The sequence below is a fragment of the Candidatus Eisenbacteria bacterium genome (assembly GCA_018831195.1).
GTDB lineage: Bacteria > Eisenbacteria > RBG-16-71-46 > CAIMUX01 > JAHJDP01 > JAHJDP01.
On the sequence record JAHJDP010000118.1, the window covers coordinates 1 to 111,165 of the forward strand.

A 111,165-nucleotide genomic window follows, 5' to 3' on the forward strand; every position below is an offset into this window, starting at 1 on the left:
CAGCCAGCCGATGGTGCGGTCGATCTGGGTATCGATGCGGGCGGCGGTCAGAAGGTGTGAATGGAATTGCTGAGCCTCCTCCGGCTTCAGGCTTGTGCGGGTATTATAATGAGGGACCGGGTCGAGCAGTGCCTTGGGAAACAGGGAATCCCCGCGGTCGAGCCGGCGCTTGCGCTTGGGCACCGGAGGCCTCCCCGCACCGGTGAGCCGGCGGGCGCTGAACGGGCTTTCTCCATCCCGCACATCAAGGGAGGGAGGAGTCTTTTCAATCATCGATAAGGACTCCAAGGTTTGCGATACCGAACATCTGTATGGTATATTGCAACAAAGTCGAATGGGTTTCAACCCCTAAAATCATTATTCTTTGAAATATTTTCATCTCCAGATCCTATTATATATCAATATGTTACAGGGTCGCCGCCGCTGGAAAGTCGCTTCCGAGGAGAATATTTCTTCGGCCTGTCGCACGCGAGTGATGGACGGTTGGCGATCGGCGGACGGGGAATGCCTGCGGGCCTGTATGGGGCATTGTTCCGGCCTGAAACCGGTAGAACCTCAACGCGGCTTAGGCCGCATTCCGCGCCATGGTCTGCAGAAGCTCAATTACAGCCCACAGGATATTAATGGAATCGACGGCTTTGTCATAGCCAACAGCAATCATATCCGGCAGGCCAATTGTATAAACAAATCCGGCATCATCTCTTTCCAGATAACCCTCAGCCACCAACTCACTCCGTAGCGTGACATGGTCAATTTCAAGACGGATGGCGACCGCTGCGATCCACAGGCGAAGGAGGCTGTTGACTTCCGCTTCGCTGTAGATCTTATAAGAGTCGAAGAGCAAGCTCGCACTCTTCAGCAGGATGTGTTTATCCCGCTGACGGCGGGGCAATCCCTTTTGACCGCTCTTGAGGCAATATTGAACCAGGCATTTTATAAACTCATTCTTGGTTATGAGGGTCATGGCCGGCCTCCAGCATATGTTCGCAAATTTGAATATCGCTTTCAGAATTGACGATGAGATGCGCCGAGAGTCATCAGAAGACTAATAATAGTTTTCCACAAACGTCCTTCATTTTTCACAATATTTTCATTTGCAATCAACCCATCATCTTCACGTGTACCTTCCGGTTCCTCGGCCCGTCAAATTCGCAGAAATAGATTCCTTGCCAGGTGCCGAGAACAAGGCGGCCGTTCTCGACAAAGACGTCTTGTGTCGATCCGATGAGACTTGACTTGAGGTGGGCGGCGCTGTTGCCCTCGCCATGCAGATAGTATTTCTGGTCCCAGGGAACGATCCGCTCCAGATCGGCCAGGAGATCGTGAACAACATCGGGGTCGGCATTCTCATTGATCGTCACCGCCGCCGTCGTATGCGGAACAAAGACCGTCACCACGCCCGTCTGAATACCCGATTCTTTCACCGCCTTCTGCACGAGATGTGTGATATCGACGAGCTGGGCATGCTGTCGTGTTTCAACCGGTATTGTCGTCATCATGGCGGATCCTCCTCAATCGATTTCCAAGGCAGCGCCTATCCCTCAGGTCTAATATTTGGATAACGCATATCCTACATGGCCATTATCTTATCCTACCGGCGTTTGTTGGACAAGAATATGTTCCAACATGAAAAGAGCGCCGCTCTCCGAACAATAAGACACGCTGGCAAAATGAATCGCCACACCACTGTTCATCCCGCGGCTTCAGGCCGCCACCAGAAAACGGAGTTTCTGTCATGCTCAAGATCGGCGGGCGGGTAGGATTCGACCGGCTGCAAGAAATGGAGCCACACTTCAAATCGATCGATTTCCCGATCGAGCTGGCGCGCGCGCTTGGTATGGAAAATATCACAATCCACCCGAATTTGATCAAAGGGGGCCCGCGAGTTCCTGCACAAGTCGGCGAGAAGAATGATCAAGCGACTCGGACGGCGCATCAGAAAACAGCGCTCGGTTACATGAAGCGGCTCGGCGGCGGGGAGATCTTCTCCATCGAAACATTCGGCGGATCCCGCCGCCTCTTTACACCCCAGGAACTAATGCAACAGAATCTCCCCATGACGTTGGATGTCGCACACATCCACAATGGCGCTCGGATGGTCGGGTCCGGTGATCCTGGAATACCTTCCCTGGCATCACTATCGCGTCAGAGACGACATCCACGCCCTCAACGAGCATCTTGCCACGGGACGAACGCCGAAACTTCTTCCCGCATCCGATCACTTCCGGAATCAGCCGGCGCGGTACGGTTATCATTGAACAGATCTCAGGTCGCCTGGGTCAGAAGAGGAGTGTCGTCACCATATATAATGTAGGGAGTCCGAGAGGGGCGATGATGGCGGCAGAGCGCCCTGAAGGATGGAATGGCAGGGGGAAAAATCACTGCATCCGGCCGAGCGATTGCAGAAACTTATCGGCTTCCAAATATACCGCCTCCTGCGCGGTTACCGGCGCAGAGACAACAAGCAGCAGGATCATCCCAAAGATCAATATCATTTCAGCAACATCATCTTCCGGGTCAGTGTCTCCCGCCCTAGATCGAGGGTATAGAAGTAGACACCCGGCGCCGCGTCGCGGCCGGCTGAATCCTTCCCGTCCCATTGCAGCGAGTATCCGCCCGCTGTTTTGTGTTCCTGTGTGATCATTCGGATGAAGCGCCCGGCGGCATCGTAGATCACGAACTTGGCCTGCCCCGCTTCAAAAATCGAATAGCGGATCTCCGTCATCCCACCGAAGGGATTCGGTGTGTTCTGCGCCCAGAGCCCGGTGTCGCCCGGCAAATCGCCCGGCGTATCGCCCGGCATATCACCGAAGCTATCGACATCCGCTAGAGGGTTTATTTTATAAAGTATAAGCTGCCCCGCCAGGGCATAGTGCGGCTCGGTGTGGCCGTTGTAGTTGTAGTTGCAATCGGTGCAGGTCCCGGGGGATACACAATCCGGATTGTTGGGGCGGCAGAGATTTTCGTAATCATAAATGTTATAGTCGAGGGTGATCGATTCACCGGGCACAATATCGTTGGTAATATCCAAATCCCACGGGATGACATCGGCGCCGGGGCACCATCCGGCCCTGGCATAGGGCCATGTCCCGCCCTGGGGACTGCAGGGATTGACATTGCAATCATACCGCCACAGCTGGTGCGTAAACTCCGTTTCGCCGGCCAAGATGGTGTGCCACATGGCGCAAAATTCAGCGCAATTGTATGTGTTCCCCTGCCCATGCCCCGTGGTGATCACGCGCACTTTTGCGGCCGCGATATCCTCATCGATCGGCACATCGACGGGCTGCAGATATTCCTCAATCGGCCGCGACGGGTCTCCATACACCGCATGGTAATTGCTCCACAAATTGATGATTTGATACGGCTCATAGGTGGCTCCGCCTTCAATAAAGGCGAAATCGAGGGTCACCAGCCATCCTTTGACTCCCCCAATCCAAGATTCGATATAGTTACTCAATGTCACTTCATTGTGCAGGATCGGTTCGTAATCGGAAACATCGATCTCCCATGTGCAGGATCCGGGATAGTTGCCGCCGGTGATATCGTAGGGCGTGACAATACGGGCGATTTCGTATGGGATGACTTCGCGTCGGCCGGTGAGTCCAGGATCGCCGGTGTCATGAAGCACCGTGAGATGACCCAGCCGGTCCCAGGGATCGCAATCGCCGGGCGCCGTTGGACATCCCAGCCTGTAAAAGAGAACGATCTTTCCATAGGCCGCCGTTGTGTCGGGGAATGTAAATGTCTGTTCATGCGGATCGGCCCAATTGTAAAAGTCATTCTCAAATGTCCGCACCCAGGTTGTGTCCCCCGAGGCGGCGTGCAACGAAGAAGTTAGACACATGACGGTCACTGCCGCCAAAACAGCGCCCATTGCCGATCGTATCATCCTGCTGATCATCGCCTTCCCCTTTGCTGTTGGGATACTTCGTCTGGGATACCGGCCACTGTCAGAGATGATCGTAGATGAAAATCGGGGCCGGTCTCAAGGGGAATCGAACCCGCCCGGCGCTCCCCGCTCTTCGAAAAACTCGTACGCATCGATGAGATCCAGGTAGGCGCCGTCGAATCCGGCGCTCAAGATCTTCTGGAGGTAGGACCCGGATTGTCCGCAAATGATCTCCTGCCATTCATCTTCCCAGTATTTAACTTTATAATTCCCCGGCCAATCGGGATTTTCTTCGGCAAGCCACGCGGGGGGATGCTGCGCCCAATCCGTCTGCCAGTAATATCGATAGTCTTCCGCTTCCCCAATGGACATATAGGCAATAACGAGGCGGGATCCCCCTGAATGCTTCATGCGCAAGGGTTCAATCTCGCCGGATGTCAATGCGCTGTCCTCATAAAATGCGTCGATGATGAGAATATCATAATCGGTTTGCGCGAGAGCAGCCAGATATGTCTGCCTGTCCGCGAAGGAGGATCCATCCAGCAGATAGAGAAAGTTTTTCGCCGCCTGGAGATTGCCCACATTCCCATTGTGCTTATTAAAAGGCGGATAGGGATAAGGAGGAATATTGTCGAGGTCCCGGTGATTGGCGGCAAATGAGATATACCCTCTCAGTTCACTCTGAAGATATGAATTGTCGACGAACGACCTAGTTGAACAATAATCCGTGACCAGCACCTCAATATTGTTTTCTTCCGCAAGATTCATAAACGCCAACATTTCGTCCTTCTCCGCCCCCGGCGTCGCCGTATTGTCGGCATTGTAGCCATAAAAAAGATCTTCTCTTCCTATCCCATTAATGGACGCCAAATAGACCGCGGAAATCGCTCCGTCGGCACCGCCGTTTTCCGTGAGCAGTTCATGGCCGTTTTGTGGGATAATCTCAAATGAGACATCGATTCGTTTGGATTCCGCGCTGATTTTCTCGACGAAATTTCTCATTTCGGTCCGATAGGTTGTCGTTTCCGGCGCCTCGCTTCCTGTTCCGTTGTCACCGCAACCCAGGATGAGAAAGCTCGAGACGAGGGATTCGATCAAAATGCCGCCTTTGCCGACCCGTCGCATACAGCCTCCGTCATGGTGGCCCGGCCGACCGCCAACGGCCTATAGGCAACCGTCAATCACCAGAGTTCTTCAGACGCCACTCTGCATCCACCGGATACATCTTGCGCAGAGACGCTGGATCGATCATTCACACAGGATCCGCCTCTCTGCAAGTTTTGCCGGCCTGGAAACGGAAGGACCCGAGCCGCTCTTGGCTTGTTTTTTCCGGGGAAAATCGTATGATTCTTTGATATATGTCCGGTTTGGCCCTGGAATCCCGGGAAAGGAGCGTTCCTTGAGACCCGTTCTTAAATTTCTAGATGATGCCTTAATTCAGGCGATTCTCTCCGAAGCCCGGGACATCCTTTGTCATTTAGGGATGGAAATCCATAACAAAAACGCCCTAGCTCTGCTTGGAGATCACGGCGCCGACATCGATATGGGCCATTGGCGGGCCAAGTTCCCCGGCAAGCTCATCGACGACGCCCTGGCGGCGGCCCCGAACTCCTTCAAGCTATATAATGCTTATGGCGATGTCGCGCACGATCTGGTGGATAACAATGTGCAATTTGTTCCCGGATCGGCTGCGATCACCGTGCTGGATTATGAAACCGGCCGGATGCGCAAGCCCACAACGGCGGACTACATCCAGCACGTCAAGCTCGTTGAGGGGCTTTCAAATATCGCGTCACAAAGCACGGCTTTTATTGCGGCGGATGTCACTGAACAGATTCAGGACAGCTACCGATTGTATCTGAGTCTTCTCTATGGCCGGAAGCCCGTCGTGACCGGCGCCTTTACCATTGAGTCCTTCAATCTTATGAAGGATTTACAAATCGCCGTCCGCGGCTCGGAAGAGGAGCTGAAAGCCAAACCCCTCACCGTGTTTTCGGTCTGCCCCACCGCGCCGCTCAAGTGGAGCGACGTCACCTCTCAAAACCTCCTCGACTGCGCCCGCAGCTCGATTCCGGTTGAGTATATCTCGATGCCTTTGCTGGGATTCATGTCGCCGGTGACGATCGTCGGAGGCCTTGTACAACACACGGCGGAAACACTAAGCGGCCTTGTTATGAGCCAGCTGGCCAATCCCGGCGCACCGGTTCTCTACGGCGGTTCGCCGGCGCTCTTTGATGTCCGCTTCGAGACCACTCCTATGGGCGCGGTGGAAACTCAAATGATCGACTGCGCCTACAATGAAATCGGCAAATATCTCGGTCTTCCGACGCAGGCGTACATTTCATTAAGCGATGCAAAGCAGCTTGACGCTCAAGCCGGCCTCGAAACCTCCATGGGCGCAACCCTCGCCGGTCTCAGCGGTATCAATAGCATCAGCGGACCCGGTATGCTTGATTTTGAAAGCTGCCAGAGCCTCGAGAAACTGGTGCTCGACAATGAGCTGGCCGGGATGATCTTTCATCTTCTCCGCGGCATCGAGCCAAAGGAGGATTTCCCCGCCCTGCCCCACTTCCAGGAGCTTGTCAAAGAGGGCCATCTGCTGATCGCCAAGCACACACGAAAACACCTTCGCACAGAACATCATTTCCCCGGCCCCGTGATCGATCGGGCGAACAGCTCCCGCTGGCTTGAAGAAGGGGCTTTAACACTCAATGAACGGGCTCATCGCGAGGTTGAACGCATTCTCACCGCCTACCAGCCGACGACCCTGCCGCAATCGGTGAAAGCGGAATTGACCGAGCTGATGGAGCGCGAGGCGCGGCGCCATGGCATGGACGCCCTTCCCACACAAAGTTAATGAGAGAGCAGATTCAAATAGCTGTTCAGGATATTCTGCCGGACCCGGCCCCGGTCTTTGCGCTGCAGGGCTATCCGCCGAATGTCCATCCGGATGCCCGTGCCCTTGGTATTTTCAAATCGGCCATGGGATTGCTCCTTGGCCTGGCCCGTCCGGTCGCCGTTTGGATGGATATCACGGCCGAAGAATTTCAATCGATCTATGAGGGCGAGGGCGACAACGCGCCGGCAACGCCGCTTGAAAGGATCTACCCACAGGCGGAACATTTCGTTCTCTTCGCCGCCACGCTCAACGAGCCTGTTTGCGATGAGATCAAGGCGCTCTTTGCAAATGACGATTTTGCCCTCGGTGCGATGCTCGATTCATTGGCTTCCGTCGCGGCCGATCTCATGGGCGGCCGCATAGAAGAACATTACCTTCGCACGGCATCGTCCTCTCCGGGTCCGAACAGCAATGGGCTGATGCGGTACAGCCCCGGTTATTGCGGATGGCATATCAGCGCACAAAAAGCTCTATTCAGGAGACTGCGCCCGGAGGGCATCGGCATCACGCTCCGGGAGAGCTATCTCATGCAGCCGCTCAAATCGATATCGGGCGTCATGCTTTGCGGGCGCCCTGAGATACATCGATTTAGACCCGATTATCCCTTTTGTTCTGAATGTTGTACAAAGAGTTGCGTTGATAGAATCAAAAAGATGAAGAAGGGGCGGCCTCCTGAGGTGAGATCAGATTGAGCGCCGGCTTTTGGGAAACAGGGGAGAATGAACGATATGAGCCTTCTAAGCCAGATATCCGAACAACTGCAGCTGGGCCTCGAGGAGGAGGTTGCCGCACTGACCCGTGAGGCGATTCAGCAGAACATGACGCCGAAGGATATACTCGACAACGGACTCATCGCAGGAATGAACATTGTCGGCGAGAAATTTCGCTCGCACGAGTTCTTTCTGCCGGATGTTCTACTGGCGGCGAAGGCGATGTACGCGGGCATGAACGAGATTAAGCCGCTGCTGATCAAAGACAAAGTCCCATCAATGGGCAAGGTCGTCATCGGGACGGTCCGGGGCGATCTCCATGATATCGGCAAAAACCTCGTCGGCGTGATGTTGCGAGGCGCCGGCTTTGATGTCATTGATTTAGGAAATGATGTTCCTCCCGCAAAATTTATTGAGACCGCCAGGAACGCCGGCGCGAAGGTTATCGGCATGTCCGCTCTCCTCACAACGACGATGCCCGCAATGAAAGAGGTTGTGGCGTTGTTGAAAAGCGAAGGGCTCACTGATCAAATTCATACTATCGTCGGCGGCGCTCCTGTTTCACAAGAGTACGCTCGGGAAATCGGCGCCAGCGCCTATAGCTATGATGCCTCCAATGCCGTTGACAGGATAAGGGCGCTGATGAATTGAGCCGGCGGATATTGGCAACCGCCAGGCAGCCGCGGGCCTATTGTGGAAGACATGCACCGCGGGTGGACGCCAGAGAGCAAAATGAACTCATTTTTATCCCGAATTAAAAACGGTGAAATTCTTCTCGGCGACGGCGGCATGGGAACACAACTCATGAAGGGTGGGCTGCCGGTCGGTGAGGCGCCCGAGACGGTTAACCTAACGCATCCCGAATCTCTGGAACAAATCGCCGCGGCCTATCTCGCGGCCGGGGCCGATCTCGTCACAACGAATACATTCGGCGGATCGCCGTTAAAACTTGCCCTCCATGGAATCGGCGAACATGCCGAAGCGATCAACCGGATCGCCGTTGAAGCCGCGCGCCGGGCGCTGATAGCTTCCGGCGGAAACGCCTACGTATCCGGCTCCTGCGGTCCCTCGGGGCGCACCCTGAAACCCTACGGCGACATGGATCCCGGGGATGTTTATCAAAGCTACGCAATGCAGATGAGTATCCTTGTTGAGGCGGGCGTCGATCTCGTCTGTATCGAGACAATGATGGATCTGGCGGAGGCGGTTCTCGCCGTCAAGGCGGCGAAAACGATCGCTCTGGATATCCCCGTGATGGCGACGATGACATTTGATGCCACCCCGCGTGGATTTTACACCATCATGGGAAATGATATCCCCACCGCCGCCAAAGGCCTCGCTGAAGCCGGCGCCGATTTGATCGGCTCAAACTGCGGTAACGGGATTGAGAAGATGGTTGAGATCGCGCGGGAATTTAAAAGGTGCAGCTCCCTGCCGCTTGTTATTCAATCTAATGCCGGTCTCCCCACGATCAAAGGCGGGGTGACAACTTACACTGAGACGCCGGAGTTTATGGCGGCGAGGGTCGGCGCACTCATCGAATGCGGCGTATCGGTCATCGGGGGGTGCTGTGGAACGACGCCGGAGCATATCAAAGCCTTCCGCCGTGTCATCAATTCGAGGCGTTGATTTCCTGAACCCATAGCGCCATGCCGCCGGTGGGACAAAAGGGAGAGGATCATTGATTCCGGCCCAGCCACCATAGACCTGCCGCTCAGGGCAGGTTCGCCTCTTTGACGAAACCAGATTCGGATCCTCTCCCTTTGAATATTCTCAGACTTACTCCATTGTCGAGCGCCGGGGTTTTTAGTGATCGCAGAAGTTTTCACCGTCCTGCAAGGATCCGTCAAGGAAAGATTGAACCAGCAGGGCCGGTTCAACAATTTCGGCGCCGATAAGAACCGCTATCTTTTGTTGTTTGAACAAATCTCTTGCCCGCCCTCCCATACCACCGGCAATCACGAGGCTTACATCTTGCTCAGCAAGCCATTGAGGCAGCAATCCGGGCTCGTGGGGCGGGGCGGGGATCCGGCTTTCCTCGCCTGCACTTTTTGATTCCAAATCGACATCAATCACGGCGAATTCTTCGCAGTGGCCGAAGTGCGGGGATAGTTTTCCTGCAGTCACCGGTATGGCTATTTTCATTAAAACTCCTTCCCTATTGGGCGGCCTTGATTATAGTTACCCACATTTTAACAACTTAGCCGCCGACAATAATCCACTCCTTCATGACATTACTGAGCCTTGCACTTCCTCGAGCAGATCTATGAAGAGATTTCTATATTCAGGCAACGCATCGACAATCGCGCGTCCCAACGAATAGGCTTCCGCGATTCTCCCATCTGAGGGAATTTCGGCAAGAATGGGGATTTCCTTGGTTTTGCAATACCGATGTACCCTGTCGTCGCCGGTCCCGACGCGATTGATGACAATCCCATATCTGAGTTTGAGCGCCTCGATCATCTCAACAGCCACAACAAGATCGCCGTATCCGCGGGGGGTCGGTTCGGCGACAAGAACGACAAAATCGGTGTCTTTGACCGCGGCGACCGTTGGACACGTCGCGCCGGGCGGTGAATCGATGATGGTTAGTTCATTTCCCTTTTCATGCGCTCGGACCGCCCGGATCAGCGGCGATGATATCACTTCCCCAATATTAAGTTTTCCCTGGACCAATGTGACCCGGCCGCTCCGGCCGCGCTCGATCACTCCGATTTCATGTAACGATTCAACGATTGCGTCTGTAGGACAGGAATGAATGCACTCGCCACATCCATGGCAAAGCTCAGGAAAGACGAGGGGCTTGGATCCCAGCATGATGATGGCGTTATACTCACAGATGTCCCTGCAGGCGCCGCACCCCGTGCATTTCTGCGCGATAACATTGGGCGTGAGAACGGACAACGATCTGGCATCCATCTCCTTGGGATTCAGAAAGTGATGGCACTTCGGTTCCTCGACATCGCAGTCAAGCAATAGAACATCTTCCCGCACCGCCGAGGCCAGACCGATGGCAACCGTCGTTTTTCCCGTTCCACCTTTACCGCCCGCAATTGATATTTTCATGGTTCCAGCCATCCTCGATTCATCACATCGGTCCTTCGCATCCTTCATCTCGGCCTTCCGTCATTCCGCTTTTGGAGGTCTTGAAAAGAATTCATCAACTCGATTCATGAGTGCTTGGAATTGATCTCTCAATCCCGATATCTCGCTCCGGAGACTTTGAATGTCGCCGGGATCCGACCCCTGTCCTGAATACTCAACATCTCCTTCAGAGAACCTCACAGGATAATCACCACGCCAGCCGTATCCTCTTCCCCGTCGAAAACCGCCGAATCCGCGAAAGCGCCGTCCGCGACCAAAACCTCTTCCCATTCCGCCGAAACCCGGATTCATGAAGCCTGGATTTTCATATCCGGAACACAGTCCAACGGCTCTGCCTGTTCTCGGGCCTTCACCTCTGGGGCCTCTTCGATCTCCTCCTGGCATTGGTACACCCTCCTTCCTTCTGTTCTTGGTTTTCACAATAATTATTGCGGTTGCCGCGCATCCTCCACCGGCCGCGGCAGCGCCCACCGGAACCCATCATCATTCCCGGCTCGAGTTCGCCGCGATGATAGCTCCGGAGAGAATCCTCCACTGTCCCCGAGATCCAGGAATAGAGCGCTATGCCGCATTGCTTGATTTGATGCGCGGAAGTCTCATCTATGGCGCCGCAAATTAAAGCCTCCACGCGCTGATCAACCAGCAGCCGGATCCGATCTTGCGATGAGAATCCATCGGTCATGAATTGCGCGGCATCCGCCGACTCGCCGGTCTTCGCCGTCGTAATATAGAAGGCTCCCGCGCAGTCAAAGCGTGGTGAGACTCGGTTCCCGAATGTGGCGACGGCGATCTTCATAGACGGATCCTCTTTGTGCCCAATACAACAGAAAGCAGAAATCGAGCCAATACCCGACGGAGGGAGTAAACCTCTTAACGCATTTATTTCTAACAAGATGCAGAACAAGAGTTCGTATCGCAATATTGCAACCCAATTGCAATATTGAGATTTCTCGCAGCGTGATGTTGCATTATCGCAACCTCAGGGGTCGGGGTCGACGCCCGGGTTCGTTTGAGACCGTGAGCTCTCATCGGAGTGATTGAGGTTAGGGATAGCGAATGCCGTATTTCTGCATCCAGCGCCAGAGGGTGGCTTTGTGTATACCCAGCTCTTCTGCGGTGCGTCTACGATTTCCATGGTGTTTATGTAAAACATCGACAATCACCCTGAGTTTGGCCGCTTGAATCGGATCACCGGCGGACACGCCGGCTTGCGCCGGCCCGTGCGCGGTATGGTCCTTCGTTTGCAAGGGGAAGCCCTCTGCCCCTCTTCCGCCCGCATCACGCGCCTCCCCGGCGAGGATTTCAAGCGGCAGGTGTCGGCGCTCTATCGTTGTTTCGTGACAAAGAACAAAGGCGTGTTCAATAACATTTTCAAGCTCCCGGATATTTCCAGGAAAGGAGTGCTGCATAAAAAGATGCATGACTTCATTGGAAACGCTTTCGATATTCTTTCCCATCTTGGCATTGAACTGATGTATGAAATGCTCCACAAGAAGAGGAATATCCTCCCGCCGCTTTTTAAGAGGCGGCAGAACCATTTTCATGATATTCAACCGATAGTAGAGATCGTCACGAAACGTCCCCATGGCTACGAGGTCCGCGAGCGTCCTATTTGTCGACGCAATGATCCTGACATTGGCTTTAATGGGTTTGATGGAACCAAGCGGTTCGTATTCCTTCTCCTGCAGGACCCTCAGCAGCTTCACCTGTAATGCGGTGGAAATCTCGCCGATCTCATCCAGCATTATCGTCCCACCCTCGGCAAGGGCGAAGCGACCGGGTTTATCTTTCTTAGCATCGGTGAAAGCGCCCCGTACATAACCAAACAACTCCGATTCGAGCAATGTGTCCGGCAATGCGCCGCAATTGACGACAATGTACTTTTTGTTTTTTCGCGGGCTGAGATTATGGATCGCTTTCGCAAAGAGCTCTTTACCGGATCCACTCGGCCCTTCAATCAGGACCGTGCTTTCGCTGGTTGCAATATCCTGCATAATTCCGAAGATACGTTTTATTTCATGGTTCTTGCTGATGATATCTTCAAAAGAGTATTGTTCACTGATTTCCTTTCTGAGAATTTCTATGGCGGATAGATCCCGAAATGTTTCGACGCCGCCGACAATGGCGCCCTTGTCATTTCTTAGAACGGCGGTGCTGATACTCAGCTGAATTTGCCTACCGTCGCTGTTTAATATATTGATCCGGTGATCGACAAGATTTTTCCGCGTTTCCATTGTCTGCCGCAGGGCGCAAGCTGTCTGGCAGATATCAGCGCGGAAGACATCAAAACATTTTTGCCCGATCGCCTGCCTCTTGGAAACACCCGTAATGCGCTCCGCCGCCCGGTTGAAGGAGGTGATATTCCAATCCTTGTCGACGGTAAAAACACCGTCGGCAATTGAATCGAGAATCACTTCTGTATGGGGTCTTGCCAATTTCCCTAATCCCTACCCATATGGTTATCCGGTTCGCTGCCGACAAGAGCCCGGTCGAAACCGGGCTCTTGTTGCAAAGCGCCTGCCAACGACTTTCGCATTTCCCATGCTGCCCGGATTACTTGTATTCCCTTTCGCCGACCGCCGGTTGATAAGCGGCCTTGACTTTAATCCATTCAAAACTCGGCTCGATATCGGTGACCTGGATTTTTGCAAAATGGTTGTCGCCGGTCCAAATGGCATAGACATGGCCCATCAAGGCTTCAATCGAATGCCCCGCGTCGGCATACCCTGTTTCGGGCGCTTCGTCGGCATCATCCCAATCCTGCATGTAGCCGATATCCTGGATCCAACCGGAATTGATGCCGTCGATCCAGGCCCTGACACCGGCTCCGGGATTGAACCGTTCGACCATGATGTCGCCCGAGCCGCCCGGCGTATCGTAATTGCTATCAAGACTGGTGCAATCAACACGCTCAAAGCTCGAAACCTCAAGCCCGGCCAACGTCGGCTCCGCCTGTTTCGCATAGAGCGTGATCGTTGTTCCCGATTCAGGGCGCGGTGTGTCGGCGATGATATTGCTCGTATAGCTGATATCGCTCCAATTGTCTTTCGCCGCGACCACGAGGAAATGATAGGTCTCGCCATTGGTCAATCCGTCAATGACAATCGACTTGAGCTCTGAACAGGGAGGTGTCACGGAAAGCGAATCGACAACCTCAAAACCATTGGGAACCTCCTCGCGAGGATCCGCGCCACCGCCGTAGGGACCTGAAATAAAATAGACCTTGTAGCCGACGAGATCGTCGTAATTACTGCACCACCAGAAGAGGGTCACCTCTTCATCACCTGTAATACTATAGAGTCCGAGGGGGGGCGCTAGATCCTCCGGCGCCACCACCGTTGTCGTCGTGTCATCGCATCCCATAAATCCGACCATCATCAGCAATACCACCATCATCAGCAACTTCTTCATGCCGCCCTCCTTGTCTATCTGCGGGTTCTGGCCCCGTAAAGGCCTCACGCCCATCGATACCGGCTCCTGATGCTATGGTTCCCTGGGCGATCGATCATCACGCGGAGAGTACCTATTGAACGCCATTTATTCAATGTCGCTGTAACTCTTTCTGTTATTAGATAGTTACGAAGTACCCCGTATTCTAGTTGATCCTCCCTTCACCCCGATCATATCCTGTGTGGGCCATATCCAAACGCGCGCCCCCAGGAGGATCGCATGTCAACGATTTCGACCGAAGTGGTGAACCGCACTCTGGTCATCAAGCTGAATCGCGGAACAACAAACGCCGTCAATCTGGACCTCCTGCGGGAGCTGGGGCGGACGCTTGATGACTCGGCGTCGGACGACTCGCTCTCCGCCGTCCTGCTCACCAGTCCGAACGAGAAATTCTTTTCGATCGGTTTTGATATTCCGTGGTTGATCGATCTTTCCAAAGATGATTTTTCAATCTTCTTTAGGACCTTCAACCGCCTTAGTCTGAAATTGTTTACTTTTCCAAAGCCGACACTCGCATCGATTCCCGGGCATGCCGTTGCGGGTGGCTGCATCCTGGCGCTCTGCTGCGATTATCGTTTCATCACCGAGGGACACAAGCTGATGGGTTTGAACGAAATCAAGCTTGGCGTGCCGATCCCTTATCCATCCGATTGCATTCTCCGGCATCTTGTCAGCACACGCTATGTGCGCGAAATGCTTGATACCGGTGATTTTTATCCTCCGGAGAGATTGATACAAATGGGTCTGGTCGATCGCGTTTTTCCGCAGGAAGCCCTGTACGCCCAATCACTCGACTGGGTGACGCGGCTCGGAAATCAGCCGGCTCATGCTTATGCGATGATTAAAGAAAACCGCGTGGCACCGGTCGAGCGTCAGATCCTGGAACGGTTGGAAGAGAGGGAAAGAATCTTCATCTCCCTCTGGTACGCCGACGATGTTCGCCGGCGGTTACGCGAAGCGATGGAGCGTTTTTAGCCCCTACTCGCCTTTATTGCAATTTGACAATTTTATTCATGAGAACTTGATCGTTCAACCGCAAGCGGGCGAAATAGGCTCCTCCCGCAACCGGGTGTCCCTCATTGTTCCGCCCATCCCAAATCCATGAATGGCGGCCGGGGGACAGGTCTTTGTCGGCTAATACTCGTATCCGGCGGCCCGTCAGCGAGAAGACGGCTATCTCGGCGCGCCCGGCTACAGCCGTTGTGAAAGCTATCACAGTTTGTGTCACAAAGGGGGTCGGGGTCGCGCTGAACGCGAGCGCCGGCAGAGGATCCATAGGCGAACCCGGTGCAATTCCTGTGACCCAATCTAATATGATTGTGCTATGCGTCTTGTTCCCGGCGGCATCAACGGAACAGACCTCGATCTCATACTCCCCGCCTGGAAGATGAATAAACTCGTCTAGAAACAATTCGGTGTGGAAATAGCACTCATCAACGCCGCCAAGCAGCAGCGGGTTCCAGCATGTGGGAGGAACACGGTAAAAGACATCCTCTATCGGGACATTTTCATATACGGTCACGATCAGCCTGGGGATTCCGCTGCTATCGGCAAAAGACAAGAAAACTTCCGGGGGCTGGCAATCTATTTCGAAGGAATTGCCGTGGAGTCCAGCGGCGGGAATTGGAGAATTGTCGGGGTCCCGGAGGATAAGAGCCCCAGGCGTAATGTTTGTGGCCAGTGGAACGGTTTGTTCCAGGCCTCTATTGATCATGTAGAAAAGATCGCCATTCCCCGTCGCCAGCGGCGCAGAGCCCCCAAGAATCGCCCCGCTGATATTTCGCTCATCTCCTGATCCAAGATAATAGTACTGCGTCGGATACCCGCCCCCCGCGAGGGCCAGAAAACCTCCCTCCTCAAACCGGAGATTATGGAGCTTCGCGCTTGCAAAGGTCAGCCCGGCATTAAAACCCCGAAGCCCCGGAGAGGCCAGGTCCTGGTTGAGAACAACATCCACCGAGCGCCAGGCGGCACATCGGATAAGCTGGCTTGGAACTAGATAAACCAGCCCGCTTGGCAATTCCGCCCTCGGCGACCATAAAATATTCGCGCCGACTCCATCGCCAAAAGCGCCATTGGGGCCCGCATTGTCTCCCCACCAGGAATCTTTTGAGGAAAATTCGTATGCCGCCGAACCCTGGATATAGTCCAGCCCGGCGCCTTCGTTATTGAAATAGAAATTACCCCCCAGGTTCCAATAGTAGGCGTCTGTTGTATAGACTCTATCCAGCTTCAATCCAGCAGATGGTGTCGGGGTAAAATCGGAGAACAGATGGTAGGAAAGGATATTTTCGGAGACTTTTACATTATCATAGTATTGCCCGGCGTCATCATCGCTGGAAAATAGAATTCCGGACATCCCTCTGTTTTGAGAACAGAGATTGGATTGCAGGCGAATATAGTCTCCCCCGCCCGTCAACCGAACGGCTCCGCGAGAGATCAGCGGATCTTGATAGGGGGTGGTATTTTTCGTTATCGTATTGCCGATAATACGAAGATAGCGAACAGGCGCGCCATCTCCTGGGGCGCCGGCGTCACCCGCGATGACAATAGGATGACTGTTATTGGAGCAGATGAGGTTATCCCGAATATTAATCCAAGTGAGAATATCCGCGGCCCCGGTCGTATGAAGCCCGATCGCTACGCCCCGTTCCAGCGCCTCAAACCGATTGTCCGAGATGAAGAGCCCACACAAGGTTCCCGCGCCGTAAATTCCCGTATCGAGGCCCTCGAAGCATAGGTCCTCAATGTCGATCGACAATAATCCCGGAGCCCCTCCGTCGAGTAGGATCCCACCTTCCCAATCGGCCGGATTATAATCTCCAATGATTCCAAACCCCATACCCTGGATTTCGATATGATGGACTCCCGCGCCAACAACGATGGCATAAGGAGTCGAGCCATCGTCGATCAGATCATTCGATAGAATATAGGTTTCGCCGGACGCGGTGAGAGTCTCTCCCCAGCTGGAAATCGGTATCGACGCAGAAACTTGGGTCGACGATATAAAGAAAATTCCTACTAAAACACAGATAATAAAACGCATGGTGATCATGCCACCTCCGCTCAACGCGACCAAATCCAACGCTCTCAACTTGGGGTGGTTTTCAGCTGCGGAAACCATGCTACTTCTTTGGGCTCTGCGTTTCAAGTAAGAAGTTCGGCTTGTGGGCCGGGTGCCCTCCTTTCTTCTCTTTTGAGGCTCCTGCCGATTTTCTTGACTGGATAGAGCTTATTATGTATCCTCCGCTTGCCAAGATCCTGAAGGAATGAGTGTTCAGCCATGGGAAGTGTTGGGGATCTTGTGTTCTACCGGAGCCGTCTTGTGCAACACCCTGAGTTAAAATGACTGTTGCCTTCTGAAGCGTCTCTTCAGAAAGGGTGGCTGTGACATGCTCCGAACTTTCACATGCCGGAAGCAACGCATCGATTTTGATCCAGCATCATGTGAACGACCTGACTGTGCTTGCTATTTCAGTTCAACAAAAGGGAGGAAGTAGACATGTCTTTTAGAACATCAACCGCTGTTCTCCTAGCAGTTGTGTTATGCTTGGCAACCGCCGTGTTTTCTGTGATGGCTATGGAAACCGGCCGTCCCGCCAGCGCCACCCCTTTGGGTGAAAATGCTATACAAACACCAGGTGACACCAAGGAGGCCGTCATCGACCTGGATTCCGGCGGATTGCGCTTGGATGTGGGCGATCCCGTCGATCCCGACGAGGTTTTAATTGCCGCCGCTGATTATTTGAAAGCGATGCAGGCCGATGTTACCGACGATAACGCCGGAAACGGCACTGACGGTTTCGATGAAACCCCAGACGACCCCGACGACGCCGGGTGGGACTGGAGGGTGACATCGCCGCCCGCGCCCTTCCATCACACCACAGCCGCAAGCTCATCCAACTTATATGGCGCAACCGGGCAGGGCCTTTACTATGCCTATCTTCTCACATCCGATGCGACCTATTTCACCGCGTTGACGGATGCGGCGGATGTGATGATCGCAGATCCAGGTATCCGTTCAGGCGCCGACTTGAAATTCCTTCTGAATTACAACACTTTGCCCGGCGTCAGCGGGACGGCCTATAAAGACGCCGCAAAAGCAAAATTCGACGCCAGGATTGCCACTTACGGCTCGGCCCAAGCCCTTGCAGAGTACATACGAGATTTCCGGGGGATTTCAAACGGATATCCCAACGGCATCATTGCATGGGATATTGGGATTTGGGCCGTCGTTGCGGCGATGCTGGAGAATGAGTATCCCAGTGACCCCTATGATTACGCGGCCGCCGGTGTCGCCATCGCGGAAGTGATTTACCAGGATTCCTTCAATGACACCCCCGGCTATTTTGATATCGATGACGATGATGGCTGGGATCCCACATACTCCGACGTGAATTTCTATTGGTACAATCTAGGCATCACGGGATTGATCGACGCCTTTGATGCCACCGGCGTTCACACGGTCGAGATTCCGGGTTTGATTTCCCGGCTTCTGGATGGCCAATACGCCAGTGGAGCCATCAGCTACTGTTACGGCGCCAATACCGATGATGAAGATTGGCAATCCACCGCCTATGCCGCCACAACCCTGGCAAGCTATGATCAGGCTGCCTATCAGAACGAAATCAACGCCATGTGTTATTGGCTCGGCATTACCCAAGATGCCAGCGGTGGTTTTGTCTATTCCTCCGGAAACCACTATCCGGAAGTCTGTGGCGAGATTGCCGCCGCGCTCTATTTTGGAGAGGCGCCGACCGTGACGCCGGAGCCGCCGACTCCCGGCTGTGTCTCCACTATCGATCCCTGTATCGTGGTCCCATTCAATATTTCACGAACCGATGATGAAGATATCCGCGGCTACAGCGTCACCTTCACCATCAGCAGTGAGTTGGCCTTGTGCAATGGATCGGTTTTTACAGATATTCAACAGGGAACCTATCTGAACTCTGTAGCCGGCACGCATTACGAGGTCACCAATAATGGAGCCGGATCTTATACAGTTGATTGCGCCATCCTCGGTGGAACCTGCGGCGCAACAGATCCGACCGGGACGCTCTTCAGCGTCAATCTCACGGCCTCCGGCGCCGATGGAATCGGAACGATTGCCATCAACAATATCCTGCTTAGAAATTGCACAAACGGCGCGATTACATCATCGTTCGGCGGACCCGCTGCTATCACGGTTGATACCGCAGGTCCCGTTGCCGTTACCGATGTTCTCTCCGTCCAGGAAAAGAGCGGCAATGGGAGCGACGGCCGAACGAATATCACCGTAAGTTTCACCGAACCGGGCGATGCAAATGAAGTCGAAGTGTGGCGCGCCCCCTACGGAGACTATCCGGAATATGACGACGGCACCGGGACTGTGCCGACAGCGCCCTCCTATTCGGATCCCCCGCCCACTCCATGGGTAAAGACAACACTCAACGCGACCGGGCAGTCGGATAAGCCTCCAACGCGTGACTTTTGGTATTATGTTGTCTTCACCAAGGACAATTGCGGCAACATATCGGCTATCTCCAATATGACCGGTGGAACACTAAATTATCATCTCGGCGACATCTCCCCATCTCCCACCGGCGACAACGAGGTTAAGACGGTGGACATCAGCGGTCTCTCGGCGACGTACGGCCTGTCGCACGGTGACGGCGGATACAGCAACTACGCCGATGTCGGTCCGACCACAAATTTCACCGTCGATGCCCGGCCGACCACAGACAACATCATCAACTTCGAAGATTTGATGATGTTCGCCATCAACTTCAACACTGTTTCGTTCACCGGCGGATCGCAGCTGGCGGAGGTCCCCAAAGGCGGCCTCAAGCCGGCGAGTTTGGCTCTTCAAATGGATCAACACTCACTCCTTCCCGGCAGTGACATTCAGGTCCGGTTGCTTCTATCCGACAACACGATCGAAGTTAAGGGTATCCACACGCAAATTGACTTTGATTCCGCCACGCTGGAGTTGCTGGGTATTGAAGAGGGCTCCTTGTTGAGCGAACAGGGGTCCATGATCTTCTTCAAGGATCTGCCCGCCGACAAGGGTGTCGTCATTGACGCCGCCGTCCTGGGCGAGGGTGAGGCCCTCAATGGATCCGGAGAGGTCGCCATCCTCTATTTCCGTGTCCGGACACCGGGAGCAAGGCCGAGTTTGTCTGTTGCAGAGCTTCGGGGGCGCTGGAATCAGCCTCTCGGAATTTCTGAAACGGCTCTGGAGGCGAAGGAAGACGGGGATGTCCGCCCGCTGGCTATCGGGTCGGAATGCCGTTTCCTCGGAGCGCGGCCCAATCCATTCGGCGGCGCCACCGTGGTGATGTTCGATCTTCCGGCGGCGGATCAGGTGGCGTTGAAAATATATGACGTGAAGGGCCGCTTGGTGCGGACACTGGCTGATGGCGTTCTCGCCGCGGGCCGTCATAATGTGACGTGGGATGGCCGCGGGAACGACGGCCGGAAGGTCGGCGGCGGGATGTACCTGTGTACATTCCAAACAACCAGCCAACAAGCAAGTGGAAAACTATTCCGTGTGAATTAGTTTTCATCATCCGATGCGGAGGATGGCATGAGAAGAGAGAAGAACCACCTTGGGTTGGTGACATTGCTTCTCGCCGGCGGGCTGGTTTGGCTGAATCCTGTTGTGGCGGGGGTTTCGGTTTCGATACAACCCGATACAACCTATTCTCAGCCGGACCAGGAGTTCACGGTTGATCTTTGGATCGATACCCTGGGAAGTGAATTCGACGGATATGAAACGGTGCTTCGCTTCGATCCTGAAATGTTGGAATTCATATCGATTCAAGAAGGGAACTTAATGACCAATCCTTGTGGAAACACGTGGTGGATCCACGAGGAGGGCGCCGACAGCAGCTATATCTCTCATGTCATCCTCTGCGGAGGATTGACGGTAACCGGTCCTGGTGTTTTGTCTTCTATTACATTTCGCGCTCTAATGAACGGGATAACCTCGATCACGTTTGATTATATCGAGTTTTACAGGGCCGGCGAGTATGTCCCCGACATTTCATCCCAAGGGGGGCTCGTTTTTATCGGGCCCATCAGTGGTTTGCGGGAAGGCGCCCCGGAGGACGGGCGGCCCGCGTTTGAGGATCCACAGTTTACTATCTTCCCAAGCCCTTCGGGGCGCCGGTTGGGAATGGCCTTGACGCTCGCGCAAGGAGGGCCGGTAGAGATTGTTCTATATGATTCATCCGGACAAAGGGTCGCCCGGGTTTGGCAAGCGCCGTTTCTGGGGGCCGGTCATCATGAGATATTTATAGACACCGGAGCTCAATCCAAGCTTATTGCTCCGGGTGTGTACTATCTCAAGCTCGTTGCCGGTCAAACCGAAAAGACAAGAAAAGTGATATTGATTCCGTAGGTCGGGCCCGGCAATGACTCCGCCGGCAACTCCACCAAGAAGCATACCTATTTAATAAATACATCCTTCAGCATCTGCACCGTCGTGTCGCGGCCGAGGCGCGCAATGGCGTCGGTGAGCTTGATATCCTTCGGGCAGGCCTTGACACAGTTCTGTGCGTTGCCGCAGTCGGTGATGCCCCCGACGCCCATGATCTCGTGAAGCCGTTCTTCTTTGTAATACTTCCCTGTCGGGTGATTATTGAAAAGCCATGTTTGGCCGAGCGGCGCCGGCCCGATGAATTTCGATGTCGGGAAGAATTGGGGGCAGGCCTCCATGCAACAGCCACACGTCATGCAGCGCGATAGATCATAGTTCTTTTCCCAGTCCTTCGGGCTGACCCGCGGCGCATGGACATGAATGTCATAGGCGCCATCGAGATCGATCCAGCCGCGGATCTTCCGCAAGGCGGCGAACATCCTGTCGCGGTCGACCATAAGATCGCGCACCAGCGGAAATTTCGACATGGGCTCCAGGACGATCGGCTGCTTTATATTATCTACGAGGGTGGAGCAGGCCTGCCTCACCTTCCCGTTGATAATCATCGTGCAGGCGCCGCAGACCTCTTCCATGCAGTTCGCCTCGTAAACGACCGGAGCCACCTTCTCACCCTTTGCGTTAATGGGATTCTGCTGAATCGCCATTAAAACCGAGATGATATTGTGTTGCGGCCTATAGGGGATTTCAAACTCTTCCCAATATGATTTGGAGTTCGGATTCTCCTGCCGCTTGATCTTGAGACGTATGACATCTGGCATCTTTTTACTCTCCGGGTCTTTAGCGATAGTCCCGCGGCTCATCGGGCGGCAGAACACTTATTTCAATCTTTTCATAGCTGATCTGCGGCCCGCTTTGCGTATGCTCAGCGACGGTGGTCTTCAGCCATTGCTCATTGTTGGCCTTCCACTTCGCGCGATACTCTTCAAATTCCGGATCTCCGGAGAATTTCCCCTCCGGGATCTTCAACTCGAACTCCGGCTTCCAATGGCTGCCACGGCACTCATCTCTCATACGGGCGCTCTTTGCGAGGACTTCGCCAAGGACGATCATGTCGTATACCTGGCGTGCGTAGATAAGCGGCTGATTGGACCAATTAGCCGTATCATCCAGGCTGATTTTGTTGAACCTGGCTTTCAGCTCCTGCAACCCGGCCAGCGCCTCATCGAGGGTTTTATTATCTCTGATGATTGAGACGCCATTGCGCATTAGCTCACCCAAATCGTGATGCAGAAGGAAGGGGTTCTCGTCACCCTGGCTGTTCATTAGTCCTTGATTGATCGAATCCTGGCGCTGTTTCTCATCCGAATAGATGTTTCCCGGCAATGAATCGGCGCCTTCTTTCAGTCCTTTGACATAGACGGCGACGCTTTCCCCGGCGACCCGGCCGCTGAACGATGCCGAGAGCAAAGAGTTCGCTCCAAGCCGGTTGGCGCCGTGATAGGCTCCGTCACATTCACCCGCAGCGAAGAGCCCGGGAATGCTTGTCTGATGATTGCGGGCGGACGGCTGCTTCATGCCGCCGCTCGCTTCATCTTTTTCCCAATCGACCCAGAGGCCGCCCATGCTGTAATGAACAGCGGGGAATATTTTCATCGGGACCTTTGTCGGATCCTCGCCGGCGAACTTCTCGTAGATCTCCATGATGCCGCCGAGGCGCGCGCGCAAGAAAGCCTCGTCCCGATGGCTCAGATCGAGGTAGACGAGATCCTTTCCGCCGATGCCATTGTTCAATTCGCGGCATACCTTCCAGATGGCGCGGCTGGCCACATCGCGGGGAACGGTGTTTCCATAGGCGGGATACCATTCCTCGAGAAAATACCATCGCTCCTCTTCGGGGATCTCCTTGCCGGGACGGGTATCTTCCACATTCTTGGGAACCCAGATACGTCCGCCCTCACCGCGCGCCGCCTCACTCATGAGCCGGTTCTTGTCATCACCCGGCATCGCGGTGGGGTGGAATTGAATAAACTCGCCGTTGATAAACTTCGCACCCTGCTGGTAAACGCGGGCGGCCGCCGCACCGGTGCTGTTGGTGGAGTTGGTCGATTTGCCGTAAACCAACCCGAGACCGCCGGTGGCAAGAACGACGGCGTCGGCGCGGAAAGCCTTGGTTTCCATGGTGCGCAGGTCGATCGCAACAATGCCTTTGCAGGCTCCGTTGCTATCTTTAACAATACTGAGGAACTCCCACCACTCGTATTTGTGAACCTTGCCGGCCTCTTCGTATTTTCGCACCTGCTCATCGCAGACGTAAAGGAGTTGCTGGCCGGTCGTCGCCCCCGAAAAACAAGTGCGCTTGTTCTTCACGCCGCCAAAGAGGCGGAGATCCATCACGCCTTCCGCCGTCCGGCTCCAGGTGACTCCCATCCGGTCAAAGGTCCGGATCAGCCCCGGCGCCTCTTCGCACATGGTCTTGATCGGCGGTTGGTTCGCGAGGTAGGCGCCGCCCTTTATCGTGTCGATGATATGTTGCCGGATCGAGTCCCGCTGCCCCTTTGTATCAAGGCATGCATTGATGCCGCCCTGCGCGCAGGCGGAGTGGCTTCGCTTGACCTGGAACAACGAGAAGATATCGACATCGTAACCGGCTTCCGCAATGCGAATCGTGGCCCATAGCCCGCCGAGTCCGCCGCCGACAACGATGATTTTCGGTTTCTTCACTGCCATATCTTCATTCCTTTCCAGAGACTAATGTGCGGAAGCGTTAAAACCGAGGAGCGCCTGTCCGCCCAGCGCCAACAATAACAGGCCGACAACCGCGAAAATGCAACTGGAAATCTTCTGGGAACGAGGTCCAATGGTGATGCCCCATGTGATGCCCATCAACCACAAACCATTGGTTAAATGATAAACAGCACACAAGATGCCGATGGCATACCAGATGGATCCGAGCGGTGTGCTGAAGATTTGCGCCATTTTGGCGTACAAGCCTTCTTTCGCCAGATTGCCCAGCAATACCTGCATCCGGGTTTCCCAAACATGGGTCAGGATAAAGACAAAGGTGATGATGCCGGTATACCTCTGCAGCGTATACATCCAGTTTCTAAAGTAACCATACCGCCCGACATTGGCCCGCCCTTGAAACCACATAATGACACCATAGATGCCATGAAAGAGAATCGGCAGGGCAATGATGCAGACTTCCATTATGGTGACAAAGCGCATATGTGAAATTTTATAGACCACATGCTCGGTGAAATACTCAGCGCCTTTGGGAGCCAAAGAGTTCTCAAAGAGGTGGAACATTAGAAAGGCGCCGATGGGGATCAATCCGAGCAGGCTGTGAAGTTTGCGAAGGGCGAAATGCCGGTCAATGACAGTGGAGGACATCTGCGTCTCCTTTAATCCTCTTGATTCCGACAAACGTTTCGGCGGGAAGGCGGCTATCCTTGCAATAGCCACAGACTCAGCACTTCAGATTACCGGATGATCCCATCCGGGACAAGAAGGAAGCGAAACAACATCCAAACATCCGTTTTTTCCACCCCCGGGGAATCCACGTCCGCGAAATGGCGTCGCGGCGGCCGCACCGGCACATGGACAATTCAAAACGGCAATGCTACGCTTTACTTTTGGTGATAATACTGGTTGGGCGGTGGCATAGATTGAGTGACGTCTCCGGATGGAGGGCGGCAAAAACCCGGACACTTATGAGAAGCCAAACCCTCGATATCCTCTGCTGCCCCCTCTGCCGGGGCGGCCTCGACATCACCCACCGGCGAGCCGTCAGCCCCGAGGGGCGCCTGCGCGACGGCGTGCTCGCCTGCCGTCTCTGTAAGACCCGTTATCCCGTCCTCTCATGGGTGCCCCGCCTGATAACGCCGGAGGCCTTCACGGCGAGCGAACACGCCATGCTGAATGCATGCGGCAAAGATCGGGCCGATTCCCCATCCGTCATCGAAGAAGAACGCCTCTCCCCCGCAGAGATCGAGAACCGAATCCGCCGGCAGGTCTTGGACAAGGTCGCCTATAAAGGCGGCTCTGAGAAACTCCGGGTGCGCGCTGAAATGGATGTCGAGTACCGAATTTCTCATACCGAGGAGAAGGGAAAGTTCGTACGCACGGCGGATCACTACCTCGCCGAGCCGCCGAAGACTATTCTTGATCTGGGCGGCGGGCAGGGGGGCACCCTCAGCGCTTTTCGCGAGCGGTACAAACCCGAGACGGCGATCTTGCTCGATATCGATCCGGAGTGGATGGAGGTCGCCTGGCTGCGCGATCCCGATACCGAGGTCATTCGCGGCGACGCCAATCAGATGCCCTTTAAAGACGGATCGATCGACTTGTTGGTGTCCACGGCGACTCTCGAGCACCTGCCTCGCTGGAGAACTTCGCTCGAGGAGATGGCGCGTGTTTCGCGGCAGGGACTGCTCTGTTACGGCCCCAACGGCTTATTCCCTTATGATTTCGGACACCTCGACACACCTTTTGTCACTTGGCTGCCCAACGGCCCGGCGTCTTGGGTCGCGCTCCTCTGGCACCGTCTCCGCCGGACCGGCCGGACCTTTGATTCAATGAAGAACGAGCTTGAAGAAACCTTCTACATTCCGCGGCCCACCGTGGCGCGCTTGCTCCGCCGGCAGGGATTGAATGTTAAAAACGCTTTTTCTGAGTTTTTGAAACACTCCGTGGAAGAAGGGTATCATCCGCGGGCGGGGCGACTGAAGCGTTTGCTCTATCGAAACCCCTGGATGCGCCGTTGCTTCTGCGGGACCCTCTCTTTTGCCTGTATGGAGCCGAATGTCTATTTGTTTTATCGCCGGCCGTAGCCGTCGCGGCCCCTACCTGTCGCAGAGGCCGGCTTTCGTCATGAGGCCGCCCGGATATCCACGCAGGCCTTGGCGACCGCAAGGCTCGACAGGTCGCCGATCTGTTTTCCCAGCGAACTGGGCAGGACACGGCAGGCCTCCCGCGGCCAATGCCAGGTATACTTTTTCAGCTTTTCGCGGAGGGGCTTTAACAACAGCTCCCCTTCGTTGACGGCAATCGTTCCGAGGAAGACCACTTCCGGATTCAGCACCATGATAAGGTTGCCGATCCCTTGGGCCATTCTTTCCACATAATCATCCCACTCCACCAAGGCAAATGGATCATTGGCCCGCGTCGCCGCCGACAAGGTATGGTGCCCGATCTTTTCAGGATCCCCGGCGGCCAGGTCGAGTATCCTTGTCTCGATCTTTTCAGAGAGGATCTTTTCCCGCAGGTAGTTTCCGACACTCCGGCCGCCGACATAGGCCTCCCAGCAGCCCTTGCGGCCGCAGGCGCAGTCTCGACCGTTTCTCTCCACCGTATGATGCCCGACCTCTCCGCCCATATCATTTATCCCCTGTATCAGGCGGCCGGCGGCGATGATCCCCGCACCCATCCCCGTACTGCAGGTTAGATAAATCATATTCTCCACGCCGCGATGGCTTCCAAAAAAATTCTCGGCAAGGACGCAGGCGTTGGCGTCATTATTCATTGCTACGGGGCGGTTAAACATCCGGCTGACTCTTTCGACAATAGGAATATCCACCCAGCCGGGGTTGTTCGGCGGCGCAAGGAGCATCCCGCGCTTAACGCTCAAAGGACCAGGGGCTGAAATTCCGATGGCGTCGACATGATTGATGGATAAAGCAGCGCCGCGGAGAAGGCCCGCGCACATTTGTTCAAGTTCCGCGAAATAAGTCTCAAGCTCCCCCGCCGGCCGGCTCGGCATGCGCAATGAGGCGAGAATCTTCCCCTCGCCATCCCCGAGGCAGGCCGCGGTTTTTGTTCCCCCGATATCGATACCGAGCAGCATCATCGCAGCCTCCCCAAGGGCGCCACGCTTCCAACGGCCTAGGCCGGGGGAACCATTTTCACCGGTGGTTCATAGCGCTCGTAATAGCCCAACAACATCCCCTTCTCGTCACGAACCGCCCGCATATAGATCCTGTATTTCTCATTATCGGTGATCATCCGCTCGTCGAGGCCCGATTTCATTTCAGCAAATATTTTTTTAATCACCGCATTGGATTCACCATTATGACAATCGAAGATCGACGTGCCGAGCAACGCCACACCCTCTTTGTAATGTCGCGCCGCGGCGTTGTTCATATAGCGAATGATGTGATCATTATCAACAAAGAGAAACGGATTTTTTAGGCTGTTCAAAAAGGCTTCCAGCATTTTGGCATCCGGCATTTCCCCTCCTTCATTTCCTGTAGACACGGCGGCAGGGATGCGATCCGGCCTTCTTATATATCATGCGGGGCAAGGAGTTACAAGACTCTGGCACCCCACCCGGGAATCGGTTAGGCTCTCCCAATGGCTGTCTTCATCATGCTGTATCCCGCTATGGGCCGGAAAGGAAATACGCCGAGGATTCCACAAGCGGGCCATCTGATCGAAACTCCGGAATGGAGGACCCGAAAATGAGATTATCCCGGATTCATATCTTTATACTAATCATTCTCCCTGTTGTTTGCCTTTCGTTGATTGTGGGGTGCGGCGGCGAGAAGACGACGGCGAAACTCGAACCGCTTGATGACGCGACGATTCAGTCGATGCGCAACGCCAGCCGCCTGGGTTATGCCGCGATAGAAAAAGGTGATCTTGACTCCGCCCTCGTTCAATTCGCCGAGGTGGCGCGCTTGGCGCCGAGCAGCCCCAACGCCCAGTATGATATCGCCTGCGCCCAAGCCATAGCCAATCATCCCGATGAAGCCATCGCTGCTCTTCAAAAGGCGGCGGACAAAGGATATTCCGATTGGCAATGGGTGAACGAAGACCCCGATCTCATCAAGCTGCGCGACCATGCCGATTGGGAAGCGCTGATCACAAAGATGAAGGCCAACTTTGCGGCGCAGCTAAAGGATCTCGAGGGTCCCTTACCCTCGGTGAGTTCCGCCGGAGATCCGGTCTTTACCGACATCGATACCCTTGATGCCTATTACAATAAAACCTTCTGGGATACATACCGGCGCTGCGCCGTTTTCCCGGGCTCGGTGAAAACCAAACTCTGCAGAGAGATTACCGCCCGCCGGCTGGCCGCACTTCAACTTTTCTCAAAAATGCATCCCGCGGTCGCAGATCAATATGCCGCGGACATGAGCGCTCTGCACGCCACGACACAGCTGGCCGGATTGCAGCAGCAGTGGATCGCCGGCAGACCCGAGGCCGTAGCGATTGCAACAAAGATCATGTCATCGTATCCCGACAGCGCCGGCGCCGCGGAAGCGGCCCTGTGGAACACAAAGGCGCGGGTCGCGGAATATGTCGTTGTTCATGATGAAATCCAGCCGGATGAGGCCGCCCGCGCGGTTTCCGACTTTATCGCAACCGCCGACAAGCTCCCTGATGGGCGCTGGAAGAGCGAAGCGCTGGCCGAAGCGATTGTCTTCAAATCCGGCGCAACGCCCGACATCGAAGAACTCCAGCCTTTAGTCGACCGCTTCCTCAAGGGAGGGCGGCAAAGGATTCGCGAGATTGAAAAGGGATATGAATTGAACGAGCTGATTCTACGCGCCTCCGGCCCTGTTGATTTCACGGCGACGGATATTGACGGCGAAGAGTGGACCCTCGACAAGCTTCGCGGCCGTGTCGCCCTGCTCGATTTCTGGGCGACCTGGTGCGGGCCGTGTGTGGCCGAGATTCCCACATTGGTCGAGCTCACCAAAACCTACCCAACTGATAAGTTTATCATTCTTGGGATTTCCCAGGACAGCGCGGACCGTACATCCATCGATGATTTTCGCGCATGGATGGCTTCCCGGAATATGACCTGGCCCCAGATCTACACCGGCGAGGGATGGGGAAATCAGCTGGCCAAGGCTTACACTGTTCCCGCAATCCCTTTCCCCGTCTTGCTTGACGCGGATGGCCATGTCGTCGCGGCGGGCGGCGGAGCCCGCGGTGAAGTCCTCAAGGAGCTGGTCAAGGAGTTGTTGGAGGAGCCCTCATGAAAAACCGCTGTCCCTGGCCCGGCGCCGACCCGCTTTATGTTGAATACCACGACAAGGAGTGGGGCGTCCCCGTTCATGATGATATTAAACATTTTGAGTTTCTCATTCTCGACGGCGCGCAAGCCGGACTCAGCTGGCTGACGATCCTCCGCAAGCGGGAAAACTACCGCAAGGCTTTCTCGGGATTCGATCCCAACAAGGTGGCGCGCTTTAACTCGGCGAAGATTGAAAGACTGCTGCAAAATCCGGGAATCGTCCGCAACCGGCTGAAGGTTGAAGCGGCCGTCGCCTGCGCCAAGGCTTTTCTAAAAGTGCAAAAGGAGTTCGGCTCTTTCGACACTTACATTTGGTCTTTTGTCGGGGGCAAGACAAAGCAGAATTCCTGGAAGACATTAAAAGAGATCCCCCCCAAGACACCCGCGTCGGAGGCCATGAGCAAAGATCTGAAGCGCCGGGGCTTTCGCTTTGTCGGACCCACCATCTGCTACGCCTATATGCAGGCCGCCGGGCTGGTGAACGATCATCTTGTCGGCTGCTTTCGGTATGAACCGGTGCGCCGTAAACCCTGAAAAGCGTTGGCCCCGTAACCAACTGTGGCGAAGCCGGTTGCGGCGTTACCTTCGGGGCCCCACCCCATTCTTACCCTCTAGTGATCTGCTATCAAAAGTGTTATAATGAAGGCCATCTACGGGTTTCGGTTGGCGCGAAAGCGCTACCCGGCGAGATTTCTTTCAGTTGCGGCCCCGGGGAGGGGCGGCTGTTGGACTCGTGGACAGGATGTCAATCAACCCATCACAGCGGAAATCCCACTCGGGGGGGAGGAGAGAACTAATGAGTGCTGCGCGCAATCTCGCGGTGATTCTGCTACTGATAACCGCGGGGGCTTCGATGGCGGGAACGATACACCCCGCGCTACAAGCCGAACTCGATAATTTGACACAAGATCAGTATTTCAGTGTCATTGTACATATGTCGGAGCAGGCTCCTATTGCTTCGATCAATGAAGATCTCAAGGTCCGCAAGGCTTCACGCAAAGCACGCCACGAAGAGGTTATCACGGCGCTGCAATCCGTGACCGATTCGCAGCGCTCCCTTAGAGACAGGCTCGATGCGGACATCATGAACGGAAGCGTTCTCGGCTACACGGGCTACTGGATTTCCAATCTCCTGGTCGTCCACGCGACGAAGGCTGAGATTGAACAAATCGCATCACGGCCGGATGTCGCTTTTGTGGAAGCGAACTTTACGGCGGAATTGATCGAGCCGGTCGGCGTGCGGATTCCAAGCGACAATGGCGAGATCCGTGAATCCGGTGAACGGGGTATCGGCGTCACACCCGGTCTGCGGGCCATCCGCGCCCCCGAGGTCTGGTACCAACTCGGTTACAACGGCACCGGCGTCCTCATTGGCGGGCTCGACACCGGCGTCGATGGAAACCATCCGGCATTGAACACGCGCTGGCGGGGCTATAACGGCCAGGAACCTTGGCAGGAATGCTGGCTGGATGTTTTGGGCTCCAGCACACAATTCCCATCCGACGGCAACGATCATGGCACGCACACGATGGGGACCATGACCGGCCTCGGTGCAGCCACCGATGATACAATCGGTGTCGCGTGGGGCGCTAAGTGGATTTCCTGCAACGCCATCAATCAGGGTGTCGGCAGCGCTTTTGATAATGACATTCTTACCGCATTCCAATGGTTCGCCGATCCCGACGGTAATGCCGGAACCGAAGACGACGTCCCAGATGTTGTACAAAATTCCTGGGGCGTCTATGAAGGCCTCGGCTATTCCGACTGCTTCGATATGTGGTGGAATGTCATAGACAATTGCGAAGCCGCCGGCGTCTGCGTGACCTGGTCGGCCGGCAACGAGGGAAGCGGCGCGTCTACATTGCGCTCGCCCCCCGATCGCGCCACTACGATTTACAACTCATTCTCGGTCGGCGCCGTCAATGCCACAAACTACAGCTGGCCCTATCCGATCGCCACTTGGTCGAGCCGCGGCCCGTCGACATGCCCGGGTATCCCATCTGAAGCGGTGATCAAGCCCGAGGTCGTGGCTCCCGGTGTCACTGTTTACTCTTCGGTTCCAGGCGGCGGCTATGAACAAACCAATTGGAGCGGAACCTCGATGGCCGGCCCCCACGTCGCCGGCGTCGTCGCTCTGATGCGGGAAGCCAACCCTGATATCGATGTCGACACGATTAAACAAATTATCATGGATACCGCCCGCGACGAAGGAACCACCGGTGAAGACAACACCTTCGGCTGGGGATTTATCGACGCCTACGCTGCGGTTATCGCCGCCACAACAGGCTTCGGGGAAATTCAGGGCCATGTCCGCAACGCGAGTTGGGGAGCGGTGCCGATTGCCGATGCCGAGGTTGAGCTGCTTGATACCGGTCATACCTTTACGACCGATCTCAGTGGTTACTATCATGGAACGGCTCCGGCCGGAACCCAGCAGGCGCGGGCCAGCGCCGTTGGTTTCGCGCCGCAAACGGCTGATGTTGAACTCGTTGCCAATGAAATGACCACACAGGACTTCTTCATCACCGATATCGCCGGTCCGACCCTGTCCAATCTGACACCCGGCGGCATAACAACCGACACATCCGGCCCCTACGTCTTCACCGTTAAAGCGATCGATTTCAGCACAGTGGCTGAAGTGCGGCTCTATTATCGCGCCAACAACGGCGCGTGGGAAAGTGTCGCGATGAACCTGGTGGTCGACACATATTCCGTCAGCCTTCCGGGCCGGCCCGCCGGCACAAAAATCGATTACTATGCTTGGGCGGAGGACGGTCCCGGCCTGACCAGCGTCTATCCGGTCAACGCACCCCTGGAATACCATTCCCTCTATGTCGCGGAAGAGTATTACAGCTACAATGCCGAAGATCCGGATGATCCGGGCTGGATTATCGGGGCTCCCGGCGATGCCGCATCTTCAGGTATTTGGGAGCGGGTTGATCCGATCGGTACGAATTACAACGGCACCGATGTTCAACCGGAAGACGATCACACGCCGTCGCCCGGCGTGAAATGTTTCGTTACGGAAAATGGCTCGGTCGGCGGAGCCGTCGGAGAAGCAGATGTCGACGACGGTTGCACAACCCTCTTCAGCCCCACCTTCGACCTCAGCGGCGCCGAGAAAGGCTTCGTCACCTACTGGCGCTGGTACGGAGAAACCGGGAACTCCACCGATGACGAGTTCGCCGTCGACGTCTCGAGCAACGGCGGAACCGATTGGGTCGAGTTGGAGCGGGTCCCTAACGCCGCCAACAGCTGGAACTATGTTTTCGTCGATCTGTCCACCAAGATCACACTCACCGACCAGGTTGTTTTCCGCTTTGTCGCGTGCGACCTCAACACCGGTGGTTTGGTTGAAGCCGGTATCGATGACTTCTCCATCGTGAAGTTCACACCCTTTATTTCCGGCACGCCGGAGATAGATGTGAGCGCACCGGTAGCGAAGCTGTCGCAGAACCAGCCGAATCCGTTCCATCCGTCAACATCGATCGCGACAACGATCAGCTTCCGCCTGAGCAATCCGGCCCACGCGCGGTTGGATATTTATGACGCCGGCGGACGACTGGTTCGCACCCTGGTGGATCGCATGCTCCAATCCGGAACCCATAATATTCCCTGGAACGGAGAAGATGATCTGGGGAACAGCGTCGGCTCCGGTGTATACTTCTATCGTCTGGATGCGGGCGCCTTCGTACAGAGTCGTCGGCTGACGCTTCTGAAGTAACGTTTCCACTCTGGATCCGGCGGGCATCGAAACGCTGCGTGCCTGCCGGTTCCACTCGCAAAAAACCACCCCCCCGTTAACGCGGGGGGGTTGGTTTTTTGGATCTCTTGCCTCTCCCTTCGTTGTGATCCCCATCAAGCCGGAGTAGACTTCCCTCATCGCCCATCTCACCTGCAATGCGAAAAGGGAGAAAAGAATGGATCAAAAGAAGCTTCGAAAACCATTCCAGGACGAAGACCGAAAGCTGTTCAAATCACCGCGCTATGGAGAGGCCGATTTCCGCCGCAGCGATACATGGAGGGTTCTGCGGATCCTCGGCGAGTTTGTAGAAGGATTCGACACACTCGCGCCCCTCGGGCCGACGATCTCTATCTTTGGTTCGGCGCGATTGGAGCGGGAGACGGAACTCTATCGTCAGGTTGAAGAGATGGCCGCCGGCCTTGCACGCGCGGGTTTTGCCGTCATCTCAGGCGGCGGGCCCGGCGTCATGGAAGCGGCGAACAAGGGGTGTCACGAGGCGGGCGGGCGATCGGTCGGATGCAATATTGAGCTGCCGTTCGAGCAGGACGCCAACGAATATCAGGATATTTCTCTCAAATTCCGCTACTTCTTCGTTCGAAAACTGATGTTTGTAAAATATTCAATGGGATTTATCATTTGCCCCGGCGGCATGGGGACGCTTGACGAATTGATGAATGCCGTTACCCTGGCCCAAACAGGCAAGATTGAACAATTTCCCATCGTTCTCTTCGGCCGGGATCACTGGGCCGGCCTTATCGCCTGGCTTCGAGACAGCGTCTTGCAGACGGGATTCATCTCACCGGTCGACATGGATTTGTTTCAAATGGCGGATGATCCGGAAGAAGCCGTCTCAATGATTGTTGATGCCTGCCGCCGATTTGGATATCTTCCCAATGATGAGAAGAAGTGACTCTTTGGACCCGGAGGGATTATGACTCGCTTAGAAAAATTTTCGCGCCGTTCCACCCGTACTTTTCATTTTGCCGTTATACTCTTGCTCATCCCGGCCTTATCGATCTGCGCGGCAGCCACCCGCGCCGCCGCCGAGGATGCGCTGATCGACGGCCTTGATCCCCTCACATCGTCGACGCTCCACCAGGCGCTCAACTACTTGGACATCCGCCCCTCCGAGCTCGGTTTCGATAAACTTTACGCGGAAGACGATACCTTCCGACTCGGGATTGTCGAGAATATCTTAAACAATCCCTTGAAGCTCCCTGCATGGCAGAAACAGACGGTTAATGATTTTCAAGAGATATTCTCGAACCCCGTTGAATTGATCGGACGTCTTGGAGAGATCTGTGATGCGCCCGACACCGCGCCGTTTGACTCTGGGCATTGGCCCGGCACCGGTGAAGCGTGGTCCGGCGTTGATATGGTTCCACTTCTGACCCGGTTTGTTCAACAGGTTCAAAACGCCGAACTGGCGTTGAACACCTCTTTCGCACACTTCACAAGCGCCGAGAAGGATCTGCTGCTCATGTCGGCCCCGGTTTTCTGGGGTGACTGGGATGAGCCGGCCGAGAAGCTCCGGAAGGGGAAGTTGCATTTTGAAATCGGCGCGGCTGTTGATACAACGAGTGAGCTCCGCGAGGACCCTATCCTTGATCTGGCCGTGAAAATGAACCGGCCCGCCGTTACTCATGCGGCCCGCGTTTTTATATCGGCGCTGGCGGCGCTAACGGAGGGCGTCGCCGGGCTGCCTCCAACAGAGGCCACCGTGGAGCTCGAAGGCGTGGCGGGCCTCCTCACCGCCGTACATGAAACCCCCTGGGGACTGCTCGTTATCGGCGGTCCGTCATCGAATCACTATTCCGCCGCGGCGCTCCAGAAAATCGCCTTTATCATTGAACCGGGCGGGGATGACACCTATCGCGGCCGCGCCGCCTCGGCGGTCGGAGAACTCCACCGCGCTTTCAGCGCCGTTGTCGATTTTAAGGGCGACGATCTCTATGAGGCGCGTGATTACGATTTTGCCCTGGGCGGCGCTGTGCTTGGTGTGGCGGCGCTGATTGACCTCGCCGGTGATGATATTTATCGGGGCGCTGACGGCTCGCTGGGCGCCGGATTTTTTGGCGCCGGATTTCTCTATGACGGGGCCGGCGCCGATCACTTTGACGGGCGTAACTTCTGCCAGGGTTCCGGTGCGTTCGGTCTCGGGGCCCTCATCTCGGATTGTACAACGCCGTCCCCCCCGGGACCCGAGCCGGAAGAGGATCGCGCCTTCACGGCAGGAATGCGCAAGGTGCCCGGAACCGGCGCGACACCGATCCGCTTCGACGACAACGACTCCTATGTTTGCGCCCGCCAATCACAAGGGTTCGCCTCGACATTCGGCGCGGGGCTGCTCTATGACCAAAAAGGAAGCGACACCTATCGTGCGGGCGGACGGTATCTCCACCGGCCCCTTCTGCCGCATGATTTTCAATCCCTCTCACAAGGCTACTCGATCGGATTCCGCCCCCGCGCCGCAGGCGGTGTCGGCATCCTCATCGATCAAGAGGGGAACGACTTTTACAATGGCGAGGTCTACTGCCAAGGCGTCGGCTACTGGTACTCGCTCGGTTTCCTTTATGACGGGGCGGGAAACGACATCTATCATGCGACACAATATGCCCAGGGAGCCGGTGTTCACCTCGCCATCGGTTCTCTTTGGGATGTCGGCGGCGACGACCATTATATCTCGAAAAATGGCGTCACCCAGGGAACGGCGCACGATCTCTCCGCCGGCATGTTGCTGGATCAAGGCGGCAATGACTATTATACCGTGAGCGGCGGCCAGGCGATGAGTATCACAAATTCCACGGCCATCTTTATCGACGAAGAAGGGGATGACTTCTACGCGACCTTTGAAGAGAGCCAAGGAAGCTCCCGTTGGGCGCGTGGTTTCTGCGGCACGGGGATCTTTCTTGATCTCGAGGGAAGCGACGTTTATCCCCGCAACGCCCTCGGTGAGAACGGCGCGGTCTGGGAGCAGCAAACCTACGGTCTCGGTATCGATCTGGACCGCAATCTTGAACTTCCCGGCGAAGTGGTTCCCGAAATCGTCCTCACGGCCGAGGACTCCCTCCGCGATGTGGCGGAGCTCTTCGAGACGGCGTCGATTTGGGAGGTCGGGAATGCGCGCGAGAAAGTCCGCCGCGCCCGGAAGGCTCTCATCGCAAAAGGGATGCCGGCCGTTGACTATGCAACTAAAGAGAAGCTGGGATCGCGCGACGGATTGGAGTTTCGGGCGATCAGTGAGCTGGCCGAGGCTTATCCCGACGAGTTCACAGCGCGGATCCTTCCGCGGCTCAATGATGAGAACGAGCAAGTCCAGCGAAACGTGATCGGCTTATTGGGAGACCTTCATCGAACCGACGCCCGCGCGCCGCTCGAGGAAATGCTCGCCGACAGGAAACAGAACAAGCATTGGACCCGTATTATCTATGCCCTGGGCAGCATCGGTGATTCACACGCTGCGCCCCGTTTACGGCCCTTTCTGACGGATGCAAATGAGCGGCGGCGGATCACCACGACGGTGGCCCTAGCGGCGTTAAAGGATTCAACAGCCGTCGCCGCTTTAACAAATCTTCTTTCTGATCCGCTATTCACCGTACGCTCCGCGGCCTCATCCGCCCTCCGTGGATTCGGCGTCGTAGCGCTTGATCCGCTGGCGGCAAGTCTCGCCCGAGGGGCGACACAGCGCGCGCTCCGCCTCAGGACGCTTGGGGATATTACCGCCGCTCTTCGCGACAGCACCGACGAAAAGTCGCTTCTCGCCAGATCCAAAGGACGCGATATATTAATGTCAGAGCTGAAGCGCCCAAAGAATGAGACAAATCCGATGTCCCGCGTGGCGGCGGTTGAGAGCCTCCTGGCCCTCGGTGATGAAGACACGGCTGGGTTTGTGCGACTCCGGATGCAGGATGAGTTCGACCCGCTGGTTCTGAGAATGTATCAAAAGGCGTCGGAGCGGATGGACTAGGCGGCCGCCACCCACGGGAAATCGAAGCGGAAATCCCCGCACCCGGCTTTATCCGGCCGGGTGCGGATAGAATAAGAAAACTATAGCGGCCTCACCGGAATACAAATGTTCACGATACATTTGCCTTCCGGATGAGTCTTGGGATCGTTGAGGTACTGCTCATAACAAAGGCGGTCATCGGGCTGATAGCCGCTCTCCGGAAGCCATCCGCCCATTACCGCATTCCACGCCGCCGCGTACTCGTTTGAGCTGAGCTCGAAGCGCGCGACGGCGAACTGGCCGCCGGGGATATCCATCTCACCGATTTCACCGTCGACCGGAGTTCCCTTTGGAACAGTGATACAAGCGCTCGTTCTCAGCTTGTCTTCCTCGGTGATCTTGGGATCGTCATGGTAGACACAGATCACCTGGGTTCCTGGGAACCGCAGCAACCCCCTGGGCCCCGCCCACGACATGAGCTTGTTAAAGAGACCCTCAAAGAGTTTGGCGTCGCCCGCATAGGGTCCGACATGGCGGACGTAAGCCACATGCAGCTCCGGCATTTCCTTAACTTCAACCTGGGCATCGGTCATGTTGTTCATTTCCATCCTCCATTTTTGGGTTAATCGATCCGACTCAATATGAAGGATGGATCCGTGATCGTCTTTCCGGATCTTGCCAATCGCTTCCCGCCCCTTGCTTTTCGTTTTGCGAATCTTGCTCGCCGGATCGGCGTTGCGCCACTCGCTGGCGCTCATGTTGAATTTTTCTTTGAAAACCCGGGCGAAAGCCGCGGACCCTGAAAATCCGCAGTCGAGGGCGATTTCCGTGATCGTCTTTTGAGGATTCGCATCAAGCATCATCGCCGCCCGTTCCACACGAATCCTTTGTATAAACTGATTCAGTGTCTCGCTCATCATCGCGCTGAAGATTCGATGAAAATGAAACCGGGAAAAGCAGGCGACACCGGCGAGCGTCTCGAGGGAGAGATCGCCGCTCAGGTTCCGTTCGATATAATCAATGACCCGATTGATCCGCGAAACATACTCGCCGCGCAAGCGCTTGCGCTCCCGGTCGGTCTGATGATCCGCGCCATCGAGGTGGTTGACGGCGTTGGTGTCCCCGTTCTTCGAGTCGCCGCCGTTGTCTAATCCGCCCACTAGTATTTCTTCCGCATATCCTCGAGCGTCTTCCGTGGCACCTTATCCGCCCAGCCGGCTTGCCCGAAAGCGATCATCCGCGCTTTCACCACTTCCTTCATTGCATTGCGGGCGGGGTTCATATAGTCGCGAGGGTCAAAGGCCTCCGGTTTCTCCATAAAAACCTTGCGGATCGCGCCGGTGATCGCCAGCCGGTTGTCGGTATCCACATTGACCTTGCGAACACCGTGCTGGATGCCGCGTTGAATCTCCTCAACAGGAACACCGTAGGTTTCCGGCATCTTCCCGCCGTATTTATTGATAATCTCGATCAGCTCCATCGGAACGGAACTGCTGCCATGCATCACCATGTGGCACTCGGGAAGGCGCTTGTGTATCTCGGCGATAATCTCCATCCGCAGGACATCGCCGGTCGGACGCTTGCTGAATTTATAAGCCCCATGGCTTGTTCCGATCGCCACGGCGAGGGCGTCGCAATTGGTGGCCGCCACAAACTCCTCCGCCTGGGCGGGATCCGTCAGGTGCGACATCGCTTCGGCCCCGCTCAATCCGGCGCCGTGGCCGTCTTCAACACCGCCGAGGGTCCCCAGCTCCGCTTCTACGGTTACGCCCTTCGCGTGCGCTGCGCCCACCACTTTTTTTGTAACTTCTACATTATACTCATAAGTTGAGGGCGTCTTGCCGTCAGCCATCAATGATCCATCCATCATAACCGACGTGAATCCCATTTCAATCGCGCTCAGGCATGTTTCCGGGCTGTTGCCGTGATCCTGATGCATGACGACCGGGATTTTAGGGTTCAGCTCAACGGCCGCCAGCATGAGATGCCGCAGGTAATTGTCATTGCTGTAGGCGCGGGCTCCGCGGCTGGCCTGTACAATCACGGGAGAGTTCGTCTCGTTGGCCGCGGCCATGATGGCCTGAATCTGCTCCATATTGTTAACGTTAAAGGCTCCGACGCCGTATCCGTTTTCGGCGGCGTGATCCAACAAAACACGCATGGGAACGAGGGGCATGACTACCTCCTATGGCTTGCGATTGTAACTGCTTCGAGCCGCCTCCGGATCAACCGATTCATCAAACCAGAGATCCCGCGGCATGTCCAGCCGGCCTTGGTTCTCCCGCCGCGGCGGGACGGGAACAGCGCCGCCAGGATCAAGGCCGGCTGTCTTCACGCCATAACCCCTTCCAACACTGCGCGTTGGCGCATCTTCAACGGTAGCAAAGCGCCCCCCCCGCGGGGCCGAGAAGCATCGGATGACGGATAGCGCCCCGCGGACGCTCGAAAGATGACAACCGCGGTTGGCCTGCGCCAGGGGCGAGGGGCGGTCTGTGGCCCCCGCTGCTCTGGATTTGGCGTCTTAGCCCTCTTGTCTGCCGGGGCATGTTCCCTTATGCTTCTTGTACATGAATCGTGATGTTTCTGTTGTGAACGGGAAAAGAGGAGGCGGCCATGCGAGATCATCTCGCCGGTATTCTGCTTTTTATAACTTTTGCCGTTTTATCGGGCGGTTGCGGTGACGATGACTGCGCGACAGCGCCGCACCCCGGGCAGGAGAAAATCGCCGGGCAGGTTCTCGGCGGGAACGGTCCGGTAATTAATGCATGGGTTCGAATTGTCAGCATGGATGCCCAGACAAATGGTTACCACCTGGAAACTTCCATTCAAACCGATAGCGAGGGCCGCTTCGATCTCGCGGTTCCTCCAGGTAATTATGGCGTTTCGATTTTGGGGATTAGTTCGGTGAGTACATTTTGGTATTCCGCCTCTGGGCCCCAGCTGAAAAGGGCTAACGCCGATACCATTCGCATTGTTGATGAGGGTGATTCCGCCGTTGTAAATTTTGTCTTTGGCGGATTCGAACTCCACTCATCTCTTGCGTCCGGTTTTGCTGGAAATAAAGTAAACATTAGTGTTACGGATTCTTCCTTCACCCAATCTTACGCCCGCCGGAGTGTCGGTTTTCTCGACAATGCGTTCTATGCTCAATTTCCTGTGCTTCCTCCCGGGAAGTGCCAGCTGCAACTTGAGATCGCCAGCCGTGATTACTCGTGGCAATCTTCTTTCTGGCTTCCGCCAACATTAGACCGCCGCTTGGCGGAACCCTTCGAAATCCTTCCTTCTGAAATGACCTCCTGGGAAAACCCCCTCCCGGAACCGTGTACTCTTCAGGGGATTCTTTCGGGGCCATGGGCGGATTCTGATTTCAGCCGGCCCTATGTGGATGTCATCGGCCCCGATTCCATCTGGGTGGGCCGGTCGTCTGTCAACGAACGGGGCGAATACGAAATCCCTCTTTTCGCCTCGGGGTGGGCTCGTATAAAAGTATCCGTGGGCGAAACGGATTATTGGATCGGTCAAGAGGATTACCCTGGTGGCTATGAATTTGAAATTGTTCCGGGTACAACGATATTCTTGGACCCCCTCTGGGTTGGTGGATTTGCCTGCAATCTTAACGCAGACCCGGCCTGGGAAAACCTAAGTGCCGCCATAGAAGTCTATGATCAAAATGGCGCTCATATCACAACGGTCAATCTCGCGAAGGACAATATAATAGGGATACCTCTTTTCTCGGCCGGCACATATAAATTCAATGTCGTTTGGAGCAAGTATAGTTACCATTCTTGCCCATGGAGACCGCAATGGTTCGATCGCGCCACATCCTTTGAAGAAGCCACGCCGATCGTCTTGTCTGCGGGAATCGAGCTCGAGGAAGTGGATATTTTTTTAGAGCGAGGCGGGTCCATCAGCGGACATGTCTATACGCCGGGCGGCAATCCGGTCAACGGAAGATACCTCGTTGCCAAATCTCCTGACGGGGAATGGGCCTGGTCCCATAGATGGAGATCAACGGAGAGCGGCGTCTATCGTATTGAGGGCTTGCCCGATGGTGAATTCATTATCGGCGCTCAGCACAGCAACGCTGGGGATAATCAGGGTGTCACTTGGTATCCCGGCACGAATGACGATGCTCATGCAAGCCCCATTACAATTGTCGATGCACAGGAGGTCTCGGGAATCGACATTTGGCTGATACCCTAAATGCTCTTGGGAGGTTTTGTGCGGTATCCATTTCTGGTTTCTGTTTTGATCGTCTTGATTTTTTCAATCCTTGGTGGCTGCGGCGACGACGACTGCCCGACGAATTCACTGCCTGGCCAGGAAAAAATTGTCGGGACCGTTATGACGACCTCCGGCCCGGTTGCGCAGGCACATATCCATGCCGCGCTTGCACAGGCGGGCGCCCCCGGCGATTATATCTCGGCTTCGGCCGGAACAGATGAAATGGGGCATTACAGCCTCCCCGTTCCACCAGGCAGCTACAAATTGTCTGTGTCATATGATGGGAGCCATAGATTTTGGTATTCAGATACCGGCCCCAAAGTCAGTTCCGATTTTGCTGATACAATTAAAATCGCAGCGGGCTCTTATTCCACAACGGCCGATTTCATTTTTGGCGCCATCAAATATACCCTCCAATTCCCTCAGGAATTGGAGGGAGAAAGCCTAAGATTCTATGCTGAAAGTGCACAAGAGGGTCTTTTATTGGTTAATCAATATTCGGCTCCTCAACTCGGCGAACGTGTTATTACATTCGATTTCGTACCCCCCGGCCGTTACATCATAAGGGTCTATGTGGGGGATTGTGGATCCGCTTGCCGGAATTTGTTTTGGCTTCCTGCTACAATCGACCGCGCAATGGCTGATGAGATTCAAGTCGATCCGCTTGAACTGTCATCAAGAGAGGGGGTCATCCCTCCCGCGTGTCATCTCAAGGGAGCGGTTGACCCTCGGTGGTCGGAATTGCTTGAGGGCCAATCCAGATTTCAACTCAAGGCTTACGGCCCTGACTCGGCTCTAATCGCACAACAATATGTTGATAACGACAGCCGATTTGACATTCCAATCTTTGCCGAGGGACGCGTTCGGCTGAAAACAATCCTGCTGGATTACCCTCACTGGGTTGGTGGAGACAATTTCTTCGAGGCCGATGAATACATTCTCATTTCAGGAGCGTCGGTTCCGGTGGACTCCATAACCATTGGCGGCATCCTCTTCCATGTTGTGGAAAATGAAACTCTTTGTATTAACACGTTTAAGTATGTCCTGGTCGACCATGCCGGAAACTCTATTGTTTCGGGGGGAAATTATCAGCACACCCCCACACTGCTTCAATCCCTGGCGCCCGGCGACTATAGACTCTTCATCTATTGGTCATTCCCCTCCCTCTGGCGAGCCCAGTGGTATGATCAAGCAAACTCTGGGGAAGAGGCGACTTCCATCGTCCTGGATTCAGAGGGCGATATTGAAAACATCAACGTCACCCTGGAAAAGGGGGGCGCCGTCAGCGGTCGAATCTTGGACTCTTCTGGAATGCCGGCTGACGGTTCAAGCATGATTGTTCGCGTGTTGGATACCGGCTGGGTGTTCCGCTATTACTGGGAAACGGCTGATGATGGATCTTATCACCTCGAGGGGTTGCCGGATGGCAGATTAATTATAGGTATTGAACATCGCCCGCCCGAGTATGCGCGGATCACCTGGTACCCTGGAACCGATGATGAGAATGCTGCTGAATTCATAACCCTTAACCATGCGGAGGAGATCACGGGGATAGACTTTCAACGCCTGCCGCCGGAGGTGCCTATGTCGCCGGTGCGCGCCACGGGAGGGGATTGATCAGTTGTCAAGCTACGCCAAAAATCTCTGCCGCTGGAGCTACTCATTGGGGAGTTTTGTGCGGCATATTTTTCCGCTTGCGGTTCTTCTTATACTGTTAGGCATCGTCCAAACGGGATGTGATGACGATTGCCCAGCGGCCCCGATACCAAGCCAAGAAAGAATCACCGGCCGCGTCATAAATACCCACGGACCCGTTCCCGGCGTCGTCGTCGAAGCCTCCTCGGCTACCGGCCAACCATATGGCGACTCCTTTCTTTCTCGTAAAATTACAGATAGTAATGGGCGGTTCGACATTCCCGTACCCATCGGCGGCTATTTTTTGCGGATGAAAGATCCGATAGAAGGCAACTTCATCTGGTATACATCGTCGGGTTTGACTCTGGGGCACCAAATCGCGGACACATTGAAAGTTTTATCAGGGTGTGATTCCATCCGGGCGGATTTCATTCTTGGGAGCGTGGAAATTCAACTTCAGCGGCCGCCGGAGCTATCGGGAGAAGAATTTCGATGTCGTTTAGAATCGGCCGTGGATCGGAGTGTCGCATTTGATATAGACTCCGGGGTCAATTCTGAGAATGGAGTTCTAGAGACAGACTTTCTCCCGCCGGGTCAATATTTCATCAAGGTCATCTACTACCATTCAAACCAGCAGCATTCTTGTTTTTGGCTCCCCTCAACACTCGACCCAGCCGCGGCCGATGCCATTACAATTTACCCGCAGGAAAGAACAACGTGGACGGAGAACCTCTTCTCGCCCTGTTACCTTCAGGGGCAAATCGATACTCGCTGGGTGGAATTTGAACATTATGGCAGAGAAATCTCCTTTTTCGGGCCGGATTCAACCGCCCTTGCGTCTCATCCCATCGATGATCAATGGCAATTCAGTATTCCATTCCTCGCAGAGGGACATGTCCGGCTCAAGATGAATATTTCGAGGTTCGAAAATTGGGTCGGTGGCGATAGCTATGTTGATGCGCGTGAATATGCCCTCCATCCCGGGACCACCGTAACTACAGATTCCATCCCTATTGGTGGAATTATTTGTCATCTATCTGGAAATCTTGACCTGGAATGGTATAGCGGAGAGATTTCCGTGTATACCCTGGAAGAGAAAATTATTTCTTCCAGTGACGGTGCCAATCTTATAGCAATCCCTTTTCTTGCTGCCGGTGAATACAAACTTCGTGTGCAATGGCGAAACGCAACTCCTTGGAGACCGCAATGGTATCATCTTGCCACGCATTTTGATGATGCAACTCCCATTGTTTTGGAAAAAGAGGGAAGCATGAAGAATATAGATATCACTCTGGAAAGGGGGGGTAGAATAGCGGGCACGGTACTGACCTCTTCTGGAGGAGCGGCCAACAGGATGAGTCTCCGAGTAAAATCCAACAGTGGAGATTGGTCTTGGACTTATGGCTTGTACACATTCTACGATGGCACCTATCTCATCGAGGGCTTGCCAGACGGCGAATTCATCATCGGGGTTCGGCACGCCTCACCGGAGTATGACCGTATCACTTGGTATCCCGGCGTTGCCGAAGAAGATTCGGCCCAGGGCATTACAATCATTGATGCGAGTGATGTCGTGGGAATCGATTTTCAGATGCTGGCGCCGCTGGATCCGAGCTCCCCATAAAAATTTCCTGAATCTGAAGGACGATCCCTATCCGCAACCTTGAACCCCTCCACATCCGGCCTTAGACTCTTGGCAACGCAGGAGGTGAATCATGCGCTACTGTCGCTTTTTCCCCATATTGATTTCCGCGCTGTTGCTGTTGCTGGCCGCATGCGGCGACGATGACTGCTCGACGAAGCCATCATGCCCGGGCCAAGAAAAGATCTTCGGCACAGTGACCGGCGGCCTAGGGCCGATCGCTGGTGCGAGGCTTCGAATACTTACACTCAAAGAAATGGTCCCGGGGCAACAGATTCAAATTATTGCCACAACAGATTCCGCCGGGCGATTCAATGTCGCCGTGCCCCCGGGATACTATGGTGTTGAGTTGACAGCGCCGGGCCTCTACCAGCCCCTTTGGTATTCCGAAAATGGACTCAGTGCCGGCATCTCGGAGGCGGACACTCTCTCCATTACTTCAGCCGGTGACTCGATTCGAGTCGATTTTATCTTAGGGGGATTGGAAATCCATCTTCAAACCCCCACGGTGCTCGACGGCATGGCGCTGATCTGCGGCCTTGAAGAGGCGCTGTCGGCCCATCCCCAAAATCAGGCCCGCTCCGATCCGCAATCGGGGGAGAGAACTTTTACATTCGAAGTCGTTCCATCGGGGGACTATTTCGTAAAAATCACGGTCTTTAATCCCGAGAAGGGCAACGGATCTTCCTTCTGGCTTCCTTCGGCGCTGGATCGCCCGACGGCCGAATCATTCCATGTTGACCCCATGAATTTAACATCCGCCACCCGCGAGATTCCGGAGCCTGCCGCTCTACAGGGAGCCATCGGCGGCCGCTGGGCGGAATTGGAAGCCGGCCGGCCGAACATCAGATTTTATAACGCCCAGGAAACTGTCATCGGCTCACACTCTGTCGATGAATCAGGGGTGTACAATATACCGATCTTTGCCGCGGGCAGCCTTCGTCTCAGGGTGTCGATGGGTTATTCAGACCAGTGGATCGGCGGCGAGGATTATTCTTCCGCACACGCCTTTGACATTGTCCCAGGAAATGATTTCCCGGTCGACGACATCTCCATTGGCGGTCTTCAGTGCCTGCTGGTTGGAGACCCGGAGTGGGAACCCTACAACGCGACCATTGAAATCTTTAATCAAGAGGGCACCCGCGTGACGATGGCGCGGCCCGATCAAGATAATACTTTACCGATTCCCCTGTTCTCAGCCGACATCTTCAAACTCAGAATGAAGTGGAACGGCGCGTCGTCGTGGCGGCCGCAGTGGTTCGATCGCGCCACTTCCATCGACGAGGCCACCGCCCTATATCTGCCCGCCGAGGGAGAAATTGTTTCCGTTTTAATCACCCTGGAAGAGGGCGGAACGATCGCCGGAGGAATCATCAAAGCCGATGGAGAACCGGCTTCGGAATTCCCGCTTGCCGTCATCGCGGTTGACCCGGAGTGGAGCTGGTCAAACTACTGGAGAACATCATCCGACGGCGCCTATCTCATTGAGGGGCTGCCCGACGGGGAATTCATTGTCGGCGTTCGTCACTCGTGCCCGGAATGCAATGTCGTCACTTGGTATCCCGGCACCACCGAGCAGGATTCGGCTCAGACGATCACAATTCTCGATGCACAGGATGTCACGGGAATTGATTTCCAGCTTCAGTCAACACTGTCACAACTCACGCCATAAGAAGGAGGCGTTATGCCCTGGCCGACACTCAACCATATGAAACGGCGCCTGAATCGGCGCCCGATGCCGCGCGTTGAACCGCGGCGGAGCCCCCACCGATCAATGGCCGCCCTGTTGGTGCTTGGGGTGCCGCTGCTGATCCTTTTGGCGGCGCTTGCACCGGCCACCGTGATCGCAGGCGCACAGCCGGTCATCAGCGACGACACCGAAGCCTGTCTCGATTGCCACTCGATGACGACATCCGGAATTTATTGGGATTGGAAACACAGCCGGCACGCGCAGTCCTCCCTATCCGCCGCATTGACCTATCCGGAGCTCAGCCGGCGCGTATCGATCAAGGCCGCTCCGGCGGGAATGGATAGCATCGCCATCGGCTGTGCGGAGTGCCACACCCTTAACGCCAATGAGCACGGCGACACATTTGAACATAACGGCTACAACATACATGTTGTTGTGACTCCCCGCGATTGTTCAACATGCCACCCCGAAGAAGTGGTGCAGTATGCCGGCAATATAATGTCCAACGCCCACAGCAACCTTGTGGACAATTCCCTGTATCAGATGCTCCAATCCTCCATCAACGGTGTTCAACATTTTATCGGGGATACGATCACAACCGATCCGCAGGATGAGTTGACCGACGCTGAATCCTGTCTCTATTGCCATGGAACCGTTGTCAGCGCCGTTGAAATGGAGGAAAGAGACACCGCCTTTGGAGAAATGTCCTTCCCTGTTCTTCAGGGATGGCCCAATCAGGGCGTCGGGCGCGTCAACCCAGACGGAAGCCTCGGCGCCTGCACCGCGTGTCATACAAGACACCAGTTCTCGATCGAGATGGCCCGGAAACCGGCGACCTGCGCCGAGTGTCACAAGGGCCCCGATGTTCCGGCGTCAAAAGTCTATGAGGTGAGCAAGCATGGGAATCTCTACTACTCCATGCAGGATAAATGGTCCTTTGATTCCGTTCCGTGGATTCCGGGAAGGGATTTTATCGCGCCAACCTGCGCCACTTGTCATGTCTCCTTGCTCGCAACGGAAGATGGTGATGTTGTGGCCGAGAGAACCCATCGGATGAATGACCGCCTGGCCTGGCGCCTGTTGGGCGTTCCCTACGCCCACCCGCATCCGATTTCCGCCAACACTTCAATTATACAAAACAAAGCGGGTTTACCGCTGCCGACCGAGCTGACCGGCGAGCCGGTGGATGCTTTTCTCATCAGGGCGGAGGACATGCGGGAGAGAGCGGCCCGGATGAAGGGAATTTGTGCCCCCTGCCACGCGGCCGGCTGGACAGATTCGCATTTCGCGCGCCTTGATAAGGCGATTGAGACAACAAACGCCATGACGCTGTCCGCGACTGAAATCCTTCTTGCCGCCTGGAGCGGCGGTTATGCCAAGGGGCCGGCGCAAAGCGGCAATCCCTTTGATGAAGCGATCGAAAAGATGTGGACCGAGCAATGGCTCTTCTATGCCAACTCCATCCGCTTTGCCTCCGCCATGGGAGGGGCCGATTACGGCACTTTTGCCAACGGCCGCTGGGCGCTCTCCAAGAACCTGCGGGAGATGCATGACTGGCTGATGTTGAGAAGCGGGGAGTGACGACTCAGGGTTCCGGCGTTTGAAGCGGCGGGATCTGATGCTTGGGATCGCTGCTGACCGCGGCCATTATTGATCCGCCGACAACCAGCAGGGCGCCGGCCAGGCTTATCGGACTCAGGTTCTCCGGCTCAATGACCTGAGGCCAAAGCGACGAAACGATCATCATCAAGAAAACGGTGAGAACAGGAACGGTCGCCAGGACGGCGCTGACGCGGGAGGCCTCCCAGTGTTCCAGCGCCTCGGCAAAACAGCCATAAGCGAAAAGTGTGTTTAACGCCGCAAAGATCAATAAGAAGACCTGCAGGGTGTTGAGGGTCGCAATCTGTCCAGGATGCGCCGCCGGAAAAAACGCGACCGCTCCGAAGATATAGATCACAAGAAGGATCATTTCCGAGGAATAGCATCTCAGGAGCTGTTTTTGAGTAAGACCATAAACAGCCCACGCGATCGCCGCGGTGATAATCAACAGAATGCCGATTGTATAATCCGTGAGGCCGCCAATGAGCAATGCCAGCCTTCCATTAAAGAACAGCCCCATGCCGGCGACAAAAACGAGCATCCCTGTCCACTGCAGGCGGACAAAGCGCTCACGATAGATAAAGACGCCGCCCAAAAGCATAAATCCGGGCGCCAATTGTATCACGACCTGTGCAATGCTCGGCGTCAGATGATCGAGACCGATAAGATAGATAATATAGTTGGCGCAAAGACAGAGACAGCAGACAATTATAAGCAGGAGAAGCAGACCCTTCGGACGCACGCTGCGGGCCCGGCGTCTTCGGGCGGCCAGATAGGCGGCGAGAAGTACGGCGGAAGCCAGAAAGCGGTACCAGGTGATCGTAATGGCATCCATCCCACCCAAAAGAGTCTTCAAGGCAATTGGAAGTGCGCCCCACAACAGAGCGGTGATAACGGACAGCAAAAAGCCGAGTTTCCACCGGCCGGAGGTTGTATGAAGAGTCATTTTCTTGGTTTACCGGACCGCCAGGAATAGACCGGCTCCCAGCCCAAAATCTTCCGTGCCCGTTCGGTGCATATCAAAGACCGGTAGGGATCTTCTTTGTATTCAATCCCCCCGCGCCAGGGAACGCCGGGGTGTATTTGTGAGACCAGCTCCCGGGTCGTCTTTTCCGCCGAAACGATGTCGGCCGCGCAAAGCAAGAAGGTCGCGTGGCCGGGGTCGGGGCATTCGAGGGCGCAAAGGGCGGCGCGGGCCACATCCCAGACATCAATAAAGGCGCCGTACTCCCAAAAGGGGGTCCATTCATTCCGGGGATCCACCTCCATCCACTTCCTGATCTCCAGATACCGCGCCTCGTTGAATATTCCCGGCGGTCGCAGACATATGGTCGGTATCCCGGTCCGCGCAGTGAAGTGCTTGCACATTTCCTCGGAAAGTTTCTTTGATACGCCATACGGCGTCCCCGGGCTGCAGGGGTAGTCGTCATCTATCGGAAGATAGTCGGGGGCTTTCTCGCCGATAAAACATCCCAATGTATTCACGCTGCTGAGATAAACAATGCGCCTGACACCTTCGCATTCTGCGGCCCAGAGGACATTCCATGTCCCCAGAAGATTGACCTCGATGATCTCCGACGGATGGGCCTCCGGTTGCCCCGCCAGGGCCGCCGCGTGGATGACGGCATCGCACCCCCTCATCGCAATGCTCAATGCCTTCGGGTCGCGGATATCCTTTCCGCCGACTCGGTCGAAGCCGGCCACATCATAATTCCGGCCGCTCAGGGCCCGCTCAATCGCCGCCCCGGCAAGGCCGCGGTTTCCGGTCACAAGAATTTTCATAAAGACTATCATGCGGCCCGCCCCGAAGGATGGCAATCCCGACGCCGGGCAAAGCTTTAAAAATCTTCCTTGTGGTTGACATCGCCGCCGCGCTGGTGCGGGAAGTTGGGGCGGTTTTCCATGACCCGGGCGGCCTCGGTTCGGCCGGCCAAGGTTGGCAGTATGATCCTGATCGTGGTTTCCTCATCCGGTATGCTGTGTTTTATAAAAACTTTGCCGCCATAAGGCGCCAACACATCTCTGGCCGCATGGAGCCGTTTATTTTCACCTATCTCAACGCCATCGATGGGAACGGATTGTTCAAAGATCCGCTCCCATGCTTCCTCCGGTAAGCCGGCGCCGGTGTCCTTTACATCAACACGGCAATAATGTTCTTCTTTCTCAACCACAAATCTGATTTCCCGGATCGGCCGCTCTTTGATGGCGTCCAGCGCGTGGCCCAACACAAGATCGAGGCTCTTTTCAAGCACCTCCGCGGGGACGGCAACAGAAATAAAGAGATCGTCGCCGATGGTGAGATGCCCGCGTACCGCAAGCGTGTCGAACTCTCGCTTCCGTCGAGAAAGAATCGCTTCAAGAGCCGGGATCAACGGCGTTCCCGGGCGCTTCGGCCTTGGGTTCCCTCTGAAGGAAACCCGCGCGCGCCAGCTACTCCCTGTGGCAAGAAAAAAGAGGAATGCGATAAGCGCACCGCCTATCGCACCCAGGAAAAAGTCGCTTATCACAAGTCTATCAAACGCCTCTCTGTGATGGGATGGCTGGGCCTCCCTACGACGGACGATTCGTACATGCTATTCATACATGCTCTTGATAAGGCCCCAGGTCGTATCTTTTTTATCGCCACCTACCCCGGAATTATTGAGGCATCCGCTCTGCACATATCCGCCGAATCCGGCTGAGGTCAACAGGTCCCCGTGAACATCAACCTCGGCCTCCCCATAGAGAACGGTCCGGGTGTCATTCCAAACACGCACCGTGTAGTGCCCCGGCTCAAAGCCGAATCCCCACATGTCGAGATCAAAGCAACACATACAATCACAGGGACCCATGGGGAGGGTTTCGGTCTCCAGGAAATCGACAGCAAACGGTTCGGGTGTTTCCATGGCAACGACAACGACGGCACAACAATTGTAAAAGGCGCCGGCGTGCTTCACCAAAATCGTATCGCCGACGGCCCACGCAAAAATCTGATCTTCACACTCCTCCTGGCTGCAAACCAAGGCCGGAGCAAGCGCGCCGACAAGAACAGAGCAGAGAACGACGGCGGCCGATCGAACAAGGAATTGTCTTTTCATCGTTCACCTCCTATCCAGCCCATAACAAGTCTAGCCTTCACATCGGAAACTCGTCAAGTGTTGGGAGATTGGATGGCGCCAACTACTTTCGATACGCCCACTTAACTTGGCTCCAGGTTCCCTCTTCACGCAAAATAGGCTCACCGCACGGGTTCTTCCCCGCCGCGGACCCAAAACCCATAACGCCGTATTCCTCGATTTCATCGGTTGCGTGGGCCGCGCCGCATTCGACAAACACGCCACCATGAACAGGGTGTTCGCCCAGGCCTATTGTGCCATCACCATAGGCATAGATCCCAAAGTAATAGAGCGGCTGAATGGCGCCGTCATCGGCGCAGGACGGCGCATAAGAGACGGCTGTCCCCGTATTGGGCAACGGCCAACCATCCGATGGGATTTCAAGAATGGCGCTGCCGGGAGGAACGAACGGCCCGAAGGCTGCAACGTAAGTCCCCGCGGGATCATAGGGGCCCAATCCGAAAACACAGGTGTTATACTCCGGCGAGCTGCCGTCAGGGAAAACAGCCAGCACAATAAACCACTGAATGTTCGACCCGCCGCTGGTCCCGGTTGGCGACAACTCATCACAATGGCTGGGGATCTGCAACGCGCGGAACGGATCTCCCCCGGTGTCGACGACTCGGGAATCGGTATGAACGGCAAGAACCGATCCCTCGTTGGGGCCTGCGCTTGAAGATGTCGCGAGAAAAGCTGAGAAAATTATTATAAACGCGGCGCACGAGACAATGGAGAGACGTCGCATGGCATCCTCCTGGATATACCCGATAACAAATGTCTCATACCAACGATGTCCTCCCAACGAATGACTCCCAACGCTTCGATACCAAAAACCCGACATTAAACACTTAACATTGAATCAATAGAAAGTTCAACCCGAACGCCGCCCCGGCGGAGCCCGCCAATCCCCATCCTGGGGCATTCATCCCTCCACTCCTATCCTGATATAGAGTATAGATTGTTTTGCCGGAACCGGCCGCGTCGGGTTGGGCCCCCGGAAACTGTCACAATACATTATCCCACAAAAAGTTAGATCCCGGGCGGGGCCCATTGACGCCCTCTCCCACAGAACACTAGACCTGTGTCTTGGGCCACCGCCTCATGGTGAGGAGCAGGGTGATGATGAGAACCGGCCAGATCGCTGAATATGTATAGATATGCTGCAAGCCCAAAAGAGCCCGCAGGGGGCCGACACCAAAGGTGCCGCCGATCAATCCCATGGCGACCGAGGCCGAGAAGAGCGCGCTCACCTGTGGCGTGTGGTGGGGCAATTCCTCGGAGGCCAGACTCAGCAGCAGCGGGAACAAGGCGGAGCAAAAAAATCCGGCCAGGCCGAAGCGAAGCAGGGAGTCGATCGCGCCATTGGATCCGGAAACAAGAACAAAGGATAGAGCCATGCCGGCGGCGAGGATCAGGGTGATCCAAAGCGGTTCAACACGGCGCACGATCACGGTGCTGAGCATCCGGCCGGCCATCATGGCAAACCAGAAACTCGAGAGGGCTCCGGCGGCAATCTCCAGGGGCAGGCCTTTGTTTTCCGACAGGAAGATAACCGCCCAAGCGGTGAAGGTTCCCTCACCGATGCCGTAGATCAGAACGGTCGTTGACCGGGCCCAGAGACGGCCGGGAATGTGCAATCGCTCTTTGAAACCGTTGGGAATACGGGGCCATCCGACGACCGGTTTTTTCCCAGCGAAAACGGTAATCCCCAATATAATGACCGCCAGCCCGAGCGGCGCGGCAAACCAGACATTCGCCCGCGCCGCGACAGCAATGATCATCGGCCAGAGGGCCGCGCCCACACCGATAACTCCGTGCAATGCCGTCAGGGCGCCGCTCCGCGCCCGGGGGAAATTCTCAATCGCGCCGGTATTGAGGACGAGACCGATAAGACCTCCGCCGGGGCCGAATGCCGTCATGGCGAGGATCAACGTCGCCACCCCAAGATCCCTTCCCAGAAAGGGTGAGACAGCCATCAGGATCATCGATACGGCCAGGGAGATCTGCGCCCACCGAAAGAGCGCCTGCAGACTCCACCGCCGCAACAGAATCGGCGAGGCGAGCGCACTGACCGCGGCAAGGATGAGAACCGGCAGAAAGAGGGCGCCGTAAAGTGTATCGCCGATCTCCAACCGCTCTCGAAGAATCGTGCTGGAGGCCGGGAAGGTTACGATAACCCCGCCCGTCACCAGCGCGGCAAGGTATATTGTAACCACGGAGTGTTTTGACATAGCTTGAATTGACGCTGTCTGTCTTGACACAGAGATCGGATTCTTTCTGGAAGTTGCGCCCATGAGCGCTAAGCTTACACGGTCAGACAGGGAATGTGGAGATTTTCATGAAGACCCAACAAAGGGCCTACGCCTATGCTCTCGTCGCCGTTGCCTTCTGGTCAACGGTCGCGACAGCCTTTAAAATTTCCCTCCGCCTCCTAACGCCGGCCCAATTGCTGCTTTACTCCTCGGCCATATCCACGCTCTGCCTCATCTCCGCCGTGCTGATTCAAAGAAAGGCGGCGCAGCTCTCCTTGTCGCGGGCGGGCGCCCTGCGGTCCCTTGCGACCGGTTTCATCAATCCCTTCTTTTACTATCTGATTCTGTTCAAGGCTTACTCATTGCTCCCCGGCCAGGAGGCTCAGCCGCTGAACTTCACCTGGGCGATCGCCATGGCCGTGCTCTCAATCCCACTGCTCAAGCAGAAAATCCGCCCCATGGGATTTCTCGCAATCCTCATCAGCTTCGCCGGGGTATACATTATCTCCACCCGTGGAGATATCTTCTCTTTCCGCCCGACCAGTTCTCTCGGCGTTTCACTGGCTCTCGTTAGTTCGATCCTTTGGGCGCTCTATTGGATATACAATCTACGCGATCCGCGTGATGAGGTTATCAAGCTCTTCTGGGGTTTCCTCTTTGGAACATTGTTTATCTTGATCTATGTCCTGGCCGCCGGGGAATGGGTCCATCCCTCCTCCTCGGCGCTGGCCGGCGCCGCCTACATCGGCCTCTTTGAAATGGGGATAACCTTTATCGTTTGGTTGAAGGCGCTCAAGCTGTCGCGGACAACGGCGCAGGTATCCAATCTCATTTTTCTGGCGCCTTTTGTATCGCTTGTTTTGCTGCACTTCATCGCCGGAGAGGATATTTTCCCGTCTTCCGTCGTCGGATTGGTGCTGATTGTCGCGGGGATATTGCTTCAACGCCGCTACGGATAGCCGCGCCGGCGTCTTTGTTAAGGCTCGTGGGCCGCCCGGCTTGGACGCCGGATGTTCCGTCCTATTTCTTCTGCCCCTGCTCAATCTTCGCCCAGCTGTCCCTCAAAGAGATCGTGCGGTTGAAAACGAGCTTTTCTGCGGTCGAATCTTTGTCCACGCAGAAATACCCATGGCGTATGAACTGGAACAGATCCCCCGGCTTGGTTCCCTGCAACGCCGGCTCAACCAGGCAGGATGATAACACGATCAGCGACGCGGGATTCAGATTCGCCGGAAATGTCTCGCCGTCTGGAACATCCTCTGGGTTTTCTTTGGTGAAGAGGTGGTCATACAGCCGCACCTCGGCGGGAACGGCGTGATCCGCCGAAACCCACTGTATGGTCCCCTTGACCTTTCGTCCGTCCTCCGACCAGCCGCCCCGTGTCGCCGGGTCATAGGTGCAATGAAGCTCCTTGGCTACTCCGGTGGTCTCGTCCTTCACAACGCTGTCGCACGTAATGTAATAGGCGTGCTTGAGGCGGACTTCGCGTCCCACCGCGAGGCGAAAATACTTCTTCGGCGGATCGTCCCAGAAATCGTCCCTCTCAATATATATCTCGCGGGTAAAGGGAACCTTCCTTGTTCCCGCCGATTCATCTTCGGGATTATTCACGGCCTCTATCTCTTCGACCTGCCCCTCGGGATAATTGTCGATAACAACCTTTATGGGATCCAATACGGCCATGACGCGATGGGCCTTCTTGTTCAGCTCTTCCCGCAGCATATGCTCGAGCAGAGCGATATCGACAACACTATCGCGCTTGGCCACGCCAACCCTTTCACAAAAAGCCGGAATGACATTAGGCGGATATCCCCTTCGCCGCATCCCGACAAGGGTCAACAGGCGGGGATCGTCCCACCCATTGACATGCTTTCCCTCTACGAGGATACGAAGCTTCCGTTTGCTGAGAACGGTATAGGTCAGGTTGAGGCGCGCGAATTCATATTGGCGGGAGTGGAAGACCCCCAATTCATCCAGGTACCAGTCATAGAGCGGTCTGTGATCCTCAAACTCCAACGAGCAGAGGGAATGGGTGATGCCCTCCATCGAATCGGACAGGCAGTGCGTAAAATCATACATCGGATAGATGCACCACTTGTCGCCCGTTCGGTGATGGTTGGCGCGGAGAATCCGGTAGATGACAGAATCGCGCATATTCAGGTTCCCGGATGACATATCGATCTTGGCCCGCAACACCCGCGATCCGTCTGGGAACTCACCGGCCCTCATCCGGGAGAACAGATCGAGGTTTTCTTCGACGGGGCGGTTGCGATAGGGGCTTTCCCTCCCCGGCTTGGTCAGCGTTCCGCGGTACATTCTGATTTCATCGGCGCCAAGGTCGCAGACATAAGCTTTACCATCCCTGATCAACTGAACAGCATGATCATAGAGCTTTTCAAAGTAGTCGGATGCATAGTACAGACGATCTTCCCAATCAAAGCCGAGCCAGCGTATATCCTCCATGATGGCATCGACAAACTCTGTCTCTTCCTTGCTGGGATTTGTGTCGTCGAAACGCAGATTGCATTTGCCGCCGAATTCTTTGGCCATCGTGAAATTGAGGCATATCGCCTTGGCGTGGCCGATATGGATATACCCATTCGGTTCCGGCGGAAAGCGGGTGTGGACGCGGCCGTCGTTTTTGTTATTTGCCAGATCTTCCTTGATGATCTCCCGAATGAAATGAGAACCTTGCGTTGACTCCGGTGTTAAATCCGGCGTTGAGTTCGGCGTGGTCATGGTGCCTGCTCCTTCTACAATAATTCTTCGTGATTCCCGCGTCTTTCAGGGTCTGGTTTCGGATGATCGCTAATCCCCGAACAGGTCCGCGAACTCCTTCTCGACCATTTTCAACCTCTTTGAGGAAATTCCCCCGATGGCGTCAATGGCCCGGCGGAGCCGTACCCGCACCATATCGGAGCCCAGAATCTCCATTGAATCAAACAACGGCGTCCAGGCCTTCCGGCCACTCAGCGCCAGATAGAACGGCCGCGTAAAATCCCGGAGTTTGACGCCGAAGATCCCGGCCATTTCATTAAAGAGCTCCTCCAGCGGTTTACATCTGAAATCCCGCTGCTGCTCCAGCTTCCACACCGCCATCTGCAGGAAGGCCGCCACCTCGTCGGTCGTCTTGCCCTTCATCTTGAAATCGGCGGGTTCAAGCGGCACCTCGTCGGCGAAAAAGGCGGCGGTCAGGAATCCCCAATCGGCTAGGGTTTCTAATCTAGGTTGCGCCAAGGGGACGATCCTTTCCACTAAATCGCGCCGCAACGCCCAATCCTCCAAGGCGTCGGTCAGCGCGGCCGGCGTGTAATCCTCCCGGATATAGCGGCCGTTCAGCCACTTGAGCTTGGTGATGTCGAAGACGGGCCCGCCGAGAGAGATGTCCTCGAGCTTCAAATTCCTGCACATCTCCTCGAGCGTGAACTTCTCTTCCTCGTTGGGCATGATCCAGCCCATCATGCCAAGGAAGTTGCGCAGCGCCTCGGGTAAATAGCCGGCCCGACGAAAATAGTTTATCGATGTCGGATTCTTTCGTTTCGATAACTTCGATTTGTTCGCATCGTTGTTTCTGAGAAGCGGGAGGTGGCAGAAGACGGGCGGCTCCCAGCCGAAATATTCATAAAGCTTCACGTGCTTTGGAACCGAGTTGATCCACTCTTCACCGCGGATGACATGGGTTATTCCCATCAGATGATCGTCGACGACATTAGCGAGATGATAGGTCGGAAAGCCATCCGACTTGAGGATGATCTGGTCATCCACCGAATTCCAATCTTTGCGGATCTCGCCGCGCAGAACATCATTAAAAACACACTCGCCGTCAAGCGGGATTTTCATCCGTACCACATGGGATTCACCCGCGATGGCCCGCTGCGCTGATTCCCCGGCCGGGAGATCGCGGCAATGCCGATCATACCCGGCGTCGGCGCCTTTGCGCATCCGGCGTTCAGCGAGCTGCTCTTTTGTACAGAAACAATGATAGGCATGCCCGTTTTGTAAAAGCGTTTCGACATGCCCGCGGTAGATTTCGCTTCGCTCGCTTTGACGATAGGGGCTGTGGGGCCCGCCGATGTCGGGACCCTCGTCCCACTGGAGGCCAAGCCACTTGAGCGACTCGAGGATCATCACCTCCGACGCCTTTGTGGAGCGGGCTTGGTCGGTATCCTCAATGCGGAGGATGAACTTTCCGCCGCGTCCCTTGGCGAAGGCGTAGTTAAAGAGAGCCTGATAGGCCGTTCCAACGTGGGGATCACCGGTGGGAGACGGCGCAATACGAACCCGGATCGTTTTGTCGGGCATGGGTTTCCTCGATCGAATCGGTTGAGGCGGCCGTCTTATGCGGAACCACCTATTTAGTAGAAACTCGTCTTTTAGGCGGAAAGAGTCAAGGGGGAGGAGAGATCCAAGAAGCCCGTTCTGGGGAAGTGCGGGGTGGCTCGGGGGTTTCGAGGAACGTTCTATTGGGGAGGTGCTGGTACAACAACCAATGGCGAATAGGCGCGTCAATCCTCAGCTCCCGCCAAACCTCTGGGGCCAAAAATATTTCGCCGGCGTGGAGAGAGATCCGTTCCGGCGGCCCTTTCCCTTATGCCGCCTTTATGTTCTTAATAATCCCCAGCCGAATCAGTTCCATCCGCAAGCTCTCCAATTCAGTTTCAATGCGCTCGATGGCCGGTTTTATGGCCTCCAGGTTCCCGCTGTTTGCAATCGCCTCTATTTCGCAGGCGGCCTCGCGCATACCCTTGGCGCTCATGCTGGCGGCGGCGCCCTTAATAGTGTGGGCCCGCCTCTGTATGAGCTCCAAGTCGCCGTCTGAAAGCGCTTTATAAAGTTCAGCTATCTGGATCGGACAATCAATGAAATATTCCTCGGCAATCATCTGAACAATATCTTCATCGCCCATCACTCGATCCAATAACTCATCACGATCAAAGATCGGTTCTTTCACTACCTGACCCTCCTCCATGGTTACTTTTTCAGATGGCATCACTTCCTCAACACGGGAAGCCCACTTTTCTATGATTCCGGCCAATTTTTGCGGGTCGATCGGTTTCGCAATGTAATCGTTCATTCCAGCCTTCAGGCACTTCTCGCGATCGCCCTGCATGGCATTCGCGGTCATGGCAACAATGGGCACCTTCTCTTTTCCCCCGGGTGCCAATTCCCGCCGCATGGCCCGGGTCGCATCATATCCATCCATCTCTGGCATCTGACAATCCATCAACACCAAATCATACCGATTCCTCCCCAACATTTTCACCGCTTGAGCCCCATTCTCCGCTAAATCGAAAGTACATCCCAGCTTTCGGAGGATCGCCCCGGCGACTTTTTGATTAACCGCGTTGTCCTCGGCCAACAAAACATGGACGCGCCGGAGTTCATCTACTACTTTGTGGCGTGTCAATATGCGATCCCCGGAGCCGGGCCCCCTGTTTCGCTTTCGGCCAAGTGCGACGGCAAGGCAATCATATAGCTGCCCTTGTTTTATCGGTTTTGTTATATATGCGGAATATCCGACTTTCTCGCATTTCGCTGCATCCCCGCGAATTCCCATTGAGGTCAGCATGACCAAGGCCGTATTATTTTGAATTCCGGCTTCTTGGGTCTTGCGGCCGAATACTTCCCCGCTCATACCGGTCGTCTGCGTATCGATGATAACAATCCTGAAGGGATCCCCTTGTTCCTGGGCATCGTTCAGTTTCTGAAGAGCGGTTGCCGCGTCCGACGCCTCATCGTTTCGACAATCCCAGGATTGTAACACCACGGAGAGATACCCTCGATTCGTAGCGTTTCCGTCAACAACCAAAATGCGTTCACCGCTGAGCTTGGCATAGGGTTCTTCGCGATGAACGGCATCATCAGCCTGCTTTTTTAAACACGCCGTGAACCAAAATGTTGACCCTTTGCCTTCCCTGGTCGCCACACCTATCTCCCCGTTCATCAATCCAACGAGCTGCTTTGAAATCGCGAGACCCAGCCCTGTGCCTCCATACTTCCTTGTCGTTGACGCATCGACCTGTGTGAAAGCTTCAAAAAGAACACCTATTCGCTCTTCAGGGATTCCAATGCCCGTATCTGATATCTCGAATTTGATAACGGCGCACGATTCATCCTCCTTGTCCAATGTCGCCTTTAGGGATATTTCTCCGTCTGATGTAAACTTGACGGCATTTCCACCCAGATTGAGCAGCACCTGGCGGATTCTTCCAGGATCACCGATGAGCAAAGACGGAACATTCACATCGATGAAATACGCAAACTCCAAGCCGCTTTGTTGAGCGCGGACGGCGAGAAGATCATTCACTCCCTCCACCATATTTCGGAGATCAAACTCAAGCATCTCAAGCTCAAGTTTGCCGGCTTCTATTTTTGAAAAATCAAGAATGTCGTTGATGATGGATAGGAGCGCATGGCCGCTGGACTGAACGATGTCCGCATAATCCCGCTGCTCGTTGGTTAGATCCGTTTCCTGCAAAAGGCTCGCCATGCCGATCACGCCATTTAGAGGGGTTCTGATCTCGTGGCTCATATTGGCCAGAAACTCGCTCTTCGCCATATTAGCGATTTCCGCCCGCGTCGCCATTTCATTAGCCCGGCCGATTGATTCTTCCAGAAGCTCGTTTGTCTCCTCCGCTTCACGTTTTGCTTCTTTGAGTTCTTCCTCTGCGATCTTTCTTTCCGTAATATCCCGCATGGAACAGATGAGGCCGTTGTCACCTCCCATGGATCCAAGAACCCACACCTTCGTAATAGAGAACCATCTTTCCCCTTTGGCTGTCTTGATCAAGACGTCTTCAGAACAAGCCTTTCCCTCATTGAGGACCTTGTCATCGTTCCTGGAAAATTTTTCAATATTCTCATCTGCATGAAGCTCTTGGTCGCTCCGGCCGATCACTTCGTCCTTCTTCTTTCCCAAAAGACGGCAAAATGCCGCGTTGGCGGAAATATAAACTCCCGCCCGATTTTTCATAGCGATATAGTCGGGGGATGCCTCAAATACGATATCGAGCAGGCTGTTTTGTTTTCTAAGCTCGGCGAAGGCTACCTCCAGGTCTGTTTGGATTGTCTTTCTTTCCTCGATCTCTTTCTCGATTTCTCTTTGCTTTGCAACTAGATTTCTTGAGATGGATTTTGTACGTCCATATGAGAGACAAATGACGATCCCGCCGCCAAGCAAGAAAATTCCGGTGATGAGGAAAAGAAGCTGGCGGAATCCGGCCGTGGCATCGATGTCGTAGAAGGCCATTGCGACGCCGATTCTCTGCCCGCTGACGTCTATTAGCGGGATCACCCTGGCGGTATAATGCTTTGAGCCATCCTTGATCCTTATGGGTTTATTCCCAGGGCGTTGCGGGTCGTCCAGTTGACCACACGCCTGTTGGACGAGGACATCCCTTGCTGTATTTTCCGTCACGACAAACGATGAAAAGTGATTCCACTCCCCGGAGAGATTAAGGAGAGCTTTTCCTTCTTCCCATTTTTCTTGATCCAGCCTGTCTTTATAAACAACCAAGCATATTTCCGCTTCCAGCGTCCTCGCGACCTGCGGGATGAGATGCTCCATCTCTTTCCCAAGCTCCAAGTATCCCACGAGTTCTCCGTTGACGATCCAAGGATGGACAACACGCAATGTGAGGGTTCCGAATTTCCCCAATTCGACCCCGTGAAATTCCCGGTGGGTTTGGCTCGCGGTGGCCAGTACACGTTGTTGAATCGAATCTCCAAAGCTATCGGGATTGTGCACACGAAGGAAACAGGTTTGATCCGGCTCAATAAAATACAAATGGGTCACGCCATACCGGTCTCGCATATAAAGCAATGTTGGGAGGGCTTCTGCAAACAAGGCTGGACGATCTCTACCAATATAGGCATCAACGAAACCTTGATTTTTTTCCAGTGGGTCAAGAAGGCCATGAATCAATTCCGCATCCGCTTCGATGGCCTGGCGGAATACCGCCTGGCATTTCGATGTTTCCCTTTGAGCCGTTCGGTCGAGGGTGGATTTATGGAACCAGAAAATGCTGATAAGGCAGATGGCCAAAACCAATAGGTAGCTTAGGGCGAGAGGAATAAGTATTTTCTTTGGCAAACTGGCTGTCCGCATCCTCTACCTCGGGCATCCGCCCCATATTCAAAAAATACATCGTATGGCGGCCGGCCTGCGGTAACCGCCGATGGGTCTAATATTTCTTATTATTCAAAGATTCGTCTCGGCAAGGTATTATCATTAAGAGATTCTTCGAGTTACGGCCTCATGAGGCCGGGCCGGGGAACAACGCCGCGGGGAGCCCTCGTCTTGGCGGCACACGGCTATCATCCATCCTCGCAACACATTGGCCTGCTGGGTGGCGCGGCTGGATTTTGCATTCTGGGTGGATGTTTGCCGGCTATCCGTCGGCGGGGCTTATGGGCTTGTCATCCGACAGCAGATAATCTCTAGGGGACTCGCTTCCCCTTCCTCCCCGAAGGCGATATTGCCCAGATCGGTGCGTGACATCCCGGAGAGAACATACCCTTTGATCAAAAGGACCCGCTCGTCAGGAAGAAATTCGAGGCCGTCATATGCGGGGTCGCCGTCGCAGATAATTGATACCTGCTCCAAATATTCGCCCTGCGGATCAAACAGGTCATAGCTCAGCATGGCCCCATCGACAGGATTCTCTGCTCCGCGGCTGTTCAAGACCCAAAGGTTGCCGCCGGAATCCACATGAAGGTCGGATATGGCGGGAGGACAGGGTTCGATCTCCCGGGTTGCTTCATAGGGCGTGTTTTGATCGGATGCGTCAAACAGCGCGTTGACTCTGCGCAACTCGTCTTCGGTGCGTTTTCTGTTCTCGAAATCCCGTTCGATAATTCTCTCGAGCGTGCCATCTGGCTGATAAACATCGACCGCATATTTATTCCAGGATTGAACGCTATAAACGCGCCCATCTGGTCCAACAGCGTTTCCGAGAAAGAACCCAGGTTCGAGTTCCCGCTCGACAAAGTGCAGCTTCTCAAAGTTGAGAACCATTGTTGCTTCACAAAAACGGACCACTTCCGCGCCGATATTATTCAATCGGGAAAGATACATGACGCGACTCTGACCCGTATCCGTCTGCACTAACCGCTGTCCGGCGATCATCAAGGTCCCACCGCGGTAAATGCAGCGGCTGGCGGAAGTGAATCCCGTTTGCGGATCGGCGTCGCCACCAACCGTTAGAATCCCCCTCGGTTCCCCGCTGGAAGAGAGCTTTATAAATTTCGCCGGAAAGAGCTCGAGAATTCCAAGCGTTCCGTCGTCAAGAAACACCAGGTCTCTCGGGCGGCGGACTTCTCCGGGTCCATCTCCCTCGCCACTGATCGTGCGGAGGTATTCCCCCGACGGGGAAATGACCACCACGTGGCATAGTTGCGTATCTAAAATATAGACATTTCCATCCGAATCGGTCGTCGCCTCTGTCACAGTACCGAAAAGAATGTCGCCCTGGTCGCCGCCAACGCGCCAAATCTCCTCCAGCTCAACGCTTCGGGGCGGGCCGGCCGGCAATGTGTTATGGATTCGGGGGACTTCGGCGCGGGAGGCGGATCCGATGAACAGAATCACAAGAATCCATTGTATGCTTCTAAATGTGGATATACACGTGGCCATAGCCCCTTCTCCTTGGTCGCCGGTTTCCCCAACCGGATGCGGTTTCAGTTTTCAAATCCCGCTTTCCCGGGCCTGCGGGTTTCCAACTCGCCTGATGCTTCACGGGACCCAATTATCATACGGACCCCGGCGCCGCGCGGTTGCGCCACATCCCGAGGTGGATGGCCCGATGAAGAGAGGATCGTACCGGCCGGCATTGAACAGGAACGCCTCCTCATCCGTCTAACATAATAGAACGCAGATTGGGCCCCTCGGGCCGATCAGGTTAATCTCTAAAAACGGGGGTACGCCGTGAAACTATTTAAACTACAACAAGTTAAATCCCTGGCCTTGGTTCTCTCTCCATTTGTAATCGCCTTTTTGTTCCTGGGGGCCTTTTCGCCGGCCATGGCGGGGTCAAAAAAAATCGATCGCCAGATTCGGGTTTTTGAGAAGGCCATGGACGTCATGTTGGTCGATAGCCCGAATTGGCTTGTCCAGAATTCCGAGCCTACATATGGGAATTATATAGAGAATCATGGTGTCGTCTTTTCATTCCGCGCATCACTGGTTTCCCGCTGGTATGGGAATAAGAGTTTCTGGCGCTGGTTTGGTGATGATGAAGATGATGATGAAGGGTCTCGCTATCACGGCAAGGAGTTGAAGCGCCAGGCCCGCCGTTACGAGCGGGGCAAAGAAGAGATCGTTGAAACAATGATGGATCTTGGAGATATTTTCTCGAATCTTGATGAGAATAACGTTCTTGAAATCAAAGTTAAGCTCCGCAATGCCGAGTATTTCGAAGATAACGACATGAGAACCCTGAAAATGACGCTTCGGTTGGGTGATCTGCGGGCCTACACCAACGATAAACTGAGTGAAGAACAGCTCATCGAGAAAATCAAGATCGAGGAAGATTGACCGGATATATCTCTCTCCGCACGAAGACGGCCGGCGCCTCGCCCGGCCGTCTTCCCGTTTTGTTCATCTTTAAGATATCGTCCCATCTACGGATTATTCGTGGTTTCCTGGTTCTCTCTATGGGGCACACCCCGCTGGATTGCGGTCCTGCCGGAGAAACGCCGGGGCAAACAATGAAAAGTCAATGGCATTGACCGACCCATTATTGTTATAATCGGCGCAATCATTCTGCGTTGAAAGGAAGGCGCCCGCAAAGAATGCGAAATCAGCGACATTAACGATTCCATCCGCCTCCGTGTTGTTCCAGTCTGGGCTCCGTACATGATGATAATAGGCGATCGTCACGCCGTTGGCCCGAACAGTGACATCGCAGTCTTCGCATCCGCCGACCAGGGGATCCATAACAATGACGCCGTCGGGACCCGTAAGACCGGTTAGCCCCGGATCGGAACCCTCAATACATAGCTCGGGGCAGTCGTTAAAATCGATTTCGACAAAGGCTTGATCTATGGGGTTTTCCGCCATATCAAGCACCGTGATCGTCACGACATCGATGCCCGATTGGGTGCCTGGAGAAACAAGGGCTTGCTGGAAGGTATTCCAGGGCTCAACTGTACAATTAATGGGATCGGGTACCACGTCTGCCGGCACGCTACCAGATACCAAAATCAAGAGACTTAAAAAGATTGAAAGTCTCCCCATTGCAGATCTCATGACCTTTCTCCTTTTCGCCGGATAAACCGGGTGGACGCAGCCAGTTTTATCCTCTTTCTTGCCTTGCTCAATCCGCGCACCCGCCCTGTCGCACACGTCGCTAACCTGTTCGTTGAAAGTTTACGGGTTCAGCGGGATTTCGTCAATGGCTGCTGAGCCGACACCTTATGACAAGCGGGTGAACCCAGCGCGTTCGAAGAGGCATCCGCCAAAGAGGTGAAAGGGACAGAAAAATGACCCTTAAGGACACTGACAAATGAATAAAGAAAGCCCAAATATCTAAAATTAGACAGGCTGATTATCACCGCCACCCAGCAATCAGTTATCTATAACCTAGTCATTCAAAGGCATTAGACGGCCTAATGACGCAATATGACATAACCCCTTGAATTTTAATTGGTTACAGGGTATGATTGTAAGCGGTTGAGATAGACGGACGTATGACCGTAAGGTTTTGGCCGGGCAGAACCATCCATACCATGGTGGCTTGTTCCCACCTGCGTCGCATGATGGCACCACCTTCCACTTCCAGCCGGCTCCCCGTCGTCTTAATTCGCGGCGTACGAGACTCGCTCTAGCCGCGCTTTAATCTCGGGCCTCGCAAAGGAGATTCAAGAAATGAGCAACCATCGAGGAGGATCTTCTCCCCAGCCTTCATTCAGCCGGACTTTCGTAATCCTGGCCGCATTGAGTTTGCTGGTGTTTTCAGGCACTGCAAATGCGGGAACAATAACGCGTTCCTACGATTTTGAAGCTCCCATTGTACAATCAATGGATGGCTTTCACAGGATCAGCATGGAGGGCGCTCAAAATTTCGGCGCTCCCGGCGAGCCAATCTTGCCGATGGCCGGTGTTCAACTTCTGCTGCCTCCCGGCGAGGTGATCACAAAAATTGAGGTTATTCCCGGGGCGTGGGTCGCTCTCAGCGGTTCTTATACAATCGAGCCGGGGCAGCGGCAGTATCCCCTTGCCTTCACCGGTCCCTACCAAAGAGACCTTCCCAATAATGATATTTATTCTTCCAGCTCGAGTTTTCCAGAACGGCTTCACGATGCCCCATATGTTGGGCTCTACCGGGGATATCGGATCGCGACCTTTGCAATTCATCCGGTCAAATATATTCCCGCAGACGGATCCCTGTCATATATCCCGAGCTGCGAGGTCGTCATCACAACCGCGCCCGACGCCGACGCCTGGGCTGATACCGAGAGAATGATTCGCCACGATCCCGCTACACTGGCCCGGCTTCAAAGCCTTGTAGACAATCCCCTTGATGCCTCCGCATACGAATCCATTACCCGGTTTTTCTCCGGTGGACGGAATTTGGATCCGTCCTTGGCTTATAAATATATCATCATCACCACGGAATCGTGGGATGAATATCTTGACCCGCTTGTCAATTTTGAAACTCAGCGCGGGCATAAAGCCGGCGTCTTCTTAAAATCATGGATCCTCGGCAATTATAACACTGGTGTCGACGATCAGGACGATATCCGCGACTTTATCATCGACGCCTATGCCACATGGGATGTCGATTATGTCCTGCTCGTTGGTGACGCCAGAGAAACAGCCGGCATTCCGCACCGCGGCCTCTATGCCGTTGGTTACGGCACACCGGATACCGATATCCCCGCGGATATGTACTATAGCTGTCTCGACGGAACCTGGAACAACGACGGTGACGGGTATTGGGGCGAAAGCGGCGAGGATGACCTGTATCCCGAGCTCGGCATCGGACGCGCTTGCGTGGATTCCCAGACCGAAATTGAAAACTTCATCACAAAGGTCATCCGGTACCAAGCCGAGCCGGTTGTCGCCGAATGCGATGAGGCGCTCATGGTCGGCGAACTGCTTTGGGATGATCCGACATGGGGCGGGGACTATAAAGACGAGATCAAGAACGGTGCCAGCACCCACGGCTATACAACAGTAGGATTCCCTCCCAGCATCAATGTCGGTACGTTATACGATAAAAACGGCACCTGGAGCAGCAGCCAGCTGATTACTCTAATGGAATCAGGGATGAATATTGTCAATCATCTTGGGCACTGCAATGTTCAGTACGCTCTCAAAATGACGAATACGGACATTCCTTCTTTTGATAATGATGGTGTCAATCATTCGTATAACTTTGTGTACAGCCAGGGCTGTTACTGCGGGGCTTTTGATAACCGGGATCCGGACGGTTATTATATCGGTGACTGCTATGCAGAGCAGTTCCAAACGGATGATGACGGCGCTGCGGCTATTATCATGAATTCCCGTTATGGCTGGGGGCAGCATTCCAGCACTGATGGCTCTTCCCAGTATTTCGACCGGCAGTTTTTTGATGCCATTTTCGGTGAGCAAATCTATCCTCTGGCGGATGCGAATGACGATTCAAAAATGGACAATGTCTGGTCTATCAATTACGGCGCGAATCGGTGGTGTTGCTATGAGCTGAATGTCTTCGGCGACCCCGCCATGCATCTCTGGACGGCCGAACCGGGGCAGCTCGACGCGTCATATACCCCCGTTGTATACATCGGCCAAGGGGATATGGATGTTACGGTGACGGCGCTCGGCGGCGGCGCAATATCAGGCGCCCGTGTTACCATCTACACCGCCGATTATTCTGTTTATGACACGGGGGTCACCAACACCTTTGGGACGGTTACGCTTCACCCCAATGCTGAAGCGCCGGCGGATCTTTATGTAAAAGCCACGGCTCATAACCGTCTCGACTTTAACGGAACGGCAAGCATTATTCCTCCGGCGGGACCTTATTTGGTCTTTGCCGGCAATTCGATAGAGGATGCAGGCGGAGACGATGACGGCGCAATGGATGCAGGTGAAACCGTTGGGCTGAACGTCCTTCTGGAAAACGTCGGTATTGACCCAACAACCGGCGTGACCGCTGAATTAACATCCGTCGACACAAATATCCAGATCCTCACACCCACTCAAGCTTACCCCGACATTCCTGTGGGTGGATCTGAAATGTGCAATAGTCCCTATCTCATTACGATCGCCGGCAATGCCGAGGATGGCCACATCGTCCCCTTTGCCCTTGCCGCAACGTCAAACGAAGGGCAGTGGGATGCCGCCTTCAATTTGAGCATTCAGGCGCCGGTTCTTTGCGCGTCGAACTATCTGCTGACGGATGCGGCTCCGAACGGCAATGAAGATGGCGGAATCGATCCTGGTGAGACCGTCGCTTTGATGTTCAGCGTCCTGAATACGGGACATTCCGCCGCCGCCGGGTTGACGGGCCTGCTTTCCTGCGGCAGCGCGGATGTCGTTATTCACGATGCCGCCGGCGAGTGCGATGAAGTCCCCATTAATGGCGCCGGTCTATTCGATACCTATGAGGTGGAATTTCTTGGATCGTGTCCTTCTCCGGGAGTGCTCGTATTCCTGCTCCAGATAACCAATGCCTACGGACTCGACACAACAATCGAGTTTGATTTGGATGTCGGCCCCTGGTTCGATGATGCCGAAACGGATCGAGGTTGGACCATGGGCGCGGCCGGTGACAATGCAACGTCCGGATATTGGACCCGCGTCGACCCCATCGGCACCGTATATGAAACCAGCATTGTCCAACCCGAGGACGATCACACACCCTCAGGGACAATGTGCTTTGTAACGGCCAATGGTTCTGTCGGCGGCGCTGCCGGTGAAGCCGATGTGGATGGCGGTATTACAACCCTGCTCACACCCGTCTTCGACCTTAGCGGTGCGACATCGGCGACACTTTCCTACTGGAGATGGTATACCAACGATCTCGGAAACAATCCGGGTGAGGATTACTGGACTGTGGATATTACCGCCGATGGGGATACCTGGGTCCATTTGGAGTACACGCAAGAGAGCGCCAACACCTGGACCCAGTTCACATTTAACCTCGGTGACTATGTCGATTTCACCAGCCAGACGCAGATCCGCTTTATCGCCGCCGATGCGTCGCCCGGTTCACTGGTCGAGGCGGCCGTGGACGACTTTTCGCTGGATATCGTTCGCGGGGATGTCTCCGGGGCGCCGGCTGTAGCCGATCATCTTGAATTTGGAATTGTCTCCTGCAGCCCAAACCCCTTCAATCCGCAGACATCGATCGCCTTCCGGCTTGAACAGAAGTCGCCCGTAAGGCTGAGCATTTTCGACGTCTCGGGTCGCAGGGTCCGGTCGCTGGTGCATGGCCCGGTTGCCGCGGGGAATCATATGGTTGTCTTCGATGGAACCGATTCGAGGGGTCATGCGGTCTCGTCAGGAATTTACTTCTTGAAACTTGAGACTCCCAACATCGTTCAAGTGAAGAGATTGACACTGATCAGGTAATGATTCTCAAATCCAACCCAAAGAAACGCGTCCGGGACTCTGATTCCGGACGCGTTTTTTAATAGTTAACGAATCGTTTTGTTGGTCATTTGGTCGCATCGATTGATCCTTGAATCTCCTTTCCTCTGATGTATCCTATTCATAAAGGAGGTCCATGTGATACAAAGCGCGCAGGGCACTTTGGCCGTTCTTGTCGGCATTGTTGCATTCTTCTTTTTTCTGGAAAAGCGATTTCGTTGGAGAATCTTTCAGTTCCTGCCCCCCTTGATTTGGATTTATACAATTCCTGTCGTATTGAGCAACACCAACATTATCTCAAAGTCCGGGCCCATTTATGGCGGCCTCAAGGCAAACGCCCTGCCCATATTTATAACCCTCATGTTGTTGGATGTTGATTTTGTCGCCGTGGTGCGTGTCATCGGACGAGGCATTCTTGTCATGCTGATGGGTACGATCGGCGTCGTCATCGGCGCTCCGATCGCTTACTCCCTATTCCGCAATCAACTCGGCCCGGAGGGTTGGAAGGGTTTCGGCGCACTTGCTGGCAGCTGGATCGGCGGGACGGGAAATATGGCCGCGGTCGCCGGGGCCATCGGGACACCACCCGCTGAAATGGGCCTGGCCGTTCTTGCTGACAATCTCGTTTATATTGTATGGCTTCCCCTGCTCCTGACCAGCCGCGCGTGGGCCGGCGCTTTTCAGCGCTTTTCTAAAGCGGATCCGGATCGCGTCGCGAAAATGGAGGCCGCTGTTTCGAAAATGGCGGCAAAGAGCAAGGAGGTCGAGATGCACCATATCGTTTATCTCGTTCTTCTGGGGCTCACCGTCGCTGCTGTTTCGTCCTTCATCTCACCCCGGCTACCTGAGTTGGGCAGCGTGTTGAATTCCGGATCGTGGAAAGTCGTCATCTTCACAACGCTCGGGATTCTACTTTCTCTCACGCCGGCCCGGCGAATTCCGGGAAGCCAGCCGCTGGCGATGGCCATTGTCTATGTCTTTGTCGCATCGATGGGCGCACAGGCGGATCTGGCCGGCCTCGCCCGCGCTCATTGGTTTGTTGCGGCCGCCTTTGTGTGGATCACAATCCACGGGCTATTTTGCCTCCTTGGCGCTCTTCTTTTCCGAGTCGACATCCATACCGCTGCGATTGCCTCAGCGGCAAATATCGGCGGCGCGGCATCGGCCCCTATCGTCGCCTCCTATCACCGGGAGACTCTTATTCCTGTCGCCGTGCTTATGGCGCTGGTCGGCTACGCCCTCGGCAACTACTTGGGGCTGGTAACGGCTCAGTTGTGTTCCTGGGTTGCAGGATAGAGGAATGTAAGCGTTAATGGCAAGGTTGCCCGGGCAGTATTTGATCTGCCCTCGAAACCTTCCGCCGGGATAAGAGTTTATTGAACTTGTGGCGACGGCCCTGCTGGCAGATATTGGGTTTTCTCCTCTCATATGCTAGCATTTGAGCTTCCTGGGTTGTCTCCAACCGACGCATAACTTTTAGGAGTCCCGGCTCATGCAGCCCATTATAGGCGGATTGGATTTCACTCAAGGTTCGCTGACAAAGAAGCTGCTCATGATGGGCTGGCCGGTAACGCTTTCGTTTCTTCTGCAAACCATGCACAATCTTGCCGACGCTTTCTGGCTTGGAAAACTCGGGAAGACCGCTCTGGTGGCTCCGACCATTACAATGAATATCTTCTTTATCGCCCTTTCCCTGGCGATGGGGCTTGGCATGGGGGGCAGTACACTCGTCGCGCAGTACAAGGGCGCCGGCAGGCTGGCCGAGATGCGGCGCGCCGGAGGGCAGTCCCTGGTTCTTCTTGTTATCGCGGGCATTCTACTTTCTGTCCTTATATTTTCGATCGCCGCGCCTATTCTAAGACTCCTTCAAACACCTTCTGATGCCTTCCAGCAAACATTGGATTATATGCGCTTGATACTCGTGGGCATTCCTTTTATGTTTATCTATTTTGTCTATCAAGGAATCTCAGCCGGTATCGGCGATACGATCAGCCCCCTTCGCGTCAATGCGACGACTGTTTTGCTCAATGTCGTTCTGGATCCATTTCTCATCTTTGGTATCGGGCCATTCCCACAGATGGGCGTTGTCGGAGCCGCCTTGGCTACTTGTCTCGCCCAAGCCGTTGCCGCCGGCCTCTGTCTTCACAGGCTTTTCCGCGGGCGACAGGGTTTTCACCTCCGTCGCAGCGATCTTCGTTGGAATCGAACCATGACCGGCCGTATTCTCAAGATCGGCGTCCCCGTCTCGCTGGGACAGGTCGGAAGCGCGCTCGGCTTCACCCTGCTGCTCGGCATTGTCAATACGTTTGGTTCCGCCGTGACCGCCGCCTTTGGAATCGGTCATAGAATCATCCATGTCGCTTTGGCGCCCGCCATCGGCCTATCTCAATCCTGTGCAACCTCTGTTGGACAGAACCTCGGCGCCAACCAGGTCCGGCGCGCCACCCGCTCTGTTTATACAAGCGCTCTTATGCTCGGTGTTGTTCTTCTGCCGGCCACCTCGCTGACATTTTTCTTCGGTGACTTTATCTCGCGGTTGTTTGTTTCGGACCCGGAAGTTGTTCAATACGGCCGCGACCTGTTCCGTATCACCTCGTTTTCTGTCTTTGTCTTTGGATTTATTACGATTCTGATGGGGGCTTTTCGCGGCGCCGGCCATACTGTCCCGTTTATGATTCTGAATATGGGCCGCCTTTGGCTCGTAAGAGTTCCCGGCGCCTATCTCCTTGCGAAAGTACTTCAGTTGGGGCCCCTCGGTCTCTGGTGGGCCATGTTTTTGTCTAACATGCTGACCGCCATCGCCGGAACAATTTGGTTTTCTTTGGGCACATGGAAAAAAGCGGTTATTGATAGCAGGCCCGCGGACGATCTCTCAGAAAACCCACTTGATGATGACACCAAAAGTGAGGTGGATGCGCGCGGATAAAAAAGAGGAAAAATGAAAAAACCCCACACCCCTCATGACACCATCGTCACCAAGGAATCATACCGCCGACATCCGCGAGAACACGAGCAACCGCTGTTCGGCCCCGGGACACACCCGGCCGGTGCTTGGACTGGAAAGAGACGGGCGCTTGTTTAGCCTAACTAACGGCTATTCATCATCGTCGAAGCCATGTCCGCGGCTTCTCATCCGATTTCGCGACCTCTCTTTTTCGCGGCGCTCCCTTTTCCAAGACGCCTTTTGACGAGCCCGGAACCTCTCCAGTGCTTCCTCTTCATCCTCGTCTTCATCTTCTAGGAGATCGTCCAGGTCGTCCTCGTCACGCCAATCCTCTGGCTGAGGATCGCGTTCTGTCTTCATCTCTTCACCCATTTGTATCTCTGTACTTGTCTCAGGTTAATCCCGCAATTTTCAATCTGGATGCACTAACGGCACCTCGCCATAATTATCGGATGTTTTGGGGATTCTTGACAAGACTTTGTCTATAAAATTTCTTTAAGAATCTGCCCCCTCTCTTCTATGCGGCGGCGGACACCCCCCGCCCATAGAGGAAAAGACGCATTTGCCATTCCCATATGTGTATTCTATTATAAGTATTTTTAATATTGGATCGGGAATCAGAGCCTGCTAACCGAAGGTTTTATAGGGGGTCTCCGGCTGAATATCAGCGGGTGTTCATCGCCTTCTATTACAGAGATAGGCAAGAAAAGGCGCCCCAAAAATCGCCGTCAGCGCGCCGATCGGAAGCTCGGTCGGCGCCCAGAGTGTCCTTGCGGCGAGATCCGCCGTGAGAAGCAATATCGCCCCAAAAATGAAAGAGAGCGGCAAGACGCGGCGATGATCTGATCCGACAACAAAGCGCGCGACATGCGGCATCATGAGACCGAGGAACCCGATGATTCCGGCGACAGCAACAGCCGATGTCGCAAGGAGCGTTGCACAAATCAGAACTATATTCCTGGAGCGCTTCACGGAAACCCCGAGAGAATGGGCAATTTCATCCCCCCACGCCAGCGCATTTAAATCCCGCGCCAGCAAGAAGGCCGGTATCGACCCGGCGAGGAAAAATGGCAGCACCCAGCTCACATGCAGCCACCGCGCCGATGACAGGGATCCGAGCAACCAGAAAAGAATCGATTGCAGAGATTCTTGGCTGGTTATCATCATAAGGCTTGCGGCCGCTGACAAGACCGACCCGACGGCTATCCCGGTCAATAGTAAACTCTCGACACGGGCGGCGCCCGTTCGATTGTTTAACAAGCCCACAAGCATGACCACAGCCAATCCGCCGACAAAGGCGCAAAGGGGAACCGCTGAGATTCCGGCAAATGAAATGTTCAACCCAAAAACAATCGCCGCGACGGCGCCGAATGCGGCGCCCGAAGAAACACCGACAACAAAGGGGCCGGCCAAGGCGTTGCGGAAATAGGCTTGCATCAATGCTCCGGCCAGCGACAATGCCCCGCCGACAAGGATCGCCAAAATTATTCTTGGGAGGCGGATATCCCAAATGATCGAAATCTCAGGACCGCTGGGTGTCCCATTCGAAAGGGGTCGCAGGAGCGGCACCTTCCACAATATGACACGGAGAGCGCCGTCAAGCCCCAGCGAGGTGCTGCCGACCCCGAGAGAGAGGGTCGCCAGAAGAAGAAGGAGAGCGCAGGCGGTTAGAAAACCGGCGTTAAACCGCCGCCGATTGAGTTTTTCATCCTGACTCTGCGCTTCGCTCATTTGTGATCTCTTCAGAACCATTGCCGTGTTCTACCCGGATTAATCTTTTGCCTCACCTGCTAATGCCCGCCGTTCGGATTCGTTTTGTCGCGCGAAAATTCAGCTGGATGAAAACATCGTGCGGCATTCTCGGCCGCGAGAACAATCCGCGGACCGGGTCTCATCAGAACATTCTCTTCAATCAAACAGACTTGCTGTATCATCCCCAGCTCCGTATCTTTCCAGCCCGGGCTCTCGGCGAGCAGGTGCATGATCCGCCGGCGCTCGGCATCTTTCTGTCCCGCGGGATAGACTCCGAGAAGGATCTGCGGGTTTTGGGCGATGACGCTTTCTAATGTATAAATACACCATGGTGTCGGCGCATCATCGGCAATATTCGCACCCCCGGCGATTCGAATAATATCGTCTATGGTTGATCCAGGACCCGCCGTCCAGAGAGGCGGCTCGATCGACCCATAATAGACCCGAGGTTTTTTTTCTTGAGGCAGGGCGCCGAATCGTTTTTCGAGAACCGCCAGCCGTGCCTTGAGATCCGCGGCAAGAGCGTCCGCCTCGCCGGCCCGTCCGGCGGCATAGCCCACTCTTTTCATGGCCTCAACAAGATCCTGAAGGGGTCCATTGGGATCCATCGCATAAAGCGGGATATTGAGCTGGCGCAGGGATTCAATAAAGGTTCTTGGATTGCCTCGCGTGACAAAAACCAAATCCGGCTCAGCGCTCAGAATCGCCTCGAGGCTGGGGTCGACGATGCCGCCCACATTATATATTGTCAGCGCCTCCGGGGGTTCGTCACAAAATCTCGTTACCCCGACAATCTTCTGATCTCCTGGGAGGGGGCCCAAGGACGAGCCGCTGCGGGAACTCGAGCCGGCCGTCTCGCCGCTCACGCCCAAGGCAAAGAGCAGCTCCGTGATATTTGGAGACAGGCTGACGATTCGTTGCGGCCGCGTTTCCCACCTTAGGGTGTCGCCGAGATCGTCGACGAATGTTTTTATTTTGCCCGTGGCTGCCTGCCCGGCCTCGTCCGGGTTCTCCCCGGCACGCGCGGTGTTAATCGTGTTTGGCCATAGAATGGCAAGCATCAGCAGGAACAAGCATTGAACGGCCGCTCTAGCGATCATCCGCCTCATCCGCCTTATACTTTTCAATCCTGGGCGCAATCCATGATCCGAACAGGTGTCCTTCCGGCGATTGTTCAACCCGCATCCTCAATCCAAAAACCGTCTCAATAAGATCCTCGCTCATGAGCGCCGCGGGAGTTCCTTGAGCCGCTGTCCGCCCTCCCTTTAACACCAGCAGTCCATGGCAGTAGGCCGATTGAAGGTTGATTTGATGATCGGCCAAGATGATTCCCAATCCCTCGTTCTCCGCCAGGCGGCGTAGGCGCTCATATGTCTCTTGTTGATAGCGGATATCCAGATTCGAAACCGGCTCATCCAAGAGCAATAATGGAGCGCCCTGGGCCAGCGCCCGGGCCAGTAAGACCCGCTGCCGCTCACCTCCCGACAAGGTCTCGATCTCTCTATGTTCGAGAGACTCCAGCGAACAGTACTCGATGGCCCAATTGATCTTTTCGTTATCTTCCCCGCGTACCCGCCCAAGAGTGCCGAGGTGGGGATATCGTCCCAGGGCGACAACGTCGCGGACGGTGGCCTGAAATGGAGTCTGCGCGGCCTGAGGAACATAGGCCATTGTCCGCCCCCTCTCGCGGGCGGAATAATCCTTCAGGCTTCTGCCATTGATCTGAATTGTCCCCGCCTCGGCCGGAAGGAGCCCCGCTATTACCTTTAGCAGGGTACTCTTACCCGATCCATTCGGCCCCAGGAGACCCAAAATTTGCCCGCTGAAGACGGACAAGGAGGGCACACGAAGCTGAAATCCGCCAGGATAGCCCGTCTCAAGCCCGCTCAGGTCCAATAATGGGTATCTGTCATCATTTAAATACACTATGGCGACCTATTTCTCCAAGACCCTCGCCGCACAATGGATATATTATGATGTGATTCAACGAGTTACAATGACTTCACTTGCACCGCGCCCCGTTTCTGTGGTACAATGTATACAGAAGATGACACCTATAAGAGTACATCACCGCGGGGGTAACAGGGTGACAAGAGATTCAAACTTCCCCGGGCCCAAATTGATTCCCGTGCCGTCCTCGAATCACCGACCCGGCATCCCGCGCCCTCGGAGGCTTTTCAGAGATCGGCGGCGCCATCCGACTCCTATTCTCTCCCGCTTCACCTTTCGCGGCCGCCGGCGTGGCGCCCGCCGGGATGGAGAGGTTGTCGGGCTCTATATTGATCGCCTGTCACCGGGGATCGTTTGGCCGCTCCTTCTCATCTTTGTCTTTCATTGCATCGATGCGGTTTTAACACTGGCTCACATACAGAGAGGTGGGGTCGAGTTGAATCCCTTTATGGCCTTGCTCATCGATGCAGCGCCCGCCGCCTTCATTTCCGTTAAGCTCGGCCTTTCAACTTTTGGGTTACTCTTTCTCGGCCTGCATCAGAATTTCCCCCACGTCCGAAAGGGGATCGCTGCGCTTTTTGCGATCTTCCTCTGCGTCGTTCTATATCATATCTTCTTGCTGATACAGATTGCTGTCTCGTAAGTTTCCTTTTCCGCCCGCCCTTATTGTCCCTCGCCGGTGAATTTCACCTTAGGCGCTTCTTTCGCATCCTCGGTCGTTTCAAACAGCGTCGCCCGCTCAAAGCCAAACATTCCAGCAATGATGTTCGCCGGAAAGGTTCTTATCTTGATGTTTAAATCTCTTGCCGTTTCATTATATCTTCTGCGCGCCGTTGCAATTCTATTCTCCGTTCCGGCAAGTTCGTCTTGAAGCCGGATGAAGTTCTCATTGGCCTTCAAGTCGGGATACCGCTCTACGACGACCATCAACCGGGCCAAGGCTCCGGATAATTCTTGGTTGGCGTTTATCTTTTCCTCGACCGTTCCGGCGCCGGCCACCTTGCTCCGCGCCTCGGTCACCTTAACAAATACATCCTGCTCATGCTGCGCGTACCCTTTGACTGTTTCCACGAGGTTGGGAATCAAATCATAGCGGCGCTGGAACTGGTTCTCCACCTCGCTCCAGGCTGTTTTTGACGTTTCGTCCAACCCCACCAGTCCGTTGTATGTTGTTTTCACCCAGCCGCCGACAGAAAGACCCAAGACAATGAGTATTCCCAATATGACAAGCCCGATGATGGCTCCCCGTCCCATAGTATTCCTCCTGCGTTAAACGCTGCTCGTTCGCGCCGCTCTACCGGTCTCTTGCGGCACCGGCTAAGACAAGGCCTTTTCGTTTCTCAATCCGCCTTGGTCAACCCATGTTGCCAATCTCTCGATTTCATTAATATATCGCGACATCGCTTTGTGCATTGTTTCCGTTTGCGGCCGCCCCTGCTCTTTCTTTATCCTCCACAACTCCCGGAATAGGCCGGTATCAAGATTAAAAGTCTCATTCCCGGACTTCAACAAATCCTCCCCCCAGACCTTCCAGTCCCGACCCCTTAGATATAACAATCCTTGGAATATCGCCGTCATCGCAGGAAGGCTTTGGGAAACGAGGCCTCGCATAACATGCCGGGATCCCGCGCTGTCAACATAGGCTTCGCGCAATAAAAGAAGCTTGGACTTCAATTCCCGTTCACATTGAAGCCGCACATATTCGGATTGGAATTCAAGATCCGCCAGCGGATCCTCACCATACAAAAGGCGGTATGCCGCCATGATCGAAAGAAATTCTAATGGATAGGAATCCAGACTCCTGCGAATCACCTCACGGCGCATAAAAAGCGGTGTTGCTATGCGGATCCGCCGCCAACGCCGCGTTAGAGGCTGTACTTTGCGGAGTGTTTCGGGTTTCACGTCGTCTGACACGATGAGAAAGTTCAAGTCGGACCGGCTGGGACTGAAATCCGAACGGGCGGCGCTTCCATACAGCACCACCGATTCCAAACGGTCTCCCCATATTCCCTTCACGTCGTCTAGAAAGACCATGCAATTCGTGTTTGGATCCTTGCTGCGCATAAACATGTCGCATCCTCCGAATGCCGGTTTCAGCCTATTGCGCTCCTCGTTCCCTGGCATGTGTCCGATAGGCCGCCCATCCGTCAGTAACGCCCTCCGGCGCCGCCGCCACCAGACATCCCCCCTCCAAATCCGCCGAAGCCGCCGCCAAACCCCCCGAAACCTCCAGAGCCCCCCCGGCCTCGTCCGCCACCCCCCGCCATCCCCATGAGCAGAATCATCCCTAACATTGGATTTTTCCTGAAGATAGCCATATAAATAATGATAAATATAACAAGGGGCAGCCAGCCGCCCCGCTTGGATTTGCCGGGGCGTTGGGTGGATATCGGCTCGCCAGTGAGGGTTTTAATGTCGATGCCCTGTTCTTTGGCCACGATTTGGGCCATCGATGCCATCATGCCGAGATAGGCCTGGAATCGCTCCTCTGGAGATATTTGCCGCCGATCCCTGAAAGGCCTCGTGAAATAGTCATCCCGAAGCTGGCCGACGAGGCCATCGGGCAGAATCCCCTCCAGCCCATACCCCACCTCGACCCGCATTGACCGGTCGTTGATCGCATCCAAAAGGAGCGCCCCCCGGTTGTCAGTCCGGCCGATCTTCCAGGTTTCAAAAAGACGGACCGCAACATCATCGCGATTCTCTCCTTCGAGGCTTGGGATGATGACCAGGGCGAATTGGGCGCCGGTTTTCTGATCGAGTTGGCTCAGAAAACTTTCGAGGGTCTGCTTATCTTGCGTCCGCAGGACCCCGGCAAAGTCATTGACATACCCCGTCGGGCTCGGGATGGAGAGCCCCCCCAGATGGAATGCCTGCGCGTGGGCCGCGCCAAAGCCAACGCCGGCGGACAGGAACATCCCCACGACAAAGACTGTCGCAAGGCGGGCACCGAAATTTCGCTTATTAGTCCCCATGGCGTTCCATTCTACCGAACCTCTCCAGGCCATCCAAGTGATACGGCCTCATTCATGGGTCATATCGATAACGGCATCTTACACCCGTGTCCGGCCCCGGGACCCGCGGTGCTCATCTTGCCCATGTGCTCATCTTGCCCATTAGATCGAGTTGCGTCATTCTCTTATTGTGTCAGCCATAACATTAACATCCCTGGTCCAAACTCTTCGGGCTCGATTGGCGGCGCCGTTACCAGGAGCCGCCGGCCAAGCGTTGATGGCTCCTCGGCCTCGGCCGGGGTGGGCGGTGGATTGGGGGGAATCGCCTCATACAAGGACGGCGGCGACACTTGCCCTGTTCTATGAAAAGGAAAAGCGACTTCGTCTTCTCCTTACCATGCGAACGGAAACACTCGACTCCCACAGGGGGCAAATATCCCTTCCTGGAGGAGGCGTTGAGCCGGGGGAAACATTTTAACAGGCCGCCCTTCGAGAGGGGCAGGAAGAGGTCGCCATTGATCCCGCCTGCGTGTCGATTTTGGGACGGTTAACCCCCCTGCATGTCCCCGTCAGCGGCTTCTTGGTTCATCCCATCGTCGCCTTTTGCGAAAGGCCGCCTGAGCTCAAACTCAATCCCACCGAGGTCGACTGTATCTGTGAGGCGCCGCTGGATCACCTGCTTGAATCGTCATCCGTCGTGTGGCGATTAGAGCGCCGCAAAGGGTTGGAGCTTTTCATTCCCTATCTCACTTTCGAGGGATGGATGATCTGGGGCGCCACCGCAATGATGCTCTCGGAGCTCTTTACGATTTTGGGATGGCCGGGACCACCGAATCCGCCGCCTATTGAAAAACTCCTGCTGTACAGCGACACTGATGCCTTGCCGGAGGATAGGGGAACCGATTGAACGCCATTGACGATCTACCCAAACTCATCTTGGTCCTCGTTGTCGGCTTCGTCGCGGGGTTCATGAACTCATTGGCGGGGGGTGGATCGCTTCTGACCCTGCCGCTGCTCATTTTTCTCGGCATTCCCGCTCCGGTCGCCAACGGCACCAACCGCGTCGCCCTCCTCTTCCAAAACATTGTCGCCGTTTGGAAATATGCCAAGGGGGGCGTCCGTCATTTTCGCGCGGGCCTCTTGCTGGCGATTCCTGCCTTGGTCGCAGCCTCTGTTGGGGCGTCGATTGCAGTTGGTATCAGCGACGAAGTATTAAGACGGATTATCGGTGTCGTGCTGATTGTCGTGGGCTCTTTTGTTCTCCTCAGTCCTGATCGTTGGATCAAGGGATCAAAAAAGGCGCCCGGAAGAAAACCCTGGCTCCTTGGAATCGCCTTCATCCTCGTTGGTTTTTACGGCGGATTTATACAAGCCGGCATCGGGTTCTTTATTTTGGCGACGCTCGTGGTCTGGGGTGGATACGATCTGGTGCACGCCAACGCGATCAAGGTTCTCGTCATTTTGGTCTATACCGTTCCCGCCCTGATCATCTTCGCAAGAAATGGACAGGTTGACTGGGTGACGGGGCTCATCTTATCAGTCGGCAATATGTCCGGCGCGTGGCTCGGCACTCATTTAGGTTTGAGCAAGGGCGCGGGATGGATCCGGTCGGTTCTGCTCGTTGCCATCCTCATCGCCGCCGCTCGCCTGATTTTTGCGCCGTAAGCGCCGGCTCGTCATCGGCCTGTACATCGTTGCCGGTAACACCTTGTTTTTAAATCTGATACAAGTCCAGTTCGAAACCGTGCGCGATGCCCAGAATGTGATCGCCATGCGTCACTCGACTCTATTTGTGGTAAGGATTTTCTCCGATTTCGTGATCCGTCGTGTCATGAATAGCGCCTGCGGCGGGGACTGACTCGCGTATCCCCTTTTCAATCCCATTCTTCAGTGTCAGGCGGGCCATGGCGCACCCCTGACACCCCCCGCCCAGTTTTATAAAAATTTCATTCCCTTTAACATCAATCAGTTCCACGCTGCCACCATGCGCGGCCAGGGTAGGGTTAATTTCGCCCTCAAACAACTCCATCACCTTATGGCGGATCTCTTCTTCGGGCGGCATTCCCTCCAGAACGGTGGAGGAAACGAGCGTCTCATCTGATTGAACGGCCTCGCGGATTTTACCGCCAACCTGCATGGCCACCGGATACCAGTCGGATGTTCCTTCGGTTGTAATCGTGATCTTGTCATGGGCCACGAGGACCGCTTTGATCCCCTCGACCTCAAAGATTTTCTCGACCAAGGGGGAGCCCTGGGCCTTTGTATGATCGCTGAAGTAGAAAGAATGGTTCTCGAAAACCGGTTCTGTCGTCGTGAAGACACACGTCTCTTGGTCCAGCGGCTGGGCCATGATCTTATTCTCCTGCTTCATGGGTTTCCTCCTGTTGGATCTATGCGCCCCCCATTCGTTCCCCCGGTCAAAATAGGGCCAGGCGACGCGCCCACATCACTCTCTGTGGCCCTCCGCAAAGCGCCGGAGGAATTGATCCATGACATGCGACCAAGCAATGTTGAAGTAGTTCCACACGGCATCCCATTTCTCGCCCGTGTCAAAACCATAATGTGCGAGATTGACTCGGATGCGTCCATCTTGAAGCTGGCGGAAATTGAGAATGACCCGCGTGCGCCGCTCGCGGATCTCCGGATACTCTGGTGGGGCGTTCCAGCTGAAGGACAACATTTCCTTTGGAAGGAAACTCAACACCTGGCACCCTTCAGAGCCCCGAAGTCCTCCACGTTCCTCAGAATCGAAATAGATTTCGTAGGCTCCGCCAATCTTCATTTCGATCCTGGCATCGAATGCAAAAAAACTCTTCACCCCCTCAACTGTGGTCCACGCCCTCCAAACCTCATCGAGCGTCGCCTGCACATGAACTTCGTATCTGATGAGACGATCTGTCGGATTTTCAACATGCTGCGGCGGCGAGTCCTTCTGATGAAGTGAGGTATAGAAGGGGTGCAACTCTCCCTCAAAAACACCGGCCAATATCGCCGGATCCTGTCTCAAAATCCCGGCGGCGTCTTCGGGCGTAGCGGCATTGAATATGATGATCCCGTCGGGTCGGTCGAGATAGGGGCCGGCCAGCACCAGGATTCCAGAGTTAAATCGCTCCTTCCAGTATTCGTAATGCTCTGCGACCGTTGCCTTTTCGTCATTCGAGGCATCTTTCAGAAAGGTCGGACGAGTGGCCCTGAGGAGGATAACATATTCCTTCGTTTCCATGATGAGGGCCTCCTAGATTGGCCTCGGAAGATAAAGCAGATGGCGCCCTGGTTGCTGTAGCAGATGCCGAGATCGCCATTGTATACAGCCGCATGGCCATCGCGCGACTTTTGGTTCGCGCGCTCCATTCCCAGCCCTTGCCGATATAAGCTATTGTATAGGAAGAATGATCTCGGTTTTCAAGCCTTCCGGATCTGGTATTCCGCTTGGGTCGGACCAGTATACCTCCCAAGGGGCCTCTGCGGGTGACTGCCCTTCGCTCTTCAACCATTGCTCCAGCGCGGTGTAGGCATCGCGCAACCGATTGACGGAGCCGACATGCCACGTGACGGCAACTTTTCCGCCGGGTAGTTCCCCGAGATTAATTCGCCCTTCTTCTTTCACCGGGGATTCCACCGGAAAGCCCGCCTCAAGACCAACGCGATCTCGATCAAATTCCCGATACCATGTGAAGGGCGGACCCGCGGGATTTACACCTTGCTTCTGAAGGTACCTCCACACCTCCGGCAGAATTTCTTGCAGGGTTGGACCGATTTCTTCGGGTCGCGTTATCGCTCTGATGCTGACGACTTTCTGCGGTGCATGATTCTGGATTTCTATTTCGTAGGACATACTGCCTCCGTCGCTGTAGTCTTCCTCGTGTGGTCGGCATACCCGTTCACTGTCGAGAGACCCGACAATAACAATACTTTATCAATCAGACAACTCGATTCTCGATTTTTATATTAAAATTGTTCGTCTCGCTTCGAGTGTCTAGAATGCAACATGGTGTCACCAGATCGTTGCAGACCACAGGGCGCTTGCATTGGTTTGCTGCAGAGTGATGTTGGGTGTTACCAAGTCATCACCGGATTGCCCCCGGGGTGGCGGTGGGTTATCGTCGGAACATTGACTGGTTGTTAGTAAGTTAACCTTGGTTATCATCATTGGTCACCATCAGATGATGGCGCCATCGGAGCAATCATGCGTCCGGAAACAGCACTCCCTGGCGAATTATCGAGAGAAATAAGGGGCCTTCAATCCGTCGGCGCGATTACCGGAGCGGGCGTCTCCAAGGAATCGGGAATTCCCACGTACAGGGGTAAAGGCGGCCTCTACGACGACCCGGAAAAAGGGGATCAAACAGTCGATGCGCTCACCGCGACAACTTTGGCTGTTGATCCTGATCGTACATGGCGCGTCATCGCCGAACTCGCCCGTCAATCTCTTACGGCCAAGCCAAACGCCGCACACCATGCTCTAGTCAAAATAGAAAAGAATGTGACCCGGTTCATCCTGTTGACACAGAATGTAGACGGCCTTCACCAACTTGCGGGAACACGTAACATCATCGATATCCATGGCAACACTTTTGACACCGTCTGTCTCGGATGCGATACACGTGGCCATCTTGACCGCTCAACATTGACTTCAATAACCCGTACGCCCGTGTGCAATTCCTGCGGTGGTCATCTCAGGCCGGATGTCGTTCTGTTCGGCGAGATCCTTCCCCGGGACAAGGTGGAACAGATGCGGCAGAACTTCTATATCAACCCTCCGGATCTCCTTGTTATCGCGGGGACTTCTGCGCTCTTTCCATATATCCTCGAGCCGATTTTCATCGCTCGCGCAGCCGGCAAAATCACAGTAGAGATTAACCCCGAGCCGACGAAGTTGTCGGACCAGGTGGATTACTCTCTGCGAGGACCAGCCGGAGTCTACTTGCCGGCCCTGGCCGAGGCGTTGTTGAAATAGCACGGGATATCAACGCCTTCGGGGGTATGGCCGCTCTTAAACCTCAATAACCAGCTCGGGCTGAAACTCATCGACCGCCTCGTGGGGAACATAGCCCCTCGGGTTACACACAACCCGTGTGGGTCCAATCCGATAATCCGAAACCCCATGAAGGTGTCCATGAATCCACAGAGAGGCCCCGCTCTCTCGAACCATGTCATCCAGGTTTGATGCGTAGGCGGGATTACAATCGTCGTCGCCGTATTTCTTGGGGATCGACCGGCGGCTTGGCGCGTGATGGGTGACAATGACCAGCCGCTTCTTCGCGGCTCCGCCCGCCGCAACGCCATCCGTCGCGCCCCCGCCACGCTCATTTCTCTTCTCGAACTCCCCCAGCTCCCTTTTCATCCACTTGATATTCCTGCGGTGCCACAGAATTGTGTCCGGCGGAGTCAATTTTCTGTACTTCGGTTCCTTGCGGATGAGTTGGTAGTCATTCATCCGTTCGCGGGCAGAGATCTCTGCTATCGCCGGATCATCATAAAGATGCATGTCGGACCACAATGTACATCCTAGGAATACGGTGTCATCGACGGTGGCTTTTCCCTGTTCAAGAAGATGGATGTGGGTCCCCTCAACGCGCGCGTGGAATTTATCGATAAATTTCGGCACTGTCTGCCGGTAGTATTCGTGATTTCCAAGAATATAGATGACGGGGTGGTCAGGAATTGTCCGGAGGATCCATTCAATCCCACGGAACCCGGTATCTGTATCCCCCGCCAGAACAGTGACGTCCGCCTGCACCGCGGGGAGATCAAATGGACCGAATTCAAGATGCAGGTCGCTTAATATGTGGATCCGCATCGTCGGATTTTGCCTACCGGGCTTTCCCCACCGGCATGATATACAGCGGGCGCTCGTCGTTGGCGAGGTCCAGGACATTATGAACATCATCGTCTTCAAACGCCCCAACCACTACCGAACCCAAACCGAGGGCCACGGCTTGAAGGCATATATTTTGACCGGCGTGCCCGACATCATTGTGGACATATCGCACACCGCGCCCTTCATACTTTGATGTGGTCCTCTCATAAACCGCCGCCAGGACCACCGACACCGGCGCCTCCTGGATCATGCCCTGCCCGTGCGCCGCGGTGGTCAGTTTCCCCCGCAAGTCACCCTTTTTTCTCATCGTCAGCGAATGCTTCACGGGATCGTATTTATAAACTCCGGGGGTGATATCCTCAACATTTCCAACAACAAGATAGGCCTCCAGCGGGTACCGTGCACCGGCCGACGCCGCCGTTCTCAATCCGTCTGAACTCGTTATGCCCTGAGCCGCCCAAAGTAAATTCGACACCTCGTTCTGGGATAAGGCATCCTCCTTGTACGCCCTCACAGATCTTCTCTTAAGAAAAGCCTCTTCCAGAGACATTTTGCTCTTATGGCGGGGCTTCGGCAGGACGATCGTCGTCATGCTTGTCTTCTTTTCCTTGGGCTTCGCCGTCATTTATTAACCCTCCCTGATTGGCACTCGTAATGGCGGATCATCATACCCTCGGCAGGTTTCATTCCCTGTGGTTCGTAGAATGCCTGCATCTCCCTATCACAGATAAGGTCAATCATATAGAGGCCGGCCAGCTTATCGATCATCCGCCGAACCAGCTCCCCACCGATTCCCCGGCGGCGATAGGCCGGCAGGACTTCAAGAAGGGGGATGTAGGCGGAGAGAACGCCATCCGTCACGGCTGTAATAAATCCAACCACCCGCCCCGTCTTTTCTTCGATGGCCAAAACGGCTTCATCGCTTTGATTCAAGAGCAGGAGGTGCGTCTCGGATGTGGGCGGATGCGGCCACCCCTGAAAGAACCCCACGAGATCCTCGCCCCTGATTCCCATTGTTGAGTCCGTATACCGGATCTTTTCATCTTTCCCTTGCATTTGCCGATCCCGGGTTGCCGTTTTGCAGCCGTAGACGGGGCCGCCATGCGAGCGGCTGGCCGGTTGCAAACAGCCGCGGCTCTTTCCGTAGAAAGAATACATTTGATAGCTATAAAAATGCCACGTGTAGTTTCAATTTCTTCGTCGATTGGTTGACGACATAAACAATATTTCAAATGCCGCGTTTAATCACCAAATCCGGATGTCTCTTCCAAGAGATCGACATAGGACCCATCCAAAAGATCGTCTTTATGGATTTCCAGAACCTTCATGAGTTGATAGGCGTCTTCCATGCCGCTGGTTTGCAATTCATCGTCAATCAGCACAACTTCGAGTTCGACAAATGTGCCGAGTGATTCAACCTCGTCGATATGAATCCTGGTGCGCCCCGAAATATAGACTTCGCGTCTTTTTTTGACGATGGCGCGGACGCCGAGGGCCCGGCTCAGAGCTTCCTTCAGCAGATTTGGTTTACCTATCGGTGTGATGACATATCGCGACTCGGATGGCGCGGTATCGTCATCGCGGTGATAATGTATTAATTCGCCGGTCCCGTCTTCGAATTCGCGCAGCTTCAGCCGGCCTTCGTTGCAATAGAAAAAGGTATCGACCTGGCTGAGAATTTCCGGACCCTTATCAGAAAAACGTTCGGCCAATTGACGGCAGCGCGCCGGATCGACGCATCGGGCCTTAATCTCGACATTTCGCGCCATGTTACCTCTATTCACCAGCCCCGGCATTCAAGCGATGTCCGGCTCCGCGCGGCTGTCAAGGCATCGAGGGCAAGCTCTTTTTTACGCCGACCCAAATTTCAGCGGTTTCGCCCAGCTTGACTTCCGAAGAGGCGTCCACACTTTTGTCCGTCTTCTCGGACAGGCTCGCTTCGTTCAGCCTCTCGGTCAACGTTTCATTGGTAATGTAATCGCTTTGCTCATCCATCATTTGTTTAACTTCATCCGCGCCGCTTATGGAGGACCAGTCCAGGGTAATGCGGTCGGCGACGTGATAACCCGCTGTTTTACGCATATCTTGAACGCGGCGGACCACCTCTCGCGCCCAACCCTCGCGAATCAGCTCAGGATCCAGCAAAAGATCAAAGACCACAAAGAAACGCGCATCTTGCGCAACGGCGTACCCTTCATTCCCTTCGTATGTGACACTGAATTCGCCCGGGTCGAGCCGGAAGTCAGGGGCGGATGGGTTCTCGCCGACCAGCAGCTGTTCACCGGATAGGGTCCACAAATCCTTTTTGACCATTCCGCTGAGACGCTTCATCTCGCCGCCGACCTTTGCTCCCAGCGTGCGGAAATCGAGCTTCACGGAGGGCGCGGCGAATTCTTTGATGTCATCCGGGCTGGTGGCCGCCGGCGCGGCGGCGCCGATCGCGCCCGCCCCCCAGACAACCTCTTTTACATTCAGCTCTTCGGCGATCTGTTGTTTCAGCTCAATACTCAACTCAGGCACATCGGATTCGCGCGGCAAGATTCGGATCCGGCGCATCGGCTGCCGAACCTTGACTTTTGCCTTTTCTCGTACAAAGCGGGCCAGGCTCACCACATCCAGAACAACCTTCATCTGCTCGTTTAATTTTTCATCGACGAGATCGGGGCGCTCTTCTGGAAATCCCGTGAGGTGAACGCTCTCGGGGATTGATTCACCGGACGGATCCAACATCTTGATGGCCGCGGCATGGCCGGCGGCGCCGTCCCCGTTTCGGAACGGCAATATCAGATTGCCGTAAATCTCGTCCGTTAGGAATGGGATGATCGGCGCCATCAGCCGGACATACCCCAGTAAAACATGATACAGTGTGCGGTGCGCTTGTCCTTTATCATCATCAGATTCGGATTTCCAGAATCGCCGGCGCGAACGCCGGATGTACCATGTCGAAAGGTTATCGATAAAAGTTGTCGAAGCGCGCATCAGGTTATCGAACTGATAGGCTTCAAGTCTCTGTCGCGTTTCGGCGACAAGGGCGTAATAGGCCGACAGGATCCATCGATCGAGCCCGTTGTCGCTGATCGCTTTCAGCTCAACGGCCCCCGCCGCCGCCGGATTGAATCCGTCGATCCCGGCGTAGGTGATGAAGAACGAATAGACATTCCACAGCGTGATGAGGTTGCGGCGGACTTCGTTTGCAGCTGTATAACCAAAGCGCAGAATTTGATTCGGGTTCGCGGCGCAATAGAGCCACCGCATGACATCGGCGCCCATCTCTTCCACGGCGACATCAAACCAGATCGCATTGCCGTGGCTCTTATGCATCGGTGCGCCCTTTTCATCGTGGATCTTCTCATAGGCGAAGACCTTTTTATACGGCGAGCAACCTTCCAGCGTCACCGAAGAGAACATCATTGCATAGAACCAGAGGCGGACCTGTTCCCGCATCTCGATCACGACTTCGGCTGGAAACCATTTTTCCCAATAGGGCCGGTCTTCAAAATATTTGAGCGTTGAGAACCCGACAATCCCGGCGTCGAGCCAACAATCGCCGACATCGTTGATCCGTGTCGCGATCTCGTCACAATGTTCTTGAGCCTGTAGCTTTTCGCTATAAGCCGGTTTCGGCGGAACACTCCCGCCTTGGCACCTGATCTTGATCGCGTCGATCCAAGGACGGTGCAATTCGGGCAGATTATCGACAAGCTTCTTATCAACGGCCAGTTCCCGTAACTCTTCGACGCTCCCGACAACCGTCACGTGTCCTTTGGGGCAGACATAAAACGGCAGTGGAAGACCCCAATACCGCTTCCGGGAGATACACCAATCCCCCATATTGTCATACCAGTCCTGTGTCCGCTTGCCGATGCTTTCGGGGATCCACTCGACCTTCAGCGCTTCTTCTTTCATCACCGGCCGGATCTCGTCGCAGCCGATAAACCACTCGCCCTCGACGCGGAAGACAAGCTTCTCTTTGCACCGCCAGCAGAACGGATAGCGGTGTGTATATTTTCCCGACGAAAAAAGCACGCCCTTCTCTTTCAAGTCATCGAGAATCTGTTTCTCGACCTCGAAAACATTCATTCCGGTCAACCAGCCGAATCCATCGATATAGTTTCCCGCCCCGTCGAGCGGCTCCAGCCGGGCCAAACCAAATTCGATACCCAGATCAAAATCTTCAGCTCCGCACCCCGGCGCGATGTGAACAATGCCGGTACCATCCTCATCGCTCACCGCGTCCCATGGGATCACCTTGTGCTCAACACCTTTAACAACCGGAAGGTCGTCAAAGGGGCCGTTGTAGTGCCGTCCAAGGAGCTCTTTCCCTTTGACTGATCCGGTTACTTTATATTCCTTGCCTTCAAAAACAGTTTCGAGCGCGCCGGTGCTGACATAATATAGGCCGCTTTCATACTGGACCTTGGCATAATCCAATTCAGGATGCACGGCGGCAGCGACATTGGAGGTTAATGTCCAAGGCGTCGTGGTCCATACGAGGAGGTATTCGGGATGGGCGGCGGATGCGCCGGCGCTGTCCCCGTCGGTCAGCGGAAAGCGCAAGGTTACGGTGGTGTCTTTGATATCCTGATACGTATCGGTCAGCTCATGCTGCGAAAGCGATGTTCCGCACCGGACACACCACGGCATCGAGTGGTGTCCTTGATAAAGCCATCCCTTTTCGTGACAGGTTTTTAAGAAATGCCAAATAGATGCATTGTTGGTATCACTCATTGTATAATAGGAATCATCCCAATGCATCCACTGCCCAAGACGGATGCTTTGCTCCGTCCAGACACCGGAAAACTTCTCAACCCGCGCGCGGCAGGCCCGGCTGAATTTATCGAGTCCAAAATTCTCAATATCGCTTTTATTTTTAAACCCGAGCTCCCGCTCGGTTTCCACCTCGAGCCAGAGCCCCTGGCAATCAAATCCGTTTTGATACCGTTGGTGATAACCGCGCATCGCCATATACCGCTGGATGGCGTCTTTATACGTTCGGCCCCAGGCATGGTGGACGCCCATGGGATTGTTCGCCGTTACCGGCCCGTCGATAAAGGACCAGCGGGGACCGCTTTCGTTCCGTTCCACCAGCCGCCTGAAAAAATCCTTATCTTTCCAGATCTCGAGAACCTTGTGTTCAAGTTTCACAAAATCGATTTTTGGATCGACGGCTCGGAACCGCCCCGTCATCTTGTCGCTGCTGCCTGTATCACGTCCCATACCGCTCTTGCCCTAACCCCTTCCAATGACACATCGGCTTATACGGCCCCTGGACCATCGTCCTCGATGACATCGAGGACGCCGTTGCCATTGCCTCCGTTGCTTCCTTTGTCTTCGTTATCAGCCTCGCTGGATTCGTCGGCATCATGCGCGCTCACATCTTCCCGAAGCTGCGTCATATCCACGACACGATCGCCTTCGACAAGATTCACCAGTTTCACACCTTGCGTATCGCGCCCCATCCGGCGCACCTCGCTCGATTTTTGACGGATAACCATCCCGCCGGCCGTCATTACCACGACCTCGGGCTCTCCATCCAGCGCCAAGACCATGACGACCGCGCCGGTCTTGTCCGTCAAACGAAGCGCTCTAACCCCTTGGCCGCCGCGGTTATGCGTTGGAAAATCGGTGATCCGCGTTCTCTTTCCATACCCTTCCTCTGTCACAAGGAGGAGGGATTCCACCTCGGGCCGAAGGACAACCATCGCTACCGTTTCATCGTCCTCCCGGGCAAACCGGACGCCACGGACACCGGCGGCGGTCCGGCCCATTGTCCGAACCTGCTGTTCTGAAAAGCGATTCGCCTTTCCATACTTCGTCGTGAGAATCACCTCGGTGTCGCCCTCGGTCAAAACGGCGCTGATGACTTCATCCCCCGGCTCGAGACCGGTCGCGGCGACGCCGCCCTTGCGCGGATATGAATAGGCCTGAAGGGCCGTCTTCTTCACTTTCCCGCGGCGCGTGGCGGTGAGGATAAAGCGGTCCCCCTCAAAATCTTTCACCGGGACAAAAGCGGCGAGAGTCTCATCCTGACCGATCCCGACCAGGCTCATGATCGACCGGCCTTTGGCATACCGGCTTCCCTCGGGAATTTCATACACCTTCAGCCAGTAACACCGCCCGCTATCAGTGAAGAAAAGAATGTAGCTATGTGTATTGGCCACAAAGACATGCTCGAGAAAGTCTTCATCGCCAAGCTTGGCCCCTGTCAAGCCGCGCCCACCCCGTCGCTGACTCCGGTAGCTGCCATAAGAAGCGCGCTTGATGTACCCCTTATGACTGATGGTGATGATCATATCCTCTTGCGGGATAAGATCCTCTATGTCGATCTCGGAGGCCGCCGCGGCGGTGATCTCCGTCCGCCGTTCATCCCCGAAGATCTCATCAGCCTCTGTTAGTTCTTGTTTGATGATCGCAAAGACTTTCGCCCTGTTGCCGAGAATCGATTTGTACTCCTCGATCCGCTTGATTGTCTCGAGGTACTCCTCTTCGAGCTTCTCCCTCTCCAGCCCGACGAGCCGCTGCAGGCGCATCTCAAGAATCGCCTGAGCCTGCCGGTCGCTGAGCGAAAACTCCGACATCAGATTGGCTTTGGCCTCGGCGACTTCCCGGCTGCTTCGAATGATCTCAATGACCCGGTCGATATCGTCCAAGGCCCGTTTCAATCCCTCGAGGATATGGGCGCGCTCTTCGGCCTGATCGAGATCGAATTGCGTTCGGCGTGTAATCACCTCTTCGCGATGATCGAGAAATACCTGCAACATCTCCTTTAGGTTGAGCGTCTTCGGCCGGCCTTTTACAAGCGCCAGAACATTAGCCCCGAAGGTCGTCTGCATTTGTGTATGCTTATACAACTGGTTCAGCACGACTTGCGGCTGCGCGTCGCGGTGCAGTTCAAAGACAATGCGGATCCCTTCGCGGTCGGATTCATCGCGGATATCGGTGATCCCGGTTATATGGCCGCTGTGGACAAGGCTCGCCGCTTTCTCAATGAGAGATGTTTTGTTTACCTGATAGGGAATCTCGGTCACGATCACCGCCATCCGTCCCGGGCGGATCTCTTCGATATTGGCCCGCGCGCGAACCATAATAAGGCCGCGGCCTGTCTCATAACAGGATCGAATTCCCTGGCGCCCCACGATGATACCCGCCGTCGGAAAATCGGGACCCTTAACATGCTCCATGAGTTCATCGATCGAGCATTCAGGGTTGTCAGCCAGGAGATACAGCGCCCTTACGATCTCACCAAAGTTATGGGGAGGAATATTGGTCGCCATTCCCACGGCGATGCCGGCCGCGCCATTAAGGATCAGATTCGGCAGCCGCGCCGGCAACACATCCGGCTCTTCGCGCGTCTCATCGTAGTTCGGACGGAAATCCACCGTCTTGCTGTCGATATCTAATAGCATATTATCTGCGAACAATGTCATGCGGGCTTCGGTATACCGTTCCGCCGCCGCTGAATCGCCGTCGATCGAACCGAAGTTACCCTGCCCGTTGACCAGAGGATAACGCAGGGAGAAATCCTGAACCATTCTCACCATTGTGTCATAAACGGCGAGGGTTCCGTGTGGATGATAATTGCCCGTCACATCACCGGTAATCTTCGCAGATTTGCGGTAGCCCCGATTGTAGTGAAGGCCCAAATCATTCATCGCCACAAGAATCCGGCGCTGCACCGGCTTTAATCCGTCTCTTGCATCAGGGATCGCGCGTGAAACGATAACGCTCATTGCATAATCGATGTAGGAGGATTTCATTTCCTCTTCGATGGCGACCGGTATAATGTTCTCCATATTCGACTCCGTTGCTCTCCATTGCGGCTTCGGCCGGTATCAACACCAGCCGCCCGATTGGTCCGTCTATTAGATATCGAGGTTTTTTACAAGAAGCGCGTTTTGTTCAATGAAATTGCGCCTTGGCTCCACCTGTTCTCCCATGAGGATGGTGAAGATCCGATCCGCCTCCGCGGCGTCGTCTGAAGAAATTTGACGAAGGGTCCGGGTTTCAGGATCCATTGTCGTGTTCCATAGCTGGTCGGGGTTCATTTCCCCCAGACCTTTGTATCGCTGAAGATTCACGCCTTGCTGGCCCATTTCCTCTATGGCCATGTCTTTCTGCCGATCGGTATAGACATAAACTTCTTTCTTGCCCTTTTTTATTTTGAACAACGGCGGCTGCGCAATATAGACATACCCCTCACTAATCAGCTCTTTCATATATCTGAAGAAAAAAGTCAACAATAGGGTTCTGATATGCGATCCGTCCACATCGGCGTCGGTCATGATAATGATTTTGTGATAGCGAGCCTTTCCGACATCAAATTCCTCTTGGCCGAATCCCGCCCCAATAGCCGTAATTAATGTGCGGATCTCTTCGCTTGCCAGGGCTCGGTCGAGACGAGCCTTTTCTACATTGAGAATCTTTCCTCTCAGCGGAAGGATGGCCTGATATCGCCGGTCGCGCCCCATCTTTGCGCTACCGCCGGCTGAATCGCCCTCAACAATATACAATTCTGTCTTTTCAGGATTTCTTTCGGAACAATCAGCCAATTTTCCGGGGAGCGACCCGCTGTCGAGGACTGTTTTCCGGCGCGCCAATTCGCGGGCCTTTCGCGCCGCATCGCGGGCCCGAGCTGCGGAGACAGCCTTCTCAATAACACGCTTCGCAATCGAACCGTAACTTTCGAGGTATTCCGTGAGCGCTTCACCGACAGCTGATTCGACGAGGCCTTTGACCTCTGAGTTGCCAAGCTTTGTTTTTGTCTGCCCCTCGAATTGAGGGTTAACAAGCTTAACACTTAGAATACCCGTCATCCCCTCGCGAACATCCTCACCGGAGAGGGTTTGGTTTTTAAGCAATCCCTCTTTAGAGCCGAAAGTGTTAAGAACGCGTGTCAGCGCGGACTTAAAACCAATGAGGTGGGTTCCACCCTCGAGGGTATTGATATTGTTAACATAAGAAAGAATCGTTTCGGTATACCCGTCGGTGTATTGGAACGCCAGTTCCAAAACAAATCCGTTTTTTTCTTTAAAAATATATATCGGGTCGTTGTGAAGCGGCGTCCGGTTTTCATTCAGGTAACGGACAAATTCGACAATCCCGCCCTCATATTTAAACATCTCTTCGGTCGGGGACTCGGGGTCGCGGAGATCTTTAAGAACAATCTCGATTCCGCGATTTAAGAAAGCCAATTCTCTCAGCCGATGGGCGACGGTATCGACGGAGTAGACGATTTCTTCGAAAATCTTTCTGTCGGCGAAAAAGGTGGTCCGATTGCCTGTTCTATTGGTGCGGCCGATTATTTCCAGGGGTGTTGTCGCTTCACCGCGCTCATAACGCTGGCGGTGGATCTTCCCATCGCGGCTAACCTGGACTTCCATTCGTTCGGAAAGGGCATTGACGACGGAAACGCCGACGCCGTGAAGCCCGCCGGAGACTTTATAGCTCGAATTATCGAACTTGCCGCCGGCATGCAGCATTGTCATGACGACTTCCAAGGCGGGCTTATTTTGTTCAGGATGGATATCAACTGGAATGCCGCGGCCGTTATCATCAACAGTGATCGAACCATCCGCTTCGAGAATCACTTCGATATGGTCACAGAAGCCGCCCAGGGCTTCATCGATACTGTTATCGACAACCTCATAGATCAGGTGATGGAGGCCTTTTGTCCCGGTGGAACCAATATACATACTCGGACGAAGACGAACGCCTTCAAGTCCTTTTAATACCTGGATTGAACCGGCGCCGTATCCATTCTCTGTTGGGACCGGCGCTGTCTTGCTTTCTTCATCCCCACCATTGTCGTTTTCCTTGTCATCCCCTGTATCATCAGCGGCGCCGATAATTTCGATTTCTTTGGTCTCACGGGGTATGTTCTCCGCGCTCAAACCGTTTTCCGGAACCTCTTGTCCGGAGGATCCTTTTTCAGCGGGTCCTTTCGATTCGGTTGCGGACCGGCTGTTTGATGGGCTCTCCGACATCTTGTTTCCCTCTGTTATTCCGGTGGAAAGTAGCCGACGGTCGTCTTAATTTCCTGAAACGGCAATCGGCCGAATCTCTTCTTATACTTATTTATGATCTCTCGCCGAACCATGGTTATCTGCGCGGCCCAGCTGCTACCTGCCGCTTCAACCCAAAGGGTCCCACCTGATATATTTTTTGGGCGGCTCTTCTTTGCGAACTGTGGCCCTACTATTTCGGGCCAAGCATCCAAAACGTGCTGCTTCTTAATACCCGCTTTAAGGCCGCTTTGTTCTAAAAATTTTTTGAGGGCCGCTCCGATGTGTTCCATCCCGGAACCTACTTGGTCATCCTAGAACCTCTATTCATCCGTCAACCGAAGCGGCATGACGAGACATAGAATTGGTTCTTCCGGCGACTCTTCATCCGGTGTAAAAACACCCGCGGTTGTAGATGACTCGAGTGCTATGTTTACCCTTTCGCTTTCCACTGTTTTTAAAAGATCGAGTAAATAGACGCCGTTGAACCCGATTTTCAGATCCACACCGTCATAGTTAACGTCGATCTCCTCATCGCTCTCGCCGACATTTTGGGTTTCAACAATAATCTTCAGTCTGCCCTTTTCGACCTGAAGCTTGACCGGGCGCGTGACCGGATCAGCCAGGACAAGAGCGCGGCGAAGCGCGGCTCTGAAAGCGTGGAGCGGCGCACTCACAACATAGGAGTTGTCCTTTGGAATGACCTGTTCATATCGCGGAAAGGGCCCTTCCAGCAGACGGGTGATGAGGGTTTTCCCGTTAATCTCAAACGCGGCGTAGGATTTTGATCCCGTTATGCGTACAGCCTTACTTGAATCATTCATGATTCGAAGGAGCTGCTGCAGAGCTTTCGTTGGAAGGAGATAACTTAACTTTTCTTTAAAGTCACCTTTGATCGACGCTTGGGCAAGGCGATGACCATTCGTTGCGACCATTCTAATCTCTTCAGGGAAGATCTGCGTATAAACACCGGTAAGTTCCGGACGGGTTTCATCCGAGGCAACGGCGTAACTTGTGCGTCTAATTAATTTTTCGAGTTTGCCGGATTCGATTTCCAGCGTCGTCGCATCCTCCAGCTTCGGTATCTCAGGAAAATCGGTTGGATCAGCGGTGACGATCTTGTAGGTTCCGCCTGATGTTATCTTTAAGACATTCTTTGCGAGCATCAGGGTCACATCTGAAGGTCCTAATTCCTTCACCAGCTCCGTGAACTTCCGAGCCGGTACACAGATCCTTCCCTCAGTCTCAACCTGAAGCCCCTCCACGAGCGCCGCCCGAATGGAAATATCCAAATCGGTGGCCGTTAGAGTCAACTTACCGTCTTTGACCTCCATTAAAACCGTGGAGAGAATCGGCAGCGTGGATTTTGACGGCACCACCGACACCACATCCTGAAGACTCTCCAGAAGGTTTTCCTGTCTGACGGTGAGTTTCATGGGTCCTCCTTGACAGCCGGCGCCTGCCGGTTTCTCAAATTGTTTATAGTGTAATAATGAGTCGATCCAGGGAAGGATGCTCCTTGAAAATCCTCTTTGCACCCTCGATAAGGGCTCATCAAGCCATGACGATCCGTGTGGATCCGACTCAGGTTAGTCTAGGTTAAATCCTATCTCTCGTAAAGCTCTAAAAGCGACATTTGAGAAGGCGGAGATGATTCTTAACTCTTTATATTCTAATAAGTTAGAATACCCTTAGGAAGGGTCCTCCATGGTGTGAAGGGGACTCTCCACAACCACTCTTCTATAACTATTTAAATATTCAAAAATAGTAGTCGTCGTAGAGAAAGTGGTTATGTTGACAACCGATTCATCACCATCAAACAAAAGACCTTGGAGCCGGATGGCATTGTGGAGTTTTTGTTTCGGGATGGGTAAAAACCCCCACCTGCCAACAGTCATAAACTAAGAACAGCTTGTTAACAGCACTTGTCCACATTTAGGAAGATCGGAAATGGGCAAAACTCGGGTCTAGGGCCTGTTGTCGACGGGACGATGCGTCAGGCGTTCTTCGATATCTTGCAACGCGCGTTCCAGCTGGTCATCCTGTACCCTTTTTCGGGCGATTTTCCCGCAAGCATGGAGAACGGTACTGTGGTCCCGATGGCCGAATGAACTCCCTATGTCATTGAGTGTCAAGCTGGTATGTCGTCGGACGAGATACATCGCAACCTGGCGGGCGAGAGCAACCTGTTGGGTTCTCCGTTTGCCTCGGATGGACTCTGCTGTCACGTTAAACACTTGCGCCACATGCTGTTGGATATCTTCAGGACTGAGTTTTCCCGTTGATCCGGGCTCTAAGACATCTTTGAGGACATCCTGGGCCAGATCGACCGAAATCTCGACGTTGAGAAGACGGCTGAGAGCGGCCAGCTTCACCAAGGAGCCTTCGAGGGTCCGGATATTGGAGATGACCCGGGAAGATATAAGCAGGGAGACATCCTCAGGAAGGTAGATTCCCTCGGCGATCGCCTTCCGGCGGAGGATCGCCATACGGGTCTCGATGGTCGGCGGCGAAATATCGGTGACCAATCCCCAATGAAACCGGGAGATCAACCGCTGTTCGATATTCTGTATCTCCTTGGGGGGTCTATCGCTGGTCATGACGATTTGCTTCTGGGCGTCATGAAGGGCATTGAAGGTGTGGAAAAACTCCTCCTGCGTCGCCTCCCTGCCAGCCAGGAAATGAATATCATCGATAAGGAGAACATCGAGATTTCGGTATCGCTCGCGGAAACCGGCGGTGTTTCCCTGGGCGATCGCCTCAATCAGCTCATTCATGAATTTTTCGCAGTAGACGTAAACGATTCGGCAGGATGGGGTTTGCTGCTGAATCTGGTGCCCGAGCGCCTGCATGAGATGGGTCTTGCCGAGCCCGGTCGACCCGTGGATAAAGAGCGGGTTATAGGCTCTTCCCGGATCCTTGGCGGCGGCATGGCACGCGGCATGGGGAAATTCATTGCTCTTCCCGACCACGAAGTTATCGAAGGTGTAACGCGGATTCAAACGGGCGCGGAGGGGCGAGTCTGCTTGTGGGTGGTAGGAAAGGCTGTTTTTGATTTCAATCGGGAGAGTGGTCGAGGGCCGACGGTCGACAGGGGCCGCCGCAACAGCGCCGGAATTGGTTTCAGGGCTGTCCTTATAATAGTTGCTGTTCACTGACCACTGAATCGCCAGTTCTTCACCAAAGGCGCGAGTAATCGCCTCCTTTAGGAGTGGTAAGTTGTGATGCTCGAACCAATCAATGAAGAAGGGGTTGGGAACCTCAATAACGATTCGTCCCTTCCCTGCTTCGAGAGGATGAATAGGAGAAAACCATGTTTCAAATCTTTGACTTGGGACCTTTTGGCTAATCCATGCCAGTGCGGTGCCCCAGGCCGAGGTGCTGATGGACTGAGCCTCCACTGAAGCTTCCCCTTCCCTGCCTCTAGTTATCAACACACTTTTCCACAAACTGTAAGCCGGAACGTACCACCCCACCCTGCCCTTGGATTCCAGAGACGAGGATCCCCTAATAAGATATGAACACTCTTCACATCATATGTTGAAAACTCTGGAACTTCTTTTATTGTAGTCTGTTACCTAAGAAGGGCCGGCTTGGCGGAAGTGGTTTTCCACAGGCGTCCGGCCCGGGTGTCGAACCAAAGGGCCATCATGCCTTGCCGAATGGGCCACTGTCTGTATCTTCGCTTTACTACTTGTAAACAATGACTTATTTGGCAAGGCTGAAGCAGAATATCACCCGCGATATGGCGTCGCAATTCGAATCTAGTGATTACAGAAAAAAGAATTAAAAAGCGCTCTTCAGCACTGTGCGAGCGGTGACTTGTAAGGTCTGCAGGAGGGGACTCGGAGAGATAAGGGGTTGACCGGCCGGCCCGATCTCCTCTAGCATCATTCAAATAGTCATAAACACATTCAGAGAGGACTCTATTTTTTAGGGAAGGCCATTCACTATTGAGGAGAGTTGACGTTGAAACGAACATTTCAGCCCCATAATCGGCGTAAAAGAAAAGTACACGGCTTTCGAAGCAAGATGCGCACAAAGGCGGGTCGTGGTGTTTTGAATCGTCGTCGGAGAAAAGGACGCGCACGCGTCTCCGTATCTTAATGGTTGCCATGCGGCCAGAACTCCATGGCCGGAATAACTAGCACTCTTCGCAAACGCCGGGATTTCCAAAAGCTCTACGAGGAAGGCCGAGCCTACCACGGAGTGAATCTCGTCGTTATGATCCGTCGCACCGGTGAATCACCCGGGATGTTGGCGTTTGTGGCAAGCCGAAGAGTCGGTTCCGCCGTACGGAGAAACCGCGCAAGGCGTATTTTGCGTGAAGCTTTTCGAACCCTTGGCGTAGATCTTAGAGAAGAAGACGTACACATCGCCTTCATAGCCCGCGCCACCTGTGCAACAGTGAAGATGCAAGTCGTGCGGGATGAAATGAAAAGAATTCTAAAAGTGGCGGGAATCCTGCGTACGGATACAGAGATTGATAACCGCCCGGCCTAGCGCGAACGGTAATGAATATCAAAAAGAGCCAGCTGGATAGAAGGCATCAAGTTAAGACACGCGGATCAATCGGGTCAGAGATTTTGATCCTTCTCATTATAGTTTATCGGAAAATCGTATCCCCCTGGATTCCCGCTTCATGCCGGTATATGCCGACCTGCTCACAATATGGGCTGGATGCCATAAGGATGCATGGCGCGATCCGAGGCGGCTGGCTGACAACGAAAAGGATCCTCAGGTGTCATCCTCTGGGCGGTGACGGATATGACCCTGTTCCATTCAAGGATGAAATAAAAAACGCAAAGGGCGCGCATAATGGATAAAAGGCTTTGGCTGGCCATGGTATTGGCCATCCTCGTGTTATTTGTATCCGACCGGCTTTTTGGACCAAAGCAGGGTCCTGTTAGAACCGCGATAACGGAAATGTCGGATTCCACCTCCGTGCCGGCGTCCGGCACCCGGTCGGGGTCGCCCGATCTTTCGGCGGTGACCACAGAACCGGCGAGCGGCACCTTCGACTCGATGGCCGCCGCCGCTCCGTCAGAGGAGATGGTAAACCAGCTTCTCACAGCCAACGAGCCCGAAGAGATCACCATCGCAGGCGCCAAATATCAAGCCACATTGAGCCGCCGGGGAGGCGTCGTATCGAGTTTTATCCTGGCCGAGTATACCGATGCCGAAAATCAGCCGGCCAACCTGATCCGCGATGAAGAGAAGGGTGTGCTGGGTCTTACGATCGAAACACCGGATGGTATCCTGGATCTGGCGGAAACCGAATTTCACGTAGAAACACGGAAATCGGGCGGCATGACCCGCGTGGAATTTTCCGCCGAGGATGCCAATGGGGTTCGCGTAACAAAGACCTATCTCTTTCACCCCGACAGCCTCGCCTTCCGTTTGCAGTTGAAGGCCTCCGGAATCCCCAATGGCGACGGAGCGGCCCGGTATGGAATCAACTGGGGCGAGGGGATGCCGTTACTGGAAGTGAAACCTGCGTATGACCAGGCCGGTATGGCCTCCGTGGCCTTGATCGGGAAGGATTTTGTCAAAGATGGCGGCGCCTCGATGCGGGGAATGGGTTGCAGCGGGGGCGGCGGAAAAAAAGATCAGTGGGAGTTTGAGAACCACGACGGGATGATCCATTGGGCGGGGGTGAGGGATAAATATTTTCTCGGCGCCATCATTCCAGAGAACGCGCTCGACGCCCGGGTGCGGACCGAAAGAAACTCAGGCAGGAACATTGCACGGACCCAATTGATTGTTCCGGTGGACCTCGACGGCACCGTCGCGCGCAACTTCATGGTCTATCTCGGGCCGTTGAAACACAATGAATTGCAGGCCCTCGGTGTCGGGCTGGAGCGGGCCGTCGACCTTGGGATGAAGCCGATCATCCCCATCAGCAGGCTGGTCCTGTGGTGCATGACGACATTATATAAGGTCATTCCGAATTACGGCATCGTTATTCTTATCGTTTCTGTTCTGGCCAAAATATTAATGTATCCGCTGACAAAGAAGAGCCTCAACTCGATGAAGAAAATGCAACTCGTCAAGCCGGAGATGGACGAGATCAACAAAAAGTACAAGGACGATCCACAAAAGAAGCAAAAAGCGATGATGGCGCTTTATAAAGAGCACAGCATCAACCCGGTTGGCGGCTGTCTTCCAATGGTCCTTCAGATGCCGATCTTTTTCGCGCTCTATAGTGTTTTGTACAATGTAATCGAGATGAGAAAGGCGCCGTTTGTTTTTTGGATCAAGGATCTCTCGCTTCCCGATAATGTTGGAAATATCATGGGTGTACCGATAAATCCATTACCGGTCATCATGACGGCAACTATGATTTGGCAGCAAAAGTTGACACCGACGGACCCGCGACAAGCGACGATGGCAATGATAATGCCGATTATGTTTCTTTTCTTCTTCTACAATCTTCCGTCCGGACTCGTATTCTACTGGACGGTAAACAATGTTGTTTCTGTAATTCAGCAGCTTTGGATTAAACGAGGCGACAAGCCGGTTTCTTCAGGGAAAGGTGCTGAAAGGAGGGATTATGCAGTTGCATCCAAGGGATGATGAAGAACATGGAGGCCTCAGCGAAAAGAAAGAGGTCATATCACAGGGGAAGACTTTAGATGAAGCCGTCCAGCGCGGAATTGAAGAGCTGGGAATTCGCAAGGAAGATGCCGAAGTCGAAGTTCTGGATGTTGGCGGTTCCGGACTCATGGGCCGGATTCGAGGGAAGAGCGCAAGGGTTCGTGTAAGGGCCCGCGATACACGCGAACAAAAGCTCAAGGAAGTCACGGCGGAGATCCTTCAATTGATGGAAATCGACGCCGACGTTTCTATGAATGGAAATGATGGGAATTACCGTATTGAAATTACAAGCGAGGGCGCGGATGGCCTCCTCATCGGCCGCAGAGGAGAGACACTCGAGGCGCTGCAGCACATCGTTCATCGCGTGGTCGCGGGCGGCGAGGGCCCGCTCTTTATCACTGTCGATGTATCCGGTTACAGAGAACGCCGCCGGCTCTATCTGGAAGCCAAAGCGCGCGAATTAGCGAGTGTGGCCCTCAGCCAGCGGCGGGAGGTTCTTTCAGAGCCGCTTACCGTCGGCGAGAGAAGAATTTTTCATTCGGCGTTGGCCGAGATTCCTTATGTTCAAGCCCGTGCGCTTGGCGAGGGAATGCATAGAAAAATCGCTGTTGGACCGGCATCTGAAGGCCGGGAACGGGATGGGCGGGGTCGCAGTGGCGGCTACCGGGAATCTTACGATCGCAGCGATGGCGAACGAGGACGATATGACCGTGGCGATGGTGACCGCGAACGGGGCCGGTATGACCGCGGGGAGCACCACGACCGGCACACCCCAGACCGGCAACCCCCCGAGCGCCACACCCCAGACCGGCAACCCCCCGAGCGGGATCGATATGACAACCGGAACAGTTATGAAGAGGGATACTCCTCATTCAGCCGAAACCTCCGAACTAACAATTCCAATACCTCTCGCCCCGACACCCCCCACCCTGATACCTCCCGATGGGAAACCGAACAACCGGAAGATTCCCGCGGTATCCCGCCGGCGCCCGAAAGCGCTGTTGGGCGCGAGTGGATGAGGCAGCCTCAGCAAAACCGGCATCGTAGATCATCAGGCGGCAGCACAGAGTTTCTTTCTCCAAGCCGCGGCTTTGCCGGATCCGGATACAGCGGCGGGCGGCGACAGGAATCAAATGATATGCGCCAGCGCCGGGAGACTCGGGGAACACCGAATCGGAAGCCGAGCATCCGGCCTCGTGAGGACGAGAATGGCGGAGCTCAAAAAGCCGACGAGGAATAAATCCCCATTACACGGTGTGCCAACCGATACGATAACCGCAATCGCTACGGCCCCGGGGCACGGGGCCGTGGCTATTGTCCGGGTTTCCGGGCCACGGGCCATCTATCTTTGTGACGATCTCTTCCGGGGAAGAAAAAAGCTCGCTGATCTCCCCGGCGGCCGAGCTGTGACCGGATGGATAACAGACGGCGACGAAGAGCTCGACGAAGTCGTCGTCACCCTTTACCGATCCCCCAGAAGTTATACAGGTGAAGACCTGGTTGAGATTTCCTGCCATGGGGGGCCATCCGCCGGGTATATCCTCAACGCGCTCATAGGCTATGGCGCCCGGCCGTCACGACCCGGGGAGTTTACCAAACGCGCTTTTCTGAACGGACGGATGGATCTCAGCCAGGCCGAGGCTGTCGCCGCATTGATAAATTCCTGCGGACGAGCCGCGCATCGCGCTGCCTTGAGATTATTAAAAGGGCGTTTGCGGGAACGGCTGGAACCGATTTATGAAGAGGGGCTCATGATTCAATCCCGCCTCGAGGCGGCGATTGAGTTTCCAGAAAACGTCGGCGACGACGAGCCGAGGATTCGCGAGGGTTACTTCGCCGAAGTGTCCGGGGGCCGCGGCGAAGAGCATCCGCCGACAAGCATTGAATTGACCCGGCTGAGGGAGCAGGTAGAAGCGCTCCATCGGCAGGCCGGCCGATCTGACCTGTTGTTGAGTGGATACCGGTGCGTTCTCGCGGGGACGGTCAATGTCGGGAAGTCGTCATTGTTCAACGCTTTGCTGAATCGGGATCGCGCGATTGTCACCGAAGAGCCGGGAACGACGCGGGATACCCTGGAGGGCATCCTCGAGGTGGAAGGAATTCCGGTGACCCTTGTCGATACAGCAGGGATTCGCTCGCCGTCGAGCCGCTCCGAGGCGGAGGGTACACGACGGTCCCGCGAAGAGCGCCAATCGGCCGACCTTGTCCTAGAGGTGCTGGATATCAGTCAGTCGCCGGAAGCCAAACTCACAGGAGCGCATAAGAATGAGACGGAAAAGGCCGACACATTGATACTTTTAAATAAGTCCGATCTCCCCTGGCATCCTGAATGGGAAAAACATCAACCCGAAGACGCCTTGGCCGTTTCCGCGCGTACGGGAGCTGGAATGGACCAGGTCCGCGAAGCGATTGCAAAGCGGCTACGGGGTGCTCCGCATGAGGAGATTTTACTGAGTTTGCGCCAGCGGGAAGATCTGGCGCGGGCCGCCCGCCACCTAAGCGTTGCGGGAAACTTATTGGAAAACAAAGAATTACCTGAGCTGATCAGCTATGAAATCGGCGAGGCAGTCCAGTCTTTCGGCGGAATCTTGGGTCGCGATCCGTCCGCGGAGCTGATGGAAACGATATTCTCCCGCTTCTGTATTGGAAAATAAATATTAATGAACTTTGATGTGTTGATTGTCGGTGGCGGTCATGCCGGGATCGAGGCGGCCTATGTTGCGGCCCGCCTGGGCGCGAAAACCGCCCTTGTGACCCTCTCCCGGGGGACCATCGGCCAGATGTCCTGCAATCCGTCTATCGGCGGGATCGCCAAGGGGCATCTGGTGCGCGAGATCGACGCCCTGGGTGGCTGCATGGGGCAGTTGGCCGACCGGGCGGGGATCCAGTTCCGGATGCTCAACACACGCAAGGGTCCGGCCGTCCGCGCGCCCCGCGCTCAAGCCGACAAGGTGCTGTATCACCTTGAAGCTCTTAAGGTTCTGGATAACGCTTCCGGCCTCACCCTACTCGAGGGGTGTGTTGAAAGGATTGTTTTCAAGGGTGGAAGGATTGAAGGGGTCGCGATCCGTCGGGTCATCGACAGCGCCGGGGAGCGTTGGGATAACCCCATCCTCTCTCCCACCGAAGAAGTTGTTGGGTGCCGGGCGGTGATTCTCTGTACTGGAACCTTTCTCAATGGAAAAATCTATCGAGGGATGGAAACCCATGTGGGGGGACGTGACGGCGAGCCGGGTCCGGGTGGACTGGCGATCTCGATGAATGAATTGGGATTGAAATTAAACCGACTGAAGACGGGAACACCGGCGCGGCTCGACAAGGCCACAATCGATTTCAGCAAAACAGAGAGTCAGCCGGGAGACGATCCGCCCCCACGGTTTTCCTATTTGGACGAGCGCCCCCCATTGTTGCCGCAGGTATCCTGCCATATCACAAAGACAAATGAGGCGACACATGAGGTTATACGGCGCAATCTTCACCGCTCGCCCCTCTATGGCGGATCGATTGAGGGGCGCGGGCCTCGATACTGCCCATCGATCGAAGACAAAGTGGTGAAGTTCCCCGATAAGCTGAGCCACCTGATCTTTCTTGAGCCGGAGGGCTTGGATGTCCCGGAGATTTACCCGAATGGAATCTCCACGAGCCTGCCCGCGGATGTTCAAGAGGAATTCATCCGGACGATGCGGGGGTTGGAGCGGTGCGAGCTTCTCCGGGCCGGATATGCCGTTGAATATGATGTTGTCATCCCGACTCAAATCGATGAGTACCTCGGGGTGAACACCTGTCCCGGATTGTATCTCGCCGGTCAGATCAACGGCACATCCGGATATGAAGAGGCGGCTGCGCAGGGACTCATCGCGGGAATCAATGCGGCGCGATGGGTGCAGGGACGGGAACCGTTTAGTCTCAGGCGAAGCGAAGCCTATATAGGTGTTCTTATCGACGACCTGATCACAAAGATTCCAACGGATCCGTACAGAATGTTCACCTCCAATGCCGAATTCCGGTTGCTGCTCCGGCAGGATAATGCCGACCGGCGCCTTTCCGAAAAAGGCTATCAGTTGGGTATCATGGACGATGGGGCCTGGCGCCGGATTCAAGAACGCTGGAATCGCACGGATCGTGAAATGGATCGATTGAAACAGACATCATTTAACAAGTTTTTTGACGGAGAGGCAAAGAACAGCACGATTAGGACTGCATCAACACAAACCCGGGTCAAAGATTTTGAGATGCCGAGGGATGGAGGAATGCCCCTATCGACGTGGTTGCGCCGGCCGGAGATCACCTACAAGGATTTGTTAAAGGCAGGATGGGAATCGGGTCTGGATTCCGCAGCGATGGCCTGGATAGAGGCGGAGATCAAATACGAGGGATACATTGTTCGCATGACGGCCCGGCAGAGGGAGGTCGATCTGCTGGATGATGTGGAAATCCCCGATACCTTTTACAATCTTCTACAGAAGGGCCTCCCCGGGTTTCCGGTTGAGGCGACCGAGAACCTCCTCGAAATTCGGCCGAGGACATTGGGACAGGCCGGCCGGCTTGCGGGCGTGCGCGCCGCGCACATCGATTTGCTGAGTATTCATGTTCGATCGCTGGAAGGGGCGGCGCAGGATAGGATACAGAAAGAAACAACAAACGAGATATAGAGAGAGTTGAGGTTTCGATGGAAAGCAGAGATCGAAAAAGCGGACCTGGCAGCCGGCGCCCGAAAACAAAGAGGGTGCAACGTAAAAGAGGCACACAGAGAGTACAAAGAAAGGTGCGGCCGCCGGGAAAAGGTATGCCCGCGAGAGGAGTGCGGCATATAACAATTCCCATAGATAAATTCAAGGAAGAGTATAATTCCCAGCTCGACACACTGGCGGCAAGGCTTGCCGAGCACGGCCTGGAGTTAAACGCCGGCCGCAAAGAGACGCTGTATCGCTTTGCGCTCCTCATCGCGGAGCGCGCCCAGGAGTTCAACCTGGTTTCGAGGGGAGATCTTGAAAGGGTCATAGATAAACATGTCGGAGCCTCTCTTGGGCCGCTTCTATATGTAAAAACCGATCCGAGGTCCCTCTGGGTCGATATCGGGTCCGGGGCCGGCCTGCCCGGGATGGTACTGAAGGCCTGGGAACCGGAGCAACCCATGCTCTTCGTTGAATCAAGCGGCAAGCGGTGTCTTTTCCTGGAAGAGGCCGGTCATCGCTTGGGATTGGGTGTGGCCGTGAAACAGGCCCGGTGCGAAGAGCTATCCATACAAAATCTCGTGCAAGCCTGGGGAGGGGCCTACCCGATTCGACATTTCGTCTATTTTATGAGAGCCGTAGATCCTTTGCTGAAAGCAAGTTCCTGGGTTCCCTCGCTGATGACACCCGGCGATCTCTGGCTATTCTATACGGGGATTGGGTGGGAAAAGTTGTATGAGAGTTGCCGAGAGGAACTGGAGGCATCTTCCATGAAACTTATTAAATGCCTTGAAGTTCCATGGTCGCCTGGCCGGATTTTGATCTTTGAGAAGGATGTTAGGGAATAAGCGGTAACTGTTTTATTGGATTACCGGTACACGAAAGCATCATTTAAAAGCACCTTCTTTCGCCTTTGATGCCGGGACTCACAGAGGCCCTCTGCTGGCAGGATTCCGCACTGAAGAACCTCATCATTTGAAGGTCCCACATTCTCACTCCCCAAAATCACAGATTCTGGATGCGGAATGGATCCCAAAGGCCTCTTAAGTCTTCGCTCTTGGTTTCATTTTATTCTGGAGTGTAATTCCATAAAAAATAAAGAGTTGTTGTGCCATATTTATCAAGGGCGGACCACCTGTTTATCATTCCGATACACGAGGTAGGATATTTCGCACAGAATGCCCCTGTTGAAAACAGGAACAACTGATTCTCACCCGCAAAAAACGAACGCGACAAGGGGCGAGCTCGGCACGTCCGGACCGCCGGCCTCAATTCCACCCTACCCGGCTTGCTGGGATTGCCGCCCAGGCACGCCCCCGGGGTTCGGGAAGCCCTGGATTACCACTAACCCGCCCCAAAATCCGGACAGGATCGTCAACCCCCCAATTCGGATATCGCACCCGGACTGTTTCACGTGAAACGAGACTGGGTCCAACGGGCGATATTTCCACCCGTTGTTAATGTTACGAGGCAAAAATCGCGAGATTAGAGCGGAAATCGACCCGAATGTCGATGCCTGGACGCCCCCAAAAGGGGCAACCCGGCGATTATGTTCATTATTCTTCTGAAACTAATTAAAATATCATAGGTTGCCCAATCTTTTCTTGACCGGACACCGTTTCTTTCATAATGTTTGCATCTAGTTAAGGGGGCGGCTGGGATGTCGTTTATATGACGTCAATTGGACGATAGATCATCAATCAACGATCTGCATCGATTGACAGATGGAGAACAGATAACTCCCCGAATAGGCATTCAATTAGAAAAGATTCACGGCCGACGAAGACGAGAACAACACAAGGACGGCACAGGCTCTCCCAGACAGAGGGAGGTTCAAATGTATTGGGAAGGCAACTTTCATAGCGATCCAGGTGGGAATGGATCCCGAGGGATCGCGCAGGGGCCTAACAATGGAGACAAGGATCCGCCGATACACCATGGCGCAGGATCTTCGTCGATCATGATGGATTCAGCGAGGGAGACATCATCAGATGATTCGACGGGACAAGACCAGTGGGAAAGCGGGAACTCGGTTCTGCCGGAAATACAGCCCGCCCCACCCAGGACCGCCTGCAGGGTTTTATCTATTGCAAACCAAAAGGGTGGCGTCGGCAAGACGACGACAGCCATAAACCTAAGCGCTTCATTGGCTATGGCTGGCAGGCGCATTCTTGTTCTCGATATGGATCCCCAGTCGAACGCGACCTCCGCCTTGGGGCAAAAGGTGGATCATACAACCCGCACAATCTATGATGTGCTGCTGGGTGAGGCGACGCTCCGAGAAGCGATCCTGACAACCGATGCGCTGGGAATACGAATCGTACCCTCTTCCCCGCAATTCGCCGGGGCCGAAGTGGAACTCGTGTCGGTGGAGAATCGCGAGTTCCTGCTCAAGGAGCAGCTTGATGGTCTGAAATCTGAGTACGATTACGTAATTATCGACTGTCCTCCCTCTCTCGGGTTGCTCACCGTCAATGCCCTCTCTGCCTCAGATGGCGTGATCGTTCCTATCCAGTGCGAATATCTGGCGCTAGAGGGGCTTTCTCATTTACTTGAAACACTTCAAGCGGTTAGGAAGTCATTGAACCCCAAGCTACGGGTAGAGGGGCTCCTTTTGACGATGTATGACGGCCGATTGTCGCTCTCTCAGCAGGTGGCGAATGATGCGCGGACCTACTTTGGATCACGTGTCTATCGAACCATGATTCCGAGGAATGTGAGGCTTGGTGAGGCGCCCAGCTTTGGGAAACCCGTTATTCTATATGATCGGGCATGCGCCGGATCAATGAGCTATGTAAATTTGGCAAAGGAGATTATGGAGAATGAGTCGCAAGGCGTTGGGGCGTGGTCTGAAAGCGCTCATACCGGACTCCCCGGCTGAGAGGCCAACCCTCGTTGAGGATTCGGCAACGAGGCTCTCGATTAGCGAGCTAAAACCTAATCCATTTCAGCCCCGGCGCGAATGGTCCGATGCGGAGCTCCAAAACCTCGCCGAATCGCTGAAGATTCATGGGCTCCTCGAACCCATTCTTGCCCGACCCGCCTCTGGTCAATATGAGATTATCGCGGGCGAGCGCCGAGTGCGGGCCGCCCAGCTTCTGGGATGGACTCATATTGAAGCCCGCATTCGGAGCGTTTCAGATGAAGAGGCTCTTCAATTGGCGCTGGTCGAGAACCTTCAACGCAAAGATCTCAATCCGATGGAAGAAGCACGTGGCTACCGAGCGTTGGCGGAACAATTCTCCTGGACACACGACAGGGTTGCAAATGAGGTCGGAAAGAGCCGAACAGCCATCTCAAATTCATTGAGACTTCTTAAATTACCAGAGTCCGTCAAGGAATATGTTTCACGTGAAACACTCTCGGAGGGCCATGCTCGAACGTTACTTGGGCTTCCGAATCCGGCTATGCAAGAGCGCCTGGCGGGGGACTGCGTCTCAAAGGGTCTATCTGTGAGACAACTTGAGAAAATGGTCCGCCAATTGGCTAAAAGGCTCGAAAGCCGCGGCCGAAAGGGGCGAAGCACGCCAGGGAGAGAAGAAATCCAGGCCCTGCAACATGCTATGACGCAAGCGATGAGCATGGATATTTCTATCAGTGGAAATCGAAACCGAGGTGCTGTAAGGATTCGATATGGGTCAAGGGAGGAGCTGGAGGGATTGATTGCCAGGCTTGGTATTGTCATTCATTGATGGATCGGCCGGCAAGGCATACAGAGACCAGAGATCCCCAATAGGCGGCTGAATGGAAGAAATAAAGGAAATTCCCGCCCCGGCGTTCGGGAACGATGAGTATTCCATCCTCATCACACCCCCAGGGACGGGACGAATCTACAAGTTGCAGATTAAGCCCTGGCAACTCCGCCTCGGAGTGGTGGTTGGAATCTTATTCCTATCGGTTGTACTGATCGGCGCGGCTTTCTATGGAAAAATCCTCATACAGGCCCGCACAACCGCTGGTTTGCAGGCCGAGGTGGAGTTGCTTCATACTCAACTGGCCCAACTCGAGATACTCCAAATAGAGGTCCAGAAGCTGGAAAGATTTCGGAAAGACGTCTTGGAATTGACGGGTATTTCAGAGCCCCGAATCCAGGCAGATGAGGAGGGTTGGGAAAAGGACAGCGAGGGTATAGAAGAAAGCTCAGACAGCAGGAGCAACCGAGTCAACCGGATGGAGATGGCTGATGCCCTGCGGGGAGAAGATGTTGCGGGCCAGGCGCAACGGATTTATCCAGAACAGCTTAAGCTGGTTAGGAGTCTTATATTCCAGCGACCCTGCCCCGGGCCCATTTCGAGGGGCTTTTCGATCGGAGCTTCTGGCGGAGAGATTCACTCTGCCGTTGATCTTGCAGGAAGCGTAGGGACTGGGATTGCCGCCGCCGGGCCGGGCGTTGTGATCCGAACCGAAAAGGATGATGTCTTTGGTCTCGTTGTCGTTTTGGGACATGGAGGGGATATTCAAACCCTCTATGGACACAATTCAAAGATTTTAGTGTCCCAGGGTGAGCGAGTTGAGGCAGGGCAACTCATAGCAGAGATGGGGAATACCGGGCTTAGCTCGGCGCCCCATCTCCATTTTGAAATCCGATTGAAAGATCAACCCATAGATCCAGCGGAGATTATTACATCTCTTCGACCGGAAAGACTAAAATAGAAACAGGGGAAAAAGAGAGGCTTGGTGAAGCATGTCTTGGTGGCGTAAGAGTTCAGAGGGAAAGCAGCCGGTGTCTCCGACGGCGGGGAAGGCGCCTCCCCCCCAGGCAACACCACTTACTCACGCAGAAAAGGATCGTAGGCCGAAGTTTGGTTCCACGACAAGGGAGACGCCCATGATTCCCCAAGGAATTACGATAAATGGAAATATGGAAGGTGCGGGCCACCTGATTATTAACGGAACTGTCCGTGGAAACGTTAACATCAAGGGGCGACTTGAAATAGGAGTCCAGGGCAGTGTTGACGGCGATTTAAGGGCCGAAGAACTTCTTGTCGTGGGCGCCGTTAAAGGAAATATCTACTGCTCCAGCAAGCTGTTACTCCGAAGCGGCTGTCGTGTGACCGGAAATCTACTTTGTGCGGGCCTCATTATGGAGGAGGGGGCCTGGTTGAAGGGGCGCTGTCAAATGGGTCGTCAAAACCAAACCCCCATCTCGGCGCCGGGAGCAACGTCTGGGAAGAGCTCCAATCAGGTACTTGGCCAAGCATCAGGTAAGGTTTCACCCCAATCACATCAAAACGCCGGCCCGGCAGGACCACAGGAACAGGTTCCAATGAAGAGCGGCGTCCTCGGATCAACGTCGTCAGAGAGCACGCCGTCGTCCTCACAATCGTCGAGACCCTGAGGGGCCGAAATCTCATTACAAGAAGTTATAAATCAACGATTATGTATATGATTTATGCCGTCGAGATGACTTGGCGAGAATTCCCAATAAAAACCAACGAACACATCGATATATTTTAATAACAATCAATCCTGAAATTGATGTGGGCATGAATACAGACAACGTTTGTCGATGTGTTTGTCTTTAATATTCATGAATATTTATTTCATAAGAGTGTCGGCTAAAGTGGCACTAACCCTTTCTTTTGGGTGCTCATTGCGTCAAATGTCGCAACCCAATGATTGAAAG

Annotated in this window: 94 protein-coding genes; 42 read left to right on the forward strand and 52 right to left on the reverse strand. The window is 54.6% G+C overall.

Annotation, left to right across the window (positions count from 1 at the left end; genetic code table 11):
• The 4 genes from KJ970_20175 to KJ970_20190 form a co-directional block, all read right to left on the reverse strand.
• Nucleotides 1-273, reverse strand: a 273-nt coding sequence (locus KJ970_20175) for a hypothetical protein (GenBank protein MBU2693241.1), incomplete at its 3' end; no start/stop codon positions are given.
• A gap of 292 nt (nt 274-565) precedes the next feature.
• On the reverse strand, nt 566-964 hold the full coding sequence (locus tag KJ970_20180; GenBank protein ID MBU2693242.1) for a DUF2087 domain-containing protein: 399 nt from the start codon (nt 962-964) through the stop codon (nt 566-568).
• A 136-nt stretch (nt 965-1,100) separates the two neighbouring features.
• Nucleotides 1,101-1,499 (reverse strand): secondary thiamine-phosphate synthase enzyme YjbQ, encoded by a 399-nt coding sequence (locus tag KJ970_20185; GenBank protein MBU2693243.1) that lies wholly within the window; start codon nt 1,497-1,499, stop codon nt 1,101-1,103.
• Nucleotides 1,500-1,690: 191 nt separating this feature from the next.
• A complete protein-coding gene (locus KJ970_20190; protein MBU2693244.1) occupies nt 1,691-1,858 on the reverse strand; it encodes a hypothetical protein in 168 nt (55 codons plus the stop codon).
• Nucleotides 1,859-2,066: 208 nt separating this feature from the next.
• Between KJ970_20190 and KJ970_20195 the strand changes: the two genes are divergently transcribed.
• The gene (locus KJ970_20195) at nt 2,067-2,258 is read left to right on the forward strand and encodes a hypothetical protein (GenBank protein ID MBU2693245.1); all 192 of its coding nucleotides are present in this window, start codon (nt 2,067-2,069) and stop codon (nt 2,256-2,258) included.
• Nucleotides 2,259-2,491: 233 nt separating this feature from the next.
• On the opposite strand, the gene KJ970_20200 is transcribed toward KJ970_20195, so the two are convergent.
• Both KJ970_20200 and KJ970_20205 read right to left on the reverse strand, forming a co-directional pair.
• Entirely contained in the window at nt 2,492-3,892 is a 1,401-nt protein-coding gene (locus KJ970_20200) for a T9SS type A sorting domain-containing protein (GenBank protein MBU2693246.1), read from the reverse strand.
• A gap of 96 nt (nt 3,893-3,988) precedes the next feature.
• Complete coding sequence (locus KJ970_20205) at nt 3,989-5,017, reverse strand: endo alpha-1,4 polygalactosaminidase (protein MBU2693247.1); 1,029 nt, start codon at nt 5,015-5,017, stop codon at nt 3,989-3,991.
• A 274-nt stretch (nt 5,018-5,291) separates the two neighbouring features.
• On the opposite strand from KJ970_20205, the gene KJ970_20210 reads away from it, so the two are divergent.
• From KJ970_20210 to KJ970_20225, 4 genes are all read left to right on the forward strand, one after another.
• Nucleotides 5,292-6,749: a trimethylamine methyltransferase family protein gene (locus KJ970_20210; GenBank protein MBU2693248.1), complete on the forward strand. Its 1,458-nt coding sequence runs from the start codon at nt 5,292-5,294 to the stop codon at nt 6,747-6,749.
• Nucleotides 6,749-7,483: a hypothetical protein gene (locus tag KJ970_20215; protein MBU2693249.1), complete on the forward strand. Its 735-nt coding sequence runs from the start codon at nt 6,749-6,751 to the stop codon at nt 7,481-7,483. The genes KJ970_20210 and KJ970_20215 overlap by 1 nt, the downstream gene beginning before the upstream one ends.
• Before the next feature lie 36 nt (nt 7,484-7,519).
• On the forward strand, nt 7,520-8,152 hold the full coding sequence (locus KJ970_20220; protein MBU2693250.1) for a corrinoid protein: 633 nt from the start codon (nt 7,520-7,522) through the stop codon (nt 8,150-8,152).
• A gap of 81 nt (nt 8,153-8,233) precedes the next feature.
• Nucleotides 8,234-9,130 (forward strand): homocysteine S-methyltransferase family protein, encoded by an 897-nt coding sequence (locus KJ970_20225; protein MBU2693251.1) that lies wholly within the window; start codon nt 8,234-8,236, stop codon nt 9,128-9,130.
• A gap of 177 nt (nt 9,131-9,307) precedes the next feature.
• Here KJ970_20225 and KJ970_20230 read toward each other — a convergent pair whose 3' ends face one another.
• From KJ970_20230 to KJ970_20255, 6 genes are all read right to left on the reverse strand, one after another.
• The gene (locus tag KJ970_20230; GenBank protein ID MBU2693252.1) at nt 9,308-9,646 is read right to left on the reverse strand and encodes a NifB/NifX family molybdenum-iron cluster-binding protein; all 339 of its coding nucleotides are present in this window, start codon (nt 9,644-9,646) and stop codon (nt 9,308-9,310) included.
• 81 nt (nt 9,647-9,727) lie between these two features.
• Nucleotides 9,728-10,567, reverse strand: a complete 840-nt coding sequence (locus KJ970_20235; protein ID MBU2693253.1) for a 4Fe-4S binding protein — start codon at nt 10,565-10,567, stop codon at nt 9,728-9,730.
• Between the two features lie 60 nt (nt 10,568-10,627).
• Nucleotides 10,628-10,990, reverse strand: a complete 363-nt coding sequence (locus KJ970_20240; protein ID MBU2693254.1) for a DUF5320 domain-containing protein — start codon at nt 10,988-10,990, stop codon at nt 10,628-10,630.
• The gene (locus KJ970_20245; GenBank protein ID MBU2693255.1) at nt 10,956-11,402 is read right to left on the reverse strand and encodes a hypothetical protein; all 447 of its coding nucleotides are present in this window, start codon (nt 11,400-11,402) and stop codon (nt 10,956-10,958) included. Before KJ970_20245 ends, KJ970_20240 begins: the two co-directional genes overlap by 35 nt.
• A gap of 247 nt (nt 11,403-11,649) precedes the next feature.
• A complete protein-coding gene (locus KJ970_20250) occupies nt 11,650-13,041 on the reverse strand; it encodes a sigma 54-interacting transcriptional regulator (protein ID MBU2693256.1) in 1,392 nt (463 codons plus the stop codon).
• A 118-nt stretch (nt 13,042-13,159) separates the two neighbouring features.
• Nucleotides 13,160-14,017: a hypothetical protein gene (locus KJ970_20255; GenBank protein MBU2693257.1), complete on the reverse strand. Its 858-nt coding sequence runs from the start codon at nt 14,015-14,017 to the stop codon at nt 13,160-13,162.
• A gap of 258 nt (nt 14,018-14,275) precedes the next feature.
• Here KJ970_20255 and KJ970_20260 point away from each other — a divergent pair, with 258 nt between their 5' ends.
• Nucleotides 14,276-15,031, forward strand: coding sequence for an enoyl-CoA hydratase/isomerase family protein (locus KJ970_20260; protein MBU2693258.1), 756 nt, complete (start codon nt 14,276-14,278; stop codon nt 15,029-15,031).
• Between the two features lie 13 nt (nt 15,032-15,044).
• Here KJ970_20260 and KJ970_20265 read toward each other — a convergent pair whose 3' ends face one another.
• Nucleotides 15,045-17,111 (reverse strand): hypothetical protein, encoded by a 2,067-nt coding sequence (locus tag KJ970_20265; GenBank protein ID MBU2693259.1) that lies wholly within the window; start codon nt 17,109-17,111, stop codon nt 15,045-15,047.
• Nucleotides 17,112-17,558: 447 nt separating this feature from the next.
• On the opposite strand from KJ970_20265, the gene KJ970_20270 reads away from it, so the two are divergent.
• The gene (locus KJ970_20270) at nt 17,559-20,594 is read left to right on the forward strand and encodes a hypothetical protein (GenBank protein MBU2693260.1); all 3,036 of its coding nucleotides are present in this window, start codon (nt 17,559-17,561) and stop codon (nt 20,592-20,594) included.
• 27 nt (nt 20,595-20,621) lie between these two features.
• Nucleotides 20,622-21,437: a T9SS type A sorting domain-containing protein gene (locus KJ970_20275; GenBank protein ID MBU2693261.1), complete on the forward strand. Its 816-nt coding sequence runs from the start codon at nt 20,622-20,624 to the stop codon at nt 21,435-21,437.
• Nucleotides 21,438-21,484: 47 nt separating this feature from the next.
• Here KJ970_20275 and sdhB read toward each other — a convergent pair whose 3' ends face one another.
• From sdhB to KJ970_20290, 3 genes are read right to left on the reverse strand one after another with little or no spacing between them, the layout of a single operon-like run.
• The gene (gene sdhB / locus KJ970_20280; protein MBU2693262.1) at nt 21,485-22,234 is read right to left on the reverse strand and encodes a succinate dehydrogenase iron-sulfur subunit; all 750 of its coding nucleotides are present in this window, start codon (nt 22,232-22,234) and stop codon (nt 21,485-21,487) included.
• Between the two features lie 19 nt (nt 22,235-22,253).
• Nucleotides 22,254-24,143, reverse strand: coding sequence for a succinate dehydrogenase flavoprotein subunit (gene sdhA, locus KJ970_20285; protein ID MBU2693263.1), 1,890 nt, complete (start codon nt 24,141-24,143; stop codon nt 22,254-22,256).
• Nucleotides 24,144-24,164: 21 nt separating this feature from the next.
• A complete protein-coding gene (locus tag KJ970_20290; protein MBU2693264.1) occupies nt 24,165-24,806 on the reverse strand; it encodes a succinate dehydrogenase in 642 nt (213 codons plus the stop codon).
• Nucleotides 24,807-25,126: 320 nt separating this feature from the next.
• On the opposite strand from KJ970_20290, the gene KJ970_20295 reads away from it, so the two are divergent.
• Nucleotides 25,127-26,245, forward strand: coding sequence for a methyltransferase domain-containing protein (locus tag KJ970_20295; protein MBU2693265.1), 1,119 nt, complete (start codon nt 25,127-25,129; stop codon nt 26,243-26,245).
• Between the two features lie 38 nt (nt 26,246-26,283).
• Here the strand turns inward: KJ970_20295 and KJ970_20300 are convergent, their stop codons facing one another.
• Together KJ970_20300 and KJ970_20305 are read right to left on the reverse strand one after the other, a co-directional pair.
• On the reverse strand, nt 26,284-27,261 hold the full coding sequence (locus KJ970_20300; GenBank protein ID MBU2693266.1) for an ROK family protein: 978 nt from the start codon (nt 27,259-27,261) through the stop codon (nt 26,284-26,286).
• 35 nt (nt 27,262-27,296) lie between these two features.
• The gene (locus KJ970_20305; protein ID MBU2693267.1) at nt 27,297-27,641 is read right to left on the reverse strand and encodes a PAS domain-containing protein; all 345 of its coding nucleotides are present in this window, start codon (nt 27,639-27,641) and stop codon (nt 27,297-27,299) included.
• 230 nt (nt 27,642-27,871) lie between these two features.
• On the opposite strand from KJ970_20305, the gene KJ970_20310 reads away from it, so the two are divergent.
• From KJ970_20310 to KJ970_20330, 5 genes are all read left to right on the forward strand, one after another.
• Nucleotides 27,872-29,401, forward strand: coding sequence for a redoxin domain-containing protein (locus KJ970_20310; protein MBU2693268.1), 1,530 nt, complete (start codon nt 27,872-27,874; stop codon nt 29,399-29,401).
• Nucleotides 29,398-29,970: a DNA-3-methyladenine glycosylase I gene (locus KJ970_20315; protein ID MBU2693269.1), complete on the forward strand. Its 573-nt coding sequence runs from the start codon at nt 29,398-29,400 to the stop codon at nt 29,968-29,970. Before KJ970_20310 ends, KJ970_20315 begins: the two co-directional genes overlap by 4 nt.
• 262 nt (nt 29,971-30,232) lie before the next feature.
• Nucleotides 30,233-33,160, forward strand: coding sequence for a S8 family serine peptidase (locus KJ970_20320; protein MBU2693270.1), 2,928 nt, complete (start codon nt 30,233-30,235; stop codon nt 33,158-33,160).
• 196 nt (nt 33,161-33,356) lie between these two features.
• Nucleotides 33,357-34,091: a TIGR00730 family Rossman fold protein gene (locus KJ970_20325; protein MBU2693271.1), complete on the forward strand. Its 735-nt coding sequence runs from the start codon at nt 33,357-33,359 to the stop codon at nt 34,089-34,091.
• A 21-nt stretch (nt 34,092-34,112) separates the two neighbouring features.
• Nucleotides 34,113-37,148, forward strand: coding sequence for a HEAT repeat domain-containing protein (locus tag KJ970_20330; protein MBU2693272.1), 3,036 nt, complete (start codon nt 34,113-34,115; stop codon nt 37,146-37,148).
• A gap of 80 nt (nt 37,149-37,228) precedes the next feature.
• Here KJ970_20330 and KJ970_20335 read toward each other — a convergent pair whose 3' ends face one another.
• Genes KJ970_20335 through KJ970_20345 form a run of 3 tightly spaced genes read right to left on the reverse strand, consistent with a single transcriptional unit; the run spans nt 37,229 to nt 39,462 of the window.
• On the reverse strand, nt 37,229-38,287 hold the full coding sequence (locus KJ970_20335; GenBank protein MBU2693273.1) for an AraC family transcriptional regulator: 1,059 nt from the start codon (nt 38,285-38,287) through the stop codon (nt 37,229-37,231).
• Entirely contained in the window at nt 38,287-39,303 is a 1,017-nt protein-coding gene (gene fba, locus KJ970_20340) for a fructose-bisphosphate aldolase class II (protein MBU2693274.1), read from the reverse strand. Before fba ends, KJ970_20335 begins: the two co-directional genes overlap by 1 nt.
• A 9-nt stretch (nt 39,304-39,312) precedes the next feature.
• Nucleotides 39,313-39,462, reverse strand: a complete 150-nt coding sequence (locus tag KJ970_20345) for a hypothetical protein (protein ID MBU2693275.1) — start codon at nt 39,460-39,462, stop codon at nt 39,313-39,315.
• A 278-nt stretch (nt 39,463-39,740) separates the two neighbouring features.
• Here KJ970_20345 and KJ970_20350 point away from each other — a divergent pair, with 278 nt between their 5' ends.
• The 5 genes from KJ970_20350 to KJ970_20370 all read left to right on the forward strand — a co-directional run bounded on the left by KJ970_20350 (nt 39,741) and on the right by KJ970_20370 (nt 47,899).
• The gene (locus tag KJ970_20350) at nt 39,741-41,330 is read left to right on the forward strand and encodes a hypothetical protein (GenBank protein ID MBU2693276.1); all 1,590 of its coding nucleotides are present in this window, start codon (nt 39,741-39,743) and stop codon (nt 41,328-41,330) included.
• Nucleotides 41,331-41,348: 18 nt separating this feature from the next.
• On the forward strand, nt 41,349-42,968 hold the full coding sequence (locus KJ970_20355) for a carboxypeptidase-like regulatory domain-containing protein (GenBank protein MBU2693277.1): 1,620 nt from the start codon (nt 41,349-41,351) through the stop codon (nt 42,966-42,968).
• Nucleotides 42,969-42,972: 4 nt separating this feature from the next.
• On the forward strand, nt 42,973-44,610 hold the full coding sequence (locus KJ970_20360) for a carboxypeptidase-like regulatory domain-containing protein (protein ID MBU2693278.1): 1,638 nt from the start codon (nt 42,973-42,975) through the stop codon (nt 44,608-44,610).
• A 91-nt stretch (nt 44,611-44,701) separates the two neighbouring features.
• The gene (locus KJ970_20365) at nt 44,702-46,300 is read left to right on the forward strand and encodes a carboxypeptidase-like regulatory domain-containing protein (GenBank protein ID MBU2693279.1); all 1,599 of its coding nucleotides are present in this window, start codon (nt 44,702-44,704) and stop codon (nt 46,298-46,300) included.
• A 102-nt stretch (nt 46,301-46,402) separates the two neighbouring features.
• Entirely contained in the window at nt 46,403-47,899 is a 1,497-nt protein-coding gene (locus KJ970_20370) for a hydroxylamine oxidase (GenBank protein ID MBU2693280.1), read from the forward strand.
• Between the two features lie 4 nt (nt 47,900-47,903).
• Here KJ970_20370 and KJ970_20375 read toward each other — a convergent pair whose 3' ends face one another.
• From KJ970_20375 to KJ970_20400, 6 genes are all read right to left on the reverse strand, one after another.
• Nucleotides 47,904-48,863 (reverse strand): DMT family transporter, encoded by a 960-nt coding sequence (locus KJ970_20375; protein ID MBU2693281.1) that lies wholly within the window; start codon nt 48,861-48,863, stop codon nt 47,904-47,906.
• Nucleotides 48,860-49,699, reverse strand: coding sequence for an NAD(P)-dependent oxidoreductase (locus tag KJ970_20380; GenBank protein ID MBU2693282.1), 840 nt, complete (start codon nt 49,697-49,699; stop codon nt 48,860-48,862). Before KJ970_20380 ends, KJ970_20375 begins: the two co-directional genes overlap by 4 nt.
• Nucleotides 49,700-49,755: 56 nt before the next feature.
• Nucleotides 49,756-50,424, reverse strand: a complete 669-nt coding sequence (locus tag KJ970_20385; protein MBU2693283.1) for a hypothetical protein — start codon at nt 50,422-50,424, stop codon at nt 49,756-49,758.
• A gap of 66 nt (nt 50,425-50,490) precedes the next feature.
• The gene (locus KJ970_20390) at nt 50,491-50,994 is read right to left on the reverse strand and encodes a hypothetical protein (GenBank protein ID MBU2693284.1); all 504 of its coding nucleotides are present in this window, start codon (nt 50,992-50,994) and stop codon (nt 50,491-50,493) included.
• Nucleotides 50,995-51,076: 82 nt separating this feature from the next.
• Nucleotides 51,077-51,757: a hypothetical protein gene (locus KJ970_20395; GenBank protein ID MBU2693285.1), complete on the reverse strand. Its 681-nt coding sequence runs from the start codon at nt 51,755-51,757 to the stop codon at nt 51,077-51,079.
• A gap of 328 nt (nt 51,758-52,085) precedes the next feature.
• The gene (locus tag KJ970_20400; protein MBU2693286.1) at nt 52,086-53,243 is read right to left on the reverse strand and encodes an MFS transporter; all 1,158 of its coding nucleotides are present in this window, start codon (nt 53,241-53,243) and stop codon (nt 52,086-52,088) included.
• Nucleotides 53,244-53,350: 107 nt separating this feature from the next.
• Here KJ970_20400 and KJ970_20405 point away from each other — a divergent pair, with 107 nt between their 5' ends.
• Nucleotides 53,351-54,223, forward strand: coding sequence for a DMT family transporter (locus KJ970_20405; GenBank protein ID MBU2693287.1), 873 nt, complete (start codon nt 53,351-53,353; stop codon nt 54,221-54,223).
• Between the two features lie 61 nt (nt 54,224-54,284).
• Here the strand turns inward: KJ970_20405 and KJ970_20410 are convergent, their stop codons facing one another.
• The 3 genes from KJ970_20410 to KJ970_20420 all read right to left on the reverse strand — a co-directional run bounded on the left by KJ970_20410 (nt 54,285) and on the right by KJ970_20420 (nt 61,059).
• A complete protein-coding gene (locus tag KJ970_20410; GenBank protein ID MBU2693288.1) occupies nt 54,285-56,003 on the reverse strand; it encodes a glutamine--tRNA ligase/YqeY domain fusion protein in 1,719 nt (572 codons plus the stop codon).
• 69 nt (nt 56,004-56,072) lie between these two features.
• A complete protein-coding gene (locus tag KJ970_20415; GenBank protein MBU2693289.1) occupies nt 56,073-57,566 on the reverse strand; it encodes a glutamate--tRNA ligase in 1,494 nt (497 codons plus the stop codon).
• 286 nt (nt 57,567-57,852) lie between these two features.
• A complete protein-coding gene (locus tag KJ970_20420) occupies nt 57,853-61,059 on the reverse strand; it encodes a response regulator (GenBank protein ID MBU2693290.1) in 3,207 nt (1,068 codons plus the stop codon).
• Here KJ970_20420 and KJ970_20425 point away from each other — a divergent pair.
• Nucleotides 61,051-61,317 (forward strand): hypothetical protein, encoded by a 267-nt coding sequence (locus KJ970_20425; GenBank protein ID MBU2693291.1) that lies wholly within the window; start codon nt 61,051-61,053, stop codon nt 61,315-61,317. The genes KJ970_20420 and KJ970_20425 overlap by 9 nt on opposite strands.
• A gap of 354 nt (nt 61,318-61,671) precedes the next feature.
• Here the strand turns inward: KJ970_20425 and KJ970_20430 are convergent, their stop codons facing one another.
• Entirely contained in the window at nt 61,672-62,898 is a 1,227-nt protein-coding gene (locus tag KJ970_20430) for a hypothetical protein (GenBank protein MBU2693292.1), read from the reverse strand.
• 291 nt (nt 62,899-63,189) lie between these two features.
• Here KJ970_20430 and KJ970_20435 point away from each other — a divergent pair, with 291 nt between their 5' ends.
• The gene (locus KJ970_20435; GenBank protein ID MBU2693293.1) at nt 63,190-63,798 is read left to right on the forward strand and encodes a hypothetical protein; all 609 of its coding nucleotides are present in this window, start codon (nt 63,190-63,192) and stop codon (nt 63,796-63,798) included.
• A 117-nt stretch (nt 63,799-63,915) separates the two neighbouring features.
• Here KJ970_20435 and KJ970_20440 read toward each other — a convergent pair whose 3' ends face one another.
• Nucleotides 63,916-64,449 carry a hypothetical protein gene (locus KJ970_20440; protein MBU2693294.1) on the reverse strand — a complete coding sequence of 178 codons (534 nt, stop codon included), beginning with the start codon at nt 64,447-64,449 and terminating at the stop codon, nt 63,916-63,918.
• A gap of 681 nt (nt 64,450-65,130) precedes the next feature.
• On the opposite strand from KJ970_20440, the gene KJ970_20445 reads away from it, so the two are divergent.
• From KJ970_20445 to KJ970_20455, 3 genes are all read left to right on the forward strand, one after another.
• Nucleotides 65,131-68,829: a T9SS type A sorting domain-containing protein gene (locus tag KJ970_20445; protein MBU2693295.1), complete on the forward strand. Its 3,699-nt coding sequence runs from the start codon at nt 65,131-65,133 to the stop codon at nt 68,827-68,829.
• Nucleotides 68,830-68,985: 156 nt separating this feature from the next.
• Nucleotides 68,986-70,143, forward strand: a complete 1,158-nt coding sequence (locus KJ970_20450) for a DUF819 family protein (GenBank protein ID MBU2693296.1) — start codon at nt 68,986-68,988, stop codon at nt 70,141-70,143.
• Between the two features lie 196 nt (nt 70,144-70,339).
• Complete coding sequence (locus KJ970_20455; protein MBU2693297.1) at nt 70,340-71,773, forward strand: MATE family efflux transporter; 1,434 nt, start codon at nt 70,340-70,342, stop codon at nt 71,771-71,773.
• Nucleotides 71,774-71,941: 168 nt separating this feature from the next.
• Here KJ970_20455 and KJ970_20460 read toward each other — a convergent pair whose 3' ends face one another.
• The 4 genes from KJ970_20460 to KJ970_20475 form a co-directional block, all read right to left on the reverse strand.
• Nucleotides 71,942-72,151, reverse strand: coding sequence for a hypothetical protein (locus KJ970_20460; protein ID MBU2693298.1), 210 nt, complete (start codon nt 72,149-72,151; stop codon nt 71,942-71,944).
• A gap of 315 nt (nt 72,152-72,466) precedes the next feature.
• Nucleotides 72,467-73,522, reverse strand: a complete 1,056-nt coding sequence (locus tag KJ970_20465; protein MBU2693299.1) for an iron ABC transporter permease — start codon at nt 73,520-73,522, stop codon at nt 72,467-72,469.
• Nucleotides 73,523-73,581: 59 nt separating this feature from the next.
• Nucleotides 73,582-74,643, reverse strand: coding sequence for an ABC transporter substrate-binding protein (locus KJ970_20470; GenBank protein ID MBU2693300.1), 1,062 nt, complete (start codon nt 74,641-74,643; stop codon nt 73,582-73,584).
• Nucleotides 74,633-75,388 carry an ABC transporter ATP-binding protein gene (locus KJ970_20475; GenBank protein ID MBU2693301.1) on the reverse strand — a complete coding sequence of 252 codons (756 nt, stop codon included), beginning with the start codon at nt 75,386-75,388 and terminating at the stop codon, nt 74,633-74,635. Before KJ970_20475 ends, KJ970_20470 begins: the two co-directional genes overlap by 11 nt.
• 283 nt (nt 75,389-75,671) lie before the next feature.
• Here KJ970_20475 and KJ970_20480 point away from each other — a divergent pair, with 283 nt between their 5' ends.
• Nucleotides 75,672-76,136, forward strand: coding sequence for a hypothetical protein (locus KJ970_20480; protein MBU2693302.1), 465 nt, complete (start codon nt 75,672-75,674; stop codon nt 76,134-76,136).
• 20 nt (nt 76,137-76,156) lie between these two features.
• Here KJ970_20480 and KJ970_20485 read toward each other — a convergent pair whose 3' ends face one another.
• The 3 genes from KJ970_20485 to KJ970_20495 all read right to left on the reverse strand — a co-directional run bounded on the left by KJ970_20485 (nt 76,157) and on the right by KJ970_20495 (nt 78,501).
• On the reverse strand, nt 76,157-76,747 hold the full coding sequence (locus tag KJ970_20485) for a LemA family protein (GenBank protein ID MBU2693303.1): 591 nt from the start codon (nt 76,745-76,747) through the stop codon (nt 76,157-76,159).
• A 63-nt stretch (nt 76,748-76,810) separates the two neighbouring features.
• Complete coding sequence (locus KJ970_20490) at nt 76,811-77,563, reverse strand: nucleotidyltransferase domain-containing protein (protein MBU2693304.1); 753 nt, start codon at nt 77,561-77,563, stop codon at nt 76,811-76,813.
• A gap of 77 nt (nt 77,564-77,640) precedes the next feature.
• On the reverse strand, nt 77,641-78,501 hold the full coding sequence (locus KJ970_20495; protein ID MBU2693305.1) for a TPM domain-containing protein: 861 nt from the start codon (nt 78,499-78,501) through the stop codon (nt 77,641-77,643).
• A 118-nt stretch (nt 78,502-78,619) separates the two neighbouring features.
• Between KJ970_20495 and KJ970_20500 the strand changes: the two genes are divergently transcribed.
• The 3 genes from KJ970_20500 to KJ970_20510 are packed head-to-tail and all read left to right on the forward strand — an operon-like array spanning nt 78,620 to nt 80,112.
• Complete coding sequence (locus KJ970_20500; protein ID MBU2693306.1) at nt 78,620-78,925, forward strand: NUDIX domain-containing protein; 306 nt, start codon at nt 78,620-78,622, stop codon at nt 78,923-78,925.
• Between the two features lie 60 nt (nt 78,926-78,985).
• Complete coding sequence (locus KJ970_20505; protein ID MBU2693307.1) at nt 78,986-79,354, forward strand: hypothetical protein; 369 nt, start codon at nt 78,986-78,988, stop codon at nt 79,352-79,354.
• Nucleotides 79,351-80,112 carry a sulfite exporter TauE/SafE family protein gene (locus KJ970_20510; protein ID MBU2693308.1) on the forward strand — a complete coding sequence of 254 codons (762 nt, stop codon included), beginning with the start codon at nt 79,351-79,353 and terminating at the stop codon, nt 80,110-80,112. The genes KJ970_20505 and KJ970_20510 overlap by 4 nt, the downstream gene beginning before the upstream one ends.
• 121 nt (nt 80,113-80,233) lie before the next feature.
• On the opposite strand, the gene KJ970_20515 is transcribed toward KJ970_20510, so the two are convergent.
• From KJ970_20515 to KJ970_20525, 3 genes are all read right to left on the reverse strand, one after another.
• Complete coding sequence (locus KJ970_20515; protein MBU2693309.1) at nt 80,234-80,818, reverse strand: NifU family protein; 585 nt, start codon at nt 80,816-80,818, stop codon at nt 80,234-80,236.
• A gap of 75 nt (nt 80,819-80,893) precedes the next feature.
• Nucleotides 80,894-81,670 carry an SRPBCC domain-containing protein gene (locus KJ970_20520; protein ID MBU2693310.1) on the reverse strand — a complete coding sequence of 259 codons (777 nt, stop codon included), beginning with the start codon at nt 81,668-81,670 and terminating at the stop codon, nt 80,894-80,896.
• A gap of 150 nt (nt 81,671-81,820) precedes the next feature.
• A complete protein-coding gene (locus KJ970_20525) occupies nt 81,821-82,282 on the reverse strand; it encodes a GyrI-like domain-containing protein (protein MBU2693311.1) in 462 nt (153 codons plus the stop codon).
• A gap of 351 nt (nt 82,283-82,633) precedes the next feature.
• On the opposite strand from KJ970_20525, the gene KJ970_20530 reads away from it, so the two are divergent.
• Nucleotides 82,634-83,404: an NAD-dependent protein deacylase gene (locus KJ970_20530; protein ID MBU2693312.1), complete on the forward strand. Its 771-nt coding sequence runs from the start codon at nt 82,634-82,636 to the stop codon at nt 83,402-83,404.
• A gap of 36 nt (nt 83,405-83,440) precedes the next feature.
• Here KJ970_20530 and KJ970_20535 read toward each other — a convergent pair whose 3' ends face one another.
• The 10 genes from KJ970_20535 to dnaA all read right to left on the reverse strand — a co-directional run bounded on the left by KJ970_20535 (nt 83,441) and on the right by dnaA (nt 97,706).
• Nucleotides 83,441-84,247 carry a metallophosphoesterase gene (locus tag KJ970_20535; protein MBU2693313.1) on the reverse strand — a complete coding sequence of 269 codons (807 nt, stop codon included), beginning with the start codon at nt 84,245-84,247 and terminating at the stop codon, nt 83,441-83,443.
• Nucleotides 84,248-84,260: 13 nt separating this feature from the next.
• Nucleotides 84,261-84,893, reverse strand: coding sequence for a SagB/ThcOx family dehydrogenase (locus tag KJ970_20540; GenBank protein ID MBU2693314.1), 633 nt, complete (start codon nt 84,891-84,893; stop codon nt 84,261-84,263).
• On the reverse strand, nt 84,890-85,324 hold the full coding sequence (locus KJ970_20545; protein ID MBU2693315.1) for a GNAT family N-acetyltransferase: 435 nt from the start codon (nt 85,322-85,324) through the stop codon (nt 84,890-84,892). The genes KJ970_20540 and KJ970_20545 overlap by 4 nt, the downstream gene beginning before the upstream one ends.
• 185 nt (nt 85,325-85,509) lie before the next feature.
• The gene (locus KJ970_20550; GenBank protein ID MBU2693316.1) at nt 85,510-86,037 is read right to left on the reverse strand and encodes a class IV adenylate cyclase; all 528 of its coding nucleotides are present in this window, start codon (nt 86,035-86,037) and stop codon (nt 85,510-85,512) included.
• Nucleotides 86,038-86,092: 55 nt separating this feature from the next.
• Complete coding sequence (gene ileS, locus KJ970_20555) at nt 86,093-89,455, reverse strand: isoleucine--tRNA ligase (protein MBU2693317.1); 3,363 nt, start codon at nt 89,453-89,455, stop codon at nt 86,093-86,095.
• 68 nt (nt 89,456-89,523) lie between these two features.
• The gene (gyrA, locus tag KJ970_20560) at nt 89,524-92,061 is read right to left on the reverse strand and encodes a DNA gyrase subunit A (protein ID MBU2693318.1); all 2,538 of its coding nucleotides are present in this window, start codon (nt 92,059-92,061) and stop codon (nt 89,524-89,526) included.
• A 69-nt stretch (nt 92,062-92,130) separates the two neighbouring features.
• Nucleotides 92,131-94,251 (reverse strand): DNA topoisomerase (ATP-hydrolyzing) subunit B, encoded by a 2,121-nt coding sequence (gene gyrB / locus KJ970_20565; protein ID MBU2693319.1) that lies wholly within the window; start codon nt 94,249-94,251, stop codon nt 92,131-92,133.
• A 14-nt stretch (nt 94,252-94,265) separates the two neighbouring features.
• Nucleotides 94,266-94,562 carry a DUF721 domain-containing protein gene (locus KJ970_20570; GenBank protein ID MBU2693320.1) on the reverse strand — a complete coding sequence of 99 codons (297 nt, stop codon included), beginning with the start codon at nt 94,560-94,562 and terminating at the stop codon, nt 94,266-94,268.
• 30 nt (nt 94,563-94,592) lie between these two features.
• Nucleotides 94,593-95,705 carry a DNA polymerase III subunit beta gene (gene dnaN / locus KJ970_20575; protein ID MBU2693321.1) on the reverse strand — a complete coding sequence of 371 codons (1,113 nt, stop codon included), beginning with the start codon at nt 95,703-95,705 and terminating at the stop codon, nt 94,593-94,595.
• A 531-nt stretch (nt 95,706-96,236) separates the two neighbouring features.
• Nucleotides 96,237-97,706 (reverse strand): chromosomal replication initiator protein DnaA, encoded by a 1,470-nt coding sequence (gene dnaA, locus KJ970_20580; GenBank protein ID MBU2693322.1) that lies wholly within the window; start codon nt 97,704-97,706, stop codon nt 96,237-96,239.
• A gap of 526 nt (nt 97,707-98,232) precedes the next feature.
• Between dnaA and rpmH the strand changes: the two genes are divergently transcribed.
• The 12 genes from rpmH to KJ970_20640 all read left to right on the forward strand — a co-directional run bounded on the left by rpmH (nt 98,233) and on the right by KJ970_20640 (nt 110,877).
• Nucleotides 98,233-98,376 carry a 50S ribosomal protein L34 gene (rpmH, locus tag KJ970_20585; protein MBU2693323.1) on the forward strand — a complete coding sequence of 48 codons (144 nt, stop codon included), beginning with the start codon at nt 98,233-98,235 and terminating at the stop codon, nt 98,374-98,376.
• Between the two features lie 24 nt (nt 98,377-98,400).
• Nucleotides 98,401-98,772 carry a ribonuclease P protein component gene (gene rnpA / locus KJ970_20590; protein ID MBU2693324.1) on the forward strand — a complete coding sequence of 124 codons (372 nt, stop codon included), beginning with the start codon at nt 98,401-98,403 and terminating at the stop codon, nt 98,770-98,772.
• A gap of 11 nt (nt 98,773-98,783) precedes the next feature.
• Entirely contained in the window at nt 98,784-99,095 is a 312-nt protein-coding gene (yidD, locus tag KJ970_20595) for a membrane protein insertion efficiency factor YidD (GenBank protein ID MBU2693325.1), read from the forward strand.
• A complete protein-coding gene (locus KJ970_20600) occupies nt 99,088-100,845 on the forward strand; it encodes a membrane protein insertase YidC (protein ID MBU2693326.1) in 1,758 nt (585 codons plus the stop codon). Before yidD ends, KJ970_20600 begins: the two co-directional genes overlap by 8 nt.
• Nucleotides 100,823-102,106 carry a Jag N-terminal domain-containing protein gene (locus KJ970_20605; GenBank protein ID MBU2693327.1) on the forward strand — a complete coding sequence of 428 codons (1,284 nt, stop codon included), beginning with the start codon at nt 100,823-100,825 and terminating at the stop codon, nt 102,104-102,106. The genes KJ970_20600 and KJ970_20605 overlap by 23 nt, the downstream gene beginning before the upstream one ends.
• Nucleotides 102,075-103,520 carry a tRNA uridine-5-carboxymethylaminomethyl(34) synthesis GTPase MnmE gene (gene mnmE / locus KJ970_20610; protein ID MBU2693328.1) on the forward strand — a complete coding sequence of 482 codons (1,446 nt, stop codon included), beginning with the start codon at nt 102,075-102,077 and terminating at the stop codon, nt 103,518-103,520. The genes KJ970_20605 and mnmE overlap by 32 nt, the downstream gene beginning before the upstream one ends.
• Nucleotides 103,521-103,526: 6 nt before the next feature.
• The gene (gene mnmG, locus KJ970_20615) at nt 103,527-105,518 is read left to right on the forward strand and encodes a tRNA uridine-5-carboxymethylaminomethyl(34) synthesis enzyme MnmG (protein ID MBU2693329.1); all 1,992 of its coding nucleotides are present in this window, start codon (nt 103,527-103,529) and stop codon (nt 105,516-105,518) included.
• A gap of 134 nt (nt 105,519-105,652) precedes the next feature.
• Complete coding sequence (locus KJ970_20620; GenBank protein MBU2693330.1) at nt 105,653-106,387, forward strand: class I SAM-dependent methyltransferase; 735 nt, start codon at nt 105,653-105,655, stop codon at nt 106,385-106,387.
• Between the two features lie 1,115 nt (nt 106,388-107,502).
• Nucleotides 107,503-108,420 carry an AAA family ATPase gene (locus KJ970_20625; GenBank protein MBU2693331.1) on the forward strand — a complete coding sequence of 306 codons (918 nt, stop codon included), beginning with the start codon at nt 107,503-107,505 and terminating at the stop codon, nt 108,418-108,420.
• The gene (locus tag KJ970_20630; GenBank protein ID MBU2693332.1) at nt 108,362-109,231 is read left to right on the forward strand and encodes a ParB/RepB/Spo0J family partition protein; all 870 of its coding nucleotides are present in this window, start codon (nt 108,362-108,364) and stop codon (nt 109,229-109,231) included. Before KJ970_20625 ends, KJ970_20630 begins: the two co-directional genes overlap by 59 nt.
• A 52-nt stretch (nt 109,232-109,283) precedes the next feature.
• Nucleotides 109,284-110,192, forward strand: coding sequence for a M23 family metallopeptidase (locus KJ970_20635; GenBank protein MBU2693333.1), 909 nt, complete (start codon nt 109,284-109,286; stop codon nt 110,190-110,192).
• Nucleotides 110,193-110,367: 175 nt separating this feature from the next.
• Nucleotides 110,368-110,877, forward strand: coding sequence for a polymer-forming cytoskeletal protein (locus tag KJ970_20640; protein ID MBU2693334.1), 510 nt, complete (start codon nt 110,368-110,370; stop codon nt 110,875-110,877).
• Nucleotides 110,878-111,165 lie beyond the last annotated feature (288 nt).

Bases quoted from the DNA above. Each gene is read 5' to 3' on its own strand.
- KJ970_20180 (MBU2693242.1), bottom strand. From the start codon at position 964: ATGACCCTCATAACCAAGAATGAGTTTATAAAATGCCTGGTTCAATAT.
- KJ970_20185 (MBU2693243.1), bottom strand. From the start codon at position 1,499: ATGATGACGACAATACCGGTTGAAACACGACAGCATGCCCAGCTCGTC.
- KJ970_20195 (MBU2693245.1), top strand. From the start codon at position 2,067: ATGTCGCACACATCCACAATGGCGCTCGGATGGTCGGGTCCGGTGATC.
- KJ970_20200 (MBU2693246.1), bottom strand. From the start codon at position 3,892: ATGATACGATCGGCAATGGGCGCTGTTTTGGCGGCAGTGACCGTCATG.
- KJ970_20205 (MBU2693247.1), bottom strand. From the start codon at position 5,017: ATGCGACGGGTCGGCAAAGGCGGCATTTTGATCGAATCCCTCGTCTCG.
- KJ970_20215 (MBU2693249.1), top strand. From the start codon at position 6,749: ATGAGAGAGCAGATTCAAATAGCTGTTCAGGATATTCTGCCGGACCCG.
- KJ970_20220 (MBU2693250.1), top strand. From the start codon at position 7,520: ATGAGCCTTCTAAGCCAGATATCCGAACAACTGCAGCTGGGCCTCGAG.
- KJ970_20225 (MBU2693251.1), top strand. From the start codon at position 8,234: ATGAACTCATTTTTATCCCGAATTAAAAACGGTGAAATTCTTCTCGGC.
- KJ970_20230 (MBU2693252.1), bottom strand. From the start codon at position 9,646: ATGAAAATAGCCATACCGGTGACTGCAGGAAAACTATCCCCGCACTTC.
- KJ970_20235 (MBU2693253.1), bottom strand. From the start codon at position 10,567: ATGAAAATATCAATTGCGGGCGGTAAAGGTGGAACGGGAAAAACGACG.
- KJ970_20240 (MBU2693254.1), bottom strand. From the start codon at position 10,990: ATGCCAGGAGGAGATCGAAGAGGCCCCAGAGGTGAAGGCCCGAGAACA.
- KJ970_20245 (MBU2693255.1), bottom strand. From the start codon at position 11,402: ATGAAGATCGCCGTCGCCACATTCGGGAACCGAGTCTCACCACGCTTT.
- KJ970_20255 (MBU2693257.1), bottom strand. From the start codon at position 14,017: ATGAAGAAGTTGCTGATGATGGTGGTATTGCTGATGATGGTCGGATTT.
- KJ970_20260 (MBU2693258.1), top strand. From the start codon at position 14,276: ATGTCAACGATTTCGACCGAAGTGGTGAACCGCACTCTGGTCATCAAG.
- KJ970_20265 (MBU2693259.1), bottom strand. From the start codon at position 17,111: ATGATCACCATGCGTTTTATTATCTGTGTTTTAGTAGGAATTTTCTTT.
- KJ970_20270 (MBU2693260.1), top strand. From the start codon at position 17,559: ATGTCTTTTAGAACATCAACCGCTGTTCTCCTAGCAGTTGTGTTATGC.
- KJ970_20275 (MBU2693261.1), top strand. From the start codon at position 20,622: ATGAGAAGAGAGAAGAACCACCTTGGGTTGGTGACATTGCTTCTCGCC.
- sdhB (MBU2693262.1), bottom strand. From the start codon at position 22,234: ATGCCAGATGTCATACGTCTCAAGATCAAGCGGCAGGAGAATCCGAAC.
- sdhA (MBU2693263.1), bottom strand. From the start codon at position 24,143: ATGGCAGTGAAGAAACCGAAAATCATCGTTGTCGGCGGCGGACTCGGC.
- KJ970_20290 (MBU2693264.1), bottom strand. From the start codon at position 24,806: ATGTCCTCCACTGTCATTGACCGGCATTTCGCCCTTCGCAAACTTCAC.
- KJ970_20295 (MBU2693265.1), top strand. From the start codon at position 25,127: ATGAGAAGCCAAACCCTCGATATCCTCTGCTGCCCCCTCTGCCGGGGC.
- KJ970_20300 (MBU2693266.1), bottom strand. From the start codon at position 27,261: ATGATGCTGCTCGGTATCGATATCGGGGGAACAAAAACCGCGGCCTGC.
- KJ970_20305 (MBU2693267.1), bottom strand. From the start codon at position 27,641: ATGCCGGATGCCAAAATGCTGGAAGCCTTTTTGAACAGCCTAAAAAAT.
- KJ970_20310 (MBU2693268.1), top strand. From the start codon at position 27,872: ATGAGATTATCCCGGATTCATATCTTTATACTAATCATTCTCCCTGTT.
- KJ970_20315 (MBU2693269.1), top strand. From the start codon at position 29,398: ATGAAAAACCGCTGTCCCTGGCCCGGCGCCGACCCGCTTTATGTTGAA.
- KJ970_20320 (MBU2693270.1), top strand. From the start codon at position 30,233: ATGAGTGCTGCGCGCAATCTCGCGGTGATTCTGCTACTGATAACCGCG.
- KJ970_20325 (MBU2693271.1), top strand. From the start codon at position 33,357: ATGGATCAAAAGAAGCTTCGAAAACCATTCCAGGACGAAGACCGAAAG.
- KJ970_20330 (MBU2693272.1), top strand. From the start codon at position 34,113: ATGACTCGCTTAGAAAAATTTTCGCGCCGTTCCACCCGTACTTTTCAT.
- fba (MBU2693274.1), bottom strand. From the start codon at position 39,303: ATGCCCCTCGTTCCCATGCGTGTTTTGTTGGATCACGCCGCCGAAAAC.
- KJ970_20350 (MBU2693276.1), top strand. From the start codon at position 39,741: ATGCGAGATCATCTCGCCGGTATTCTGCTTTTTATAACTTTTGCCGTT.
- KJ970_20365 (MBU2693279.1), top strand. From the start codon at position 44,702: ATGCGCTACTGTCGCTTTTTCCCCATATTGATTTCCGCGCTGTTGCTG.
- KJ970_20370 (MBU2693280.1), top strand. From the start codon at position 46,403: ATGGCCGCCCTGTTGGTGCTTGGGGTGCCGCTGCTGATCCTTTTGGCG.
- KJ970_20375 (MBU2693281.1), bottom strand. From the start codon at position 48,863: ATGACTCTTCATACAACCTCCGGCCGGTGGAAACTCGGCTTTTTGCTG.
- KJ970_20380 (MBU2693282.1), bottom strand. From the start codon at position 49,699: ATGAAAATTCTTGTGACCGGAAACCGCGGCCTTGCCGGGGCGGCGATT.
- KJ970_20390 (MBU2693284.1), bottom strand. From the start codon at position 50,994: ATGAAAAGACAATTCCTTGTTCGATCGGCCGCCGTCGTTCTCTGCTCT.
- KJ970_20395 (MBU2693285.1), bottom strand. From the start codon at position 51,757: ATGCGACGTCTCTCCATTGTCTCGTGCGCCGCGTTTATAATAATTTTC.
- KJ970_20400 (MBU2693286.1), bottom strand. From the start codon at position 53,243: ATGTCAAAACACTCCGTGGTTACAATATACCTTGCCGCGCTGGTGACG.
- KJ970_20405 (MBU2693287.1), top strand. From the start codon at position 53,351: ATGAAGACCCAACAAAGGGCCTACGCCTATGCTCTCGTCGCCGTTGCC.
- KJ970_20410 (MBU2693288.1), bottom strand. From the start codon at position 56,003: ATGACCACGCCGAACTCAACGCCGGATTTAACACCGGAGTCAACGCAA.
- KJ970_20415 (MBU2693289.1), bottom strand. From the start codon at position 57,566: ATGCCCGACAAAACGATCCGGGTTCGTATTGCGCCGTCTCCCACCGGT.
- KJ970_20425 (MBU2693291.1), top strand. From the start codon at position 61,051: ATGGGTCACGCCATACCGGTCTCGCATATAAAGCAATGTTGGGAGGGC.
- KJ970_20430 (MBU2693292.1), bottom strand. From the start codon at position 62,898: ATGGCCACGTGTATATCCACATTTAGAAGCATACAATGGATTCTTGTG.
- KJ970_20445 (MBU2693295.1), top strand. From the start codon at position 65,131: ATGAGCAACCATCGAGGAGGATCTTCTCCCCAGCCTTCATTCAGCCGG.
- KJ970_20455 (MBU2693297.1), top strand. From the start codon at position 70,340: ATGCAGCCCATTATAGGCGGATTGGATTTCACTCAAGGTTCGCTGACA.
- KJ970_20460 (MBU2693298.1), bottom strand. From the start codon at position 72,151: ATGAAGACAGAACGCGATCCTCAGCCAGAGGATTGGCGTGACGAGGAC.
- KJ970_20465 (MBU2693299.1), bottom strand. From the start codon at position 73,522: ATGAGCGAAGCGCAGAGTCAGGATGAAAAACTCAATCGGCGGCGGTTT.
- KJ970_20470 (MBU2693300.1), bottom strand. From the start codon at position 74,643: ATGATCGCTAGAGCGGCCGTTCAATGCTTGTTCCTGCTGATGCTTGCC.
- KJ970_20485 (MBU2693303.1), bottom strand. From the start codon at position 76,747: ATGGGACGGGGAGCCATCATCGGGCTTGTCATATTGGGAATACTCATT.
- KJ970_20490 (MBU2693304.1), bottom strand. From the start codon at position 77,563: ATGTTTATGCGCAGCAAGGATCCAAACACGAATTGCATGGTCTTTCTA.
- KJ970_20495 (MBU2693305.1), bottom strand. From the start codon at position 78,501: ATGGCCTGGAGAGGTTCGGTAGAATGGAACGCCATGGGGACTAATAAG.
- KJ970_20515 (MBU2693309.1), bottom strand. From the start codon at position 80,818: ATGAAGCAGGAGAATAAGATCATGGCCCAGCCGCTGGACCAAGAGACG.
- KJ970_20520 (MBU2693310.1), bottom strand. From the start codon at position 81,670: ATGGAAACGAAGGAATATGTTATCCTCCTCAGGGCCACTCGTCCGACC.
- KJ970_20525 (MBU2693311.1), bottom strand. From the start codon at position 82,282: ATGTCCTACGAAATAGAAATCCAGAATCATGCACCGCAGAAAGTCGTC.
- KJ970_20530 (MBU2693312.1), top strand. From the start codon at position 82,634: ATGCGTCCGGAAACAGCACTCCCTGGCGAATTATCGAGAGAAATAAGG.
- KJ970_20535 (MBU2693313.1), bottom strand. From the start codon at position 84,247: ATGCGGATCCACATATTAAGCGACCTGCATCTTGAATTCGGTCCATTT.
- KJ970_20540 (MBU2693314.1), bottom strand. From the start codon at position 84,893: ATGACGGCGAAGCCCAAGGAAAAGAAGACAAGCATGACGACGATCGTC.
- KJ970_20545 (MBU2693315.1), bottom strand. From the start codon at position 85,324: ATGCAAGGGAAAGATGAAAAGATCCGGTATACGGACTCAACAATGGGA.
- KJ970_20550 (MBU2693316.1), bottom strand. From the start codon at position 86,037: ATGGCGCGAAATGTCGAGATTAAGGCCCGATGCGTCGATCCGGCGCGC.
- ileS (MBU2693317.1), bottom strand. From the start codon at position 89,455: ATGACGGGGCGGTTCCGAGCCGTCGATCCAAAAATCGATTTTGTGAAA.
- gyrA (MBU2693318.1), bottom strand. From the start codon at position 92,061: ATGGAGAACATTATACCGGTCGCCATCGAAGAGGAAATGAAATCCTCC.
- gyrB (MBU2693319.1), bottom strand. From the start codon at position 94,251: ATGTCGGAGAGCCCATCAAACAGCCGGTCCGCAACCGAATCGAAAGGA.
- KJ970_20570 (MBU2693320.1), bottom strand. From the start codon at position 94,562: ATGGAACACATCGGAGCGGCCCTCAAAAAATTTTTAGAACAAAGCGGC.
- dnaN (MBU2693321.1), bottom strand. From the start codon at position 95,705: ATGAAACTCACCGTCAGACAGGAAAACCTTCTGGAGAGTCTTCAGGAT.
- rnpA (MBU2693324.1), top strand. From the start codon at position 98,401: ATGGCCGGAATAACTAGCACTCTTCGCAAACGCCGGGATTTCCAAAAG.
- yidD (MBU2693325.1), top strand. From the start codon at position 98,784: ATGAATATCAAAAAGAGCCAGCTGGATAGAAGGCATCAAGTTAAGACA.
- KJ970_20600 (MBU2693326.1), top strand. From the start codon at position 99,088: ATGGATAAAAGGCTTTGGCTGGCCATGGTATTGGCCATCCTCGTGTTA.
- KJ970_20605 (MBU2693327.1), top strand. From the start codon at position 100,823: ATGCAGTTGCATCCAAGGGATGATGAAGAACATGGAGGCCTCAGCGAA.
- mnmE (MBU2693328.1), top strand. From the start codon at position 102,075: ATGGCGGAGCTCAAAAAGCCGACGAGGAATAAATCCCCATTACACGGT.
- mnmG (MBU2693329.1), top strand. From the start codon at position 103,527: ATGAACTTTGATGTGTTGATTGTCGGTGGCGGTCATGCCGGGATCGAG.
- KJ970_20620 (MBU2693330.1), top strand. From the start codon at position 105,653: ATGCCCGCGAGAGGAGTGCGGCATATAACAATTCCCATAGATAAATTC.
- KJ970_20625 (MBU2693331.1), top strand. From the start codon at position 107,503: ATGGATTCAGCGAGGGAGACATCATCAGATGATTCGACGGGACAAGAC.
- KJ970_20630 (MBU2693332.1), top strand. From the start codon at position 108,362: ATGAGTCGCAAGGCGTTGGGGCGTGGTCTGAAAGCGCTCATACCGGAC.
- KJ970_20635 (MBU2693333.1), top strand. From the start codon at position 109,284: ATGGAAGAAATAAAGGAAATTCCCGCCCCGGCGTTCGGGAACGATGAG.
- KJ970_20640 (MBU2693334.1), top strand. From the start codon at position 110,368: ATGATTCCCCAAGGAATTACGATAAATGGAAATATGGAAGGTGCGGGC.